This window comes from Pseudomonas sp. GGS8 (assembly GCF_024168645.1).
Lineage (GTDB): Bacteria > Pseudomonadota > Gammaproteobacteria > Pseudomonadales > Pseudomonadaceae > Aquipseudomonas.
Map to the genome: position 1 here is coordinate 519,045 of NZ_JALJWF010000001.1, position 115,343 is coordinate 634,387.

89 protein-coding genes and 2 pseudogenes (2 of these 91 cut by a window edge) are annotated in these 115,343 nt (G+C 58.7%); 52 read left to right on the top strand and 39 right to left on the bottom strand.

The features are described from left to right. The 3 genes from J3D54_RS02340 to J3D54_RS02350 all read left to right on the top strand — a co-directional run. Window positions 1-996: the 3' portion of a DUF1513 domain-containing protein gene (locus J3D54_RS02340; protein ID WP_253416538.1), read on the top strand. The gene continues 102 nt to the left of window position 1, outside the view; 996 of the gene's 1,098 nt are visible here — the last part of the coding sequence; the start codon falls outside the window, past its left edge; the stop codon is at window positions 994-996. 206 nt (window positions 997-1,202) lie between these two features. Then, complete coding sequence (locus tag J3D54_RS02345) at window positions 1,203-2,351, top strand: efflux RND transporter periplasmic adaptor subunit (protein WP_253416539.1); 1,149 nt, start codon at window positions 1,203-1,205, stop codon at window positions 2,349-2,351. A 13-nt stretch (window positions 2,352-2,364) separates the two neighbouring features. Next, the gene (locus tag J3D54_RS02350; protein WP_253416540.1) at window positions 2,365-5,391 is read left to right on the top strand and encodes a multidrug efflux RND transporter permease subunit; all 3,027 of its coding nucleotides are present in this window, start codon (window positions 2,365-2,367) and stop codon (window positions 5,389-5,391) included. A gap of 57 nt (window positions 5,392-5,448) precedes the next feature. Here the strand turns inward: J3D54_RS02350 and J3D54_RS02355 are convergent, their stop codons facing one another. From J3D54_RS02355 to colR, 4 genes are all read right to left on the bottom strand, one after another. After that, entirely contained in the window at window positions 5,449-5,676 is a 228-nt protein-coding gene (locus tag J3D54_RS02355; protein ID WP_253416541.1) for a hypothetical protein, read from the bottom strand. Between the two features lie 141 nt (window positions 5,677-5,817). Beyond that, window positions 5,818-6,486: a class I SAM-dependent methyltransferase gene (locus J3D54_RS02360; protein WP_253416542.1), complete on the bottom strand. Its 669-nt coding sequence runs from the start codon at window positions 6,484-6,486 to the stop codon at window positions 5,818-5,820. A 147-nt stretch (window positions 6,487-6,633) separates the two neighbouring features. Beyond that, complete coding sequence (locus J3D54_RS02365; RefSeq protein WP_253416543.1) at window positions 6,634-7,908, bottom strand: HAMP domain-containing sensor histidine kinase; 1,275 nt, start codon at window positions 7,906-7,908, stop codon at window positions 6,634-6,636. Continuing rightward, window positions 7,898-8,581 carry a two-component system response regulator ColR gene (gene colR / locus J3D54_RS02370; RefSeq protein WP_007938890.1) on the bottom strand — a complete coding sequence of 228 codons (684 nt, stop codon included), beginning with the start codon at window positions 8,579-8,581 and terminating at the stop codon, window positions 7,898-7,900. Before colR ends, J3D54_RS02365 begins: the two co-directional genes overlap by 11 nt. A gap of 199 nt (window positions 8,582-8,780) precedes the next feature. On the opposite strand from colR, the gene J3D54_RS02375 reads away from it, so the two are divergent. Together J3D54_RS02375 and J3D54_RS02380 are read left to right on the top strand one after the other, a co-directional pair. Then, window positions 8,781-10,730, top strand: a complete 1,950-nt coding sequence (locus J3D54_RS02375; RefSeq protein ID WP_253416544.1) for an LTA synthase family protein — start codon at window positions 8,781-8,783, stop codon at window positions 10,728-10,730. A 53-nt stretch (window positions 10,731-10,783) separates the two neighbouring features. Beyond that, on the top strand, window positions 10,784-11,527 hold the full coding sequence (locus J3D54_RS02380) for a phosphatase PAP2 family protein (protein ID WP_253416545.1): 744 nt from the start codon (window positions 10,784-10,786) through the stop codon (window positions 11,525-11,527). A 185-nt stretch (window positions 11,528-11,712) separates the two neighbouring features. Here the strand turns inward: J3D54_RS02380 and groL are convergent, their stop codons facing one another. The 4 genes from groL to J3D54_RS02400 form a co-directional block, all read right to left on the bottom strand. Next, window positions 11,713-13,359, bottom strand: a complete 1,647-nt coding sequence (groL, locus tag J3D54_RS02385) for a chaperonin GroEL (protein ID WP_018926587.1) — start codon at window positions 13,357-13,359, stop codon at window positions 11,713-11,715. Window positions 13,360-13,408: 49 nt separating this feature from the next. Continuing rightward, window positions 13,409-13,702, bottom strand: a complete 294-nt coding sequence (locus J3D54_RS02390; RefSeq protein WP_018926588.1) for a co-chaperone GroES — start codon at window positions 13,700-13,702, stop codon at window positions 13,409-13,411. A gap of 245 nt (window positions 13,703-13,947) precedes the next feature. After that, on the bottom strand, window positions 13,948-14,424 hold the full coding sequence (locus J3D54_RS02395) for an FxsA family protein (RefSeq protein ID WP_253416546.1): 477 nt from the start codon (window positions 14,422-14,424) through the stop codon (window positions 13,948-13,950). A 66-nt stretch (window positions 14,425-14,490) separates the two neighbouring features. Then, the gene (locus J3D54_RS02400) at window positions 14,491-15,222 is read right to left on the bottom strand and encodes a HugZ family protein (protein ID WP_253416547.1); all 732 of its coding nucleotides are present in this window, start codon (window positions 15,220-15,222) and stop codon (window positions 14,491-14,493) included. Window positions 15,223-15,388: 166 nt separating this feature from the next. Here J3D54_RS02400 and J3D54_RS02405 point away from each other — a divergent pair, with 166 nt between their 5' ends. After that, a complete protein-coding gene (locus J3D54_RS02405; RefSeq protein ID WP_253416548.1) occupies window positions 15,389-16,147 on the top strand; it encodes an SDR family oxidoreductase in 759 nt (252 codons plus the stop codon). A 52-nt stretch (window positions 16,148-16,199) separates the two neighbouring features. Here the strand turns inward: J3D54_RS02405 and apbC are convergent, their stop codons facing one another. Then, window positions 16,200-17,294 (bottom strand): iron-sulfur cluster carrier protein ApbC, encoded by a 1,095-nt coding sequence (gene apbC / locus J3D54_RS02410; protein ID WP_019581546.1) that lies wholly within the window; start codon window positions 17,292-17,294, stop codon window positions 16,200-16,202. A gap of 310 nt (window positions 17,295-17,604) precedes the next feature. On the opposite strand from apbC, the gene metG reads away from it, so the two are divergent. The 8 genes from metG (at window position 17,605) to J3D54_RS02450 (ending at window position 24,507) form a co-directional block, all read left to right on the top strand. Beyond that, a complete protein-coding gene (metG, locus tag J3D54_RS02415; protein WP_253416549.1) occupies window positions 17,605-19,659 on the top strand; it encodes a methionine--tRNA ligase in 2,055 nt (684 codons plus the stop codon). 158 nt (window positions 19,660-19,817) lie between these two features. Further along, the gene (locus tag J3D54_RS02420; protein ID WP_253416550.1) at window positions 19,818-20,387 is read left to right on the top strand and encodes an Rnf-Nqr domain containing protein; all 570 of its coding nucleotides are present in this window, start codon (window positions 19,818-19,820) and stop codon (window positions 20,385-20,387) included. After that, window positions 20,384-21,391, top strand: a complete 1,008-nt coding sequence (gene rsxB, locus J3D54_RS02425) for an electron transport complex subunit RsxB (RefSeq protein ID WP_253416551.1) — start codon at window positions 20,384-20,386, stop codon at window positions 21,389-21,391. Before J3D54_RS02420 ends, rsxB begins: the two co-directional genes overlap by 4 nt. Then, entirely contained in the window at window positions 21,378-22,370 is a 993-nt protein-coding gene (locus tag J3D54_RS02430; protein WP_253416552.1) for an RnfABCDGE type electron transport complex subunit D, read from the top strand. Before rsxB ends, J3D54_RS02430 begins: the two co-directional genes overlap by 14 nt. Next, window positions 22,367-22,978: an RnfABCDGE type electron transport complex subunit G gene (locus J3D54_RS02435; protein ID WP_253416553.1), complete on the top strand. Its 612-nt coding sequence runs from the start codon at window positions 22,367-22,369 to the stop codon at window positions 22,976-22,978. The genes J3D54_RS02430 and J3D54_RS02435 overlap by 4 nt, the downstream gene beginning before the upstream one ends. Next, window positions 22,971-23,585 carry an Rnf-Nqr domain containing protein gene (locus tag J3D54_RS02440; RefSeq protein ID WP_253416554.1) on the top strand — a complete coding sequence of 205 codons (615 nt, stop codon included), beginning with the start codon at window positions 22,971-22,973 and terminating at the stop codon, window positions 23,583-23,585. Before J3D54_RS02435 ends, J3D54_RS02440 begins: the two co-directional genes overlap by 8 nt. Continuing rightward, entirely contained in the window at window positions 23,582-24,220 is a 639-nt protein-coding gene (nth, locus tag J3D54_RS02445) for an endonuclease III (protein WP_018926600.1), read from the top strand. Before J3D54_RS02440 ends, nth begins: the two co-directional genes overlap by 4 nt. A gap of 107 nt (window positions 24,221-24,327) precedes the next feature. Then, window positions 24,328-24,507 (top strand): PA3496 family putative envelope integrity protein, encoded by a 180-nt coding sequence (locus J3D54_RS02450; RefSeq protein WP_018926601.1) that lies wholly within the window; start codon window positions 24,328-24,330, stop codon window positions 24,505-24,507. A gap of 91 nt (window positions 24,508-24,598) precedes the next feature. Here the strand turns inward: J3D54_RS02450 and J3D54_RS02455 are convergent, their stop codons facing one another. Next, complete coding sequence (locus J3D54_RS02455; protein WP_007938913.1) at window positions 24,599-25,225, bottom strand: response regulator transcription factor; 627 nt, start codon at window positions 25,223-25,225, stop codon at window positions 24,599-24,601. Window positions 25,226-25,781: 556 nt separating this feature from the next. On the opposite strand from J3D54_RS02455, the gene J3D54_RS02460 reads away from it, so the two are divergent. Continuing rightward, window positions 25,782-26,363 carry a hypothetical protein gene (locus tag J3D54_RS02460; RefSeq protein ID WP_253416555.1) on the top strand — a complete coding sequence of 194 codons (582 nt, stop codon included), beginning with the start codon at window positions 25,782-25,784 and terminating at the stop codon, window positions 26,361-26,363. A gap of 173 nt (window positions 26,364-26,536) precedes the next feature. Here J3D54_RS02460 and J3D54_RS02465 read toward each other — a convergent pair whose 3' ends face one another. Together J3D54_RS02465 and J3D54_RS02470 are read right to left on the bottom strand one after the other, a co-directional pair. Further along, on the bottom strand, window positions 26,537-27,754 hold the full coding sequence (locus J3D54_RS02465) for an argininosuccinate synthase (RefSeq protein ID WP_020799894.1): 1,218 nt from the start codon (window positions 27,752-27,754) through the stop codon (window positions 26,537-26,539). Between the two features lie 129 nt (window positions 27,755-27,883). Next, on the bottom strand, window positions 27,884-28,792 hold the full coding sequence (locus J3D54_RS02470; RefSeq protein WP_253416556.1) for an OmpA family protein: 909 nt from the start codon (window positions 28,790-28,792) through the stop codon (window positions 27,884-27,886). Between the two features lie 157 nt (window positions 28,793-28,949). On the opposite strand from J3D54_RS02470, the gene pyrC reads away from it, so the two are divergent. After that, window positions 28,950-29,996 carry a dihydroorotase gene (gene pyrC, locus J3D54_RS02475; protein ID WP_205887390.1) on the top strand — a complete coding sequence of 349 codons (1,047 nt, stop codon included), beginning with the start codon at window positions 28,950-28,952 and terminating at the stop codon, window positions 29,994-29,996. After that, window positions 29,993-30,670 (top strand): ribonuclease T, encoded by a 678-nt coding sequence (gene rnt / locus J3D54_RS02480; RefSeq protein ID WP_007938919.1) that lies wholly within the window; start codon window positions 29,993-29,995, stop codon window positions 30,668-30,670. The genes pyrC and rnt overlap by 4 nt, the downstream gene beginning before the upstream one ends. 72 nt (window positions 30,671-30,742) lie before the next feature. On the opposite strand, the gene J3D54_RS02485 is transcribed toward rnt, so the two are convergent. Continuing rightward, on the bottom strand, window positions 30,743-31,345 hold the full coding sequence (locus tag J3D54_RS02485) for a peroxiredoxin (protein WP_253416557.1): 603 nt from the start codon (window positions 31,343-31,345) through the stop codon (window positions 30,743-30,745). 314 nt (window positions 31,346-31,659) lie between these two features. On the opposite strand from J3D54_RS02485, the gene J3D54_RS02490 reads away from it, so the two are divergent. Together J3D54_RS02490 and bfr are read left to right on the top strand one after the other, a co-directional pair. Further along, window positions 31,660-31,878, top strand: coding sequence for a bacterioferritin-associated ferredoxin (locus J3D54_RS02490; RefSeq protein WP_007938921.1), 219 nt, complete (start codon window positions 31,660-31,662; stop codon window positions 31,876-31,878). Between the two features lie 201 nt (window positions 31,879-32,079). Then, window positions 32,080-32,553, top strand: coding sequence for a bacterioferritin (bfr, locus tag J3D54_RS02495; protein ID WP_007898512.1), 474 nt, complete (start codon window positions 32,080-32,082; stop codon window positions 32,551-32,553). A 127-nt stretch (window positions 32,554-32,680) separates the two neighbouring features. On the opposite strand, the gene grxD is transcribed toward bfr, so the two are convergent. From grxD to J3D54_RS02510, 3 genes are all read right to left on the bottom strand, one after another. Beyond that, a complete protein-coding gene (gene grxD, locus J3D54_RS02500) occupies window positions 32,681-33,019 on the bottom strand; it encodes a Grx4 family monothiol glutaredoxin (RefSeq protein WP_253416558.1) in 339 nt (112 codons plus the stop codon). 97 nt (window positions 33,020-33,116) lie between these two features. Continuing rightward, a complete protein-coding gene (locus J3D54_RS02505; protein WP_253416559.1) occupies window positions 33,117-35,225 on the bottom strand; it encodes a molybdopterin oxidoreductase family protein in 2,109 nt (702 codons plus the stop codon). 135 nt (window positions 35,226-35,360) lie between these two features. Beyond that, window positions 35,361-35,651: a hypothetical protein gene (locus J3D54_RS02510; protein ID WP_253416560.1), complete on the bottom strand. Its 291-nt coding sequence runs from the start codon at window positions 35,649-35,651 to the stop codon at window positions 35,361-35,363. Between the two features lie 456 nt (window positions 35,652-36,107). Here J3D54_RS02510 and argF point away from each other — a divergent pair, with 456 nt between their 5' ends. Both argF and J3D54_RS02520 read left to right on the top strand, forming a co-directional pair. Beyond that, on the top strand, window positions 36,108-37,028 hold the full coding sequence (argF, locus tag J3D54_RS02515) for an ornithine carbamoyltransferase (protein ID WP_253416561.1): 921 nt from the start codon (window positions 36,108-36,110) through the stop codon (window positions 37,026-37,028). Next, window positions 37,025-38,134, top strand: a complete 1,110-nt coding sequence (locus J3D54_RS02520) for an ABC transporter ATP-binding protein (RefSeq protein WP_253416562.1) — start codon at window positions 37,025-37,027, stop codon at window positions 38,132-38,134. The genes argF and J3D54_RS02520 overlap by 4 nt, the downstream gene beginning before the upstream one ends. Before the next feature lie 132 nt (window positions 38,135-38,266). Here J3D54_RS02520 and ybaK read toward each other — a convergent pair whose 3' ends face one another. Then, window positions 38,267-38,737, bottom strand: coding sequence for a Cys-tRNA(Pro) deacylase (gene ybaK / locus J3D54_RS02525; protein WP_007938929.1), 471 nt, complete (start codon window positions 38,735-38,737; stop codon window positions 38,267-38,269). 369 nt (window positions 38,738-39,106) lie between these two features. Between ybaK and J3D54_RS02530 the strand changes: the two genes are divergently transcribed. From J3D54_RS02530 to J3D54_RS02580, 11 genes are all read left to right on the top strand, one after another. Continuing rightward, window positions 39,107-39,958 carry an MIP/aquaporin family protein gene (locus tag J3D54_RS02530; protein WP_253416563.1) on the top strand — a complete coding sequence of 284 codons (852 nt, stop codon included), beginning with the start codon at window positions 39,107-39,109 and terminating at the stop codon, window positions 39,956-39,958. A gap of 76 nt (window positions 39,959-40,034) precedes the next feature. After that, entirely contained in the window at window positions 40,035-41,540 is a 1,506-nt protein-coding gene (gene glpK / locus J3D54_RS02535; RefSeq protein ID WP_253416564.1) for a glycerol kinase GlpK, read from the top strand. A gap of 95 nt (window positions 41,541-41,635) precedes the next feature. Beyond that, a complete protein-coding gene (locus tag J3D54_RS02540; protein WP_007938932.1) occupies window positions 41,636-42,391 on the top strand; it encodes a DeoR/GlpR family transcriptional regulator in 756 nt (251 codons plus the stop codon). A gap of 325 nt (window positions 42,392-42,716) precedes the next feature. Further along, a complete protein-coding gene (gene glpD, locus J3D54_RS02545; RefSeq protein ID WP_253416565.1) occupies window positions 42,717-44,255 on the top strand; it encodes a glycerol-3-phosphate dehydrogenase in 1,539 nt (512 codons plus the stop codon). A gap of 384 nt (window positions 44,256-44,639) precedes the next feature. Next, on the top strand, window positions 44,640-45,554 hold the full coding sequence (locus tag J3D54_RS02550; protein WP_253416566.1) for a glutamate/aspartate ABC transporter substrate-binding protein: 915 nt from the start codon (window positions 44,640-44,642) through the stop codon (window positions 45,552-45,554). Window positions 45,555-45,719: 165 nt separating this feature from the next. Further along, window positions 45,720-46,466 (top strand): amino acid ABC transporter permease, encoded by a 747-nt coding sequence (locus J3D54_RS02555; protein ID WP_253416567.1) that lies wholly within the window; start codon window positions 45,720-45,722, stop codon window positions 46,464-46,466. Beyond that, the gene (locus J3D54_RS02560) at window positions 46,466-47,137 is read left to right on the top strand and encodes an amino acid ABC transporter permease (RefSeq protein ID WP_253416568.1); all 672 of its coding nucleotides are present in this window, start codon (window positions 46,466-46,468) and stop codon (window positions 47,135-47,137) included. Before J3D54_RS02555 ends, J3D54_RS02560 begins: the two co-directional genes overlap by 1 nt. Continuing rightward, window positions 47,134-47,868 (top strand): amino acid ABC transporter ATP-binding protein, encoded by a 735-nt coding sequence (locus J3D54_RS02565; RefSeq protein WP_007938941.1) that lies wholly within the window; start codon window positions 47,134-47,136, stop codon window positions 47,866-47,868. Before J3D54_RS02560 ends, J3D54_RS02565 begins: the two co-directional genes overlap by 4 nt. Window positions 47,869-48,136: 268 nt before the next feature. After that, entirely contained in the window at window positions 48,137-50,038 is a 1,902-nt protein-coding gene (locus J3D54_RS02570) for a sensor histidine kinase (RefSeq protein ID WP_253416569.1), read from the top strand. Next, on the top strand, window positions 50,035-51,363 hold the full coding sequence (locus J3D54_RS02575) for a sigma-54 dependent transcriptional regulator (RefSeq protein WP_301293303.1): 1,329 nt from the start codon (window positions 50,035-50,037) through the stop codon (window positions 51,361-51,363). Before J3D54_RS02570 ends, J3D54_RS02575 begins: the two co-directional genes overlap by 4 nt. 8 nt (window positions 51,364-51,371) lie before the next feature. Then, complete coding sequence (locus J3D54_RS02580) at window positions 51,372-51,701, top strand: GlpM family protein (protein ID WP_253426467.1); 330 nt, start codon at window positions 51,372-51,374, stop codon at window positions 51,699-51,701. A gap of 179 nt (window positions 51,702-51,880) precedes the next feature. Here the strand turns inward: J3D54_RS02580 and J3D54_RS02585 are convergent, their stop codons facing one another. Beyond that, window positions 51,881-52,546, bottom strand: coding sequence for a DsbA family oxidoreductase (locus J3D54_RS02585; RefSeq protein ID WP_253416570.1), 666 nt, complete (start codon window positions 52,544-52,546; stop codon window positions 51,881-51,883). 93 nt (window positions 52,547-52,639) lie between these two features. Continuing rightward, entirely contained in the window at window positions 52,640-53,674 is a 1,035-nt protein-coding gene (locus J3D54_RS02590; protein WP_253416571.1) for an alpha/beta fold hydrolase, read from the bottom strand. A 262-nt stretch (window positions 53,675-53,936) separates the two neighbouring features. Between J3D54_RS02590 and J3D54_RS02595 the strand changes: the two genes are divergently transcribed. Further along, entirely contained in the window at window positions 53,937-57,233 is a 3,297-nt protein-coding gene (locus tag J3D54_RS02595; RefSeq protein WP_253416572.1) for a hypothetical protein, read from the top strand. Window positions 57,234-57,414: 181 nt separating this feature from the next. Here J3D54_RS02595 and metE read toward each other — a convergent pair whose 3' ends face one another. Continuing rightward, window positions 57,415-59,727, bottom strand: a complete 2,313-nt coding sequence (gene metE, locus J3D54_RS02600; protein ID WP_253416573.1) for a 5-methyltetrahydropteroyltriglutamate--homocysteine S-methyltransferase — start codon at window positions 59,725-59,727, stop codon at window positions 57,415-57,417. A 119-nt stretch (window positions 59,728-59,846) separates the two neighbouring features. On the opposite strand from metE, the gene metR reads away from it, so the two are divergent. Further along, entirely contained in the window at window positions 59,847-60,764 is a 918-nt protein-coding gene (metR, locus tag J3D54_RS02605) for a transcriptional regulator MetR (protein ID WP_018926627.1), read from the top strand. A gap of 220 nt (window positions 60,765-60,984) precedes the next feature. Here metR and J3D54_RS02610 read toward each other — a convergent pair whose 3' ends face one another. The 4 genes from J3D54_RS02610 to J3D54_RS02625 all read right to left on the bottom strand — a co-directional run bounded on the left by J3D54_RS02610 (window position 60,985) and on the right by J3D54_RS02625 (window position 64,195). Beyond that, window positions 60,985-61,482, bottom strand: a complete 498-nt coding sequence (locus J3D54_RS02610) for a GNAT family N-acetyltransferase (RefSeq protein ID WP_253416574.1) — start codon at window positions 61,480-61,482, stop codon at window positions 60,985-60,987. 2 nt (window positions 61,483-61,484) lie between these two features. Beyond that, complete coding sequence (locus J3D54_RS02615) at window positions 61,485-62,123, bottom strand: LysE family translocator (RefSeq protein ID WP_253416575.1); 639 nt, start codon at window positions 62,121-62,123, stop codon at window positions 61,485-61,487. Window positions 62,124-62,158: 35 nt separating this feature from the next. Then, complete coding sequence (locus J3D54_RS02620) at window positions 62,159-62,593, bottom strand: NUDIX domain-containing protein (RefSeq protein WP_253416576.1); 435 nt, start codon at window positions 62,591-62,593, stop codon at window positions 62,159-62,161. 243 nt (window positions 62,594-62,836) lie between these two features. Continuing rightward, window positions 62,837-64,195, bottom strand: a complete 1,359-nt coding sequence (locus J3D54_RS02625; RefSeq protein WP_253416577.1) for an HD domain-containing phosphohydrolase — start codon at window positions 64,193-64,195, stop codon at window positions 62,837-62,839. A 259-nt stretch (window positions 64,196-64,454) separates the two neighbouring features. Here J3D54_RS02625 and J3D54_RS02630 point away from each other — a divergent pair, with 259 nt between their 5' ends. The 7 genes and pseudogenes from J3D54_RS02630 to J3D54_RS02660 all read left to right on the top strand — a co-directional run bounded on the left by J3D54_RS02630 (window position 64,455) and on the right by J3D54_RS02660 (window position 74,916). Continuing rightward, window positions 64,455-66,761 (top strand): EAL domain-containing protein, encoded by a 2,307-nt coding sequence (locus tag J3D54_RS02630; RefSeq protein ID WP_253416578.1) that lies wholly within the window; start codon window positions 64,455-64,457, stop codon window positions 66,759-66,761. Continuing rightward, window positions 66,758-68,632: a bifunctional diguanylate cyclase/phosphodiesterase gene (locus J3D54_RS02635; protein WP_253416579.1), complete on the top strand. Its 1,875-nt coding sequence runs from the start codon at window positions 66,758-66,760 to the stop codon at window positions 68,630-68,632. Before J3D54_RS02630 ends, J3D54_RS02635 begins: the two co-directional genes overlap by 4 nt. Window positions 68,633-68,675: 43 nt before the next feature. After that, window positions 68,676-69,635, top strand: coding sequence for a cytochrome-c peroxidase (locus tag J3D54_RS02640; protein WP_253416580.1), 960 nt, complete (start codon window positions 68,676-68,678; stop codon window positions 69,633-69,635). After that, complete coding sequence (locus tag J3D54_RS02645; RefSeq protein WP_253416581.1) at window positions 69,632-71,443, top strand: DAHL domain-containing protein; 1,812 nt, start codon at window positions 69,632-69,634, stop codon at window positions 71,441-71,443. Before J3D54_RS02640 ends, J3D54_RS02645 begins: the two co-directional genes overlap by 4 nt. Beyond that, the gene (locus tag J3D54_RS02650) at window positions 71,440-72,846 is read left to right on the top strand and encodes an ATP-binding protein (RefSeq protein WP_253416582.1); all 1,407 of its coding nucleotides are present in this window, start codon (window positions 71,440-71,442) and stop codon (window positions 72,844-72,846) included. Before J3D54_RS02645 ends, J3D54_RS02650 begins: the two co-directional genes overlap by 4 nt. Window positions 72,847-72,915: 69 nt before the next feature. After that, a pseudogene (locus tag J3D54_RS02655) lies at window positions 72,916-73,080 on the top strand (helix-turn-helix transcriptional regulator); the annotation flags it as partial. 216 nt (window positions 73,081-73,296) lie between these two features. Further along, window positions 73,297-74,916 (top strand): FMN-binding glutamate synthase family protein, encoded by a 1,620-nt coding sequence (locus J3D54_RS02660; protein ID WP_253416583.1) that lies wholly within the window; start codon window positions 73,297-73,299, stop codon window positions 74,914-74,916. On the opposite strand, the gene J3D54_RS02665 is transcribed toward J3D54_RS02660, so the two are convergent. The 3 genes from J3D54_RS02665 to J3D54_RS02675 are packed head-to-tail and all read right to left on the bottom strand — an operon-like array spanning window position 74,894 to window position 78,916. Continuing rightward, complete coding sequence (locus tag J3D54_RS02665) at window positions 74,894-76,468, bottom strand: glycosyltransferase family 39 protein (RefSeq protein WP_253416584.1); 1,575 nt, start codon at window positions 76,466-76,468, stop codon at window positions 74,894-74,896. The two genes, J3D54_RS02660 and J3D54_RS02665, sit on opposite strands and share 23 nt — an antisense overlap. Continuing rightward, on the bottom strand, window positions 76,465-77,973 hold the full coding sequence (locus J3D54_RS02670) for a glucosyltransferase domain-containing protein (protein WP_253416585.1): 1,509 nt from the start codon (window positions 77,971-77,973) through the stop codon (window positions 76,465-76,467). The genes J3D54_RS02665 and J3D54_RS02670 overlap by 4 nt, the downstream gene beginning before the upstream one ends. Window position 77,974: 1 nt before the next feature. Then, window positions 77,975-78,916, bottom strand: a complete 942-nt coding sequence (locus J3D54_RS02675; RefSeq protein ID WP_253416586.1) for a glycosyltransferase family 2 protein — start codon at window positions 78,914-78,916, stop codon at window positions 77,975-77,977. A 242-nt stretch (window positions 78,917-79,158) separates the two neighbouring features. Here J3D54_RS02675 and J3D54_RS02680 point away from each other — a divergent pair. Continuing rightward, a pseudogene (locus J3D54_RS02680) lies at window positions 79,159-80,283 on the top strand (OpgC family protein). Between the two features lie 245 nt (window positions 80,284-80,528). On the opposite strand, the gene J3D54_RS02685 reads toward J3D54_RS02680, so the two are convergent. Beyond that, entirely contained in the window at window positions 80,529-81,950 is a 1,422-nt protein-coding gene (locus J3D54_RS02685) for an amino acid permease (RefSeq protein WP_253416587.1), read from the bottom strand. Window positions 81,951-82,582: 632 nt separating this feature from the next. Here J3D54_RS02685 and J3D54_RS02690 point away from each other — a divergent pair. The 3 genes from J3D54_RS02690 (at window position 82,583) to J3D54_RS02700 (ending at window position 91,674) form a co-directional block, all read left to right on the top strand. Beyond that, on the top strand, window positions 82,583-83,041 hold the full coding sequence (locus J3D54_RS02690; protein ID WP_253416588.1) for a transposase: 459 nt from the start codon (window positions 82,583-82,585) through the stop codon (window positions 83,039-83,041). A 311-nt stretch (window positions 83,042-83,352) separates the two neighbouring features. Continuing rightward, a complete protein-coding gene (locus J3D54_RS02695; protein ID WP_253416589.1) occupies window positions 83,353-86,463 on the top strand; it encodes a transglycosylase domain-containing protein in 3,111 nt (1,036 codons plus the stop codon). A gap of 150 nt (window positions 86,464-86,613) precedes the next feature. Further along, window positions 86,614-91,674 (top strand): NEL-type E3 ubiquitin ligase domain-containing protein, encoded by a 5,061-nt coding sequence (locus tag J3D54_RS02700; protein WP_253416590.1) that lies wholly within the window; start codon window positions 86,614-86,616, stop codon window positions 91,672-91,674. A gap of 44 nt (window positions 91,675-91,718) precedes the next feature. On the opposite strand, the gene J3D54_RS02705 is transcribed toward J3D54_RS02700, so the two are convergent. The 6 genes from J3D54_RS02705 to J3D54_RS02730 form a co-directional block, all read right to left on the bottom strand. Further along, window positions 91,719-92,975 carry a hypothetical protein gene (locus J3D54_RS02705; RefSeq protein ID WP_367399600.1) on the bottom strand — a complete coding sequence of 419 codons (1,257 nt, stop codon included), beginning with the start codon at window positions 92,973-92,975 and terminating at the stop codon, window positions 91,719-91,721. A gap of 8 nt (window positions 92,976-92,983) precedes the next feature. After that, on the bottom strand, window positions 92,984-93,484 hold the full coding sequence (locus tag J3D54_RS02710) for a CS1 type fimbrial major subunit (RefSeq protein ID WP_253416591.1): 501 nt from the start codon (window positions 93,482-93,484) through the stop codon (window positions 92,984-92,986). Between the two features lie 15 nt (window positions 93,485-93,499). After that, window positions 93,500-94,240 (bottom strand): molecular chaperone, encoded by a 741-nt coding sequence (locus J3D54_RS02715; protein WP_253416592.1) that lies wholly within the window; start codon window positions 94,238-94,240, stop codon window positions 93,500-93,502. A gap of 43 nt (window positions 94,241-94,283) precedes the next feature. After that, complete coding sequence (locus J3D54_RS02720) at window positions 94,284-95,549, bottom strand: hypothetical protein (protein WP_253416593.1); 1,266 nt, start codon at window positions 95,547-95,549, stop codon at window positions 94,284-94,286. A gap of 31 nt (window positions 95,550-95,580) precedes the next feature. Next, window positions 95,581-98,103 carry a CS1-pili formation C-terminal domain-containing protein gene (locus J3D54_RS02725; RefSeq protein WP_253416594.1) on the bottom strand — a complete coding sequence of 841 codons (2,523 nt, stop codon included), beginning with the start codon at window positions 98,101-98,103 and terminating at the stop codon, window positions 95,581-95,583. Between the two features lie 109 nt (window positions 98,104-98,212). Then, window positions 98,213-98,698, bottom strand: a complete 486-nt coding sequence (locus J3D54_RS02730; RefSeq protein WP_253416595.1) for an adhesin — start codon at window positions 98,696-98,698, stop codon at window positions 98,213-98,215. A 510-nt stretch (window positions 98,699-99,208) separates the two neighbouring features. On the opposite strand from J3D54_RS02730, the gene J3D54_RS02735 reads away from it, so the two are divergent. Further along, on the top strand, window positions 99,209-99,787 hold the full coding sequence (locus J3D54_RS02735; RefSeq protein WP_253416596.1) for a PadR family transcriptional regulator: 579 nt from the start codon (window positions 99,209-99,211) through the stop codon (window positions 99,785-99,787). Further along, window positions 99,784-100,569: a siderophore-interacting protein gene (locus tag J3D54_RS02740; protein WP_253416597.1), complete on the top strand. Its 786-nt coding sequence runs from the start codon at window positions 99,784-99,786 to the stop codon at window positions 100,567-100,569. The genes J3D54_RS02735 and J3D54_RS02740 overlap by 4 nt, the downstream gene beginning before the upstream one ends. 175 nt (window positions 100,570-100,744) lie before the next feature. Here the strand turns inward: J3D54_RS02740 and J3D54_RS02745 are convergent, their stop codons facing one another. From J3D54_RS02745 to J3D54_RS02755, 3 genes are all read right to left on the bottom strand, one after another. Beyond that, the gene (locus tag J3D54_RS02745; protein WP_253416598.1) at window positions 100,745-101,389 is read right to left on the bottom strand and encodes a Pr6Pr family membrane protein; all 645 of its coding nucleotides are present in this window, start codon (window positions 101,387-101,389) and stop codon (window positions 100,745-100,747) included. A 2-nt stretch (window positions 101,390-101,391) separates the two neighbouring features. Then, on the bottom strand, window positions 101,392-101,622 hold the full coding sequence (locus tag J3D54_RS02750; protein ID WP_007941719.1) for a VF530 family DNA-binding protein: 231 nt from the start codon (window positions 101,620-101,622) through the stop codon (window positions 101,392-101,394). 160 nt (window positions 101,623-101,782) lie between these two features. Beyond that, window positions 101,783-103,171, bottom strand: a complete 1,389-nt coding sequence (locus J3D54_RS02755; RefSeq protein WP_253416599.1) for a PLP-dependent aminotransferase family protein — start codon at window positions 103,169-103,171, stop codon at window positions 101,783-101,785. A 347-nt stretch (window positions 103,172-103,518) separates the two neighbouring features. On the opposite strand from J3D54_RS02755, the gene J3D54_RS02760 reads away from it, so the two are divergent. The 5 genes from J3D54_RS02760 (at window position 103,519) to lon (ending at window position 112,892) form a co-directional block, all read left to right on the top strand. Continuing rightward, window positions 103,519-104,724: a benzoate/H(+) symporter BenE family transporter gene (locus tag J3D54_RS02760; protein WP_253416600.1), complete on the top strand. Its 1,206-nt coding sequence runs from the start codon at window positions 103,519-103,521 to the stop codon at window positions 104,722-104,724. Between the two features lie 139 nt (window positions 104,725-104,863). Further along, window positions 104,864-106,102: a serine hydroxymethyltransferase gene (gene glyA, locus J3D54_RS02765; protein ID WP_253416601.1), complete on the top strand. Its 1,239-nt coding sequence runs from the start codon at window positions 104,864-104,866 to the stop codon at window positions 106,100-106,102. A gap of 244 nt (window positions 106,103-106,346) precedes the next feature. Beyond that, a complete protein-coding gene (locus J3D54_RS02770; RefSeq protein WP_253416602.1) occupies window positions 106,347-107,729 on the top strand; it encodes a carbohydrate porin in 1,383 nt (460 codons plus the stop codon). A gap of 126 nt (window positions 107,730-107,855) precedes the next feature. Then, complete coding sequence (locus J3D54_RS02775) at window positions 107,856-110,264, top strand: glucose/quinate/shikimate family membrane-bound PQQ-dependent dehydrogenase (RefSeq protein ID WP_253416603.1); 2,409 nt, start codon at window positions 107,856-107,858, stop codon at window positions 110,262-110,264. A 210-nt stretch (window positions 110,265-110,474) separates the two neighbouring features. Next, entirely contained in the window at window positions 110,475-112,892 is a 2,418-nt protein-coding gene (gene lon / locus J3D54_RS02780) for an endopeptidase La (RefSeq protein ID WP_253416604.1), read from the top strand. Between the two features lie 124 nt (window positions 112,893-113,016). On the opposite strand, the gene J3D54_RS02785 is transcribed toward lon, so the two are convergent. Together J3D54_RS02785 and J3D54_RS02790 are read right to left on the bottom strand one after the other, a co-directional pair. Further along, the gene (locus J3D54_RS02785; RefSeq protein WP_253416605.1) at window positions 113,017-114,357 is read right to left on the bottom strand and encodes a Fic family protein; all 1,341 of its coding nucleotides are present in this window, start codon (window positions 114,355-114,357) and stop codon (window positions 113,017-113,019) included. 156 nt (window positions 114,358-114,513) lie between these two features. Next, a protein-coding gene (locus J3D54_RS02790) for an efflux RND transporter permease subunit (protein WP_253416606.1) crosses the window boundary here: on the bottom strand, window positions 114,514-115,343 show its final stretch. It continues 2,242 nt past the right edge of the window; 830 of the gene's 3,072 nt are visible here — the last part of the coding sequence; the start codon falls outside the window, past its right edge — the gene reads right to left on this strand; the stop codon is at window positions 114,514-114,516.

Here is a 115,343-nt window from a genome sequence, read left to right on the forward strand (position 1 = left end):
CTCTCGGCACGGGACGACGGTGACGGCAAGCACTACGCCGTCGGTTATCGGCTGGACGGCACCCGGGTGTTTGCCACCCAAGTCGGTCAGCGCTGCCATGACATCATCAACCACCCGACATTGCCGATTGCGCTATTCGTCGCTCGGCGTCCGGGCACCGAGAGCTACCTGATCGACCTGCGCGACGGCACGCTATTGCAAACCGTGGTGTCGCAGCCGAACCGGCACTTCTATGGTCACGCGGTGATTCACCAGAGCGGCGACTGGCTGTACGCCACCGAAAACGACACCTCCGATCCGGGCCGTGGCCTGCTCGGTGTGTATAAGTTTGAAGGTGAGCGACTGGTGCACAGCGGCGAAATGTCCACCCACGGCGTCGGCCCGCATCAGGTGTCGTGGATGCCCGATGGCGAGACGCTGGTGGTGGCCAATGGCGGCATTCGCACCGAGGCCGAAAGCCGGGTCGAGATGAATCTCAATGCCATGGAACCGAGCCTGGTGCTGATGAAGCGCGACGGCACGCTGCTAAGCAAGGAAACACTGGCCCAGCAGATGAACAGCGTGCGACACCTGGGTATCGCCAGTGACGGCACCATTGTCGCCGGTCAGCAGTTCATGGGCGATGCTCACGAATCTTCGGAACTGCTGGCAATCAAACGTCCCGGCAAACCGTTCGTGGCGTTCCCGGTGCCCGAGCATCAGTTGCAGGCCATGGGGCATTACACCGCCAGCGTGGCCGTGCACAGCGAACTGCGCCTGGTCGCCCTGACCGCGCCGCGGGGCAACCGCTTTTTTATCTGGGACCTGGACAGCGGTGAAGTACGCCTGGATGCACCGCTTCCCGATTGCGCCGGTGTCGGGGCCGTGGCCGATGGATTTGTTGTGACCTCGGGTCAAGGCCGTTGCCGGTTCTACGATTGCCGCCAGACAAACCTTGTTGCAAAACCTCTGGAATTGCCTGCGGGGCTCTGGGACAACCACCTTCATCTGATCTGACTCCATCCTCCCTTGCAGGAGCGAAGCTTGCTCGCGAAAGCGGTGTATCCGTCAGTAGATTAGTTGCCTGACACACCGCTTTCGCGAGCAAGCTTCGCTCCTACAGGGTTTGCGTCATTCTGTAATAACTGCCAGTTGGAATCCCCCTCATACTCAGAGTAATGTTCCCGCCTGTCTCACCTGATTTTCTCCAAGGAAATGGAAATATGCTGCGTCGCCGCATGCTGATCATGTTGGGTGTTGTTCTGCTGATCGTGCTGGTCCTGGCCGGTTACAAAGCCTTCTCCATCTACACGATGATGAAGGGATTCTCCGTGCCGAAACCGCCGATTAGCGTCGCCGTGGCCACCGCCACCGAACGACCGTGGCAAAGCCGTTTGCCCACGGTCGGCACCCTCAAGGCGCTGCAAGGGGTCGACCTGAGCCTTGAGACCGCCGGCACCGTCAAGGAAGTGCAGTTCGAGTCGGGGCAGAAGGTCAAGGCTGGTCAACCGATCGTGCAACTCGACAGCGCCGTTGAAACCGCCCTGCTGGAAACCGCTCAGGCCGACCTGGGCCTGTCGCAACTGGATTACGGTCGAGGCAGCCAACTGGTGGGCAGCCAGGCCATCTCCAAAGGCGAATTCGACCGACTCTCGGCGGTGCTGCAAAAGAACCGGGCCACGGTCAATCAGCTCAAGGCGTCTCTGGCGAAAAAACGCATCATCGCCCCGTTCAGCGGGACCATCGGCATCCGTCAGGTGGACGTTGGCGACTACGTGGCCAGCGGCACGATGATCGCCACCCTGCAAGATCTCAGCAGCCTCTACGTCGACTTCTTCGTACCCGAGCAGGCCGTGCCGAAGATCGCCCTTGGCCAACCGGTACAAGTCACTGTCTCGGCCTACCCGACAGAGCACTTCCCGGGCACCATCAGTGCAATTAACCCGAAGGTCGAGAACACCACGCGCAACGTCTTGGTGCGCGCGACCCTGGCCAACCCCGATGGCAAACTCATGCCGGGGATGTTCGCCAGCCTGCAAGTGATGTTGCCCGACCCGCAGCCGCACATCGTCGTGCCTGAGAACGCGATCACCTACACCCTTTATGGCAACTCGCTGTACGTCGTCGCGCAGAAAAAGGCCGAAGACGGCAGCCTCGAAAAAGACGACAAGGGCGAACCGGTTCTGATCGCCGAACGACGCTTCGTCGAAACCGGCGAGCGCCGCGACGGAATGGTCATGATCATCAAAGGCGTGCAGAACGGCGAAAAAGTGGTCACCGGCGGCCAGCTCAAACTGGACCATGGCGCGCACATCGCCATCAGCGACGACAAGACCCTAGCCGAGAAGAACAGTCAGCCGCGCGCTGATTGATCAAGGAATCCCCATGGCTTTTACCGACCCGTTCATCCGCCGCCCGGTGCTCGCCACCGTGGTCAGCCTGTTGATAGTGCTGCTGGGCTTCCAGGCCTGGAGCAAGCTGCCCCTGCGCCAATACCCGCAAATGGAAAACGCCCTGATCACGGTGACCACCGCTTATCCCGGAGCCAACGCCGAGACCATCCAGGGTTACATTACCCAACCGATGCAGCAGAGCCTGGCCAGCGCCGAGGGCATCGACTACATGACGTCGGTCAGTCGCCAGAACTTCTCGGTGATCTCGATCTACGCACGCATCGGCTCCAACAGCGACCGCCTGTTCACCGAACTGCTGGCCAAGGCCAACGAGGTCAAGAACAAGCTGCCCCAGGACGCCGAAGACCCGGTGCTGAGCAAGGAAGCCGCCGGCGCCTCGGCGCTGATGTACATCAGCTTCTTCAGCAACGAGCTGAGTAACCCGCAGATCACCGATTACCTGTCCCGGGTCATCCAGCCGAAGCTGGCGACACTGCCGGGCATGGCCGAGGCCGAGATTCTCGGCAATCAGGTGTTCGCCATGCGCCTGTGGCTAGACCCGGTGAAGCTCGCCGGTTTCGGCCTGAGCTCCAGCGATGTGACCAACGCCGTGCGCCAGTACAACTTCCTCTCCGCCGCCGGCGAGGTGAAAGGCGAGTACGTGGTCACCAGCATCAACGCCAACACCGAACTCAAATCCGCCGAAGCCTTTGGCGCGATCCCGCTCAAGGTCAACGGCGACAGCCGTGTGCTCCTGCGGGATGTGGCACGGGTGGAGATGGGCGCGGAGAACTACAACACCATCAGTTCCTTCGGCGGCACGCCCTCGGTGTACATCGGTATCAAGGCCACGCCCGGCGCCAACCCGCTGGACGTGATCAGGGAAGTGCGCAAGATCATGCCGGACCTGGAAGCCCAGCTGCCGCCAAACCTCAAAGGCGAAATTGCCTACGACGCCACGCTGTTCATCCAGGCCTCCATCGACGAAGTGCTGAAAACCCTGTTCGAAGCGGTAATGATCGTCATCGTGGTGGTGTTCCTGTTCCTCGGCGCCCTACGCTCGGTGGTGATCCCGGTGGTCACCATTCCGCTGTCGATGATCGGCGTGATGTTCTTCATGCAGATGATGGGCTACTCGATCAACCTGCTGACCTTGCTGGCGATGGTATTGGCCATCGGGCTGGTGGTGGACGACGCCATTGTGGTGGTGGAAAACATTCACCGGCACATCGAAGAAGGCAAGACACCACTGGATGCAGCCATCGAGGGCGCCCGGGAAATCGCCATGCCGGTGGTGTCGATGACCATCACCCTGGCGGCGGTGTATGCGCCGATCGGCTTCCTGACCGGGCTGACGGGGGCGTTGTTCAAGGAGTTCGCCCTGACTTTGGCCGGCGCGGTGGTGATCTCCGGTGTCGTCGCCCTGACGCTGTCGCCGATGATGTGCGCCCTGCTGCTGCGCCACGATGAAAACCCCACGGGCCTGGCCCATCGCCTGGACAGGATTTTCGAAGGCCTCAAGCGCCGCTACCAGAGTGTGCTTCACGGCACTCTCAACACTCGGCCGGTAGTGCTGGTATTCGCGGTGATCGTGCTGTGCCTGATTCCGGTGCTGCTCAAGTTCACCAAGTCGGAACTGGCGCCGGACGAGGACCAGGGCGTGATCTTCATGATGGCCAATGCCCCGCAACCAGCCAACCTCGACTACATGAACGCCTACACCGACGAGTTCGTCGCCATTTTCAAGGAGTTTCCCGAGTACTACTCCTCGTTCCAGATCAACGGCTTCAACGGCGTGCAAACGGGGATCGGCGGTTTCCTGCTCAAACCCTGGAATGAACGCCACCGGACCCAGATGCAGATCCTGCCACTGGTCCAGAGCAAGCTGGAAAGCATTCCCGGGCTGCAAATATTCGGCTTCAACCTGCCGTCCCTGCCAGGCACCGGCGAAGGCTTGCCGTTTCAATTCGTGATCAACTCGGCCAACAGCTACGAGGCGCTGTTACAGGTGATGGACCGGGTGAAAAAAAGAGCGATGGAGTCCGGCAAGTTTGCTTTTGTCGACGTCGACCTGGCCTTCGACAAGCCCGAAGTGGTGGTGGATATCGACCGCGCCAAGGCTGCGCAGATGGGCGTGTCCATGCAGGACCTGGGCGGAACTCTTGCGACGATGCTGGGTGAGGCCGAAATTAACCGTTTCACCATCGAAGGTCGCAGCTACAAAGTCATCGCCCAAGTGGAACGCCCCTACCGCGATAACCCTGACTGGCTGAACCATTATTACGTCAAGAACAGCAAGGGTGAATTGCTGCCTCTGTCGACCTTGATCACCGTGACCGACCGGGCACGACCGCGTCAGTTGAACCAGTTCCAGCAACTCAACTCAGCGATTCTTTCCGGGGTTCCGCTGGTCAGCATGGGGGAAGCCATCGACACCGTGCGCCAGATCGCCCGGGAAGAAGCCCCGGCGGGTTATGCCGTCGACTATGCCGGTGCCTCACGGCAATACGTTCAGGAAGGCAGCGCGCTATGGGTCACCTTCGCCCTGGCGCTGGCGATCATTTTCCTGGTGCTGGCGGCCCAGTTCGAAAGCTTCCGTGATCCGCTGGTGATTCTGGTGACCGTGCCACTGTCGATCTGTGGCGCGCTGATCCCGCTATTCCTCGGCTGGTCGAGCATGAACATCTATACCCAGGTGGGGCTGGTGACGTTGATCGGGCTGATCAGCAAGCACGGGATCCTGATCGTCGAGTTCGCCAACCAGTTACGCAAGGAGAAAGGCCTGACACCTCGCGAAGCGGTGGAGGAAGCGGCGGCCATTCGCCTGCGTCCGGTATTGATGACCACGGCGGCGATGGTGTTCGGCATGGTGCCGTTGATCATCGCCACGGGCGCGGGGGCCGTCAGCCGGTTCGACATCGGCACAGTGATCGCAACGGGGATGTCGATCGGGACGCTGTTCACCTTGTTCGTGCTGCCGTGCATTTACACGTTGCTGGCCAAACCCGATAAACCTTAACGTCAAAAACCAAAAGGCCTCGCATTCGCGAGGCCTTTTATGTGGGCTTCAATCTGTTCAACTCTGTGGCCTCAGTCCCTGAGAAAGTCCGAACATGAACAGTAACAAGTCATGATCAGGTTGAGTGGCCATGGGTGCTTTGGCCACCCGGGGCAATGGACAATGCGCGTCACCGTGCACTGAACTGAGGACTTGCATGCGGGGCTGCTCCCAGGCAGCCACCGCCAAAGAAGCAACTGCCAAGGCTCCGGCTAAAAACAAACCTCGCGCAATTTCGAGTTTCATCACGATAAGCCTTTGATAGCGCTGCCAAACGCCTTGTTATAAAAATAGACGAGTTTTTCCCAGTCTGTATCGCTGAACGACGAGTGGCGACGCCCTTGCTTCAGGTCATGGGGCGCAGCTGCATAGTGCACTGTCATTCTGTTACCTCTTGCGTAATACATAGACCCGCCACATGGCATAGAGCGGTAAAAAATCCATTTGCCCCTGAATACGGAAACCCGCCTGCTCGAACTCCTTTTCAATCGTAGCCGCCGGTAACACAAATCGAGTTTGGTAACCTTCTTGCCCACGCCGTCTCTCGGCGCGCTTGCGTTTCCAGGCCCTGAAATTGCCGTCGACCCATAGCGAAACAATCACGCTGTCGCGGGTGACACGCTCGAATTCGCGCAGGATGGTCAGTCGTTGCTCGGCTTCACCGATGTGATGGAGCAGACGCATGCAGAAAATGCTGTCGACGGCATTATCGGGCAAGGCAATGTCGAATGCAGATGTGTGCAAGGGTTGTACCCTTTTGACCACATCGGCGGGTTGCGTGCGCATGGCAGTCTTGAGCATGGACACCGAGTTGTCGGCCCCGATGATGACACGGTTGTGTTTTTCCGCGAGCAACGGCCAGAAGCGCCCGGCACCGCAGGGCAAATCGAGGACCAGGCCAGGTTCACCGGCCAACGCCAGGGCCTTTCGCGCCAGGTGTTCGTCACGCCATTGGGACAGTCGGCGACCGAGCCCCACCGGGTGCTTGCGCAAGTTTTTCCGTGCGGGTTGATCGTCGTATTTTTCGGAGAAGCCGAGCTTTATCGGGCCAGCCATGACTGCAGTCTCCTGAGCTTCTGATGACAACCACCTTAAGTTGCGAGGTGTCAGCGTCAGGTCATGCCTTGGTGAAAATTTCGTCAGGTAAACCCGGAATCATTTCAGGGTTTTGCGGAGCCGATTTAATGTTCACCCCGTTCACCGCTATTTCTGACTCAACTCCACCTGAAAGCGACAACCGTTAGGTTCCATGTTCGTCAGGCTGACACTCCAGCCCTGGTTCTCGCAGATTCGCTGCACCAGCGACAGTCCCAGCCCCAAGCCCTCGCCACGCTTCTCGCTGCCGCGTACGAAAGGCTCGAACATCGCCTCACGTTTTTCCTCGGGAATGCCTACACCACTGTCCTCGACCACGAACCCCGTATCCGTCAGGGCCAGGCGGATAAACCCATGCTCGGTGTAATGCAGCGCATTACGCAACAGGTTGCCCATCACCGCGTGCAGAAGCGTCGCGTTATAGCGAGTGTCCGGCGGGTTGCCCAACTCGACGTTCAACGTCAGGCCCTTGGCTTCGATCGGTTCACGCCATTGGCAAAGCAACCCGTCAGCCACCTGACTGAGGCTCTGCTGGGGTGCCATGCTGGCGTCTTCATGCTGAGCACGGGCCAGCATGAGGAAGGTTTGCACCAGCTCACGCATTTCTGTGCAAGCCCGGGCGATCCGCTCGACCTGGGCACGCCCGCGCTGATCGATGCCGGGGTTTTCCAGCAACAATTCACAGGAACTGGCCAACACCATCAATGGCGTGCGCAGTTCGTGGCTGACGTCACTGGTGAACAATCGCTCACGGGTCAACGCCTGACGCAAGCGCCCGAGCGTGGCGTCGAAGGCCACGGCCAGTTCGCCCACTTCATCGGCGGCATAATCCGGAGCCAGTGGTGGTGCCAGGCCCAGCAGCTGATCGCGATGGCGCACCTGACGGGCCAGTCGCACCACCGGCGCCATCACCTTGCGCGCCAGCACCCAGCCCAGAAATACCGCCAGCGCCAGGCTCAGCACGAAACCCACCAGCACGACGGCAAACAGCACCCGTTCACGCTCTTCGAAATCGCTCTGGTCCTGCAACAGCACGTAACGCCGTCCGTCGACGATTTCGACCATTGCGTGATACGACAGATGGTCGCGAAAGACTTCATGAAAACCCGAGTCCAGATGCCGCAAATCCTTGGGCAACTCAAAATCGCCCGGCCCACCGCTGAAATAGAATAGCTGGTCCGGCTCGGGGCGGTGGCTCCAGTCCGTCACGCTGTCCATCAGCAACAGGCGTTGCAAATCGCCGCCCAGACCTGCCGAAATCAGTTTCTCTTCCACCAGGTGCACGGTCGCTATGATGCCTATCGCGAAGGCTCCCGCGACCAACGCGCTCATCAACGCAAAGGCGATGATGATCCGTTGCGAAAGGCTCTGCTTAAACTCCATCACGGCCCTCGGCCAAGCGATAACCGACGCCGTGCACCGTGTGTAGCAAAGGTTTGGCGAACGGCTTGTCGATCACCTGGCGCAATTGATGGACGTGACTGCGCAGGCTGTCGCTGTCCGGGCAGTCGTCGCCCCACAGGGCCTCTTCGAGAATTTCCCGGCGCAGCACGTGCGGGCTTTTCTGCATCAACACGGCCAACAACTTCAGGCCCACCGGGTTGAGTTTCAGCAGACGGCCTTCGCGCGTGACCTCCAGGGTATCGAGGTCGTAGCTCAGATCGCCGACCTGCAAGGCACGGCGACCGCCACCCTGGGCACGGCGCATGACCGCCTCGATGCGCGCCGCCAGTTCGGACAGGGCAAAGGGTTTGATCAGGTAATCGTCGGCGCCGGACTTGAAGCCTTGCAGACGGTCGTCCAGTTGATCGCGCGCGGTGAGCATGATCACCGGCGTATCACGGCGAGCGTCTTCGCGCAGGCGTTTGCACAGGGTGTAGCCATCGATACCGGGCAGCATGATATCGAGTACGATCAAGTCGTAATGCTCGGTGGCCGCCAGGTGCAAGCCAGATAAACCGTCCTGCGCGCAATCCACGGTGTAACCTTTGAGCCCTAGATAATCGGCCAGGTTGGCCAGGATATCGCGGTTGTCTTCAACCAATAGAATTCGCATCGGCACCTCCTCCGTATACAGTAACGGCCGTCTTGGCGCGCAGCTTAAGGCCAAGTGTGACTCAGGGCTAGGGCGGCGGGTCGTAGAATCGATGCGCTCAACCAAATAATGGTACTAACAAGTTTTTCACTGTCGGTTCACAACCTGACTACAGCGTTCAAGAGAAACTTTCGCGCGATTGATATAGGGAATGTTGATAATGGATTGTTTGAAGATGGCGCCAATGCGCTTTCTGCTGCTGGTAACCAGTTCCTGGCTGGTCATTTTTCTCCTGACCCGAAGCATTCTACTCCTCACTCACCTGGATGAGGCCGGCAGCGGACTCCTGTCAGTGTTTGGCATCGGTCTGCTTTATGACCTGGGTTTCATTGCCTACGCGGCGCTGCCCATGGGCCTCTATCTGCTGCTATGCCCGCCAGCCTTGTGGCGCCGCCGTGGCCATCGCTGGTTCCTTCAGGGACTGCTGACCGTCAGCCTGTTTGCCATGCTGTTCACATCGGTGGCCGAATGGCTGTTCTGGGATGAGTTCGGTGTGCGTTTCAACTTCATCGCCGTCGATTACCTGGTGTACTCCGACGAAGTGCTGAATAACCTGCTGGAGTCGTACCCGATCGGCAAGCTGCTGAGCATGCTCGCAGTGCTGGCCGTGGTCCTGAGCTTTGCCCTGCGCAAATCCTTCAACACTGCACTGGACGCACCATTGCCTGCCATGCGCGGGCGTCTGCTGAATGCGCTCGGCCTGCTGATCGTCGCGGGCCTGAGCGCGCAACTGCTCAGCCAGGATGCGCCGCGCGCTCAAGGCGGCAATGCCTATCAGAACGAACTGGCGAGCAATGGCCCGTACCAGTTCTTCGCCGCCTTCCGCAATAATGAACTGGATTACCCGCAGTTCTACAGCAGCCTGCCGAATGCCGTCGTCGCACAACAGATTCGCGCTGAACTGACCGAGCCCAACGCTCGCTTCATCGGCGAGGATCCGCAGGACATCCGCCGGATGATCGATAATCCCGGCATCGAACGAACACCCAACATCGTGCTGGTCACCATCGAAAGCTTCAGTGCCAAGTACATGGGCAGCAATGGCAACGATCGCAACCTGACACCAAACCTCGATGCCTTGCGCAAACAAAGCCTGTACTTCAATAATTTCTACGCCACCGGCACCCGCACCGATCGCGGCCTGGAGGCCATCACCCTGGCCATTCCACCGACGCCGGGGCGCTCGATCGTCAAGCGCGTGGGTCGTGAAAGCGGTTTCGCCAGCCTCGGCCAGCAACTCAGCGCCGTGGGTTACGACAGCGTATTCGTGTATGGCGGGCGCGGTTACTTCGACAACATGAACGCGTTCTTCAGCGGCAACGGCTATCGCATCGTCGACCAGAGCAGCGTCGATGAATCAGAGATTCACTTCAAGAACGCCTGGGGAATGGCTGACGAAGACCTCTATAACCAGACCCTGAAACTGGCCGATGCCGACTACGCCAGGCAACAGCCGTTTCTGCTGCAACTGATGACCACCTCCAACCATCGCCCCTACACCTACCCGGATAACCGGATCGATATCAAATCCGGTAGCGGACGCGACGGTGCGGTGAAGTACACCGACTTCGCCATTGGTCAGTTCCTCGATCAGGCGCGCAAAAAACCCTGGTTCGATAATACAATCTTCGTCTTCGTTGCCGACCACACGGCTGGCAGCGCCGGCAAAGAAGACTTGCCGATCAGCAACTATCAGATTCCGCTGTTCATCTATGCACCGAAGCTGATCGACGCTCGGGAAACCGCACAGCTGGCCAGTCAGATCGACCTTGCGCCAACGTTGCTCGGGCTGCTGAACCTGGATTACCAGTCGACGTTCTTCGGTCGCAACCTGTTGCAGGACAATCCACTGCCGCCGCGAGTGGTGGTGGGCAACTATCAACATCTGGGCTTGTTCGATGGTAAGGATTTAGCGATCCTGAGCCCGCGTGAGGGGCTGCGTCGCCACGACGATGCACTGACCGACAGTCGCGAATCACAGGCAACCACAGGTGATCCGTTGATCACCCGCGCAATCACTTATTACCAAACTGCCAGTCATGGCTTCAAGCAACAGCTGCTCGGCTGGAAAGCGCCCACGGAGGGCACCCGCCAAGTCAGCGAACGTTAATCGAATGGCCCCGGGCTGATGCCCCGGGGTTTTTCCATTCATCAGGATCCACCATGTCATCAACCGCTGTCCGTCCCGTCTCCCGCCCGCTCAACTTCTGGCTGTGCCTGGGAGTACCCGCCATTGCGGCGATCACCCTGATGCTGCTCGAGTTGACGTCCCTGGACATGGACCTTGCCAAGCTGTTCTATGATCCGGTCGCCGGTGCATTCATCGGGCGCCACAGTTATTTCCTGGAAAACATCCTGCACGACCGGGCCAAGCAAGTGGTCATTGCCTTTTCGGTGTTGTCCATCCTGGGCTTTATCGGCTCCTTTTTCATTGAAAGGCTCAAACCGCTCAAACGTGAAATGGGTTGCCTGGTGTTGTCTCTGGCGCTGGCAACCTCCTTTGTCACCCCGCTAAAAGCGGCGACGGCGGTGCAATGCCCATGGAGCCTGGAACAATTCGGCGGGCACGAAACCTACAGCGAACTGCTGAGCCCTCGCCCGCACACCGACAAGCCAGGCCGCTGCTGGCCCGGTGGTCATGCGGCGACCGGTTTCAGCCTGTTTGCGTTGTTCTTTGTGTTGCGTGACCGACGTCCGCGGCTGGCACGCAGTGCGTTTGTCTTCGCTTTCACATTGGGCTCAGTGTTTTCCGTCGGCCGGATGATGCAGGGCGCGCACTTCTTCTCGCACAACGTGTGGACAGCGATTTTCTGCTGGCTGTTTTGCCTGGGGGCGTACTACTACACCCTGTACCGGCCAGCGGCCAAGACTGAGCAGGCGAACGAGGCAGAACCGGTCAGCGCCTGAACCGACGCCATCGCGGGCAAGCCCGCTCCCACAGGTTTACGCAATCCTCTGTGGGAGCGTGGCTTGCCCGCGATGGCCACGACTCGGTCTCCAGGCCTACCAAACTGAAGGCCATAAAAAACCCCGCCTGCTCAATGCAGGCGGGGTTTTTTTATGGGGGTAAGCTCGTACGGGGTAAGGCTGGCTTACATCATGCCGCCCATGCCGCCCATACCGCCCATGTCTGGCATGCCGCCGCCAGCTGCACCGTCTTTCTTCGGTGCTTCGGCAACAGCGGCCTCGGTGGTCAGGATCAGACCGCCAATCGAGGATGCAGCTTGCAGAGCCGAACGGGTCACCTTGGTTGGGTCCAGGATGCCCATTTCGATCATGTCGCCGTATTCGCTGGTGGCAGCGTTGTAACCGAAGTTACCCGCGCCTTGCTTGACCTTGTCGACAACCACGCTTGGCTCGTCGCCGGAGTTGGCAACGATCTGACGCAGTGGCGCTTCGACCGCACGACGCAGAACAGCGATACCGACGTCCTGATCGGCGTTGTCGCCTTTCAGTTCGCTGATGGCTTGCAGGGCACGGATCAGTGCCACGCCGCCGCCAGGTACCACGCCTTCTTCAACGGCTGCACGGGTAGCGTGCAGGGCGTCTTCAACGCGGGCTTTCTTCTCTTTCATTTCAACTTCGGAACCAGCGCCGACCTTGATCACTGCAACGCCGCCGGACAGTTTGGCCAGGCGCTCTTGCAGTTTTTCACGGTCGTAGTCGGACGAAGTGTCGGCCACTTGTTGACGGATCTGGGTCACGCGAGCCTGGATATCAGCCTCAACGCCAGCGCCGTCGATCACGGTGGTGTTTTCTTTGGACAGGATCACGCGCTTGGCATTACCCAGGTGTTCCAGGGTAGTGCTTTCCAGGCTCAGACCGATCTCTTCGGAGATCACGGTACCGCCGGTCAGAACAGCGATGTCCTGCAGCATGGCTTTACGACGGTCGCCGAAGCCTGGAGCCTTGACGGCTGCGACTTTAACGATGCCACGCATGTTGTTCACAACCAGAGTCGCCAGGGCTTCGCCTTCAACGTCTTCGGCCACGATCAGCAGTGGGCGGCCGGCTTTGGCAACGGCTTCCAGTACTGGCAACATTTCGCGGATGTTCGAGATCTTTTTGTCGACCAGCAGGATCAGCGGACCGTCCAGCTCGGCAGTCATGGTCTCTGGCTTGTTGACGAAGTACGGGGACAGGTAGCCACGGTCGAACTGCATGCCTTCAACAACCGACAGTTCGTTTTCCAGGCCCGAGCCTTCTTCAACGGTGATCACGCCTTCTTTACCGACTTTTTCCATGGCTTCGGCAATGATGTCGCCGATGGAGTTGTCGGAGTTAGCGGAGATGGTACCCACCTGAGCGATTGCCTTGGTGTCAGCGCAAGGCTTGGACAGGGCTTTCAGTTCTTTGACGATCGCGATGGTCGCTTTGTCGATACCGCGCTTCAGGTCCATCGGGTTCATGCCGGCAGCGACGGCTTTCAGGCCTTCGTTGACGATCGACTGAGCCAGAACGGTCGCGGTGGTGGTGCCGTCGCCTGCGTCATCGTTGGCACGGGAGGCAACGTCTTTGACCAGCTGCGCGCCCATGTTTTCGAAGCGATCTTCGAGTTCGATTTCTTTGGCTACGGAAACGCCGTCCTTAGTGATGGTCGGAGCGCCGAAGCTCTTCTCGATGATCACGTTACGGCCTTTCGGGCCCAGGGTCGCTTTTACTGCGTCAGCCAGGACGTTGACGCCAGTGAGCATCTTCTTGCGGGCGGAGTCGCCGAATTTAACTTCTTTAGCAGCCATGATCGATATTCCTTAAATACTTTGTAGTAGCGGGAAAATGAGCGGGGAATCAGCCTTCGACAACAGCGAGAATCTCGTTCTCAGCCATGATCACCAGGTCTTCGCCATCGACTTTCACAGTGTTGCTGCCGGAGTACGGGCCGAACACCACCTTGTCACCCACTTTCACGGACAGTGCACGCACTTCGCCGTTGTCCAGCACTTTGCCTGGGCCTACAGCTAGGACTTCACCCTGGTTTGGCTTTTCAGCAGCCGAACCTGGCAGGACGATACCGCCAGCGGTTTTCTTTTCTTCTTCGCTGCGACGGATAACGACGCGGTCATGCAGAGGACGAAGCTTCATTGTCGATCTCTCCTAATTGTGGTTTTCATCGGCCGGTGTAGTCCCGGCGGGTTTAACAAATCCGGCGGCGCCGGGTGCGGTTCGTCGAGCGAACCGCGGAAGTCTGTCTGGCGCAATTGCCAGAAACCTTGCGGTGACCGTTACATAAGGGCGCGCGAGCCTATTTCAAGGGCCGTGAGCGAAATTTTTACGTCGATGCCCTGAAAACGAACACGGCACCCGAAGGTGCCGTGTCGATGGACGTGTTACTTGGAGTCGCGGTGTTCGAACTCGCCTTCGATCACGTTGGGCTCACGGCCCAACGGCTGACGTGGAGCAGGACCGCCCCGCGGCTGAAGGTCATCGGCAAACGCACGCTGACGCATCGCTTGTTCCTCGGCGCGCTGGCGCATTTTATTGGCCAGCAGTCGACGCGAGATCGGCAGCAGCATAATCAGACCCAGCACGTCGGTGACGAAGCCCGGCAGAATCAACAGACCACCCGCCAGGGCCAGCATCAGGCCCTCGAGCATGGTCTGGGCCGGCAACTCGCCGCGGTTCAGGCTTTCACGAGCGCGCAGCGCGGTAGCCAGACCGGCGATACGCAGCACGAACACGCCGAGCATCGAGCCGAGAATAATCAGCAGCAAGGCCGGGAAAAACCCGATCGCCCCGCTGACCTTGACGAATACGAACAGCTCCAACACCGGAAACAGTACAAAGAGCAACAAAAAAGGGCGCATCAAATGGTTCCTCAACGCAAGACAGCCTTGCCAGTGTTCCTTAGATGACGTCGCCGTTTCGTGAATTCAAGCATCGGCCACTTCATTTTTCGGCCAATGCTCGGCATGAGCCAGGAAAACCAAGGCTTCCCGGACTTGTGTCGGCGTATTACAGGGCGTTTGAAATGGCAGCCAGTAGAGCCCCTGGCCGATGCGCAAGTGCATGCCTTCGCTGTCGATGCCGACCAATTGCGCTGGCGCGGTTTTCGGCAGGCCCGCCAGGTCGACGTAATGGGCGATGGCCTTGGCGTGATCGGCATTCATGTGCTCGACCATGCTCACTTCGGCCTTGCCGGCGAATGGGTTGGCGAGGGTCAGTTGATCAACCCAGTGAATCGCGCCGAAGCCGCCGATGTAACGGTGGCGTACCGGTTTGAGCACCCAGAAATCGAAATCGTGGGCCTTGTGATAGTTCTGCGAATCCGGGAAATAGCGATAGTAACGCTCGGCTGCCGCTTCGATGGCGGCGGCGTCCTCGAGCTTTTCCCCTTCGGCCAGGTAGGTCAGCCGACCAACGGCTTGTACGTCTTCGGCCTCGCGCTCGCCCACCAGCAGCGAGCATTTCGGATCTTTCTGCAGGTTGTGAGTGTGCTGAGCGATGCGGCTGATAAGGATCAGCGGTCGGCCCTGTTCATCCAGACAGTACGGAACCACGGAGCCAAACGGAAAACCGGGCATCGCTTTGGAATGCGTCGAGAGCACTCCACGGTATTCCTTGAGAAGCAATTCTCGGGCATGCTTAGCCACTACAACGCTCAATTTATGACTCCTTATATAAAATCCGTCAAAAAAACGGACAGGCGCCTGGGTAATAGTCCCAACACGCCATAGGGGCAGTTCTCATGTGCAGCCAGGCCACACCAGGCTCAGATCGAGAGGCCCTCTAGAAGGAGAAACCACTCCGATCTGCTATGGGACTATGCGAATGCAACTCACTGACAAAGTAATCATTATCACCGGCGGTTGCCAGGGTTTAGGCCGCTCCATGGCCGAGTATTTAGCCGGCAAAGGCGCAAAGCTGGCGCTGGTGGACCTGAATCAGGAAAAACTCGACGCCGCCGTCACGGTTTGCAAGGCCAAGGGGGTCGAAGCCCGCGCCTACCTGTGCAACGTCGCCGATGAAGAGCAAGTGACCCACATGGTCAGCCAGGTGGCCGACGATTTCGGCGCGATCCATGGGCTGATCAACAATGCCGGCATTCTGCGTGACGGCCTGTTGCTGAAGGTCAAGGACGGCGAAATGACCAAGATGAGCCTGGCCCAATGGCAAGCGGTGATCGACGTCAATCTGACCGGCGTGTTCCTGTGCACCCGTGAAGTCGCGGCAAAAATGGTCGAGCTGAACAACAGCGGCGCGATCATCAATATCTCGTCGATCTCGCGCGCCGGCAACGTCGGCCAGACCAACTACTCCGCCGCCAAGGCCGGTGTCGCCGCGGCGACCGTGACCTGGGCCAAGGAACTGGCGCGCTATGGGATTCGCGTGGCGGGCATTGCACCCGGCTTCATCGAAACTGAAATGACCCTGAGCATGAAACCTGAAGCGCTGGAGAAAATGACCTCCGGGATCCCGCTCAAGCGCATGGGCAAACCCGAAGAGATAGCCCAGTCGGCGGCCTACATTTTCGAGAATGACTACTACACCGGTCGGATTCTGGAGTTGGATGGCGGGTTGCGCATCTAAAGCAAGATGACAGTCCTGTAGGAGCCAGCGGTGCGGCTCCTACAGGAACGATTTAATCGTCGCTGACGGTGATGTTCGGCATCGCCGGCGTCGCGGCTTCCTGCAACACAATCCGCGCACCGACATGGCGGGCCAGTTCCTGGTAAACCATCGCAATCTGGCTGTCAGGTTCGGCGATCACTGTTGGCTTGCCGCCATCGGCCTGTTCGCGAATCAGCATCGATAGCGGCAACGAAGCCAACAGTTCGACGCCATACTGGTTGGCCAACTTCACACCGCCGCCCTCACCGAACAAATGCTCGGCATGCCCGCAGTTGGAGCAGATGTGCACGGCCATGTTTTCGACCACGCCCAGCACCGGGATGTTGACCTTACGGAACATTTCCACGCCCTTGCGCGCATCCAGCAATGCCAGATCCTGCGGGGTGGTCACGATCACCGCACCGGCCACCGGGACTTTTTGCGCCAGGGTCAACTGGATATCGCCGGTGCCTGGCGGCATGTCGATGACCAGGTAATCCAGGTCGCCCCAGGCCGTTTGCGTGACCAGTTGCAACAAGGCGCCGGACACCATCGGCCCACGCCAGACCATCGGCGTGTTGTCGTCGGTCAGGAAGGCCATGGACATCACTTCGACGCCGTGGGACTCGATCGGAATGAACCATTTCTGATCCTTGACCTGAGGACGGGTGCCTTCAGGGATGCCGAACATGATGCCCTGGCTCGGACCGTAGATGTCCGCGTCGAGAATCCCCACTTTGGCACCTTCACGAGCCAACGCCAGCGCCAGGTTGGCGGCCGTGGTGGATTTGCCCACGCCCCCCTTGCCAGACGCCACGGCCACCACGTTTTTGACGTTGGCCAACCCCGGAATCTGTGCCTGGGCCTTGTGCGCGGCAATCACGCTGGTGATCTCGACGCGGGCAGTGACCACGCCGTCCAGGCCTTCGATGGCCAGCTGCAGCAACTGCGCCCAGCCGCTTTTGAACAGACCGGCGGCGTAACCCAGCTCCAGCTGGACGCTGACGCGATCGCCCTGAATATCGATGCTGCGCACGCACCCGGCGCTGACCGGGTCCTGGTTCAGATAAGGGTCGGTGTATTGGCGAAGGACGGCTTCCACCGCTGCGCGATTGACGGCGCTCATGGGCAACTCCGATAGCAAGACTGGAAAATCAGGCGGGTATCCTACGCCGGACACACATTTGTGGCGACAGAATACCGTGGCGAGGGGGCTTGCCCCCGTTGGGGCGCGAAGCGGCCCTAAAATCCAGCATACACAGTCCGTCAACCTCACCACATTAATCCATTTTGCGACTGCTACGCAGCCGAACGGGGGCAAGCCCCCTCGCCACAACAGCTCTTTTGCAACAATAAGCCTAGAGGTCACAGGGGTGAAAAATATGCGCCGGCGCTTTATAGTGGCCGACCTCCGTTTCATCAAGTAGCCGAGCCCCATGTCCGAGCCACGCAAGATCCTCGTCACCAGCGCCCTGCCCTATGCCAATGGTTCGATCCACCTCGGCCATATGCTGGAATACATCCAGACCGATATGTGGGTGCGCTTCCAGAAGCATCGCGGTAACCAATGCATTTATGTCTGCGCCGACGACGCCCACGGTTCGGCCATCATGCTGCGCGCGGAAAAGGAAGGCATTACCCCGGAACAACTGATCGCCAACGTCCAGGCTGAACACAGCGCCGACTTTGCCGAGTTCCTGGTGGACTTCGACAACTTCCACTCCACTCACGCCGAAGAAAACCGTGAGCTGTCGAGCCAGATCTACCTGAAGCTGCGCGACGCCGGGCACATCGCCACGCGCTCGATCACGCAGTACTTCGACCCGGAAAAGAAAATGTTCCTGGCCGACCGCTTCATCAAGGGCACCTGCCCGAAATGCGGCACCGAAGACCAGTACGGCGACAACTGCGAAAAATGCGGTGCGACCTACGCGCCGACCGACCTCAAAGATCCGAAGTCGGCGATTTCCGGCGCCACGCCGGTGCTCAAGGATTCCCAGCACTTCTTCTTCAAGCTGCCGGACTTCCAGGAAATGCTGCAAGCCTGGACCCGCAGCGGCACGTTGCAAGAGGCCGTGGCCAACAAGATCGCTGAATGGCTGGATGCCGGCCTGCAACAGTGGGACATCTCCCGCGATGCGCCGTACTTCGGCTTCGAGATTCCCGACGAGCCGGGCAAGTACTTCTACGTGTGGCTGGACGCGCCGATCGGCTACATGGCCAGCTTCAAGAACCTGTGCAACCGCACGCCGGAGCTGGACTTCGACGCGTTCTGGGGCAAGGACTCCACCGCCGAGCTGTACCACTTCATCGGCAAGGACATCGTCAATTTCCACGCCCTGTTCTGGCCAGCGATGCTCGAAGGCGCCGGTTTCCGTAAACCGACCGGCATCAACGTGCACGGCTACCTGACCGTCAACGGTCAGAAGATGTCCAAGTCCCGCGGCACCTTCATCAAGGCCCGGACCTACCTGGATCACCTGTCGCCGGAATACCTGCGCTACTACTACGCGGCCAAGCTGAGCCGTGGCGTCGATGACCTGGACCTGAACCTCGAAGACTTCGTGCAGAAGGTCAACTCGGACCTGGTCGGCAAAGTCGTCAACATCGCCAGCCGTTGCGCCGGTTTCATCCACAAAGGCAACGCTGGCGTGCTGGTGGCCGGCAACGCCGCGCCGGAGCTGACCGAAGCGTTCCTGGCCGCAGCACCGAGCATCGCCGAAGCCTACGAGGCTCGTGACTTCGCCCGGGCCATGCGCGAAATCATGGGTCTGGCCGACCGTGCCAACGCCTGGATCGCCGACAAGGCGCCATGGTCGCTGAACAAACAGGAAGGCAAGCAGGATGAAGTCCAGGCCATTTGCGCCCTGGGCATCAATCTGTTCCGCCAACTGGTGATTTTCCTCAAGCCGGTGCTGCCGTTGCTGGCCGCTGATGCCGAGGCGTTCCTGAACGTCGCACCGCTGACCTGGAACGACCACGCCACCTTGCTCAGCAACCATCAGCTGAATGAGTTCAAACCGTTGATGACCCGCATCGACCCGGTAAAAGTGCAAGCCATGACCGACGCCTCGAAAGAAGACCTGACCGCCAGCCAGACCGACACCGGCGAAGCTGCCGCGCCGCAAGGCAACGGCGAATTGGCCAAGGATCCGCTGTCGCCGGAGATCGAGTTCGATACCTTCGCCGCGGTCGACCTGCGCGTAGCCCTGATCCTCAAGGCCGAAGCCGTCGAAGGTGCCGACAAACTGCTGCGCCTGACCCTGGACATCGGTGACGAGCAACGCAACGTGCTCTCCGGCATCAAGAGCGCCTACCCGGATCCGGCCAAGCTCGAAGGTCGCCTGACCATGATGATTGCCAACCTCAAGCCCCGCAAAATGAAATTCGGGATCTCCGAAGGCATGGTGATGGCGGCCGGCCCTGGTGGCGAAGAAATCTACCTGCTGAGCCCCGACAGTGGCGCCAAGCCAGGTCAGCGCATCAAGTAAGGTTCTGCGCTAAACCGATCCCACAGTCGTGCCCGGCGCGACTGTGGGATTTTCATATCTGGCCCACCCTCCTTCCTTGCCGGATAATGCCTAATCTCTTTTTAGAGAGCTCTTTTTAGAGAGCCCCTTAAGAAAGCCCTGTTCTTACCGGCACGATCATGACCGAACTGCTTCTTACGCTTATCAGCGCTGCCCTGATCAACAACCTCGTGTTGCACTGGCCGCTGGGCGTCGATCCGGTGCTGGGCAGCGAACGGCGACAGGTGCATGCATTGGGCATCGCAACGACGTGCCTGATGCTGATCGTCGGCACGTTCGGCCATGCGTTCTACCACTGGCTGTTGGTGCCGTTAGGGCTGACGTCGCTGCGTCTGTTCGTATTCCTGCCGCTGAGCGTTCTGTTGATCGGCCCGCTGCTGAAGCTCCTTGCACGGTTATTTGCCAAGCTTTCATTCGAGGGGCTCTGGCCCCTGCTGCTGGGCAATGCCGGCGTGCTTGGGCTGACGTTGCTCAACGCTCAGGACGACAAGGGACTTTTCCACGCCATAGCCCTGAGCCTCGGTGCCGGGCTGGGTTTCTGGCTGGTGCTGAGCCTGTTCAGCGACTTGCGCCAGCGCACACTCAGTAACGATGTCCCCCTGCCCTTCCGCGGCCTGCCGATCGAATTGATCGGCGCCGGATTGATCGCGGTGGTTTTTCTCGGATTCAGCGGGCTGATCAAAACATGAGTCTGATTCAACGCATCGACGCCCTCTTGCCGCAGACTCAATGCGGCAAGTGTGGCCACCCTGGATGCAAACCCTACGCCGAAGGCATCGCCAACGGCGAGCCGATCAACAAGTGCCCTCCCGGTGGCAGCGAAACCATCGCCGCCCTCGCCGACCTGCTGAAAGTGCCGGTGCTGGAACTGGACGTCAGTCGCGGCTCGGCACCGGCACAGATCGCTTACATCCGCGAAGCCGAATGCATCGGCTGCACTAAATGCATTCAAGCCTGCCCGGTCGACGCGATTGTCGGCGCGGCGAAATTCATGCACACGGTCATCGTCGACGAATGTACCGGTTGCGACCTCTGCGTGGCGCCCTGCCCGGTGGACTGCATCGAGATGCATCCATTGCCGCTGGCCACGGTGCTGCCGATTGTCGGTGGGCTGGCGTTCAGCCTGGAAGAACAACAGGCCCGAGCCGCCAAGCGCAATCGTGCGCGACGTCGTTTCGAACAGCGCAATGCCCGTTTACACCGCGAAGAGGAACAGAAACTCGCCGAGCGTCAGGCCCGCGCCCAACGCGCCGTGCAGCACAGCGAAGTGACACTCGACCCGGTTCAGGCCGCGCTCGAGCGCGTGCGCGCGCAGAAGGCCGCCAATGCCGATGCGGCACTGAAGAAGGCCAAGGTTGATCTGGCGATGAGTCGGGCGCAGCTGAACAAATCGCTCAAGGCCTTCGGGCATCCACCGACCTTCGAACAGCAATCGCAACTGATCGTGCTGCAACAGCAGTTCGAAGCCGCTGAACAGGCGCTGGCACAGCTGGAAAGCAGTCCATCGCAAGTCACTGCGCCACCGGCTTCGACGAACGATGCCGAGCTGAAACGGGCGAAGATCCAGTTGGCCATGCGCCGCGCCGAACTCAAGAAGGCTCAAACAAACGAAGCGTCGGCCGAACAGATCGCAGCCTTGCAACATGCGCTCAGCGAAGCCGAGCGCCAGGTGGATGCCTATGCCGCCCCTTGAATCGGTGGATGAACGCCTTCAGCAGGCCATGAAGCTGGTATGGCTGGCCACCCTGCCGGGAATGTTGATGTTGTTCTGGTTGTACGGTTGGGGCGTGTTGATCAACCTGATTCTGACGGCGGCTACCGCACTGGCCGTTGAAGCGGCGGTGTTGCAGCTGCGCAAGCAACCTGTAAAACCGACGCTGAACGATGGCAGTGCGCTGGTCAGCGCGACCCTGTTGGCCCTGGCCTTGCCGCCTTATTGCCCATGGTGGCTGGCGGTCAGTGCTGCGGCATGCGGACTTTTTTTCGGCAAGCACCTGTATGGCGGCGTCGGCAGGAATCCGTTCAACCCGGCAATGCTCGGTTTCGCTGTGGTTTTAGTGACATTTCCCCAGCAAATGACCCATTGGCCGTCGTCCCATGGCATGGACTTGCTCGGGGGCCTGCAACAGGTGTTCGGCTTCAGCCTCGGCCAGATACCGGATGCCTGGGCCCAAGCCACGGCACTGGACAGCCTGCGAATCAACAAAAGCCTGACCATGGACGAACTGTTTGCCGGTAACCCGGCATTCGGCCATTACGGCGGACGCGGCGTGGAATGGGTCAACCTGGCCTTCCTGGCCGGCGGCGCGTTTCTGCTGCAACGGCGGGTGTTCAGCTGGCATGCGCCAGTCGGCATGCTCGCCAGCCTGTTCGTCATCAGCCTGTTGTGCTGGAACGGTTCGGGCTCTGACTCCCATGGCTCACCCCTGTTTCATCTGCTCACCGGCGCGAGCATGCTGGGTGCCTTCTTCATCGTGACGGAACCGGTGTCCGGCGCGAAAAGCCCCACGGCCCGATTGCTGTTCGGCGCCGGCGTGGGGTTGCTGACTTACCTGATTCGCACCTGGGGCGGCTATCCCGACGGGGTGGCCTTTGCCGTCCTGCTGATGAACCTCTGTGTGCCGGCGCTGGAGCGGTTCGCCGCCGCCAGACAAGCGCAGGCCAGCCCATGAGCCGAGCGACAAGCGTCGTGGTCCTGGCATTACTGGCAGGCCTGGGGACAGGCATAACTTACCTCGCGCAGCACACCAGTGCCGCACGCATTGCCGCCGAACAACGCCTGATCGACAACCGCAATTTGCTGGATCTGCTAGCGCCCGACAGCTATGACAATCAGCCACTGGAACACCCCCTCAGCGTCGAAAACACTCGCCTGCCCAACAGCACGCTGCTGAATGGCTACCTGGCATCCAAGGCCGGCCAACCGAGCGCCGTGTTGCTGCGCAGCCAGACACTGGGCTATGCCGGCGCCATCGATTTGCTGATCGCCATCGACCCCCACGGCAAGTTGCTGGGGGTCAAAACCCTCAAGCAATCGGAAACCCCGGGGCTGGGCGGCAAACTCGCCGACTGGCCCAATGCCTGGCTTCAAGTGTTTACCGGCAAGTCTCTAGGCGAACCAGGCGATACTGGTTGGGCCTTGAAAAAGGACCAAGGGCAATTCGATCAGATCGCGGGCGCGACCATCACCTCAAGAGCGGTGATCAACGCCACCCACGATGCATTGCGCTACTTCGACGAACACCGGCAACCGCTGATCGGGAGCAGTGCCCATGAATAAGTCATCGACCTTGCAGAACTCGCTGATGCTTACGCCTTTGATCGGCGTCACTGATTCGTTGGTAACGGCCCTGGGCCTGTGGCTGATGTCCGCTCTGGTGCTCGGTGTTTATGGCGTGAGCATGGGCGTCTTGCGCTCGCGACTGATTCCGGTAACACATTTGCTGGCCTGCCTCCTTCTGGCTGCCACACTGACCAGTTGCGCGGAACTCGCCACGCAAGCCTGGTCGCTTCAATGGCACCAGCATCTGGGGTTCTACGCCGGATTGATCGCCTTGCAATGCGTCGTGCTGGAACACAACGGTTTTTTCCAGAGCACAAGGCGTGATCGCCTGCGCCTGTATGGCCTGTTCGGCGCCTTGATGATTGGACTTGGCCTGCTGCGCGAGCTCATCGGTAACGGGACACTGGGTAGCCATCTGTCCTGGCTGACCGGTGCTACGCAACCGGACTGGCAAGGTTGGGGGCTCACCGCTGACGGTGGCCTGCGCTTGGCCACGCTGGCCCCCGGCGGGTTTATTCTGCTGGGACTGCTGATCGCCGCACATCAGGCCTGGACCCGCCCGACACCCTCATTGACCTCCTTCGAGGAAACGCATCGCTCATGAATGCCGCAAAACGTCTGGAAATTTTCCGCAGGTTTCACGAAGACAATCCTGAACCGAAGACCGAGCTGGCCTATTCCTCGCCGTTCGAACTGCTGATAGCCGTGATTCTCTCGGCGCAATCGACCGACGTTGGCGTCAACAAGGCCACCGCCAAACTGTTTCCGGTGGCCAATACGCCGGCGGCGATTTATGCCTTGGGCGTCGAAGGATTATCGGAATACATCAAGACCATCGGTCTGTATAACAGCAAAGCAAAAAACGTGATCGAAACCTGTCGCTTGCTGGTAGAACGCCATGGCGGTGAAGTACCGCAGACCCGCGAAGCGCTGGAAGCGTTGCCCGGCGTCGGTCGCAAGACCGCCAATGTGGTGCTCAATACCGCCTTTCGTCAGTTGACCATGGCCGTGGACACCCATATTTTCCGGGTCAGCAACCGTACCGGCATCGCTCCGGGCAAGAATGTGGTCGAGGTGGAGCAGAAACTGATGAAATTCGTGCCAAAGGAGTATCTGCTCGACGCCCATCACTGGCTGATCCTCCACGGACGCTACGTTTGCCTGGCCCGCAAGCCGCGTTGTGGCAGCTGCCGGATCGAGGACTTATGCGAATACAAGCAAAAGACCTCGGACGATTGAGGCTCTATTAGTTTTTTTGATTAACCGATTGAAAAAATCTTTTTTACCCGCCGGGAAATTGTCGATATAAGGAGCGCCAAAGGCAGTCTTAGCCTGGAGTTGACCTTATGAGCACTGGCAAAGAGCAATTGGACGTAGAAGACGACTTCACCGCCGTTGAGGCCGATGACGCAGAACCGGTGGTGGAAGTAGCGAAGACCAACCTGAGTAAACGCCGCACCATCGACAATCTGCTGGAGGAGCGCCGACTGCAAAAGCAATTGGCCGATTACGATTTTGACCTATGACACCTAAAAGCCTCCCGAAACGGAGGCTTTTTACTAAGCGCCCATCCCCGACAAACGCCCGCTCATCGCCCCTCGTCAAACACTGGCGTACTCATACCAGGCCATTACGTTGAGCCAATTCAATAAGATCGACCAGTGAGCGAGCATTGAGCTTCAGCAACAGGCGAGTCTTGTAAGTACTGACGGTTTTATTGCTGAGGAACATTCCATCGGCGATTTCCTTGTTTGTCTTTCCTCGGGCCAACTGCTGCAGGACCATCATTTCCCGCCCGGACAATCGATCCACCATATCGGCTTCACTGGCGTTCCCAAGACTGGAGCGCACAGTATGCAGCGCCTGATTGGGAAAGTAGCTATAACCTGACAGTACGGCCTTTATTGCACTGAGCAACTCAGTAAGATCCTGTTGTTTACAGACATATCCGGCGGCACCCGATTGCATACAACGCATGGAAAAATGCCCTGGAGCCTGAGACGTCAATATCAGCACTTTAAGAGGCATCGCCGCTGATGTCAGGCGCGCAATAACTTCCAGCCCATCCAACTTTGGTATCCCAATATCCAGAATAACAATATCTGGCATAAGTTCACGGGCAATTTGTAATGCATCCACGCCATTATCTGTTTCTGCAATGACTTCGTAGCCATGACGCTCCATTAGCATACGTACCGCAAGACGAATGACGGGGTGATCATCCACGATCAGCACTTTATTCATGGGCAAGTCCAATTTTCGCTGTTCGAATTTTTAGAGCCCGCACCATAGCCTAGTCGTTTCACCCATGGCATGCCGTCCCCCTCGACCACTCGCACCGAGAGACATTACCTACAAACAACACGGATTATTCCTACAAGAAATCATTGCACACGATGAGCCAGAGATTCATTGGCAGAATACTGCTAAACGCTTCGACAATTTCTTTGTAACAATTCACAGCCCAAAAAACAGGGTTCAACGTCCTTGGTCCGACAGACCTTGACTATTAAGCTACCCTTAAAGGTAACGGGTATTTTCCAGAACCTTACATAACCCGGCCCGAACGGCTAAAAAAAACTGACACAGCAACACTTCACCAACAAAATAAACCCACACAACTTTAAAACAAATAAACAGCCATACCCAGACCCGGAACAATGCAGTTACTATATCAACCTCACACAGTAAAAAAGGAACTTAAAACAGCAAAAACAAAAAACCCAAACAGGCATCATCACCCTCAAGACACACCCTATAAATCCACAGAGAAAAAGATAATATCTCATGAGCAAAAAATATGATAAAACTCAAAAAAAGAATCACCAACCCCATGACAATCATTGCAATATTTGCAGCACTGTCCGAAACATCAGCTGCTGTATCGCTGCCCTTTCTTGACAACAAGGAGAGAGAGCTCTACGTCTGGTTTCTGATCAGCTTTCCCTTTTATTTGCTTTTTCTTTTCTTCGCCACACTCAACTTCAATTATCGATCGCTTTACGCGCCCTCCGATTTCGAAAAGGGAAAGCATTTTATAAAAGTCATGGACAACGCCGATCACTCAGGAAACAGCACTTCCAGAGTGCCGCCTGAACGCTCAGCCCAACACCATGTGCAGCTGCCCGCACCGCTAAAGGACCTGCACATCATTGATGCACGCTGGATAACAAAAAAAATGGCGCTCAGTGCCCTGATGGAGAATATCCAGCACCCTCCGGATAATCCTGCACAAGTGATCGTATTTCTCACGTGCGCCAATTCGGAGACAGTGCTGAAGGAAAGCGCGCTCAAACACTGGAAACAACTAAAGAAACGCAAGAACGCAACGTTCTGTGTTTCTTACAATTTGAGCTCACATGGCGTGACGATCATGGGCTAGGTTTTGACCCGTCGCACAGAGCAAGGCAGCCCTTGAAGGAGATCAAAGGCAGGCAGCAGAAGGAACGGTTAGAAGAAACCAGCAGAAAGCGAAACGTAATATGCAGCAGCCCTTTTTCAGAACTGTGGCCTTGTCATCGACAAGGCCACAGTTCCATTACCGCCTCAAAGGTCTCAGAACAGCTTGCGGCCTTTGTTCGCCGCGATACGCATGCGCAAGGCGTTGAGCTTGATGAAGCCCGCCGCATCGGCCTGGTTGTAGGCGCCGCCATCTTCCTCGAAGGTCGCGATGTTGGCGTCGAACAACGACTCATCGGACTTGCGGCCGGTGACGATCACGTTGCCCTTGTACAGTTTCAGGCGCACTACGCCGTTCACATGGGCCTGGGAAGCATCGATCATCTGTTGCAGCATCAGACGCTCTGGACTCCACCAGTAACCGGTGTAGATCAGGCTGGCGTATTTAGGCATCAGCTCGTCTTTGAGGTGAGCCACTTCGCGGTCCAGGGTGATCGATTCGATCGCACGGTGAGCGCGCAGCATGATGGTGCCGCCAGGCGTCTCGTAGCAACCACGGGACTTCATGCCCACATAGCGGTTTTCGACGATGTCCAGACGGCCGATACCGTGTTCGCCGCCGATACGGTTCAAGGTCGCCAGCACGGTGGCCGGGGTCATTTCGACGCCGTCCAGTGCAACGATGTCGCCGTTGCGGTAGGTCAGTTCCAGGTACTGCGGTTTGTCAGGAGCCTTCTCCGGGGAGACGGTCCAGCGCCACATGTCTTCTTCGTGCTCGGTCCAGGTGTCTTCCAGCACGCCGCCTTCATAGGAGATGTGCAGCAGGTTGGCATCCATCGAGTACGGGGATTTTTTCTTGCCATGACGCTCGATCGGGATCGCGTGCTTCTCGGCGTAATCCATCAGCTTCTCACGGGACAGCAGGTCCCATTCGCGCCACGGAGCGATCACTTTTACGCCTGGTTTCAAGGCGTAGGCACCGAGTTCGAAACGAACCTGGTCGTTGCCCTTGCCGGTCGCGCCATGGGAAATGGCATCAGCACCGGTTTCATTGGCGATTTCGATCAGGCGTTTGGCGATCAACGGACGAGCGATGGAAGTACCCAGCAGGTACTCGCCTTCGTAAACGGTGTTGGCGCGGAACATCGGGAACACGAAATCACGCACGAATTCTTCGCGCAGATCGTCGATATAGATTTCTTTTACGCCCATGGCCTGTGCCTTGGCGCGGGCCGGTTCGACCTCTTCGCCCTGACCCAAGTCAGCGGTGAAGGTCACTACTTCACAGTTATAAGTATCCTGCAGCCACTTGAGGATCACCGAAGTGTCCAGGCCGCCGGAATACGCCAGAACGACCTTGTTTACGTCCGCCATGCCATCACTCCACGGGGTTCTACGGAAAGCTGTCAAGTCTACCGCTCATGCAGGATAATTTACAGAGGCGCGACAGCTTATGACGACGAAGCGACAGATTATGTCGAGCGGGCGACGAATACAGCAGGCTCAGGAGGTCGTCGCGCTGCTCGCGGCGGCGGTGGCTTGAGGCGCCGGTTTCTCGGTCGGCGCGACCCGTTCGAGGCGTACGGCAACCCGGCGGTTCTTCGCCCGGTTGGCGGCATTGTTGTTGGGCGCCAGCGGATAGCGCTCACCGTGAAATCGCAAGGTGATCTGCGACTCCTGAATACCATTGGCCTTGAAGAAATCCATCACCGCCAGCGCCCGGCGTCGTGACAGTTCACGGTTGGTCAGGCGGTTGCCACTGTTGTCGGAATGGCCGTCGAGTTCAATGTGGTTGACCGTCGGATCGGCCTTCATGAACTCCAGCATGACCTGCAACTGGGCCTTGGCCCTGGCATCGAGATCGATACCCTCCCCCGGAAAGCCGACCTCGGATTGTTTCACTTGCTCGAAATTCTGCGGCAACAACTTGGCCACGCACCCCTGATAGTCACCGTAGGCCTTACTGAACTTGACCGGCAGCAGACGGACCTCAGACACTCGACCGTCGCCCGATGAGTGTCGAACGACCGGGCTGCGGCCCTCCATCAACCCGCTGATCAGGCGCCCGGCCTGCACTTGCGAGCTGTTGAACAGCACGTTGCCACTACCGATTCTCACCGCCCCCAGATTTATGTCGCCACGCCCCGGCTGCCATGGCGCAGCTGCCGCCAGCAAGGTCGCGGAACCCCCACCAATCATTGAGTTGTAGGCCTTCAGACGAAATGTCGCCTGCTCGCCGGCGCGACGCACAAACTCACCCGAACCGAAATCGGTGATCGGTTGAGTCAGGCGGCATTCGAATTTGTCACCTTCGACCGTCCACTCGATGCTCTCCAGACGAGTCTGGAAAGTGAGCGCCATCGCGGGAAGGCTGGCAAACACACTGAGCAAGGCTAAATAACGCTGGCGCACGGGAGGCTCCACTGGCTTCTACGACAAAAAGACCGACACACATATCCACGGCCTGCCTGTTGGGTATCGGAAGCTTGTCGTAAAACTTGATAGCGAGTGCCTGGAAGAGTCTTTTCCGGTAGCATTCCCCTGAGTTTGACCCGCCTGGAATCCCCTCATGTCCGACCGCCTGACCCTGCTGCGTCCCGACGACTGGCACATTCATCTTCGCGATGGTGCCGTGTTGACCAATACCGTCGCGGATGTCGCGCGCACCTTTGGTCGCGCCATCATCATGCCCAACCTGGTACCTCCGGTGCGCAACGCTGCTGAAGCCGATGGCTATCGCCAGCGGATTCTCGCCGCACGTCCGGCCGGCAGCCGTTTCGAACCGCTGATGGTTCTGTACCTGACCGATCGCACCCAGCCCGAAGAAATTCGTGAGGCCAAGGCCAGCGGCTTCATTCACGCCGCCAAGCTGTACCCGGCCGGCGCGACCACCAATTCGGATTCTGGTGTCACCAGCATCGACAAGATTTTCCCCGCACTCGAGGCCATGGCCGAAGTCGGGATGCCCCTGTTGGTTCACGGCGAAGTCACCCGCGGCGATGTCGACGTTTTCGATCGCGAAAAAATCTTCATCGATGAGCACATGCGTCGCGTGGTCGAGCGCTTCCCGACGCTCAAAGTGGTGTTCGAACACATCACCACCGCCGACGCAGTGCAGTTCGTCAACGCGGCTTCGGCCAACGTTGGAGCGACCATCACCGCGCATCACCTGCTGTACAACCGCAACCACATGCTGGTGGGCGGGATTCGGCCGCACTTCTATTGCCTGCCGATCCTCAAGCGCAATACCCACCAGGAAGCCCTGCTCGACGCCGCCACCAGCGGTAGCGACAAGTTCTTCCTCGGCACCGACTCGGCCCCCCATGCCCAGCACGCCAAAGAAGCGGCTTGCGGCTGTGCCGGTTGCTACACCGCTTATGCCGCAATCGAGATGTATGCCGAAGCCTTCGAACAGCGTAATGCGCTGGACAAGCTCGAAGCCTTCGCCAGCCTGAATGGCCCGCGTTTCTACGGTCTGCCGGCGAACACCGATCGCATCACCCTGGTCCGCGACGAGTGGACCGCCCCAACCAGCCTGCCGTTTGGCGAGCTGACCGTTATCCCGCTGCGCGCCGGTGAAAAACTGCGCTGGCGCCTGCTGGAGGAACACGCGTGAGTGAAGACCATTTCGACGACGAACAGGACGGTCAAGGCGGTGGAGGTGGTCCTCGTCACCCAATGGCTGCCAGATTCCGTGGTTACCTGCCGGTTGTCGTCGACGTAGAAACCGGTGGCTTCAACTCGGCCACTGACGCCCTGCTGGAAATTGCTGCAACCACCATCGCCATGGATGAAAAAGGATTCGTGTACCCCGATCACACCTACTTCTTCCGGGTCGAGCCTTTCGAAGGCGCCAACATCGAAGCAGCAGCCCTGGAGTTCACCGGGATCAAGCTCGATCACCCGTTACGCATGGCAGTGAGTGAAGAAGCGGCGCTGACCGATATCTTCCGTGGCATTCGCAAGGCCTTGAAAGCCAACGGTTGCAAACGGGCGATTCTGGTCGGTCACAACAGCAGCTTCGACCTGGGTTTCCTCAACGCGGCAGTCGCGCGCCTGGACATGAAACGCAACCCGTTTCACCCGTTCTCCAGCTTCGACACCGCGACCCTCGCCGGCCTGGCCTACGGTCAAACCGTACTGGCCAAGGCCTGTCAGGCAGCGGACATCGACTTCGACGGTCGCGAGGCTCATTCGGCTCGCTATGACACCGAGAAGACAGCTGAGCTGTTCTGCGGCATCGTCAATCGCTGGAAACAAATGGGCGGCTGGGAAGACTACAACGACTGATACTGTCGCCGGCTTATCCCGCCCATAAAAAAACCGGCCTCCGAGAGGCCGGTTTTTTATTGCCCAACGCCCTTACAGTGCAGCAGCGTTCTCGGTCAGGTAAGCCGCAACGCCTTCTGGCGAAGCGTTCATGCCTTTGTCGCCTTTTTTCCAGTTGGCAGGGCAAACTTCGCCGTGCTCTTCGTGGAATTGCAGAGCGTCGACCAGACGGATCAGCTCTTCCATGTTACGGCCCAGCGGCAGGTCGTTGATGATCTGCGAACGGACAACACCTTTGTCGTCGATCAGGAACGCGCCACGGAAAGCCACGCCGCCTTCGGACTCAACGTCGTAGGCCTTGGCGATTTCGTGCTTCATGTCGGCAGCCATGGTGTAGCGAACCTGGCCGATACCGCCATTGTTTACCGGGGTGTTGCGCCATGCGTTGTGAGTGAAGTGCGAGTCGATCGAAACAGCGACCACTTCAACATTGCGTGCCTTGAAGTCAGCCATGCGGTTGTCCAGAGCGATCAGCTCGGACGGGCAAACGAAGGTGAAGTCCAGTGGGTAGAAGAACACCAGGCCGTATTTGCCTTTGATGGCCGAGGACAGGGTGTAGCTGTCTACGATTTCGCCATTGCCGAGTACGGCCGGTACGGTGAAGTCAGGGGCTTGTTTGCCTACGAGTACGCTCATTGGATATCTCCTGGTGTAATAAACGTTGAAGAACAGAGTTCATACCAGCCTGCCACCCTCGGGCGACAGCCCTGTGACACGAACCCCCTTCGCAAAGGCCGACCATCATACACCGCGTTTTTCGCCTGTCCTTAACGGTTTTTTCTGGAAGGTAAAAAGGCCGCTGCTCTATTTTCCACATGGAAGGCGAGAGGAAACCGTTCGTCAGTCACAGGCCCTTATGACGAAAAGCCTTCAGAAACCACTTTGACAATCATTCTCGTTAACATTAAGATCCATCGCAATTGAGTCACAACCAGCGACGGTTCTCACTTATGTATGTCTGCCTCTGCACTGGCGTCACCGACGGTCAAATCCGCGATGCAATCTATGAAGGTTGCTGCAGCTACAAGGAAGTCCGTCAGGCTACCGGCGTAGCCAGCCAATGCGGTAAATGCGCTTGCCTGGCCAAGGAAGTAGTGCGTGAAACACTGGGCAAACTGCAAACGGCCCAGGCGGCGATCCCCTACCCCGTAGAATTTACAGCCGCATAACTACCCGTATTTCGAAGAACCGGACTTGATGTCCGGTTTTTTTATGTCCTGAAATCAATCGCTTAGGGCCTGGACGCGGAACACAAACATTCTTATTCCGATTAATTTTCATTTAAGTTTCAATAACTTAGGTTTGACACTGTTAATTACGCGGCTCAAACTCCGCCCTATATACAGCTAATACAGGGCAGGACTCCCACTATGAAAGGCGACGTTACAGTCATCCAGCATCTCAACAAAATCCTTGCCAATGAACTGGTCGCGATCAATCAGTACTTCCTGCATGCGCGCATGTATGAAGATTGGGGCCTGAACAAGCTCGGCAAGCACGAGTACCACGAATCCATCGATGAGATGAAGCATGCTGACAAGCTGATCAAGCGCATCCTGTTCCTTGAAGGCCTGCCGAATGTCCAGGACTTGGGCAAGCTGCACATCGGCGAACACACCAAGGAAATGCTTGAGTGTGACTTGAAGATCGAACGCGACGGCCATGCCGACCTGAAAGTCGCTATCGCTCATTGCGAAACCGTCGGCGACTTCGGTAGCCGTGAACTGCTCGAAGACATTCTTGAATCCGAAGAAGAACATATCGACTGGCTGGAAACCCAGCTGGGTCTGATCGATAAAGTGGGTCTTGAGAACTATCTGCAATCGCAGATGGGCGAAGAGTAAGTTCTACGCCGCTAACCCCGACGCAATAAAAAGCCCCGCTCTCTTTTAAAGAGGCGGGGCTTTTTTATGACCGTTGTCTCGTCGCCCTTGTAGGAGCGAGGCAAGCCTCGCTCCTACAGGTACCCCATCAGGCTTCGGTCTTGGCAGCGGCGGCTTTGGCGGCGTCTTTGATCAATGCCTGCAACGAACCGTCGGCAGACATTTCAGTCATGATGTCGCTACCACCAACCAGCTCACCGGCGACCCACAGTTGTGGGAAAGTTGGCCAGTTGGCGTACTTTGGCAGGTTGGCGCGGATTTCCGGGTTCTGCAGGATATCCACATAGGCAAACTTTTCACCGCAGGCCATTACAGCCTGGGCGGCTTTCGCGGAGAACCCACACTGCGGGGCATTCGGCGAGCCTTTCATGTAAAGCAGAATGGTGTTGTTGGCAATCTGCTCTTTAATCGTTTCGATGATATCCATGGAGCACCTCGGCTGAACTTTCCGACTCAGTGGTCGGCACGGTGGCGCATTGTAACGGAAACCCGAGCGCCATGCTCGGCCTCCCCGACAGACATGTTCACGCCGCCGCCACGGTCACCGGAACGCCGTTCAATGCCGCATTGCCCGACAACTCATCGAGCTGACATTCGTCAGTCAGGTCATTGGCGCTGGAACCTGGCTGGCCACTGGCAATCGTCATCTGCACGCCCGGTCGCGCATGACCCCAACCATGGGGCAGGCTGACCACTCCTTTCATCATATCGAGGCTGGCGACCACTTCAACCTCAATTACGCCGACCCGTGAACTGACGCGCACCCGCTGCCCATCACTGAGCCCGCGGCTGGCCAGGTCGTCCGGATGCATCAGCAGTTGATGGCGCGGCTTGCCCTTCACCAAGCGGTGATAGTTGTGCATCCATGAGTTGTTGCTGCGCACATGGCGGCGGCCGATCATCAGTAACTCATCGGCCGCCGGTGCTTGCAGCGCCGCAAAGCGTGCCAGATCGGCAAGGATCTCCACAGGCGCTGCCTGGACGCGCTGATTGGCCGTCTTCAGACGCGGCGCCAGGTTGGGCTTGAGTGCGCCAAGATCGACACCGTGAGGGTGATCGAACAAGGTCGCCAGCGACAGTTTGCACGCTGAAGCATCGCCATACAGGCCCATCCGCAGCCCCCGGTCGATCATCTGCGCCGGTGCGACGGTCGGTTTCAGTTCCTTGCCGGTCTTCACCGCAAAGGCTTTGGCCAACCCCACGAAAATCTCCCAGTCATGCAGTGCGCCTTGCGGCTTGGTGAGAATCGCCCGATTGAAGCGGGTGACGTTGCGCACTGCGAACATGTTGAAGGTGGTGTCGTAATGATCGTTTTCCAGCGCTGAAGTCGACGGCAGGATCAAGTCGGCATAACGCGTGGTTTCATTGATGTACAGGTCGACGCTGACCATGAACTCAAGTCCGTCCAGCGCCTGTTCCAGCTGTCGACCATTGGGTGTGGACAACACCGGATTACCCGCCACGGTAATCAGCGCACGGACCTGCCCTTGCCCTTCGGTGAGCATCTCTTCGGCCAGCGCCGACACCGGCAACTCGCCGCCGTATTCAGGACGCCCGGACACGCGGCTTTGCCACAGATTGAAATGGCCGCCCGAAGTAGACGCCACCAGGTCCACCGCCGGTTCGGTACACAACGCACCGCCGACACGATCAAGGTTGCCGGTCACCAGATTGATCAGCTGCACCAGCCAATGGCACAGAGTGCCGAAGGCTTGGGTCGAGACGCCCATGCGGCCATAGCAGACCGCAGTCGGGGCTGCCGCGAAGTCCCTTGCCAGTTGACGGATCTGTTCGGCGGGCACTGCACACAGTGGACTCATGGCCTCGGCAGTGAAACCTGCGATCGCCTTACGCACTTCATCCACACCATCGACCGGCAAATGACTGTCGCGGGTCAGGCCTTCAGCGAATAATGTATTGAGCAGCCCGAACAACAGCGCCGCATCGCCACCGGGGCGCACGAACAGATGCTGATCGGCAATCGCCGCCGTTTCGCTGCGGCGCGGATCGACCACCACCACTTTGCCGCCCCGGGCCTGAATCGCCTTGAGACGCTTCTCCACATCCGGCACGGTCATGATGCTGCCGTTAGAGGCCAGTGGGTTGCCGCCCAGAATCAGCATGAAATCGGTGTGATCGATGTCCGGGATCGGCAACAGCAAGCCGTGGCCGTACATCAAATAACTGGTCAGGTGATGAGGCAACTGATCGACCGACGTCGCGGAAAACCGGTTACGGGTTTTCAACAGGCCGAGGAAGTAATTACTGTGGGTCATCAACCCGTAGTTATGCACGCTGGGGTTGCCCTGATAAACCGCCACCGCGTTCTGCCCGTGACGCTGCTGAATCCCTGCCAGGCGTTCGGCTACAAGGCTGAACGCATCTTCCCACTCGATAGGCTGCCATTCACCGCCCACTCGCCGCATCGGCTGACGCAGGCGATCCGGGTCGTTCTGAATATCTTGCAGGGCAACCGCTTTGGGGCAGATATGCCCACGGCTGAAACTGTCCTGAGGGTCACCTTTGATCGAGGTGATCTGCACGCCACTGCCTTCAACCTCAGTGGTTTCAATGGTCAGGCCGCAGATGGCTTCACACAGGTGGCACGCACGGTGATGGAGAGTCTTGGTCATGGCCAGTCTCTGTCTTGTTCTGGGCGGGCAATGTCGGCCGCGGGAACAAAACTATGGCGTGTGACTCGCCACCGCGCCAGCGACGTTCGTCTTGTGAATCGACAACCATCAGGCCAGCCGATGACAGCAAGGGGATCAGCTCGGCGGCAGGCTCGGCGGTGCCTGCAGCTGGATCTCCTGGATGGTTTCGATCTGCTCTTGGGCGACATGCACGCCGGTGAGCTCGCCGATCAGCCGCCAATGATCGTCGAGCCCGGCACTGATAGTGGCCATGCGGTCGATCATGCGCCGGCCAGCCGCCTTGGTGACTTCGTCTTCACTGCGTAACAACTCGAAAGACATCGAGGTCATGGAAGCAGTGAGGTGGGTCAGAGAGCGAGCCATAAGCCCGAGTAATTCCATTAACAGCTGTTCTTTCGATTCCATTCCAAGGGCGTCCTGCGTCAGCATGAGGGCCTGTCATCCAGTATCTCCCGAGACTGTGTCGAGTCTGAATGGCAAGTTCTAGTTATAACCCAGCACTTTGCATTAGCAAATGTTTCAGACCGGACATGTTGCCCATCAAAGGCTCGAATGACAGGCCGAAAACCGACCGCCAATAGGTCGCCCGCGCCCCGTCTGATTGCCAAGCCTGGCGGGCCCAGTGTACAAATGGTCAGCTGCTGTCAGGACACAGGCTTCAAAATCGCTACCACGATCACCCCGTAGCCTCTCTGAAATCCTCTAAACACCGTAGCCTATTGGAAAAACGCGACATTTAATGTCAATATCGCGCCTTCCCCTATTTCGTCGCCCCGTGCGGCTTACGCCGCAGGTCTCGCCCGTTTTTCAGTTAAACAAGGCTTTGAGTATCTGCGGTCTGTTGCAAAAAGGTAGTCAATGATGAGCGCAAGGCACTTTCTCTCCCTGATGGATTGCACGCCCGAAGAGCTGGTCAGCGTGATCCGTCGAGGCGTTGAGCTCAAGGACCTGCGTAACCGCGGCGTACTGTTCGAGCCTTTGAAGAATCGCGTCCTGGGGATGATTTTCGAGAAGTCCTCGACTCGTACCCGTATTTCGTTCGAAGCCGGCATGATCCAGCTCGGGGGACAGGCGATCTTCCTGTCGCCACGCGACACTCAGCTGGGCCGTGGCGAACCGATCGGCGACGCCGCCATTGTCATGTCGAGCATGCTCGATGCAGTGATGATCCGTACGTTTTCGCACAGCACCCTGACCGAATTCGCCGCCAATTCGCGAGTCCCGCTGATCAACGGCCTGTCCGATGATCTGCACCCGTGTCAGTTGCTGGCCGACATGCAAACCTTCCTCGAGCACCGCGGTTCGATTCAAGGCAAGACCGTGGCCTGGATCGGCGACGGTAACAACATGTGCAACAGCTATATAGAAGCGGCGATCCAGTTCGACTTCCAGTTGCGCATTGCCTGCCCAGAAGGTTACGAACCCAATCCTGAGTTCGTGGCCAAAGCCGGCGATCGGGTGAGCATCGTCCGCGATCCGCAGGACGCCGTGCGCGGCGCGCATCTGGTGAGCACCGACGTCTGGACCTCCATGGGCCAGGAAGAGGAAACCGCCAAGCGCCTGAAGCTGTTCGCACCGTTCCAGGTCAACCGGGCGCTGCTCGACCTGGCCGCACCGGACGTGCTGTTCATGCATTGCCTGCCGGCCCACCGTGGTGAGGAAATCAGCCTCGACCTGCTCGACGACCCGCGCTCGGTGGCCTGGGATCAAGCAGAAAACCGTCTGCATGCACAAAAGGCCCTGCTCGAATTTCTCGTCCCACCTTCGTACCACCACGCATGAGCCAGCCATTACTGCTGAACCTGCGCGATCTCGCCTGTGGATATCAAAACCAGCGGGTTGTGCAGAACCTCAACCTGCATTTGAATGCCGGCGATATCGGTTGCCTGCTGGGCTCTTCGGGCTGCGGCAAAACCACCACCCTGCGGGCCATTGCCGGTTTCGAACCGGTGCACGCAGGTGAAATCCAGTTGGCGGGCGAGACCATCTCCAGCGCCGGTTTCACCCTCGCCCCGGAGAAACGCCGGATCGGCATGGTGTTCCAGGATTACGCGCTGTTTCCGCATTTGAGCGTGGCCGAGAACATCGCCTTCGGGATCCGCAAGCATCCGCAAAAGGATCGTGTCACCGAAGAATTGCTCGAACTGGTCAACCTGAAAAACCTCGGCAAGCGCTTTCCCCATGAGCTGTCCGGCGGCCAGCAGCAGCGGGTTGCACTGGCCCGTGCCCTGGCGCCGGAGCCGCAACTGTTGCTGCTCGACGAACCGTTCTCCAACCTCGACGGAGAACTGCGACGCAAGCTCAGCCATGAAGTACGCGACATTCTCAAGGCTCGCGGCACCAGTGCGATTCTGGTGACCCACGATCAGGAAGAAGCTTTCGCAGTCAGCGACCATGTCGGTGTTTTCAAGGAAGGTCGCCTGGAGCAGTGGGACACGCCCTACAACCTCTATCACGAACCACTGACGCCCTATGTGGCCAGTTTCATTGGTCAGGGTTACTTCATTCGCGGTCAGTTGAGCAGCCCGGAGTCGGTGCAGACCGAGCTGGGTGAACTGCGCGGCAATCGTGCCTACACTTGGCCTACGGGAGGCGCCGTGGACGTATTGCTGCGTCCGGACGATATCGTCTACGCGCCAAACAGCCCATTGAAGGCGCGGATTGTCGGCAAGAGTTTCCAGGGCGCTTCAACCTTGTACCGCCTGCAGTTGCCTACGGGAGCACAGCTGGAGTCGATCTTTCCGAGCCATGCCGATCATCTGGTCGGTACTGAAGTAGGCATTCGGGTCGCCGCGGAACACCTGGTGCTGTTCCAGGCTCCCGGCAGTACGGCAGCGCAGATTTCCACAGTCGAATCCGGCGTTCGCCGCTACAGCCCCGCTAGCTGAACCCTGAATCCTTAGGAGCGAGGCTTGCCCGCGAAGGTATCCTCGCAGTCGACTCATGATTGACTGGCATGACACCTTCGCGAGCAAGTCTCGCCCCTACAAGAAATTACCCCGGCACTTACATCCCCCCCCTCAGGCACGACCGATATCGGCGAACTTCGCCTGGGTGTGCTCGGCCAATACCGCGGGCGCCAGTTCGACCTCCAGGCCACGTCGCCCCGCACTGACGAAGATGCTGGAAAAAGGCTGAGCCGAATGGTCGATAAAAGTGCGCAGGCGCTTCTTCTGCCCGAGCGGGCTGATGCCGCCCAACAGATACCCCGTCGAACGCTGTGCGGCGGCAGGATCGGCCATTTCGACTTTTTTCACGCCAGCGGCCTGTGCCAGCGCCTTCAAATCCAGACTTCCGACGACCGGCACCACTGCCACCAATAATTCCCCCTTCTCGCTCGCCGCCAGCAACGTCTTGAACACCTGCGCAGGGTCCAGGCCCAGTTTTTCCGCGGCCTCCAGGCCGTAGGACGCTGCCTTCGGATCATGTTCGTAACTGTGCACTCGATGTTCGGCACGAACTTTTTTCAACAAATCCAATGCGGGGGTCATGACAGCTCCAAGCTTGGCGGCAGAAGAAAAATACTGCGCAGGATTCTAGGTCATTGATCGATAAAAGGCTCTATTGCGGCGCTATTTCCAAGACTTGGCAGGGCTTTCGGTCGGCCGTCCACGCACTTTCCGCCAGATGAACGATGCGATCATTCACAGGACTAATAGTTTAAATATGACTGATAGTTCACTTTCGACCTTTGACAGCAGTGTTTCTTGTCTATATTTTTTCGAATGTGAATACTGTACGAATGTCTCACCACAGCACCTGGCAGTAAGCCGAGCACAGGATGGGGATCCTGCCTCGGTGAAAATCGCGCCTTGACCTTGATGGAAAAGCGCCAGACAACAACAAAAACGAGGTTTTCAATGACAACTGCTTTACAACAACCGTCGATCTCGAGCCAATGCATGGCTGAGTTTCTGGGTACTGCACTGCTTATTTTTTTCGGTACGGGTTGCGTTGCCGCGCTCAAGGTGGCGGGTGCCAGCTTCGGACTGTGGGAAATCAGCATCATCTGGGGGGTTGGCGTCAGCATGGCGATCTACCTCACCGCCGGCGTTTCCGGCGCTCACCTCAACCCTGCCGTGAGCATCGCGCTGAGCATTTTCGCTGACTTCGAAAAGCGCAAACTGCCTTTCTATATCTTCTCCCAAGTGGCCGGCGCCTTCTGCGGAGCCTTGTTGGTTTACACGCTGTACAGCAACCTGTTCTTCGATTTCGAACAAACTCACCACATGGTTCGTGGCACACAGGCCAGCCTTGAATTGGCCTCGGTGTTCTCCACTTTCCCGAACCCTGCCCTGTCCACGGGCCAGGCCTTTCTGGTTGAAGTGATCATCACCGCCATTCTGATGGGCGTGATCATGTCGCTGACCGACGACAACAATGGCCTGCCCAAAGGACCGCTGGCGCCGTTGCTGATCGGCCTGCTGATTGCCGTGATCGGCAGTTCGATGGGTCCGCTGACCGGTTTCGCGATGAACCCGGCCCGCGACTTCGGTCCTAAACTGATGACTTTCTTCGCAGGCTGGGGTGAGATTTCCTTCACTGGCGGACGCAATATCCCGTACTTCCTGATTCCGGTTTTTGCACCGATTGTCGGTGCCTGTCTCGGTGCTGCAGCTTATCGCGGGCTGATTGCCCGTCATCTGCCCAGCGCCATACCTGCTACAAAGGACGCAGCACTGGCCATTGACGGCAAACCAAGAACGTCTTGAAACCGTTGGCGCGTGATCCTGCCCATTTTGGTCCCGCGCCTGACTTCACTTCCTTATTTCGTCCAAGGCAATCGACATGACCGACATTCAGAATAAGAACTACATCATTGCCCTCGATCAGGGTACGACCAGCTCCCGCGCGATCATTTTCGACCGTGACGCGAACGTGGTTTGCACCGCCCAGCGTGAATTCGCACAGCATTACCCACAACCCGGCTGGGTCGAACATGACCCGATGGAAATCTTCGCCACCCAAAGTGCCGTGATGGTCGAAGCCCTGGCGCAAGCCGGCCTGCATCACGATCAGGTCGCGGCCATCGGCATCACCAACCAGCGCGAAACCACCGTGGTCTGGGACAAGACCACCGGCCGCCCGATCTACAACGCGATCGTCTGGCAGTGCCGCCGCAGCACCGAAATCTGCCAGCAGCTCAAGCGTGATGGCCACGAGCAATACATCAGTGACACCACAGGCCTGGTCACCGACCCGTACTTCTCCGGCACCAAGCTCAAGTGGATCCTCGACAATGTCGAAGGCAGCCGTGAGCGGGCACGCAAGGGTGAGCTGCTGTTCGGCACCGTCGACAGCTGGCTGATCTGGAAATTTACCGGCGGCAAGGTGCATGTCACCGACTACACCAACGCCTCGCGCACCATGCTCTTCAACATCCACACGCTGGAGTGGGACGCGAAGATGCTGGAAGTTCTCGACATCCCGCGCGAGATGCTGCCAGAAGTTAAGTCCTCATCCGAAATCTACGGCCACACCAAAAGCGGCATCGCCATTGGCGGTATCGCCGGCGACCAGCAGGCCGCCCTGTTCGGCCAAATGTGCGTCGAGCCAGGCCAGGCGAAAAACACCTACGGCACCGGTTGCTTCCTGCTGATGAACACCGGCGACAAAGCCGTGAAGTCCAAGCACGGCATGCTGACCACCATCGCTTGCGGCCCGCGTGGCGAAGTGGCTTATGCGCTGGAAGGCGCGGTGTTCAACGGTGGTTCCACCGTGCAGTGGCTGCGTGACGAACTGAAGATCATCAACGACGCCCACGACACCGAATACTTCGCCAACAAGGTCAAGGACAGCAACGGCGTGTACCTGGTGCCGGCCTTCACCGGCCTGGGCGCTCCATACTGGGACCCCTATGCCCGTGGCGCGCTGTTCGGCCTGACCCGCGGCGTACGCGTGGATCACATCATTCGTGCCGCGCTTGAGTCGATTGCCTACCAGACCCGTGACGTTCTGGACGCCATGCAGCAGGATTCCGGCGAACGCCTGAAAGCCCTGCGCGTGGACGGCGGCGCGGTGGCGAACAACTTCCTGATGCAATTCCAGGCCGACATCCTCGGCACTCAGGTCGAGCGTCCGAAAATGCGCGAAACCACCGCGTTGGGCGCCGCTTACCTGGCGGGTCTGGCCTGCGGCTTCTGGGGCAGCCTGGACGAGTTGCGCGGCAAGGCAGTGATCGAGCGCGAGTTCGAACCGACGCTGGACGAAGTGTCGAAGGAAAAACTCTACGCCGGCTGGAAAAAAGCCGTCAGTCGCACTCGCGATTGGGAACCACACGAAGGCGCTGAATAAGCCACGGGCCGGACTCGTATCCGGTTGTAACTGGTCGGGAGCGGATTCCTGCGGCATCATGGGCAAATTTTGCACGGCAGCCCAAAGGAAGCCCCATGAATCTGCCTCCCCGTCAGCAGCAAATCCTCGAACTGGTCCGCGAACGCGGCTATGTCAGCATCGAGGAAATGGCCCAGCTGTTCGTCGTTACACCGCAAACCATCCGCCGCGATATCAATCAACTGGCGGAAGTGAATCTGCTGCGTCGCTATCACGGCGGCGCCGCCTACGACTCCAGCGTCGAAAACACCGCCTACGCCATGCGCGCCGATCAGATGCGCGATGAAAAGCAGCGTATCGGCGAAGCCATTGCGGCGCAGATTCCCGATCATGCCTCGCTGTTCATCAATATCGGCACCACCACCGAATCCATTGCTCGGGCGCTGCTCAACCACAGCCACCTGAAAATCATCACCAATAACCTGCATGTGGCCTCAATGCTCAGCGCCAAGGACGACTTCGACGTGCTGCTGACCGGTGGCAACGTACGGCGTGACGGTGGTGTGGTCGGTCAGGCCAGCGTCGACTTCATTAACCAGTTCAAGGTTGACTTCGCCCTGGTCGGCATCAGCGGCATTGATGAAGACGGCAGCCTGCTGGACTTCGATTACCAGGAAGTGCGGGTGTCGCAGGCAATCATCGCCAATGCCCGGCAGGTGATTCTCGCGGCAGACTCCAGCAAATTCGGGCGCAACGCCATGATTCGCCTGGGGCCGATCAGCCTGATCGATTGCCTGGTCACCGACCAACCACCTTCGCCGGCCTTGGCGCAGTTGTTGAGCCAGCACAAGATTCGGCTGGAAGTCGTGTAAGCACATTGGCCCCCTGTGGCGAGGGGGCTTGCCCCCGTTGGGCCGCGAAGCGGCCCCAAAACCATTCACCGCCAATCCCTCAGTTAAACATCGCAACCCGCTCTGCGACTGCTGCGCAGTCGAACGGGGCGATGCGGCGTTCCGACAAGCCCCCTCGCCACAAAACCGCATCGAAATGTTCGGAAATTTTCCTTTAACGCCCCTTCGATCAGTATTTTCAATCGAAGTTGACTGGTCGCGAGCGTCTTTATGGGCTAGTATTTTCGTAAATGAACATTAATGTTCGAATTCAAATATAGAAATCCAAAAAGCCCGAGGCCAGCCGATGCCCACTTCTACCTTGCCTACGCCCCCTCTCGCTGAGGTCTACGATATCGCCGTCATCGGTGGTGGGATCAATGGCGTGGGGATCGCAGCGGATGCTGCCGGTCGCGGCCTTTCGGTGTTCCTTTGCGAAAAGGATGATCTGGCCAGTCACACCTCGTCGGCCAGCAGCAAGCTGATCCACGGTGGCCTGCGCTACCTGGAGCATTATGAATTCCGCCTGGTGCGCGAAGCCCTTGCCGAGCGCGAAGTGCTACTGGCCAAGGCGCCGCACATTGTCAAACAGATGCGCTTCGTGCTGCCGCACCGCCCGCACCTGCGTCCGGCCTGGATGATCCGCGCCGGCCTGTTCCTTTATGATCACCTCGGCAAACGGGAAAAACTCGAAGGTTCGAAAAGCCTGAAGTTCGGCCCGGACAGCCCGCTGAAAAGCGAAATCACCAAAGGCTTCGAATACTCCGATTGCTGGGTCGATGACGCACGCCTCGTCGTGCTGAACGCCATGGCTGCCCGCGAGAAAGGTGCCCATGTTCATACGCAAACCCGCTGCGTCAGTGCCCGTCGCACCAAGGGCCTGTGGCACATGAACCTGGAACGCGCCGATGGCAGCCTGTTTTCGATCCGCGCCAAGGCACTGGTGAACGCAGCAGGCCCATGGGTCGCCCAGTTCATTCGTGACGACCTGAAGATGGAATCGCCGTACGGCATCCGTCTGATCCAGGGCAGCCACCTGATCGTGCCAAAACTGTACGAAGGCGAACACGCGCACATTCTGCAAAACGAAGATCAGCGCATCGTCTTCACCATTCCGTATCTGAACCACTTCACTCTGATCGGCACCACCGACCGCGAGTACACCGGCGACCCGGCAAAAGTGGCGATCACTGAAGGCGAAACCGATTACCTGCTGAAAGTGGTCAACGCCCACTTCAAGAAGCAACTCAGCCGTGAAGACATTCAGCACAGCTACTCCGGCGTTCGTCCGCTGTGCAACGACGAATCCGACAACCCGTCAGCCGTCACCCGCGACTACACCCTGGCGTTGTCGGGCACTGGCGAAGAAGCGCCGTTGCTGTCGGTGTTCGGTGGCAAACTGACGACCTACCGCAAACTGGCCGAGTCGGCGCTGGCGCAACTGGCTCCGTACTTCACGCACATCAAGCCAAGCTGGACCGCCAACGCTCCCCTGCCCGGCGGCGAAGACATGACCACCCCGCAGGCGTTGAGCTCGCGAATCCGCGACACGTTCGATTGGGTGCCTACCGAGATCGCCCGTCGCTGGTCCACCACGTATGGCAACCGCACCTGGCGCATGCTCGAAGGCGTGGAAAGCCTCGCTGACCTGGGCGAGCACATCGGCGGCGGCCTCTACACCCGCGAAGTCGATTACCTGTGCAGCGAAGAATGGGCAACCAGCGCCAACGACATCCTGTGGCGCCGCAGCAAACTTGGGCTGTTCACCACTGCGGCGGAACAGCAAAAGCTCAAGGATTACCTGAACAAGGTCGAGCAGAACCGCAGCAAGATCGAAGCCGCCTGATCGGATATCCGGTTAAACCAAAGCCCCTGAATCGCAAGATTCAGGGGCTTTTTTGCATTCCGAACACACCTCGAACCTTGTGGGAGCCGGGCTTGCCCGGCTCCCACAAGGTTCTGCACAAGCCCGTACATTCGGTTTTCCGAACGCGACTTGTCGGTCGATTCGGTAAACCGGATCATTCAGCAGAAAATTCAACGCCACAAATACTTAATATCCTTATAAATCAATTGCTTGACTCATATCCCCCGGCCTGGCACGAGTCATGCTCTACACTCTTGGACGAATGTTTGTTGCGCTCCCCCTTCAAGAGCCGTCAGGTATTCGAAGCACCAAAAAAGGCCGATGAACTGGCTCCATAAAAAAAACAATGTCGAGGAAAGTTTGATGCGCATCGTTCCCCATCTCCTGGGCGCAGCCATTGCTGCCGCTCTGATTAGCACTCCAGTTTTCGCCGCCGAGCTCACCGGCACACTGAAGAAGATCAAAGAGTCCGGCACCATCACCCTCGGGCATCGTGACGCTTCCATTCCGTTTTCCTACATCGCGGACGCTTCCGGCAAACCGGTTGGCTACGCCCACGATATCCAGCTGAAAATCGTCGAAGCCATCAAGAAAGACCTGGACATGCCCAACCTCCAGGTCAAATACAACCTGGTGACCTCGCAAACCCGTATCCCGCTGGTGCAGAACGGCACCGTTGACGTCGAGTGCGGCTCCACCACCAACAACGTCGAGCGTCAGCAACAAGTTGACTTCTCCGTCGGCATCTTCGAAATCGGCACCAAGCTGCTGACCAAGAAAGACTCGCCGTACAAAGACTTCCCGGACCTCAAAGGCAAGAACGTCGTGACCACCGCCGGCACCACGTCCGAGCGTATTCTCAAGTCGATGAACGCCGACAAGCAGATGGGCATGAACGTAATCTCCGCCAAAGACCATGGTGAATCCTTCCAGATGCTGGAAACCGGCCGTGCCGTGGCATTCATGATGGACGACGCCTTGCTGGCCGGTGAAATGGCCAAGGCCAAGAAGCCGGATGACTGGGCCGTGACCGGCACACCACAATCGTTCGAAATCTACGGCTGCATGGTCCGCAAGGGCGACGCACCGTTCAAGAAAGCCGTCGACGACGCAATCATCGCGACCTACAAGTCGGGCGAGATCAACAAGATCTACGAAAAATGGTTCATGCAGCCAATCCCGCCAAAAGGCCTCAACCTGAACTTCCCGATGAGCGACGAGCTCAAGACCCTGATCGTCAATCCGACCGACAAAGCGGCTGACGAAAAGAAGTCCTGATTTCTGACTAGCGTTACCCCCCTGAGAAGGCCTCTGCCCTTTCAGGGGTTGTCACTCCCTGCTGGCATTTTTGGAAACACTCGAACCGGTGGTTGTCGAGCCGTTCGCGTGTGCCTGACCGTCATCGGGCACTTGTACATCGATCGAATCCGAGGGGAGACCCTAATGAATTACAACTGGGACTGGGGCGTGTTCTTCAAGTCCACCGGCGTGGGCAGCGAAATTTATTTCGACTGGTACCTCTCCGGTTTGGGCTGGACCATCGCCATCGCCGTCGCCGCCTGGATCATCGCGCTGCTGCTGGGCTCGATCCTGGGCGTCATGCGCACGGTGCCGAATCGCATCGTATCGGGCATCGCGACCTGCTACGTCGAACTCTTCCGTAACGTGCCTTTGCTGGTTCAGCTGTTCATCTGGTACTTCCTGGTACCCGACCTGCTGCCGCAAAACCTGCAGGACTGGTACAAGCAGGACCTGAACCCGACCACCTCGGCCTTCCTCAGCGTTGTCGTGTGCCTGGGCCTGTTCACCACGGCTCGCGTTTGTGAACAAGTGCGCACCGGTATCCAGGCACTGCCCCGCGGCCAGGAATCGGCTGCCCGCGCCATGGGTTTCAAGCTGCCACAGATCTACTGGAACGTGCTGCTGCCCCAGGCTTACCGCATCATCATTCCGCCGCTTACCTCGGAATTCCTGAACGTGTTCAAGAACTCCTCCGTCGCGTCGCTGATCGGCCTGATGGAGCTACTCGCGCAGACCAAACAGACCGCCGAGTTCTCCGCCAACCTGTTCGAAGCCTTCACCCTGGCAACGCTGATCTACTTCACCCTGAACATGAGCCTGATGCTGCTGATGCGCTTGGTCGAGAAGAAAGTCGCCGTACCGGGCCTGATTTCCGTAGGGGGTAAATGATGGAATTCGACTTCTCGGGCATCATTCCGTCTCTGCCGGGTATGTGGAACGGCATGGTCATGACCCTTGAGCTGATGGCCCTGGGCGTGAGCGGCGGGATCATCCTCGGCACGGTCCTGGCGTTGATGCGCCTGTCCCACAGCAAAGTGCTGTCGAACATTGCCGGCGCCTACGTTAACTACTTCCGCTCCATCCCGCTGCTGCTGGTCATCACCTGGTTCTACCTGGCGGTGCCATTCGTATTGCGCTGGATCACCGGCGAAGACACGCCGATCGGCGCGTTCGCCTCGTGCATCGTGGCGTTCATGATGTTCGAAGCAGCGTACTTCTGCGAAATCGTCCGGGCCGGCGTACAGTCGATCCCCAAGGGCCAGATGGGTGCTGCCCAGGCGCTGGGCATGACCTATGGCCAGATGATGCGATTGATCATCCTGCCGCAAGCGTTCCGCAAGATGACCCCACTGCTGCTGCAACAGAGCATCATCCTGTTCCAGGACACTTCGCTGGTCTATGCGGTCGGCCTGGTGGACTTCCTCAATGCTTCGCGTGCCAGTGGCGACATCATCGGCCGCTCCAATGAGTTCCTGATCTTCGCCGGTTTCACATACTTCATCATCAGCTTTGCCGCCTCGCAGCTGGTCAAGCGTCTGCAAAAAAGGTTCGCCGTATGATCTCTATCAAGAACGTCAACAAGTGGTATGGGGACTTCCAGGTACTGACTGATTGCAGCACCGAGGTCAAAAAAGGCGAAGTGATTGTGGTGTGCGGGCCGTCCGGCTCCGGCAAGTCCACCCTGATCAAGTGCGTCAACGCCCTGGAACCGTTCCAGAAAGGTGACATCGTGGTCGACGGCACCTCCATCGCCGACCCGAAGACCAACCTGCCGAAACTGCGCTCGCGCGTGGGCATGGTGTTCCAGCATTTCGAACTGTTCCCGCACCTGACCATCACCGAAAACCTGACCATCGCGCAGATCAAGGTGTTGGGCCGCAGCAAGGAAGAAGCCACCAAGAAAGGCCTGCAACTGCTCGAGCGCGTCGGGCTGTCTGCCCATGCGCATAAGCATCCTGGCCAGCTTTCCGGTGGTCAGCAACAGCGTGTAGCGATTGCCCGTGCGCTGGCGATGGATCCGATCGTCATGTTGTTCGACGAACCGACCTCGGCGCTGGACCCGGAAATGGTCAACGAAGTACTCGACGTGATGGTGCAACTGGCCCACGAAGGCATGACCATGATGTGCGTGACCCACGAAATGGGCTTCGCCCGCAAGGTCGCGGACCGCGTGATCTTCATGGACGCCGGCAAGATTATCGAAGACTGCAAGAAAGAAGAGTTCTTCGGCGACATCAACGCCCGCTCCGAGCGTGCGCAGCATTTCCTCGAGAAGATTCTGCAGCACTAAGCAGGAAGGTACCGCTCCCCTGTGGGAGCGGGCTTTTGTGGCGAGGGGGCCGCTGTGGCGAGGGGGCTTGCCCCCGTTGGACTGCGTAGCAGTCCCACTACCTGAATACTCGGATTGTCAGATACAACCCGAATCCAGATATTGGGGCCGCTTCGCGACCCAACGGGGGCAAGCCCCCTCGCCACAAAAGCCCCCTCGCCACACAGCAGCTCCCACAGGGCCTGTGGGGATATGGATATTGTGTTGTGGTTGACCCAAGGCATCTGTGATGAAATGCGACTCCACTCTCTATCGCGCCGCGCCGCCATCACTCGCCGTGAAACCCCGTTTGATTCGCCATCTGTTCCTGCCGCCGCTGATCATCGCCCTGATGATCGGATTGGGTTACATCGGCTTCTGGGTCAGTGAACACTACGGCATTCGCAGCCTCAGCGAGAACGGCCAGCGTCAGCTGGAACTGCACGCCCGTGCCGTCGAGAGCGAGATCAGCAAATACACTTACCTGCCCAGCCTTCTGGAACTCGAATCGAGTGTTTCCAAGCTGTTGGCCGACCCGTCGCCGGAACACCGGCAGACGGTCAACGAATACCTCGAAGGCCTGAATCGGCGCAGCCGCAGTCGGGCCATTTATGTGATGGACACCACCGGTCGCGTACTGGCCACCAGCAACTGGCGCGATGTCGACAGTTACCTGGGCGAAGACCTGTCCTTCCGCGCCTATTTCCAGAACGCCGTGCGCGGTCAGCCGGGACGGTTCTACGGCATCGGCAGCACCAGTGGCGAACCCGGCTATTACCTGGCTCATGGCCTGGAGGAACACGGCAAGATCACCGGCGTCGCGGTGGTCAAGGTGCGCCTCGAAGCCATGGAAGAACGCTGGCAACGCGCACGTCTGGAGGCCTTCGTCAGCGACGAGAACGGCATCATCATTCTCTCCAGCGATCCGGCGCGGCGGCTCAAGTCGGTGCTGCCGTTGAGCGACGACACCAAGGAACGCTTGGCCCGCAGCCTCCAGTACTACTGGTATCCGCTGAATGAACTGCAGCCGCTGGCCCGAGAGAAACTGGCTGAAGGCGAGGAAAAACTGACCTTTCCCGCCAACAGCGAACTGGTGTCCGATGAAGAGAACATCAGCTACTTGTCGCAAACCCGGCCGCTGAGCGACACCCCGTGGAATTTCACCCTGCTCACGCCCCTGCAAGACCTGCGGCGTGAAGCGATCAATCAGGGGATTCTGGTGGCGGTGGCGTTTGCCCTGGTGGCATTCCTGCTGATCGCCTGGAACGAGCGGCGCAAGGTGATCGCCACCCGCCTCGCAGCGCGGGAAGCCTTGCAGGAAGCCAACAATCAGCTGGAGCGTCGGATTACCGAACGCACCACCGACCTGCGCGCCAGCAACGAACGGCTCAAGGGTCAGATTCGTGAACGCCGACAGGCGGAAGAAACCTTGCGCCGCGCCCAGGATGAGCTGGTCCAGGCCGGCAAACTGGCGGCCATCGGCCAGATGTCCACCAGCATCGCCCACGAATTGAACCAGCCACTGGCGGCATTACGGACCTTGTCTGGCAATACCGTACGCTTTCTGGAGCGCGGTCAACTGGATGTGGCCAGCACCAATCTCAAAACGATTAATGAACTGATCGACCGCATGGGCCGGATTACCGCCAGCCTGCGTTCCTTTGCCCGACGCGGCGATGACCAGGGCCAGGCCAGCCTCGGCAAAGGCGTGGACGCCGCCCTGCAACTGCTGGGCAGTCGGATGGAAAGCGTGCCGCTGCAATTGCATCGCGATTTTGCCGACGTGCAGGTGCAGATCGACCAGACCCGTCTGGAGCAGATTCTGGTCAACCTGATCGGCAATGCGCTCGATGCCATGCAGTCGCAGCCCCAACCGACGTTGTGGCTCGAAGGCGAGGAATTCGACGGCAAGTATCGCCTGCGGGTGCGCGACAATGGCCACGGCATCGATGCCGAAGCACGCAAGCATCTGTTCGAACCCTTCTTCACCACCAAACCCGGCGAACAGGGCCTGGGCCTCGGCCTGACCCTGTCGGCGAGCCTGGCCGCCGCCACGGGCGGACATCTGGGTGTCGAACACCCGGCCAGCGGTGGCACCACCTTCGTCCTCAGTTTACCGTTGGTAAGCCCCACTCCCGCCGAGCCAATATGAACAACGACCTTAGTGTGCTGATCGTCGAAGACGACCCCCATGTGCTGCTCGGTTGCCAACAGGCGCTGACGCTTGAAGACATTCCCTGCATCGGCGTCGGCAGCGCCGAAGAAGCGCTGGAGCGGGTCGGCGATAATTTCGCCGGCATCGTCATCAGCGACATCCGCCTGCCGGGCATCGATGGCCTGGAACTGCTGACCCGGCTCAAGGCCCGTGATCGCAGCCTGCCGGTGGTGCTGATTACCGGCCACGGCGACATCTCGATGGCCGTCGGCGCGATGCAGAAAGGCGCCTACGACTTCATGGAGAAACCCTTCTCCCCCGAACGCCTGGTGGACGTCGCCCGCCGCGCGCTGGAGCAACGCAGCCTGGCACGGGAAGTCTCTTCGTTGCGCCGACAATTGGCGGAACGCGATTCCCTCGAAGGCCGGATCATCGGTCGCTCGCCGGCCATGCAGAACCTGCGGGAACTGATTGCCAACGTCGCCGATACATCGGCCAACGTGCTGATCGAAGGCGAGACCGGCACCGGCAAGGAACTGGTTGCACGCTGCCTGCACGACTTCAGCCGCCGGCACACCAAACAGTTCGTCGCGCTGAACTGCGGTGGCCTGCCGGAGAACCTGTTCGAAAGCGAAATCTTCGGCCACGAAGCCAACGCCTTCACCGGTGCCGGCAAACGACGGATCGGCAAGATCGAACACGCCGATGGCGGCACGCTGTTCCTCGACGAAGTGGAAAGCATGCCGCTGCCGTTGCAGATCAAACTGCTGCGGGTGTTGCAGGAACGCACCCTCGAACGCCTGGGTTCGAACCAGAGCGTGGCGGTGGATTGCCGGGTGATCGCCGCGACCAAATCCGATCTGGATGAGTCGAGCAAGGCCGGTGAGTTTCGCAGCGACCTGTATTACCGCCTGAACGTGGTCACCCTGGAACTGCCACCGCTACGCGAACGCCGCGAAGACATCCTGCAGCTGTTCGAGCATTTTTTGCAGCAGTCATCCCTGCGCTTCGACCGCACTGCACCGGAACTGGACAACCAGACCCTGTCGACCCTGATGAGCCACGACTGGCCGGGCAATGTGCGCGAACTGCGCAACGTCGCCGAACGCTTCGCCCTCGGTCTGCCGGCCTTCAAAAAAACCGGCGCCAGTGGCGGCAACCAGAGCATGGCCTTCGCCGAAGCGGTGGAAGCCTTCGAACGCAACCTGCTCAGCGATGCCTTGCAGCGCAGCGGCGGCAACCTGACTCAGGCCAGCCAGGAGTTGGGCATGGCCAAGACCACCCTGTTCGACAAAGTGAAGAAATACGGGCTGAGCCACTGATGGACCTGATTTTCAAGGCAACCCTGGGCGCGGCGGTGGTGGTGATCCTCGCCATGCTGGCCAAGACCAAAAACTATTACATCGCAGGTCTGGTGCCACTGTTTCCGACCTTTGCGCTGATCGCTCATTACATTGTCGGCAAGGGGCGTTCGCTGGATGACCTGAAGACCACCATCGTGTTTGGCATGTGGTCGATCATTCCCTACTTCGTCTACCTGGCGACCTTGTATGTGATGGTCGACCGGATGCGCCTGGAGGCTTCGCTGGCGGTGGCGGCGGTGGCGTGGTTGATGGCGGCGACGGTGCTGGTCAGCGTGTGGGTGCGCATTCACAGTTAACGACGGTTTCCTGTGGCGAGGGGGCTTGCCCCCGTTGGGCTGCAACGCAGCCCCAAAACCTGCGACCGGATGATTCCCGGCACATCGCAACCAACCGAACTACGACTGCTTCGCAGCCGAACGGGGGCGAGCCCCCTCGCCACACAAGCCCGCTCCTCACAAGAAATCGGCTGTGGGAATCAGCTCACCGTGCCGCCCCTGGCTTCACTCATGATCTGGCGGATCGCACCAACAAACGCCTCCACCGGCTGCCCGCCAGTGACGGCGTACTGCCCGTTGAACACCACCGTCGGCACCGAACTCACGCCGCGCGATAACCACAACTGTTCTTCCTCGCGAACCTCTTTGGCAAACTCATCGGACGCCAGAATCGCCTCGGCCCGTTGCCGGTCCAGCCCCACGCTTTCGGCGATCTGTGCCAACTGCACGTGATCGGACGGATTGCCGCCCTCAGTGAAATACGCCTTGAACAGCGCTTCTTTGAGGTTGAACTGCAACCCTTGCAACCCTGCCCAGTGCAGCAAACGATGGGCATCAAAGGTGTTGTAGATACGGCTGTTGCCGTCCGTGCGAAAGGCAAACCCGACCTCGGCGCCGCGCGCGCGGATCATTTCGCGGTTTTTCTGCGACTGCTCAGGCGTCGAGCCGTACTTTTCGCTGATGTGTTCGGTGATGTTCTGCCCTTCCGGGCCCATCTTCGGGTTCAGTTCGAACGGCTGGAAACGGATTTCGGCCTGGACTTCGTCACCCAGCAAATCCAGGGCTCGGGTCAGGCCGTACAGGCCGACGACGCACCAGGGGCAAGACACGTCGCTGACAAAATCGATTTTCAGGGGGGTACTCATCGCTCACCTCGAAGGCTTGAATCGCGCCGGAAAGTTCGAACGATACACCCGAAAGGCTTGGACAGGCAGCAGATCCCACATTGGATTCAGGTGTTACAAAAGGTTGTGCTCAGCCACCGGATCGATCTGCGCCCAATGCGAGGTGTCTTCACGATGGGCCTGCAAATACGGTAACACCGCCGCCAGTAACGGTGCCTTGAACGCCTCTTGAAAACGATGGGCCAGCCCGGGAATCAGCTTCAATTGGCTGCCACGAATATGCGCCGCCAGGTGCACGCCATGCATCACCGGCAACAACGGATCGGCGGTGCCGTGAACCACCAGCGTCGGCACCCGCAGTTGGTTGAGCAGCGCCACACGGCTTGGTTCGGCGAGGATTGCCATGATCTGGCGCTTCACGCCCTCGGGGTTGAACGCCCGGTCATAGGACAGCGCCGCCTGATGCAGCAGTGCTTGTCGGTCATCGCTCACCGCCGGGCTGCCCAGTGCCGCCAGCAAATCAGCCTGTTGTTCCAGCGCCACTTCACGATTCGGCGCACCACGTCGTGAAAGTAACTGCACCAGCGCCGCACTTGGCGCCGGCAAGCCTTCGGCCCCCGAACTGGTCATCAACAGCGTCAGGCTCTCGACACGCTGCGGCGCCATGGCCGCCAGATGCTGGGCGATCATGCCGCCCATGCTGGCACCCAGCACGTGAAACTGCTCGACGTGCAAGGCGTCCATCAGCCCCAGTGCATCGTCGGCCATGTCCGTCAGCGTATAAGGCGCGGCCACCGGCAAACCGAGCTTGTAGCGCAGCACTTCAAACGTCAGGTTGGCCTCGACCGGCGCCTGGCGCCAAGTGGACAGGCCAACATCACGATTGTCATAACGAATCACCCGAAAACCCTGCTGACAAAGTGCAACCACCACTTCGTCCGGCCAGTGAATCAACTGCCCGCCCAGCCCCATCACCAGCAACAACGCAGGGTCGGACGCACGGCCGATGCTCTGGTAAGCCAGACTCACCTGATCCAGATCGACCCGTTCGGTCGGAACATTGACATCGCAACGAGACGCCGCCAAAGACGGGAAATTAAACAACACAGCGATCAGAAAGACCGCTGTGGATAAAAATCGTGCACGCATGAAAAACACCGAAACGCAGAACTCCAGTAGAGCGCGAGTCTGATGAAGTTTGTACAAGCGCGCTGCCACAGTTGCGTGACAGTTTGATGAAAATTGCCGAGTGGTCGCCCCAGCGCCTTTACCGTTCCTGTCGGGAGAAACACAAACCACTCATCGGAAGTCTCCCTTTACCTGTTAGTTCTGACAGTTGGCAGTCACCGGTGCTGAGTATTCAATCAACCAGGAACAAACAAGCCAGTATCGCCATCCACCGGAGACTTCCATGAGCATTGACAATCGGTCCGAAACTCCTCAAGCCCCGGCGGTCGGAGGCCTTACTCGCTCAGCACTTGAAATTCCCGGCGCGATTTCGCCGGTCGAAGATGCGGATGTTGGTGTCAATCGAGCCTTGATCGCAGCGCAGGGTCTAAAGATTGTCATCCCGTCCTACGCCATCAACCCCGGCGATAACGTGTTGGTGTACATCGATAACCAACTGGTTCTGGTGTGGCCGGTCGAGAACGATTACAGCGGCCAGCCCATCAGCAAATACATCCCGGCAAAGTTAATACCGGAAGGATTTATCACCCTGACTTACAGGGTAAACGTTGAAATGTCAGGCCCCTTGAAAGCACTGGTCAAAACCCTATTGCCCGGTGGCATCGATCCGCAACCGGACGCTGCGGGACACTACCTGTTGACCCCACCGCAGCTCACCTCGACCATCCTGAACGGCCAACAGGATGAAACGGTTTATGTCGCGCCCTATGACGGCATGCGCCAAAACGATGTAGTCACGCTGATCGTCGGCAACTGGGCCTTGCCCCACACCGTAACAGCCACCGAGGTCGGGCAGTCCCTGACGTTTACCCTGTCGACGGAGCTGGTGGCCAACAATGGCGATGGCGGGGTCGTTCTGTACTACACGCTCTGCGATGAAGTCGGCAATCACGCCACCGATCATTCACTGGGTGTTTCGGTGATGATCCAGACCGGCACCGCTGCGCCGATACCGCCGACGGTGACAGGCATCGATGAACAGAACACCCTCTACTTGAGTCAGTTGGGGAGCCAACCGGTCAACGTCAGCCTCGACACCCGGGCCTTTAGCCCCGGCGATGTGCTGACATTGTCCTTGAAGGGTCTGGACCGCACGGGTATGCCCAAGTCGCTCACCCAGGTGCAAACCCTGAAATCCCAAACGACGCTGAAATTCACCCTTGCCAACGCCGTGATCCAGGAACTCGCCGGGGGCAGCGCCCGACTGTTTTTCACCCGCACCGACGCCCAGGGCGGCAAGCAGCAATTACCGTCCAGGGAAATTCTCATTGTCGGCAACACGCGCAGGATCAGCGCCTCGAACGAGGTGCAGAATCAGGAAGCGGTTGGCGGTATCCTTGCGGCCCCTGAAAACAGTGTCCTGCAGATTTTCCCGCCCCTCATCCCCGGCTGGACCCCTGCGGTGGTGGGAGGCGATTTCGGGGTACCACTACGGATTTACGACGACAACGCCCCCAACGGGGCCAATGTCGTTATCGATCCCATCATTGGCGCGGAAGAGTTCGATGTCATCGACCTGCTGCTCAACGGAAACATCGTCGACACGGAGTTTGTTGAACCCGGGACAGAGAATGACCGGCACTTGATGACAATCCCCAATGGGCTACTCAACCCGAACGCTGTGAACACACTGGAGACCACGGTCACCCGGGTCGGTGGCAATACCCAAAGGTCCACCCCGTTGCTGGCAATTCTGTACAACGCCATCCGCCCCGGGAGCAGGGACATCAATTCCATCCCGGGGCACTCGGAGCTGCAACTGAAGTTGCCGCAGGACGTCATCGATAATGGCTTGGACGCCGCTCGCGCAGCACTGGGTGTCGAGGTGAGTTTCTGCTACCCCTATTGCCGCGCGTACGACGTCATCGAGTTGCGCATGGGCACCCTGACCTCTCATTTCACGGTGCTATCGACCGAGGCACCGCTGTTCGGAGGTATTGCGCCAATCTGCATCGTGCGCACGTTGACAGCGCAGCAGTTTCAACAAGCTGGCGACAATCCACAGTTCACTTTGACCTACACCGTTCATGACCAGATCACCAACGGTGCAGACCCGTCCGACCCGTTTTCGGTGCCCGTGGTGATTGATGTCGATCTCGCCGGGGTGCGTCGTCCCGCTCCGATCTTCCTGGATAGCCCGACTGATGATGACCCGACCATCATTGATCTGGCGCGGTTGGGCAGTAACAACCTGATCATGCTAGTCAGAACCTTTACCCCGCAATTTGCCATCGACGACACCATCAGGGCCGAGTACAACAGCCCACCCAGTCCTACTTTCTCTGTCGAAGGGACGATTACCGGACAGTTCGGGCAACCCAGCCCGCTTGCGCTGGAGGTACCCAACAACCTGGTGATCTCCGGGCGCGTGGTGACCGGCAGTTATGTGCAATCCAGAAACGGGATAGTGATTGCCAATTCGAGAATTGCCACGGCCCGCGTCATCGGCCAAGACATGCCAGATTTGCCCCCCCCTCGTGTGCTGATTGCACCCAACGGCGAACTGGATCCGAGGGACAACACAGAAGGGGCCACGGGTCGGGTGATCGTGCCAGGGTTTACTCCGGGCGATCGCGTGCGATTGCTGGTGCACGGTAGCGCCGGTGACGGCTCTCCCACCTTTAGTCCCCTGCCCTTGAACGCTGCCGGTCAAGCGGATTTCCCGCTGAGCCTGGCCTTTATCAATGCCAATCTGGGGCTCATCGTCAACATCACTTACCTGTTGATCCGCGGCGACGCCCAAGCAACATCGCGCCCTCTTGATCTCCGTGTGCTGCGGCGGGCCCAGGCGCCGATCATCACCTCCATCGAGGCGGGCGGAGTCTTTCTCGAGCCCGGTGACGGCACCTATTACCGCACCGGGTTTGTCATCAGCGGGAGCGCCGAACCCGATCAGTCGGTGGAAGTCATGGACGGCGTCAGTCCTTTGGGGCGTGCCCTCAGCGATGAGGACGGACTATGGACGATGCCCGCTGGCAGGTTTACCCCCACCGGTCATTCCATCACTGCCAGGACTGTCGATGGCAGCGATTTGACCTCTCGGGCTTTCAGCTTTTTGGTGCTGGAGGGTCTCCAGTACCACATCGCGTCTTTCCACTATCAGGACGCCGGGGGTTGGGTATGGGGAGGCGCCGGGCGGGTAACCGATCTGGCGTGGGTCATCCACCCGGTCAAAAATTACTGGGCCCTACATAATCAGACGGATACCAACCAATCCAACGGCAATGTGCTGGTAAGGACTTTCACCGATCTGACACCTGGGGCGATCTACATGCTGACATCCAACATGTTCCGTTCAAATACACCGCACGCTCACCCGCGACTTCAGCTGGGGACCAGCAGTGGCGTATTTTCCGGTATTTACACGCTTTCGAACGTTCATCAAATAGTGCCCCTGCGACTCCAGTTTGTGGCAACGACGCCCACCATGCAGTTGAGGCTAATCAACCACGAGGCCTCAGCCAATGGTAATGATTGGCACATGGAATACTTCGATCTTACTAGACAGGCATTGCCATAGACCGTGATGGGCTAGGTGACATTGACTCCCGGGACTGCGCGTAATCGTCATTCGCGAGCAAGCTCGCTCCCACATTGGATTGATGTTGAACACAGCATTTGTGATCGACAAAAACCCTGAGGGAGCGAGCTTGCTCCGGGCGGCGTTCCGACGATGGCGCCAGTGCAAGCGCCGCAGAACGTCAGGCCAACTGACTCCGCAACTGCCGCGCCGCCGCCACCATGTTCACCAACGCGGCTTCTGTCTCCGGCCACTCCCGGGTCTTGAGCCCGCAATCCGGGTTCACCCACAACCGCTCGGCCGGAATCCGCTTCACCGCTTTGCTCATCAACTTGACCATCTCGGCCGTGTCCGGCACCCGGGGCGAGTGGATGTCGTAGACGCCCGGGCCGATGTCGTTCGGGTAGTCGAAGGCTTCAAAGGCCTCCAGCAATTCCATGTCCGAGCGCGAGGTTTCGATGGTGATTACGTCGGCGTCCATGGCGGCGATGGACTGGATCACGTCATTGAATTCGCTGTAGCACATGTGGGTGTGGATCTGGGTTTCGTCGCCTACACCGGACGCTGTGAGGCGGAACGCTTCCACTGCCCAATCGAGGTATTCCTGCCATTGCGCCCGGCGCAGCGGCAGGCCTTCGCGGAACGCGGCTTCGTCAATCTGCACGATCTTGATGCCAGCGCTTTCCAGATCCACCACTTCATCCCGCAGGGCCAACGCCAACTGCTGCGCCTGGATTTTGCGCGAGACGTCTTCGCGCGGAAACGACCACATCAGCATGGTCACGGGACCGGTGAGCATGCCCTTCATGACCTTGTCGGTCAGGCTTTGCGCGTAGGTGATCCAGTCGACGGTCATGGCGTTCGGGCGGCTCAGGTCGCCGTAGATGATCGCCGGTTTCACACAGCGCGAACCATAGCTCTGGACCCAGCCGAAACGGGTGAACAGGTAGCCGTCCAGTTGCTCGGCGAAGTACTCGACCATGTCGTTGCGCTCGGCTTCACCGTGCACCAGCACGTCCAGGCCCAGGCGTTCCTGAATTTTCACGGCGTGGCGGATTTCGCTGTGCATGGCATCGGTGTAATCGTTGGCCGAGAGTTTGCCTTGCTTGAAGGCCTGGCGAGCCAGACGGATTGCAGCGGTCTGCGGGAATGAGCCAATGGTGGTGGTCGGGAACGCCGGCAGTTGCAGACGCGCCTGTTGTTGCTCGATGCGTTTGGCAAACGGCGAACGACGTTGGCTGTCTGCCGCGCCGATGGCGTTGATTCGGGCCTGAACATCCGCCTTGTGGATACGCGGCGATTGGGCGCGGCTAGCCTGGATCGTACGGCTTTCGGCCAGGGCAGCTTGCACCTTAGGTGCTTGCGGATCGTTCAGGGCATCGCGCAGCACAGCAATTTCGCCGCACTTCTGCACGGCAAACGCCAGCCAGCTTTTCAATTCAGGATCGAGCTTGTCTTCACGCGCAAGGTCCACCGGGCTATGCAGCAGCGAGCAGGAGCTGCTGACCCACAAGTTATCGCCGAAGCGCTCCTGGGCAAATTGCAGTTGTGACAGCGCTTGCTCCAATTCGCAGCGCCAGACGTTACGGCCGTTGACCAGCCCCACCGAGAGAATTTTGTAGGTCGGCAGACGATCCAAAACCTGGCCGAGCTGATCCGGCGAACGCACCGCGTCGATGTGCAAACCTTGTACAGGCAGGCCGACCGCCAGTCCGAGGTTGTCTTCCAGACCACTGAAGTAGGTGGCCACGAGTTTTTTCAGCGGCGAGTATTGGAGGATGTGGTAAGCGCGTTCGAAAGCGTTTTTCCAGGCTTGCGGCAGGTCGAGGGTCAGGATCGGCTCATCAATCTGCACCCACTCCACGCCTTGGGCGGCGAGGCGGCCGAGGATTTCGCCGTAGACCGGCAGCAGGCGTTCCAGCAGGTCGAGCTTGTCGAAGTCGTTGCCTTTGGCTTTGCCCAGCCACAGGTAGGTCAATGGACCGATGATGACGGGTTTGACGTTGTGGCCGAGGGCTTTCGCCTCGTCGACTTCGTCGAACAACTGTTCCCAGCTCAGTTTGAACGATTGGTCAGCGGTGAACTCCGGGACCAGGTAGTGGTAATTGGTGTCAAACCACTTGGTCAGTTCCAGGGCGTATTGCGCCTTGGCATGTTCGCCGCCGCAGCAGGTCGCGGTGGCACCACGAGCCATGGCGAACAAGGTGTCGAGGGTCGGCAGGCCGCGTTCATCCCTGGCGCTGTCGAAACGCTCGGGGATCACACCGAAGGTCAGCGAGTGAGTCAGCACCTGGTCGTACCAGGCGAAGTCGCCCACGGGCAGCAGATCGATGCCGGCGTCTTTTTGCAATTGCCAGTGGGTGGCGCGCAGTTGGCGACCGACGCTGTTCAGCGCGTCCTGATCGAGGTCGCCCTTCCAGTAGGCTTCGAGGGCTTTTTTCAGTTCGCGGTCAGCGCCGATGCGTGGAAAACCAAGTGTGTGGGCCAGAGCCATGGTGAATTTCTCTCCATAAAGAATGCTGTAAAACATGGCGCTATTGTCGACAGCCAACCCAACATGAGACAAACTCAACCTTTTCGTGTTGATCACAAGTTTTCCTCATGGAGCCCCCGGTGCTTGAAATCCGTCACCTGAAAACCCTGCACGCCCTGCGCGAAGCCGACAGTCTGGTGGATGCGGCCGACCGCCTGCACCTGACCCAGTCGGCGCTGTCCCACCAGTTCAAGGAGCTGGAAGAACGCATGGGCATGCCGCTGTTCGTGCGCAAGACCAAACCGGTGCGTTTCACCAGTGCCGGTTTGCGCCTGCTGCAACTGGCCGACGCCACCCTGCCGTTGCTGCGCAGTGCCGAGCGTGACATTGCACGGCTGGCCGGTGGCACGGCGGGGCGTTTGCACATGGCGATCGAGTGCCACAGTTGCTTCCAGTGGCTGATGCCGACCATCGACCAGTTCCGCGATGCCTGGCCGGAAGTCGAACTGGACCTGGCCTCGGGGTTCTCCTTCGCACCGCTGCCGGCGCTGGCCCGAGGCGATCTGGACCTGGTGGTGACTTCCGATCCGCTGGAACTGGTCGGGATCACTTACGTCCCGTTGTTCACCTACGAAGCCATGCTCGCAGTGGCGAACCAGCACCGCTTGGCGAGCAAGCCGTACATCGTGCCCGAAGACCTGCTCACGGAAACCCTGATCACCTACCCGGTGGAACGCGATCGGCTGGACATCTTTACCCGCTTCCTGGAACCGGCCGACATCGAACCGGCGCAGGTGCGCACCTCGGAACTGACGGTGATGATGATGCAACTGGTGGCCAGCGGTCGCGGCGTATGCGGCATGCCCCATTGGGCGCTGCATGAGTACAGTTCACGGGGTTATGTGAAGGCCAAGCGACTGGGCGAGAAAGGCTTGTTTGCGACGTTGTATGCCGGGATTCGCGCCGACATGCTCGATGCGCCGTACATGCGCGACTTTTTGCTGACGGCCAAGGACACGTCGTTTTCGACGCTGGATGGGGTTAGTGCAGTTCGCTGAAACCCTGTCGATGCCGATCAAAGTTGAAAGGTGATTGCTCAGGCCTCATCGCGGGCAAGCCCGCTCCCACAAATATCTACTTTGACCAGAAAATTTGTGAACGACATCGATTACTGTGGGAGCGGGCTTGCCCGCGAAAGCGGTGTGTCAGCCAACATCAATGCTGGATTTGAAACCGTCTTCGCGGGCAAGCCTCGCCCCCACAATGATCGGGGTGATTTCAGATTTCGCGCCACATATGGATCTTGTCGAAGTAGTCTTCGCCCACCCGCACCGCAAACGGCTCCAACCCGAACTGCACGAAGCCGCAGCGCTGATACAGCCTGAAGGCGGCTTCGTTGCCGGCGGTGACGGTCAGCTGAATCAGCCTCAGGCCCTCATGGGCCTGCGCTTCAGCCAATGCGGCCTGTACCAGTTGATAACCGAGCCCACGCTGTCGCATCCTGCCGGTCACGTACATGCCAAACAGCGTCGCCTTGTGCCGGGCCTTTTCCCGAAACTCGAAGGCCAGGCCAACGATGCCCGTCAATCTCCCTTCCTCGAACGCACCAAATACCCGGTCCAGCTTGCTGGTCAGGCGCGATTCCCACCACCCCAGCGGCATCGCGGCGCGCTCGCGCACGCTGGAGGTGAACGCCTGCGGATGCGAGTCGTAGGCTTCGAGCATCAGCGCCCGATAATCCAGGGCATGACTGGCATCAAGCCGCTGAATCCACATTTTCAGGCCGCTCGCCGCTGCTCAAGCATCAACCGTACCGCCAGCCCGGACAGGACGAAGCCCATGAAATAACGCTGCATCGCCAGCCAGCTCGGGTTGTTGACGAACCAGGAGGCGATGCCTGAGGCGAACAGCGCGATCAGCAGGTTGACGCTGAAGCTCACGCTGATCTGGGTCAGGCCGAGGATGATGCTCTGGTTGAACACCGAACCGTGCTCAGGGGAAATGAACTGCGGAAACACCGACAGGTAAAACACCGCAATTTTCGGGTTCAATGCACTGGTCAGAAAGCCCATCGTGATCAATTTGCGTGACGAGTCCGCCGGCAACTGCTGCGCCTCGAACGGCGAACGCGCACCAGGCTTGACCGCCTGCCAGGCCAGCCACAGCAGGTACAACGCACCGGCCCACTTCAGCACTTCGTAAGCCACCGGCACGGCCATAAACACCGCGGTCAAACCCGCCGCGGCCGCGAACAGGTGCACTAGAAATCCCGCGACCACGCCCAGCAACGACGTCACCCCGGCCTTGCGCCCCTGGCAGATGGAACGGGAGATCAGGTAGATCATGTTCGGCCCGGGCGTGAGTACCATCAATAACGCAGCCGCGGCAAAAATCAGCAAGTCTTGAAGAGGGATCATGGCATCCTTTCCTTGAATTCATTAGGCCTGGGTCATCAGGCGGTTTCGATCAGTGAAGCTCGATAAAACGGCAAGATCAGGTCCCGTGTCAATGGCGCCAGCGTGAGATTGCCGTCGGTGGCCGGGTCGATCCAGCGCACCTCTTCGATTTCCGCCGCAGGGGAAACGTCAGAATCGATAGTCAGCTGAAAAAGTTCGGCCTGTACGACAAAACCCGGCTCGTTGGCTGCCGGTGCCGAGAATGGCCCCAGGTAGATGGCATACGCCGGATCGATGACCAGTCCCAGTTCCTCTTCCAACTCACGGGCAAGGGCGTGGACCGGTTGCTCATGGGCCTCGATCTTGCCTCCCGGCTGCATGAACGCCTGGGTGCCGCGCTTGCGCACCAGCAAGGTGCGACCGTCGGGGCCGATCAGCAGGGCAGCGGCAATGCGGATGATACGGGGCGAAGCAGCGGATGAAAGCGTCATGGATCAGGATCGGCCTTGGGTAAAGGCCACAAGGATCACATGAGCGCCGGTTCTTCGTCACGTCGAAAAAAGCATTCACCGAGAACCTGTGGGAGCGGGCTTGCCCGCGAAGAATGCGCCGCGGTTTTTCAGGTATTACGCGTCATCGTTATTCGCGGGCAAGCCACGCTCCCACAGGTTCTGCGTTTTGATTTACCGGCATCACACAGCCTCCTGCCGTTGATCGGTGCTGAGTCTGAAGACTCAACTCGTCTCCAGAATCGCGGCCTCCACTTCCTCCGGCACCTTCACAAAAATGCTGTATTTGGCCCCTTCCATCGCCTCGAAGGCGATCAGCTTTTCCACCAGAGGCCCGTTCAACACCTTGCCGGCATTGAGCAGCAGCATGCCGTTGTCGGCATTCAGGTTGCGCGCCAGGATCATCCCCGCCACCAGGTCCCGGGTGGTCAGCACCTTGACCGTCGGGTCAGCCAGCGTCACATCGCTCAGGTAAGCTGCGCAGACCTGAATGAAATCTTCCACCAGTTCCGGGTCATAGAGCCGACCGGCGTACTGGCGGATATACACCAGGGCTTCATCGCTGTTCATCTGCCGCTCAAGGATCAGCCCGCGCTGCAACTCGATGAAATCCACCGCCAGTTTCAGCAACCGCGAACCGAGCGGAATGGCCTCCCCCTTGAGCCGATCGGGAAAACCGCTGCCGTCCCAGCGCTCCTGGTGGTGCAGGATCAGCCGCGCGGCATCCTTCATCGGGTCGAGCGTCATCAGCAGCGACTCACTCTGCTTCGGATAACCCCGGTAGCGCTCGCGGTCATTGTGATGCAGCAGGTCCGAAGGCGTACTCATCATGCTGTCGGTCCAGCTCAACTTACCGATGTTGTAGAGCGCCGCCGCCATGGTCAGGTCACGACTGGTGCCTTCGTCCAGGCTATGGAGTTTGCAGTACACCCGCACCAGTTCGATGATCTGCCGGTTGGTTTGCTTGGCGGGCGGCAGGCGCAGATTGGCCAGCAACGAAAACACTTCCGTGCCGGTGACATAGCTGCGTTTGAGCTCTTCGTAGGCCAGGTCCAGCATGTCAGCGGTTTGCTGAAGCTCAGAGGTGCGGGCCGCGACGTGTTTTTCCAGAGTGGCGTTGAGCAGTTTCAATTTCTCGTTCTGATCCCACGTCTCCTGCACCAGACGCAACCGCTCACGCTCGGAATACTGATAGGCGAGAGATTGCCGCAACGTCAGCAGCATTTCCTCATCGTGCCAGGGCTTGCTGATGTAACGATGGATCTGCCCTTCATTGATGGCTTTGATAATGGCCGAGGGGTCGGCATAACCGGTCAACATGATCCGGGTGGTGTTTGGGTAGTGCTGATGGATGTAGGCCAGCAGCGTGGCGCCGTCCATATTGGGCATGCGCGCGTCACTCATCACCAGATCGACCGGCCGCTGCGCCATGATTTCCAGGGCCTGGGCACCGCTGGTGGCCAGCAGCACCTCGTAGGGCTGGCTGCGCAGCAGGCGGCGCAGGCTGTTGAGAATCGACTCCTCATCGTCGACCAGCAATAACGTGGGTTTATCGGTCACAGTCGTGGGGAGTTGCTCTTCCATGGCGATACCTCAAGTGAAACCAGCCTCTTTATGTCAGGCACGGAAGAACTTCCTCTGACTTTCCCGAGCCTGAGCTACAGGCTAGATGATTTTCAGGCCGACCCGGGAAATGATTCGTTTCAGTCAAACGAGCGAATATCTGGCCGGACGACTATGCTCAGATCACTCGGATCCAAGAACGATACCCACTCCGTCCAGCGATCAGGGAAGGGATACCCTCTATGAGCTCATCGCACCAAACTGCTGTCGGTACAGGCGCATGTCAGTGAATACGCTGCTTGCGCGGACTAATCGTCGTATTCTCATCGTCGACGACACTGCATCGATCCATGAGGATTTCGCCAAGATTCTCAGTCCGTCATCAATCGAAGACGACAGTCTGGCCAGCGCTGAAAACGCCCTGTTCGGGACCTCGGTGACGGTATCGTCGCAAGGTTTTGTCATCGAATCCGCGTTTCAGGGCCGCGAAGCGCTGGACAAGGTCGAGACCGCACTGGCGAATGACTCACCCTACGCGATGGCCTTCATCGACATGCGCATGCCGCCGGGCTGGGACGGCCTGGAAACCATCGAACGCCTGTGGCAGGTCGATCCCAAGCTGCAAGTGGCGCTCTGCACCGCGTATTCCGACTATTCCTGGGAAGACATCGACGAGCGCCTGGAACTGGGCGATCGCCTGCTGATCCTGAAAAAACCCTTCGATGCCATCGAAATCCGCCAGATGGCCAGTGCATTGACCGCCAAATGGCAAATGACCGAAGACGCGGCGCTGAAGATGTCCCTGCTGGAGCAAGCGGTCGAGGAGCGCACCCGGGAGCTTTCCGACGCCAACATCATCGTGCAGAACAGCCCGACCATTTTGTATCGGCTGCGGGGCGAACCGTCGTTTCCGTTGATGTATATCTCCCACAACATCACCAAATACGGCCACATCGCGGCGGCCCTGGTGGCTTCGTCCAACTGGGCTCAAGAGCTGATTCATCCCGACGATCAAGAAAAAGTCGACACGGCCATGGCGCGAGTGCTGGACCGCCATGCAGCCGGTGCTTCCATCGAGTTCCGAATGCGCACCGGCGACGGTGACTGGCGCTGGGTCGAGAACCGCTACATCCCGGTGCGCGACGATGAAGGCCGCTTGCTGGAAGTCGAAGGCATCATCATCGACATCACCGAACGCAAACTGGCCGAGGAAAAGATCGCCCTGCTGGCCCGCACCGACGGGCTGACCGGGCTGGCCAACCGCGCGACGCTGATCGAGCGCCTGCATCAGGCGTTCGCCGCCGCCCGGCGAGGGGCCACCCCGTTCGCCATGTTTTACCTGGACCTGGATCACTTCAAACGTATCAACGACACCCTGGGCCACCCGGTGGGTGACCTGTTGTTGCAGGAGGTCGCTCGACGGATCAAAACCTGCGTGCGGGAAAACGACGTGGTCGCCCGCCTGGGGGGCGACGAGTTCGCGATACTGCAACTGGACGTCGGCGACCCGACCCAATCAGCAGCCCTGGCCGCCAAGGTCCGCGATGCGCTGGTGCTGCCCTACTCCCTGGCCGGCAATGATGTGCGGGTCTCGGTCAGCATCGGCATCAGCAGCTACGCCCAGGTCAGCCTCAGCGCCGACAGTCTGTTGACCCAGGCGGACATGGCACTGTATCGCTCCAAGGAAAAGGGCCGCAACCAGTACCACTTCCACTCCGAGGAAATCAATCAGGAAGTGGTCGAGCGCATGACCATCGCCAACGACTTGAGAACGGCCATCGAACGCGACGAACTCGAATTGCGTTACTGGCCGGAAGTAGACCTGAGCAGTGGCAGGATCCTCGGCATGGAAGCGCAGGTCAGTTGGAACCACCCCATACGCGGTTTACTGGAAGCCCCCGCATTTCTGCCCGCGGCGGAAAAGACCGGCATCATCATCTCCCTCGGTCACTGGGTGCTGGAGCGCGCCTGTCGGCAAATGCGCCAGTGGCGCGACGAAGGCATGGCGCCACCGGTGGTGGCGATAAAACTGTCGCTGGCCCAGCTCAAGAGTGGTCCCGAGTTGATCTATGACGTGTTACGCACCACCGCCCGCTGGGAACTGTGCCCGTGGGACCTGCGTTTCGACGTCACCGAAGCGACCCTGGCCCAGACCAAGTGGACGCACAACGATATCCTGCCACGCCTACGTGAGCTGGGGGTGAAGATCGCCATCGATGACTTCGGCACCGAATACTCTTCGTTCGACTACCTCAAGACTTACCAGGTCAATCATCTGAAACTCGCTCAGGCGTTCATCGACACCGCCGCCCACGACGCGGCCAGTGCCACCACCTTGCGGGCCATTATCAATTTCGCCCGCGAGGTCGGGATCGGCATCATCGCCGAAGGTGTCGAAACCCAGGAGCAACGCACTTCGCTGATGGCCACCGGCTCTCCGATGAATGCCCAGGGCTACTACTTCAGCCAAGCGGTCAGCAGCCAGCAGGCCGCCGAACTGTTGAAGGCCGGGAGCATCGTGCACGCGAACCACAATCCCGGAGCACTACCGGACGATTCGCGGCGCACCACGGAGGACAAGAAATGAAAACTCCGTTCATCCAGGCCAACCGACGCATTCTGATCATCGACGACACGCCCTCCATCCATGAGGACTTTCGCAAGATCCTGGGCGCCGATAGCGACGATGAACTAACCCTCGCCGGCACTGAGGCCGTGCTGTTCGACACCCCGCAGCCAACCCGGCTGGTCTTCCAGCTCGACTCCGCCTATCAAGGCCAGGAAGCGCTCAAACTGGTCAAGCGTGCCCAGGCAGAAGGTCGCCCTTACGCCATGGCGTTCACCGACATGCGCATGCCCCCGGGCTGGGACGGGCTGGAAACCATCGAACGGCTCTGGAAAGTCGACCCTAACCTGCAAATCGCGCTGTGCACGGCTTTCTCGGATTACACCTGGGAAGCCATGGCCGAACGGCTGGAATTCGGCGATCAGTTGCTGGTATTGAAAAAACCCTTCGACAGTCTGGAAATCCGCCAGATGGCCAGCGCCCTGACCTGGAAGTGGCAGATGGCGCAGGACGCGGCGATGAAAGTGCTGAGTCTGGAGCAAACCATCGAAGCCCGGGTCCACGAACTGCTCAAGGTGTCTCATCTGTTGCAGTACGACGTGTTGACCGAGTTGCCCAACAGCACCTTGCTGGGTGACCGGCTGAACCAGTCCCTGGCCTTGTCCAGACGCCATGACAAACAACTGGCGGTGATGTTTCTGGGGCTCGATCGCTTCAAGCGCATCAACAATGCGTTGGGTCACCCGACCGGTGACGAGATGCTCAAACGTGTCGGACGAAGCCTGGTGGCCTGCGTACGCGCCTCCGATTCGGTGTTTCGCTACGGCTCCGACGAGTTTGTAGTGATTCTGGCCGACATCCACCACCCCCAACAGACCAAGGGCATCGCCGAAAAACTCTTGAACGCCATACGTGCGCCCCAGCACGTCGCCGGACACGACCTGAGCGTGACGGCCAGCTTGGGCATCAGCATCTATCCCGATGACGGTTTCGATGCCATCGCACTGATCAAGAAAGCCGAAACCGCGATGCGCAACGTCAAGGAAAGCGGCCCCAACGATTTCAGCTTTTTCATCGATGAGATGAACCAACGCGCACGGGAACAGCAGACCATCGAGTCGGGGATTCGCCAGGCACTGGAGCGGAACGAGTTTGTCCTGCACTACCAACCGAAACTCGACCTGGGCACCGGCAAGGTGGTTGGCGCCGAGGCGTTGATCCGCTGGCAAAAACCGGGGCAAGGCTGGATCTACCCGACAGACTTCATCGGTGTGGCCGAAGACAGCGGCTTGATCGTGCCGTTGAGCAAATGGGTACTGGCCCAGGCCTGTCGACAAGCCCGTACCTGGCAGGCGAATGGCCTGCCGAATCTGTGCATGTCGGTGAACGTGTCGGCCATCGATTTCCGTCAGCGGGATTTTGTCGATGTCATTGAACAGATACTCCAGCAAACCGGCATGGACCCCGCCTTGCTGGAGCTGGAAATCACCGAAGGCGTATTGATGCAGAACGTCGATAGCACGATGGTCGCGCTGAGTCGGCTCAAGGCTTTGGGAGTACGGCTGGCCATCGACGACTTCGGCACCGGCTATTCCAGCCTGAGTTACTTGCAACGGTTTCCCATCGATGTACTGAAAATCGACCAGTCGTTCATTCGTGGCCTGGGTCGTGACAGCAATGACGCGGCCCTGGTCAGCGCCATCATCAGCCTGGGTAAAAGCCTCAATCTGACGGTCATTGCAGAAGGGGTGGAAACCCTCGAACAACTGGATTTTCTCAAGGCCCTCCATTGCGAGGAAGGCCAGGGTTACTACTTCAGCAAAGCCGTGGAGCCGGACGCCTTCGTGCAATACCTGACATCCGTAAAGCCCACCTCCCCCACAGCCAAATGAACGATGTGCAACGACACAGGGCCCTGTGCCAAGGAATCATAAGATGTCGCGCTCCTTCTGCTACTTGCTCCTTGCTCCTCTGTTCAGCTGTTGTCTGATAGCCAGCGGCGCACCGCTGGACGAACCGCTCAAACCCTTGCCCGCGGTGCCCGAGCAGAATCCCTTGCAAGTCGAACTCGGTCGCCGGTTGTTCAACGAACCACGGCTGTCGGTCAACAACAGCCTGTCCTGCGCCAGTTGCCACCGTCTGGAAATCGGCGGCGCCGACGACAAGGCGTTGTCCATCGGCTTCAAAGGCGAACCCTTGACGATCAATACCCCCAGCGTGTTCAACGCGAGCCTGAACTTCCGGCAATTCTGGAACGGCCGCGCCGACACTCTGGAAACACAAGCCCACGAAGTGGTGCAGAGCCCCAGTGAAATGGGCAGTCATTGGGAACATGTAGTCCAGATGCTGTCTGCCGACCCGGATTACAAAAGCGCTTTCACCAAGGCCTACCCGGACGGCGTCACCATGAACAATGTGCAAAGTGCCCTGGCCACCTACGAGCGCACGCTGATCAGCGCCAACTCGCGTTTCGACCAATACCTGTCGGGCAATACCGAGATACTCACGATTGACGAGAAGTACGGTTACCAACGCTTCAAGGACTACGGCTGCATCGCCTGCCATCAGGGGGTGAACATCGGCGGCAACATGTTCCAGAAATTCGGGGTCATGGGTGATTACTTTCAAGCTCGTGGCAACCCCACCGAAGCCGATCTGGGCCGCTATCTGGTCACCAAGGCCGAAGAGGACCGCAACGTGTTCAAGGTGCCGAGCCTGCGCAATGTCGCCGTGACCGCGCCGTACTTTCACGACGGCTCGGCTAAAACCCTCGAAGATGCGGTAGACGTGATGTTCAAGTTCCAGCTTGGTCGTGTGCCCTCCGACAAGGACAAGGACCTGATCATCAAATTCCTCAAGACCCTGACCGGTGAGTGGGGAGGAAAACCGTTATGAAAACGTACCGCCGTCGCGACCTGACGCTGCTCGGTGCCGTGGCCGTGCTGCTGGCCTCGACGCTGTTGTTCCTGTACCTCAAATCCAACTCGCAGGAGACGTCGGCCTACGCCGAGTCCCGGGATTTGATCGGCCGGATCAAACAGTTGAACGCGCAATGGGAAACCGAGATTCTCAAGTCCAGGATCGCTATCAGTCACAACTACGATCCAGTGGTGGCACCGCTGAGCGAGATGACGCGCCTGTGGCAACGGTTCGAGAGCATAGAGTCCAAGCACGGTCGCAACGACTCGCCGACCTGGCGTGCCAGTCATGACGCATACCTTTCCGCCATCCAGGAGAAAACCCGGTTGGTGGAGCAGTTCAAATCCCACAACGCGGTGCTGCGCAACTCACTGGCGTTCCTGCCCACTGCCGAAGACGACATCCAGCAACCGCTTACCCAACTGCCCGATCAAGACAAACTGCAACTGCAGAACATTGCCACCGACACCTACGACTTACTGCTCAGCAGCCTGGAGTTCGCCCAGATCACTTCCGACGATAAAGCGGCGGATATTCTGCTGGGGCTGAACAAACTGGGGGTGAACAAGCAGCGATTGCCGGAGCAGTTTCACAGCCCGATCGATATTTTGAGCAACCACATCGCACTGATCCTGCGTGAACAACCGGTGGTCAATCGGTTGTTGGAAAACATCGAAGCCATTCCGGTGGCCGAACGGCTGGACGACATTACCGACCTGCTGAACAAGGACCAGCAACAAACCGATGCCATCGACCAGCGCTACCACTTCTACATGCTGGTGTTTTCGACGCTGTTGGTACTGGTGCTGGTGTACCTGGCGATTCGCCTGATGCGCAGCTTCGGGGAGATCAATCGGGTCAACAAGGAACTGCAAACCGCCAACGAAGTTCTCGAACAACGGGTCGAAGAGCGCACCCGCGAACTCAAGGATACCCAGAGCGAATTGCTCGACACCGCGCGCCAGGCCGGCATGGCCGAAATCGCCACCAACGTGCTGCACAACGTCGGCAACGTGCTCAACAGCGTGAACATCTCGGCCGACCTGGTCACTCGCCGGCTGCGTAGCAGCAAGGCCCAGGGGCTGGGCAAGGCGATGCAACTGATCAATGAACATCAAAGCGACCTGGGCACCTTTCTGACCCAGAACGAGAAAGGAAAACTGCTGCCCGGCTACTTGAATCAACTGGTGGAAGCCATTGCCCTCGAACAGCAAGGCATGACCGAGGAACTCGCACAACTGAGCAAAAGCGTCGATCACATCAAAGACATCGTCGCCACCCAGCAGTCCTACGCGGGGGCCAACAACCTGGTGGAACCGCTGTACATCAGCGAATTGCTCGAGGACGCCCTGCGCATGAACGCCGGCGCCTTGACCCGGCATCACGTCACGGTGGTCAAGGAATACGGCGACGTACCGCAAGTGATGGGCGACAAGCACCGCTTGTTGCTGATCCTGATCAACCTGATCAGCAACGCCAAATACGCCATGTCCGACCTCAGCAACCGAGCGCGACACATCACCCTCGGGGTAAAAGTCGTCGAGGACACGATCCTGCAAATCAGCGTCAAGGATGACGGCGAAGGCATTGCCCCGGAGAACATGACGCGGATCTTTGCCCACGGTTTCACCACCCGCAAGGAAGGCCACGGCTTCGGCCTGCACAGCTGTGCGCTGGCTGCGATCGAAATGAACGGCCATCTCACCGCCCACAGCGACGGGCCGGGCAAGGGCGCCCTCTTCACCTTGCAGATCCCGTTGAACCCCGTCATGGAGGAAGCATGAGCGACCTATCGAACCGCCGCATTCTGCTGATCGACGACACACCGTCCATCCATGATGACTTTCGCAAGATACTCACCCCGACCTCGGCCAAACATGTAGAACTGGACGAAATGGAGGCCGCGCTGTTCGGCAGCGAAGTGAAAACCACCCAGCTTCTGTTCGAGCTGGATTCGGCCTATGGCGGTCAGGAGGGCCTGGGCAAACTCGTCCAGGCCTTACAGGAGAACCGCCCCTACGCCCTGGCCTTCGTCGACATGCGCATGCCCGAGGGCTGGGACGGTGCACAAACTATCGAACACCTGTGGCAAGAAGACCCGAACCTGCAAGTGGTGGTGTGTACCGCCTACTCCGACTATTCGTGGGATGAACTGCTGGAACGCCTGCACGCCCATGACCGCCTGCTGATTCTGAAAAAGCCGTTCGACAACATTGAAGTCCAGCAGATGGCCAACACCCTGCTCACCAAATGGGACATGACCGAACGGGCGTCTATCCAGATGAGCCATCTGGAGCATCTGGTGGACCAGCGCACGACTCAGTTCAAGCAGGCCAGCGAAGCATTGCAGCGGGAAATCGACGAGCGCAAACAACTGGAAAGCCAACTGGTGCAATCGGAAAAACTCGCCTCGCTGGGGCAACTGGCCGCGGGCGTCGCCCATGAAATCAATAACCCCATCGGCTTCATTTCCTCCAATCTCGGCGCCCTCGATGGCTACTTCAAACAACTGCAGGCCATGCTCGATGCCTATCGGGAAGCGGAGGCGGCCATTACCTCAAGCGACGTCCTCGAACGACTCGGCCAGCTACGTGAGAAGGTCGAGCTGGAGTTTTTGCGCGAAGACATTCCGCTGCTGATCAAGGAGTCCAAGGACGGCATCAACCGGGTCGGGCAGATCGTCAAAGACCTGAAGGACTTCTCCCGCGTCGACTCCAATCAGGAATGGCAGTGGGCCAACCTGCAACAAGGCATCGAATCGACGCTGAACATCGTCGCCAATGAACTCAAGTACAAGGCCGACGTGGTGAAGGAGTATCAAACACTGCCTGAAATCGAATGCCTGCCGTCGCAGATCAATCAAGTGATCATGAACCTGATCGTCAACGCGTCTCAGGCCATGGGGCCGGAACGGGGCACCATCACCCTGCGTACCGGGCTTGAAGGTGAAACGGTGTCGATCGAAGTCGCGGACACCGGATCAGGCATCGAACCGGAATGCCTGCAGAAAATATTCGACCCGTTCTACACCACCAAACCGGTGGGCCAGGGGACAGGGCTCGGGTTGTCCCTGTCCTATGGCATCGTGAAAAAACACCGGGGCGATATTTCAGTGCGCAGCGAAGTCGGGGTGGGTAGCACCTTTCGGGTCGAGTTGCCGGTGCGCCAGACAAAAACAGCGGCCTGAACACCTATCAAAATGTCCCACACGTTATCCACCAGATATTGAACTGGCCCAATGATTTTGGACGCCTCGATCGGGCGTATTATGCTCAGCGATTGCTCCAGTAAAGAAATCGCCCGTAAGCTGGAAATCTCTGTCGAAACCGTGAAAGTCCATAAAAAACACCTGTACAGCAAGCTGGGGAGCAAGTCCCAGTCCGAGCTGTTTTCGATTTTTCTCCAAGCGCAAAATGCCTGAATTGATTAGCCTTCATAGCAAGTAAAACCATTGTGGCGAGGGGGCTTGCCCCCGTCCGGCTGCGAAGCAGTCGTAAATCTGCAATTGCGTTCTGTCGGGAAGAATACGGTGAATGATTTGGGACTGCTGCGCAGTCCAACGGGGGCAAGCCCCCTCGCCACAAAAGCCTGTATGCCAATGTCCCACAACAACCAAGTCCGAACCCAAGGAAACCGTATGAGCCTGTCACTCCTGAGCCGCTACGCCTTCTTTGCCGTCTGTGTGATATTCACCCTCGCCAGCCTGCCCTTTCTGGAATACGACTGGCTCTGGCCGATCACCGCCGTCACCGGCGTCCTCAGCCTGGTGGGCCTGTTCGACCTGTTGCAAAGCCCTCATGCGGTGCGCCGCAACTACCCGATCCTGGGCAACATTCGTTATCTGGTGGAGGGCATTCGCCCGGAAATCCGCCAGTACCTGCTCGAATCCGACAGCGATGCCCTGCCCTTTTCCCGGGCCCAACGTTCGCTGGTGTATTCGCGGGCCAAGAATGAAAGTGCCGACAAACCCTTCGGCACGCTGATCGATGTGTATCAGTCGGGTTTCGAATTCATCGGCCACTCCATGCGCCCGGCGCCGTTGAGCGACCCGAGCAGTTTCCGGGTAATGGTCGGCGGCCCGCAGTGCACCCAGCCGTACTCGGCGTCGGTGTTCAACATCTCGGCCATGAGCTTCGGCTCCCTCAGCGCCAACGCCATTCGCGCGTTGAACCAGGGCGCCAGACTCGGCAACTTTGCCCATGACACCGGCGAAGGCAGCATCAGCCCCTATCACCGGGAAAACGGCGGCGACCTGACCTGGGAGCTGGGCAGCGGCTACTTCGGCTGCCGCACCGCCGATGGCCGTTTCGACCCGGAACGCTTCGCCGCCCAGGCACAGAATCCGCAAGTGCGGATGATCGAAATCAAAATGAGCCAAGGCGCCAAACCCGGCCACGGCGGGATTCTGCCCAAGCACAAAGTCACCCAGGAAATCGCCGAAACCCGTGGCATCCCGATGGGCGAAGACTGCATTTCGCCGTCGCGCCACAGCGCGTTTTCCACGCCGATCGAAATGATGCACTTCATCGCGCAACTGCGTGAACTGTCCGGCGGCAAACCGGTGGGCTTCAAGTTCTGCCTGGGCCACCCGTGGGAATTCATGGGCATCGCCAAGGCCATGCTGGAAACCGGTATCCTCCCGGACTTCATCGTGGTCGACGGCAAGGAAGGTGGCACCGGCGCCGCGCCCGTGGAGTTCACCGACCATATTGGTGTGCCGATGCGCGAAGGCCTGCTGTTCGTGCACAACACCCTGGTGGGCCTGAATCTGCGGGACAAGATCAAACTCGGCGCCAGCGGCAAAATCGTCAGCGCCTTCGACATCGCCAGCGTCCTGGCCATCGGCGCCGACTGGGCCAACTCGGCGCGCGGCTTCATGTTCGCCATCGGCTGCATCCAGTCGCAAAGCTGCCACACCAACAAATGCCCGACCGGCGTCGCCACCCAGGACACCCTGCGCCAGCGCGCGCTGGTGGTTCCGGACAAGGCTCAGCGCGTGTACAACTTCCATCGCAATACGCTGAAGGCCCTGGCCGAAATGCTCGCCGCCGCGGGCCTGGAACATCCTTCGCAACTGTCGGCCAAACATCTGGTGCGACGCATGTCGGCGACCGAGATCAAACTGTTTTCGCAGTTGCATGTGTTTTTGAAGCCGGGGGAATTGCTCACTGGCGAAGTGAACGGCGAGTTTTACTCGCGGATGTGGCAGATGGCGCGGGCGGACAGTTTTGAGCCTAATGAAACGGCTGCCGCATAGGGTGTTTTTGCGCGCCGACCTCAGCGGTTGGCGCTCCGTCCAGAATGAACAAACGGGCCTCACTGGCTCCTTCCTTCAGCGTCAGCACCTGTTTCCAGTATTTGGGAAACAAGGCGTCATGTTCTGGACGCGCATAACCCGTGACCCACCAGACTCGTTTGGCATTCAGTTTCAGGGTCGAGAAGTCGTTGAAGAGAATCGAGAGCTGGTGACGGGGGATAAGTGCCCAACCACCGTATTCGGCAGTTCCCCACAGGGTGCCTGTCGGGGACTTGACGACGTATAGCCTTGGTTGAATGCCTGTGGCGTTGTAGTACGTGAACGGCAAGTACCAATACAGGTTATCCACAATGATCTCGTCACCCGGACGCACTTCGCGACCAAGACCTGCGACCACGGCGTCCAGCTTCGCGTCTCTACGGATGCTTGTGCCGTTCATCTCATCCGTTTGTGCATAAACCGCCGCCAGCCCATGCACTTCTGCCCACACAATAAAAGCCATGGCGATAGCCGCAAGGACGACATGGCGTCGGCTCAATGCGTCCAGCGCGAGCGCAACGATAAGGGGCATTGCCACGGCAGCGAACACCAGGTACCTTGCATTGAAAACCGGAACGATCAACGACACCAGAAATACGGTCAGCACCGGGACAAAGAAATAACTCACCAGCAAGACGCTGAAAGGGCGTGCCTTGAATAGCACCGCGGCAGCGCAAACAACGATCAACACCGAGGGCAACGCGCGCCATAAGAATGAATAACTGGCCGTATCCCCCATCACCACCAGTTGCCAAACGAAGGTCAGCACCGTCTGCCAGGTCAGTGGCGGAATCCACTCGAGCCCATCCATTCGCAACAATTGGCGGATGAGGGGCGGTATCCACGGCAGATACAACGCAACGATAGCGCTATTGGCCACTATCCATGCACGCCCCTGGATCTTGCGCACCCGCCACCAAAAAAGCCAATGCACCAACACACCCAGCGCGGCGAAGTAATGCGTGTAGAAAGCCGCCGTCATCAACAGCACGTAAAACACCGGATAACGCTTTTGCTCCGGTGCCCTGACCCAGCACACCAGCGCCACGGTCGCGCCCATCAACCAGAAACCCAGCAAGGTGTACATTCGCACTTCCTGGCTGTAGCGCACCGATATCGGCAGCAATGCCAACAGCAATGCTGCTGTCCAGGTCGCCCTTCGCGTCGTCACCAGGCTCATCAATTTAATGCACAGCCCCAGCGTGCCGACATCGGCCAGTGCACTCAGGGATCGCGCAGACAACACGCCGTTACCGCACAACAACATCCAGAAATGCAGCAAGACATAGTAAAGCGGTGGATGAACATCCCGCGCCGTCGTGGACCAGATGTACGCAGGCGAGCCTTCGGCCAGCAGTATGCTGTAAGCCTCGTCGTACCAGATGACCGGCACGGTGATGGCGTGAAACCTTACGAATAATGCGATCGCCAGCACCACCAGCAGACCCGCACCGTCGGCGCCCCCGGATGGCAAGCGTTTGAGATAGATCGCAGGAACACTCACCGTTTTCACCACTCAAGCGTGGCAATCGGAGTCGGCTCTTTCACCACGATAAAACCGTAATCACCCAACAGATAGAGGCTGTAGAACTGGTTCTCCACCAGCGGTGGATAACCCTGATAACCCACCATCGTCGCGTTGCGTCGCTCCCTCTCCACGACCACGTTGGTGATGCCCACCTTCGGCAGGTTTTCCGCCAGCATGTAGAAGTTGATGTTCAGCAGATAATGCAAAACCGGCATCTGCTTGAACGAGCCCGCGGCCCCCACCAGCCAGTGATCGGAATAACTCACCGACATGTAAATGCGCTTGGCCTCGCGCAGTTGCCGATGGGCTGCAATGTCATGCCCCAGGGAAAACAACGCGCTGGACGCAAAGGTGTTCTGCACCGTCAGCACGCGCCCATAGGCGTAGGACAGCGAAAGCATCGCCAACAGAGGCACCGCCAATAACAAAGCCAGCCGTTCATGGATCGGTGCCAGAGCCAGATGGCTCAAATAGAACAGCAGCACCAACAGCACGGCAAACCCCATCAAGGTTCTGGCGCCTTCATTGAAGTCGCGGAAAAACAACACAGCCCCCGACACCAGCAAGATCACGACCGGCACGGCCAGCACGCACACCAGGCCCATCACGACTTTTCTCAGCCCTGTGTCCTGGCGTTCCATCACGTTGCGGGCCAGCTGTACGCAACCGGCGATGGCACACAACAGCAGCACGGCGAACACCCAAGTGAATCCACCGTGAAACAGCAGCACGACTTTTTCCAGCACACGGCTGATGTTGACTTCAAGTTGCAGCCAGGGTGCTGCTGCCCAGTTCAAGAACAAAACGCGGTTCTGATCCATGTACGGATAAGCGGTGACGCTGTAGATCAACCCGCCGAGCACCACCTGGGCGATTTTCCAACCGATCGACTCGCACCACTGCCGCCAGGCCCGTTTGTCGTTCGCGGCCCTGAGCAGTTCCAGGCAACACAGGCCCAGAAACACATTCAGGCTTACCTGATAAAGCCCCAGCCCCAGGGCAATCAGGAAGGCCGGCACCAGCCATTGCAGGATGCGCGAAGGATGACGAAACGTGATCGCGTAGATCACAGCCACCAGGCTCAAGGCATTGGCAGGCCCGTCGTATTGATACGACAGGTTCTGCAGAAAGAACGGGTTGTACCAGAGCGGCAACACCACCAGGCAGCAGGATAGCGTCGGCTGCGGGTAGTAATGAAACGTCAGGCTGGTCAATGCAAAGGCCATGGCCAGCGTGGCGATCAACAGCGGTAACGGAAAGATGTTCGGCGCGGCATCACTGAAGGTCAGAACGTTGTAGAACAGCTCGGTGAACAACCGCCCCTGGCTCGCCCAGGCAGTACCGGCGGACAGCGAACGCCAGTTGTCATCGATGTAGGGATAGTCTGCAAGAATCAGCGGAATGACATAAATCAGGGCTGCGATCAGGAAAAACAGCCAGACCCGACGACGCCCGATTTCGCCGCTGAAAAAATCGCTCAATCTGCCCATGCTAAAGCCCGATCCGGTCTTTGCCGCCGATGACGTCTTTGATCACATACCGGGGCCGATGCTTGGCTTCGATGTAAATGCGACCGATATACTCACCGAGGATGCCGATGCCGATCAGTTGCACACCGCCCAGAAACAATATGGCCGTCATCAACGAAGGGTAGCCGGGGACGCTGTTGCCGAAGACAATCTTGTCCAGCACCATGTACACCGCGTACAGCACCGCGAAGATCGAAATACCGCCACCGACGTAAGTCCACAACCGCAATGGCACGGTGCTGAACGAAGTAATGCCTTCCAGCGCCAGGTTCCACAGTTTCCAGCCATTGAACTTGCTGCGTCCCGCCACTCGCCGGGCTCGCTCGTACTCCACCACCACGGTGGTGAAACCGGCCCACGACAGAACGCCTTTCATGAACAACTGATGCTCGGGGAGTGCGCGAATCACATTGACCACCTTGCGGTCCATGAGCCGGAAGTCCCCGACATTTTCTTCAATGCGGGTGTAGGAAATTCTGTTCAGCAGGTGGTAGAACAGCGACGCGCTGTGGCGTTTCAGGTAACTGTCGCTGGCACGGTCCCGGCGTTTGGCGAGTACCACATCGGCGCCCTTCTGCCACTCGGCAATCAACCGTGGAATGACGCTGATCGGATCTTGCAGGTCCACGTCCATGGGGATCACCGCATCGCCGGTGGCGTATTCCAGCCCGGCAAACAACGCCGGTTCCTTGCCGAAGTTGCGCGAGAAATTGATCAGCAACACCTGGTCATCGACCTGGGCCAGCGCCTTGGCCTGCTCAGCCGTCTGGTCGGTACTGCCGTCGTTGATGAACACGATCTCGACTTCATAAGGGTCAAGTTTCAACTCACGGCGCACCGCTTGGTGGAACAGACTGATCGCCTGCTCTTCGTTGAATACCGGGACAATCAGCGAAACCTTCACGTTGCACACTCCTGAGAACCGAAGTGTAGATGCTCGCCAGATGCCATCATGGGGAGTTCTGGCGCGCGAACAGTCCGGCAGACCGACGGCCACGCCGTTCAATCCGTTCGCGATATGCAGCTGAGACATTCGGTAATATCCAGCCTTTTGCAATTGCCTGTGAATCACGGCACCCTGCGCGCCGCTGTAGAAGCGAGGCTTGCCCGCGCCTACCCAACAACTCCGTTCAAGAGCCCGCCTTCATGACGTCTGGACGCGATCACCGTATCGATTTTTTCCGCGGCCTGGCCCTGATCTTTATCTTCTGGGACCACGTGCCACAGAACCCGCTCGCGCAGTTCACGGTGCGTAACTTCGGCTTCAGCGATGCAGCGGAGATTTTCGTGTTCCTGGCCGGTTATGCGGCCGTGCTGGCCTACGGCAAGATCGCCCGGCGCGACGGGGTCATGGTCGCCACGGTGAAAATCCTGCGACGCGCCTGGGTGCTCTATGTGGTGCACATCTTTTTGCTGGCGCTGTTGATGGGCATCGTGTTTTTCGCCAACAGCCATGTGGAAACCCGCGATCTGGTGCAGGAAATGGGCTTGCAGTATTTCCTGAGCAATCCGCAGCAGGCGTTGATGGACGAGTTGCTGCTGCGCTTCAAGCCAAACCTGATGGACCCGTTGCCGCTGTACATTCTGTTGCTGCTCGGCCTGCCGCTGGTACTGCCGATGCTGCTGCGCAAGGCTGAATACGTGGTGGGGCTGTAGGTGGTGTTGTACCTGCTGGCGCCATGGTTGCAGTGGAACCTGGCGGGCACCGACGGGGGCGTGTGGTTTTTCAATCCAATGGCCTGGCAGCTGCTGTTTATTCTCGGGGGCGCGGCGGCGATTCACCGGCAAAGGCCTCGGGCGCCGCAACCCCGACCGCTGACTCGGCAGCCGGTTTTCATCGCGGCTCTGACCTATCTGGTGATGACCGGGATGATCGCGCTGTCGTGGAGATGGCCGACTGTGCACGACGCGTTCATGCCCCAATGGCTCGGCGAATGGCTCTATCCAATCAGCAAGACCAACCTCTCGCCAGCGCGCCTGCTGCACTTCCTCGCCCTCGCCTACGTCACCGCCAGGTTGTTGCCGGACACCGGCTGGACGCAACACTGGCTGGCGCGACAAAGCTGTCGCATGGGCCGATATTCTCTGGAAGTGTTCTGCTTTAGCGTGCTGCTGGCGCCGTTGGCGGACATGCTCAACGCCTTGGGCGGGAATGTAATGGCGATGCAACTATTCAGCGCGATGCTGGGGGTCGGGTTGATGGCGTTGCTGGGGGCCTGGCTGGATTTCAATAAGCGGTTGAACACGCCGGTTCAAGTCGCCGTCGTCTGACATTGAGGCACGCCGATTCTTGTGGCGAGGGGGCTTGCTCCCGTTCGGCTGCGAAGCAGTCGTAAATCCGTTGCACGCGATATGCCTGATAAAAAATAGTGCTGCTGGTTTTTTGGGACTGCTGCGCAGTCCAACGGGGGCAAGCCCCCTCGCCACAAAAGCCCCCTCGCCACAGGAGATCGCGCCAATCTATAAAAAGCCCCGATCATTCAGACCGGGGTTGTTGTATGGCTGGCGTTACAGATTCAAGACGCCGAACGCACCGCGCCTTGCGGCACATTTGTCGGTTGCAGCTTGAACACATAGAACAACACCGTCAGCAGCACCAGGAACGCGGGGCCCACATACAGCGCCACGCGGGTGTCCGGAAAGTACGCCATCAGGCCGACCACCAGCACCAGGAAGGCCAGCGCCAGATACGAACTGACCGGGTACAGCCACATGCGATATTTCAGGCCGGCACGTTCGCTGGCACTCAGACCTTTGCGGAACTTGAGCTGGGCCAGCAGGATCATCACCCAGGTCCAGATCGCGCCGAAGGTGGCAATCGCGGTGACCCAGACGAAGACCTTCTCCGGCACCAGATAATTAAGCAGCACGCCCAGCAACAACGCGCCGATCGACAGCAGCAACGCGCGACGGGGCACGCCGCTGTTCGACGTCTTGGCGAAACCGGCCGGGGCCTGGCCGTTCTGCGCCAGGCTGTAGAGCATGCGCCCGGTGCTGAAGATACCGCCGTTGCAGGACGACAGCGCCGCGGTGATCACCACGAAGTTGATGATGCCGGCGGCAGTCTTGATGCCCAGACGCTCGAAGGTCATCACGAACGGGCTGCCCTGGGTGCCGATGGCGTTCCACGGGTAGATCGACAGAATCACGAACAGGGCGCCGACATAGAACAGCAGAATCCGCCAGAACACCGAGCCGATTGCGTTGGGGATGGTTTTCTGCGGGTTCTTCGCTTCACCGGCGGTCAGGCCGATCATCTCGACGCCGAGGTAGGCGAACATCACCATTTGCAGGGACATCAACACGCCTTGCACGCCATTGGGCATGAAGCCGCCGTGCGCCCAGAGATTGGAAATCCCCAGGGCGACGCCGTCGTTGCCGAAGCCGAACGCAATCACGCCGATACCGCCGACCACCATCGCAATGATGGTGACGATTTTGATCAAGGCGAACCAGAATTCGAACTCACCGAAGGCCTTGACCGCGATCAGGTTGATGGTGCCCATGCTGATGAGCGCCGACAGCGCCCAGATCCAGCGCGGCACATCGGGGAACCAGACGCCCATGTACACCGCCACCGCGGTGATTTCCGCGACGCAGGTCACCAGCCACAGAAACCAGTAGTTCCAACCGGTCAGAAAGCCCGCCAGAGGGCCGAGGTAATCCTGGGCATAACGACTGAACGAACCGGCGACCGGGTTGTGCACGGCCATCTCGCCGAGGGCGCGCATGATCACCAGGATCGCCAGACCGCCGATGATGTAGGAGAGCATGATGGCCGGGCCGGCCATTTCGATGGCCTTGGCCGAACCCAGGAACAGGCCGACGCCGATGCAGGCACCGAGCGCCATCAAGCGAATATGCCGTTCGCCCAGTTCGCGTTTAAGCGGGCCGCCCTGAGCGGTCTCGCCGTGAGGCAGGTGATTGCCGACTGGCATAGGGGTGCAACCTCGTCTTGTTATTGGATGTGACCACCGAGTGTCGAAGCGCCGGCCGATAAGCCAGTGCCTGGTGAAACCGAGCCTGTTTTGTGGACAGACACGTCTTGTAGGACAAAACCTGCAAGATCAGCGGGGCGTGCAGTATAAAAAGCTAACAGCAGGTATTTTCACTATATAAAACACAATATTCAGCGATAAATAACGGGTAATTCGCGCTATACGGAGGGGCATTACCTGGCTTACGCAGGAACATTCGCCACCGAAACGGCGCCGAGTATTGCACAGCAATGGTGCATCGTCATGCCCCTACCTAGGCAGCATTTACCTCTTCGATGCGTCTGGCTCAACCCTTTCAGACGATACCCCCTGTGGCGAGGGGGCTTGCCCCCGTTGGACTGCGCAGCGGTCCCAAAAACCAGTAACACTGGATTTTTTCAGACACACCGCATGTACAGGATTCACGACTGCTGCGCAGCCGAACGGGGGCAAGCCCCCTCGCCACAACAGCCCTCTCCCCGCAGTTAATCCTTCGCAAGAATCAGAATATTCACTCAATTATTACAGCCCCGATCCAGGAAGTCGGGTACTAGCCTGAGAAGCGTCGTCTACTTACGCAAGGAAGCAATGGATTGCCTACTCAACCAAATTCTCATTGTCTGCGCTTTGGCAGAGCCTCCGAAAACGGCCGCGCTTACCTCATCACCGCTGTTATTCACGAACGCCAACCCATATTTTCTGACTGGCAATTAGGACGTCTGGTGGTCGCAGAACTGCGCCGAATTCACGACGCTGGTTTAGCGGATTCAATCGCCTGGGTTGTGATGCCTGATCATTTCCATTGGCTAATGCAGCTGCGGGACAGCAATCTGGGCAGTGTTGTCAGCTCTACCAAGTCACGCTGCACCCTGGCAGTGAACAAAATGACCGGTCGGTGTGGTCCGCTATGGCAAAGCGGCTACCACGACCGGGCAATCCGCGATGGCGAAGAGCTTCTGCCGTTTGCTCGTTACATTGTTGCCAATCCCTTGCGCGCAGGGTTGGTCAATAAAATTGGCGATTACCCACTATGGGATGCCTGCTGGCTATAACGCGGGACTCCGTGGCGAGGGAGCTTACTGTGGTGGGGGGGGGGGTTACTGTGGCGAGGGGGCTTGCCCCCGTTCGGCTGCGCAGCAGTCGTGAGCCCTTTAAATGTGGCGTGTCTGAAAAATCCAGTGTTGCTGTTTTTTGGGGACTGCTGCGCAGTCCAACGGGGGCAAGCCCCCTCGCCACAACAGCCCTTTTCCATAGGTAATCGTGCGTATCTGATATTTGGTTGTTCACAATTTTTTCACCAACGCCAACCACCGTCTAAGCTTCAAACAAGTCCGATCAATCTGCGTGAATGGATCAGTCGACTATGGGCGCTTTGTGGCAATCCGATTCGAGTGACACTGTGGTTCCGACTGAACGTGTGGATGAAGCGCCATTACCTGAAAAACCCCGTCGCTCACGGCACGGCTGGGGGGCGTTCTGGTTGCTGCTGCTGATTATCCTGATTGTCCTGGGCCTGGCCGCAGCCAAGGAAATGCGCACCTCCAAGTTTCAAGCCCGGGAAATCAGCAAATATGCCGACTCGCTGAAATATGAACTGCAACCCGGCCCCAGCGATGCGATTCGCTACCCTGGCGAAGGCCCGTTCGATCAGCGTCTGGGTTACAGCGCCCTGAATGAATTTCTTCCGCGGCTGCTCAAACGCGATTACGTGATAGCGGCGCAAACCCGCTTTTCACCTGCCCTGATGAAGTACAGCGACAAGGGCTTTTTCATACCCTATACCGAGAAAATCCAGGCCGGGCTGTCGATCACCGATTGCCGCGTGGCCCCGCTGTACCAGTTCAAGTACCCCCAGCAACTTTATTCAAGCTTTGCCGCGATCCCTCCGGTGGTGGTCAACAGTTTGCTGTTCGTCGAAAACCGCTTCTTGCTCGACCCCCATCAGCCCCTGGCCAACCCCGCCGTGGACTGGCCGCGGTTCGGCATGGCGGCGTGGTCCCAGGTGGCCAAACTATTGCGCCTGCCCGGCCAGTCGGCGGGCGGCAGTACGTTGGCGACACAGCTTGAGAAATATCGACACTCACCCGAGGGCTTGACGGTGTCGGGCGCGGAAAAAATCCGCCAAATGATTTCCGCCAGCGTGCGGGCCTATCAGCCGGGGCCGGATACCCTCCAGGTGCGACAAAATGTAATTCGCGATTACCTCAACAGTGTTCCGCTGTCCGCGGTGCCGGGCCACGGTGAAGTGCACGGCATGGCCGAAGGTTTGCGTGTGTGGTACGGCGCCGACTTCAACAAAGCCAACGAACGGCTGGCCAGCACCGACACCGATCAGAAAAGCCTGGCGGAAAAAGGCCTGGCCCTGCGTGAAGTATTGTCACTGATGATTGCCCAGCGCCGCCCTTCCCATTACCTGACCAAGGGCCGTGATGAATTGGCCAGTCTGACCGACAGCCATATTCGCCTGCTGTCACAAAATGGCGTGATCGATGCGCCGCTCGCGGCAGCGGCACTGGCCAGCAAGGTGACCTATCGCGACTGGCAGATGCAGCCCACCATTCAACCGATCGAAACCAACAAAGGCATCAGTGTCGCGCGCAGTCGTCTGGGCAGTTTGCTCAATCGTCCGCTGTATGACCTCGACCGCCTCGACCTTTCCGCCACCAGCACCCTGCAAGGCGAGCTGCAAACCCAGGCCACCGCCTACCTCAAGCATCTGGCCGACCCGGCTTATGCGGCGGAAATCGGCCTGATCGGCGAACGCCTGCTCACCCCCACCAGCACCGCCCAGGTACGCTACAGCTTCACGCTGTTCGAACTGACCCCCGACGGCTCGCGGGTACGGGTGCAAACCGACAGCACTGACCAGCCGTTCGACATCAATGAAGGCAGCAAGCTGGAACTGGGCTCCACCGCCAAAATGCGCGTGCTCACCACCTACCTGCAGATCATCTCCGAATTGCACGATCGCTACGCAGCCATGAGCGTTGCCGAACTGAAGAAAACCGAAGTCGCCGAACAGGATCGCCTGAGCAGCTGGGCCGTCGATTACATGATTCAGAACACCGACCGCAGCCTGCCAAAAATGCTCGGCGCCGCGCTGGATCGCAAATATTCCGCCAGCCCCGGCGAAGCCTTTTTCACCGGTGGCGGGCTGCACACGTTCGTTAACTTCCGCAAGGAAGACAACGGCCGCATGCCGACCCTGCGCGATGCCATTCGTGAGTCGATCAACCTGCCGTTCATCCGGCTGATGCGCGACTTGGTGCGCTACAGCACCTACGCCGGCCCCAACAGCAGCGCCGAATTGCTCAAGGACGACCGCGACCCGCGGCGTCAGGAATACCTGGCCCAGTTCGCCGACCGCGAAGGCACCGCATTCCTGTTGCGGTTCTGGAAGAAGTACCAGAACAAAGACACCCAGACGCGCCTCGAAACCTTCCTCGACAGCATGCACCCGACACCGATCCGCATGGCGGCCGTGCATCGTTACCTGTTCCCGCAGGCCGACCAGGAGAGCTTCAACACCTTCGTGCGCTCACACCTCAAGGGCGCCAAGCTCACGGAAAAGCTCACCGACGAACGCCTCGAACGCCTGTACCTGAGTTACGGCCCGGGCAGCTACGACCTGCCGGATCAGGGCTTCATCGCCAAGGTCCACCCGCTGGATCTGTGGCTGATGGGCTACTTGCTGAACAACCCCGACGCCAAGTTCAGCCAGATCGTCAAAGCCAGCGAATTCGAACGCCAGGAGGTTTACAGCTGGCTGTTCAAAAGCAAACACAAGGGCGCCCGTGACAGCCGCATCCGCACGATGCTGGAGATCGAGGCGTTCCTCGACATTCATCAACGCTGGCAGAAAGTCGGCTATCCGTTCGACCACCTGGTGCCCTCGCTGGCCACCGCCATTGGCAGCTCCGGTGACCGCCCCGCCGCGCTGGCGGAGCTGATCGGCACCATCCTCAACGACGGCGTACGCCTGCCGACGCTGCGTATCGACAGCCTGCACTTCGCGGCCGGTACGCCCTATGAAACCCAACTGATCAACAATCCGGTCGTCGGCAAACGCGTGATGCCTTCCGAGGTGGCAACCGCCATGCGCGAGGCCTTGTCGCAAGTGGTGGATGCCGGCACGGCCAAACGCGTGGCAGGCAGTTTCAAACTGGCCAACGGCACCCCGTTGGCCATGGGCGGTAAAACCGGGACCGGCGACAACCGCATCGAAGCCATTGGGCCAGGTGGCCGGATTCTGAGCTCGAAATCGATCAACCGCACCGCAACGTTCGTGTTCTACATCGGCGATAACCATTTCGGCACCTTGACCGCCTACGTGCCGGGGCGCACGGCCGAAGCCTTCAAATTTACCTCGGCGTTGCCGGTGCAAGTGCTCAAGGGCATGGCACCGATTCTGATGCCTTACCTGCAACCGGGGAACCATACGGGATGCCTGCCTGTTGAAGTCACCCGACGCTGATCGCGGGTGGTAATTAATTATTTTCGGCATTGATAATTCCAATGTTTCATGAGTGCAAACACTTGGTAAGCAGCAGTAATTCAGACTTTTACTTTGTGCTTTGGGAGTTAGGCTGGTAACTCCAATAAATGCTCAAGGTTTATTAAAAGCATGTCTTATTTACAAGGAAGTATCTCTGTTCCCCATGCACCGCCAGCAGGCGACAATAAAGGTCGCCACTACGATTTCATCAAGAGTCGAATCCCTCCTGTTTTCAAGGGGGCTTCACTGCAAAGGGTTCGGGAGCTGAGCCTTACAAAAACAGCTTCTGCGCAATGGATAAAGACCGCCACAGACTTCGATCACACGCTGTTACAAGAGGCCAACCTTAAACTCTGGTCCACTCAAAACAAGGTTGACCGGCTTATTGATAAGTTACAAAACATTTATGAATTCGCCGCTCCCTTACTCACCAATGCCCTGATAAAGAAATTCGGTGTCGATGTCGATGTAAGAACAACTTACTTACATCTTTATTTACCCAAGGAACGCCCCTGGTATGCCATCGACATTTCCGGCGGCGTTGTCACCCGAACAGTCTCGCTGCTGGACGCCGCCTTACATAACTTCGCACGAAACGAAACCTGCGAATCAGGCTCGGACCTCATCAGTCAGCCCGATGCGCGCGGGCACTACGATATCCAGCCAATCAAACACAAAATGTCCATCGCCCAGTTCCAGACGCTGTGTCGCGAGCTGGACATTGGCGCCCGCTATACGCGATACCTTGAAGAACAGTTACTGCCCAGCGATGCCGTCGCGAAGCGTTTTCTGCAACTCAACATCGCTGAGAGCGAGCGAATCGCCTTCAAAGCGGCCGCTCAACAAGCGGTGATGACCGGCGACATCGACGCCGACGCCCGCGATCTGATCCTGAAGATGCTCGATGGCCAGCGCAGCCTTACCCGTCAGGGCCGAGTGATGGACTTCGCTGAATTGTCCATCATGGACAGCCAGTTGACCGGGATCGTGCTGATTACACCGGACCTGGAGCGAACCCGCGATGTCGTACCGATATTTGCTTACGTCCCGCAAGACCCAGAGCATCCACTGAAAGAGTACCCGTCGACCATCGCGTTCATGAATGAACTGACTCGCCAGCTGCGTGATGACGCTGTCATATCGTCTACTGGAATGACTTATCGCCAGTACTTCAGCCGGTTCGTAAACCACGCCGAGCGCGGGCATTTTTTCGGCGGGTTGGCGCAACGCCTGTTCGAGGTTAAATGGCATCAAAAAGAGCCACTGGACCAACGCCCGAGCTGGCGGGAAGAGCCGGTCAACACCCCCAATCTGCACTTCAGCGCCGCACCTATCCGCGGTGAGTTGTGGGAGCACCTCTATCAGCAGAAGCTGAACAAGATCCTCAATGATGCGCGGCATATCGCGGTGTCCACCGCCGATACCGATCGCAATGCCCGATGGGCCTGGTGGGAGAACTTCAAGAAAATCGTCTCGGACATCTTCAATGTCGCGCTGATGGTCGTCACGCCTTTCGTGCCGGGGTTGGGGGAATTGATGATGGCCTACACCGCCTATCAGATGGTCAGCGATGTCATCGAAGGCATCGTCGACATGACGTTGGGGCTATGGACCGAATTCGCCGAGCATATCGTCGGCGTGGTGACGGATGTCATTCAATTGGCGGCGTTTGCGGCCGGCGTGAAGATTGGCGAGGTCGCACGCCTCAAACTTTCACCGCTGATCGAAGGCATGAAACCGGTGGAACTGCCCAATGGCCAACAACGCCTGTGGCATCCCGACCTCAAGCCCTATGAGCAGCCAAACGTCAAGTTGCCAGCCAACTCCACGCCTGACGCATTGGGTCTGCATACCCACCAAGGTCAAAAGATTCTGCCGCTGGAGAAAAAACATTACGCCGTGCAAAAAGACCCGAAGACGGGCAGCTATCGTGTCAAACACCCCCATCGCGGCGAGGCTTATTTACCCGAGCTGAAACACAACGGCTTCGGCGCCTGGACACATGAAGCGGAAAACCCGCGAGGCTGGGACCACCCGACGCTGATGCGGCGTCTCGGTCACCGCGTCGACGGTTTCAACGATGCGCAACTGGAGCAAATTCGCATTGCCAGTGGCACCGAAGCGGCTGCATTACGCCAAATGTACGTTGAAAACACCGCACCACCCCCGTTGCTCACCGACGGCCTTGATCGCGCAGACATTCAGCAGCAAACCGAGCAGGCTATTCATAATATTCGCTCCGGATTGCCCATCGATACCGCTGCTTACTGGTTCGAGCCGCTGGCGACTTACCTTGAAGGCTGGCCCTCGGACAAGGCCCTGAGCGTTTACGCAAACGCCGACCTGACAGGCCGGTTCCGCACCTACGGTAATACTCTGGCGAGCGACGAACAGACGCTCGCCACCAGTCTGTCCCGTCTCATGCAGGGTGACCTGCCACAGCAACTCATCGAGTTTCTGAGCGAAGAAGAACTTCAAGCGCTGCTCGGCCCGGGTATCGCCAAGGAAGAACAGCTCCAGGCGCTGCGCAATCAACTGGCTGACGAGGCAGACCGCCTCAGACCCGATATCTTCAATCAGCGCTATCAAGCCGCACAAGCGAGCGCCAACCCGCAGGTCCAACAGCTGCGCGACGTGGCACCAGAGCTACCGACCCGAGCGGCAACGGTACTGCTCAACAGTGCCAACGGTGCTGAACTCGAACGCATGACACAGAACAGACGCCTGCCGCTGAACCTGAAAAACCAGGCGCGTGAAACGGCCTTCGAAACCCGGGCCAACCACGCCTATGAAGGTTTCAACGATGAGGCGCGCTGGGTGCCAGAGACCGAGCGACTGGTGCTGAACGCGCTCAGGATTCACACCGACGCCTTCGGCGATTTGCGTATCGATGTTCGTCAGGGCACCGACATCGGGCCGCTGCGATGCAGCGTGGGTGCAGAAGACGCTTCGGTCATCCGGGTATTGATCAAGGATGACGGCGCACGGTACGAAGTGTGGGACGCCGACAACCACAAATTGCATGAAGCCGACGACTTCTACGAATCGGTACTCAATGCCCTGCCTGCCAGTAAACGCACGCAACTGGGTTATCGGCCAGGCCAGGGAACCTCGTTCAGACAATGGGTGCTGGTCAAAACCGAAGCCCCCGCCGAGCGCCGGATCGCACTGGCAGAGCCACCGATTCGCCCGATCGGCGACCCGGACACCCTGCTGCTGTTACGTGGCCCGGGCTTTTCCATACAAAGGGCCACCCTGGCGGAGCGGGTGCAGGATATTTACCCGCACTTGAACGAGCGCGAGGTCAGCACCTTTGTCCGCTCGCTGGGCGAAGAACCTCAGGCGCGCAAGACCCTCGATCGACTTGACCGCGAACTGGCCGATCTGCAAGTCGCACTCAAAAAATGGCGGTATCGCCAACCTGAAGCCTGGGGCCCGGATCGTAACGGGTTCGTGAATGGTGGCGGGTTGCACATTTGCCAGCGGCTCATCGAGTGTTTTCAAAGAAAGTCGAGGGCCTTTGGCGAGCGCAGTGACACGCTGGAAGGCGGGTATGTGCTGGACCTGTCAACGGAGTTCAACACACTCGATCTTGAGCTGTGGTGGCGTGAACTGCCTGATCTCAAGCATTACCTCGACCAGGTCAGTACGCTCAATCTGGACCGCACCTTCTTTTCCGGCAGCAACACGGGGCTGCTGAAGGATTTCCCTAATCTTCGGCAACTGAGTGCCCGTGACTGCGGATTGGAAAAGCTGCCGGTAACGATTGGCAAAATGCATTTCCTTCGCACGTTGCGCTTGATGAACAACCGGCTTCGCTTGACCCGGTCGGCCGTCGAGCAATTGCGGCATTTGACGCACATGGAAACGCTCAGGCTCGACGACAACCCGCAGTTGGGTCTGCTGCCGAACGTCGAACGCATGCCGAAACTGAAGATTCTGAGTTTGAGCAACACCGGCGCAACCGCCTGGCCTGAAGGCCTGTTCGCAAGGCGCCGCCCGCGCGGGTTTTATCTGGACCTGATGCAAAACCCGTTGCGCGACATCCCCTTGGTCGTTCCCGGTTCGGAGGCCGCGCGCCTCGTGGCACGTACGCGACTGTTTCCGACAGACCTTTCGGACACCAATCTGATTGTTTACAAAGACTACCGAAGATCAGTGGGCATCAGCCCTGATCGCCCTTACTCGGCCATTGCCGAGCATGCGATCGATCAGTGGCCCATGTCCGACGACTCCCATTGGTGGAGCGACAAGGCCGCCGGCGTGGGCATCTTCAGGGTAGAAGCCTGGCACGACCTGATGACCGAGCCACACTCCCAAGGGTTCTTTAGCTTGATCCAGAAGCAGACAGCGTCTGCCGACTACCGCGCCGGTGGTGAACGGCGCAAACAACTGAGTGACCGCGTATGGCGAATGATCGAGGCCATCGACCTGGACACGACATTGCGCAAAGAGTTGTTTGAAATGGCGACCGCACCGACCACGTGCGCTGACGCTGGCGCCCAGGTATTCAACAACATGGGCATCAAAGTCCTCGTCAGCGAGGCCTATGCCCAGTCGACATCGGCCGCGATCCTGGAAAGCAAGCTGGTGGCTTTGGCCAAAGGCGCCACGCGTCTCGAACGGGTGGATGACATCGCCCGGGCGGATTTCGCCAGCAGAGAAGGTAATCCCGATGAAGTCGAAGTGTTCCTCGCTTACGAGACCGGCCTTGCCCAGCGTCTCGGTTTACCCTGGCAATCGGAGACCATGCTCTATCGACCCATTGCCGGTGTGAGTGCCAAAACGCTCGATACGGCCTTCGATACCGTGATGTCGATGGAAGGCGGCGACGGTTTGATCAATCACATGATCGAGCAGTCGTTCTGGGAAAAATACCTGCATGACACGTATCCCGCGGAGTTCAGGCGCAATGCCCGGACGTATGAAATCAGAACCGATCAATTGGATGAATTACGCGAGGCCCAGCGTTCCTGGGCGAATTCCAAAGGACGGGTGATTGCGCAAAGACAGGCACTCAAGAAGCGACTGCTGGAGCTTGCCAATCAACTGAACGTCCAGGAAAACCGTGTGCTCACCGATGAAGAAATGACCGACGAGGTCTACGGCGCATTGCTGAACGACATCGGCTACGAGGAAAAACAACTGAGTAGACGGTTGACTCGACAGGCGCTGCTCAACGCCGGGTAACAGCGCTTGCCCTGGAGGCAGCACGCCTCCAGGGCAGGCTTTGATTACCCGACATCGGAGTCCCAGATCACGGTGATATTTCCAGAGTAGCGAGAGGCCTCACCGGGTTTGATCATGTAGTTCACGTAATAAGGTGCAATCTCGAAATGCAGGATGCCCGGCGCACGGTCCACGTAATAACCGGGTTTGAACTCTTGCGCATTCACCTGCCCGACACGCAACGGACGTCGCGTGACCGGTTGCCCACTGATATCCGTCAAGCCGTTGGGCAAGCTGACGCTCAGTTGCACCACGGCAGCGCGCTGCGAAACGGGGTCGCGAATCATGCAATCGAACAACCCGGGAATTTCACACTCCAGCTGCATCTTGAAACGGCTCGACGAAGAAATATTGAACGTCTGATCACGAAACAGTCGCGTCGGTTTACGCCCTTGGGTCAGCCAGGCTTGCCATCCCCCTGGCGGAACGAGTTCCACTTGATTGCCGCCTGGGGGAATATCCACCTTCAAGGTGTGCTCGACATTCAAAGCGAAGTTGAGCGTGATCAGGTTATCGTCCGGCAACATCACATCACCCATGTCGAAGTCGCCACCGGGCCCGACGCGATAACTCATGGTCCCCGTATAAAGCCCGGATGACATTTCCAACGGGTTCGGTGTACGAAGCTCGTAAGCAAAATCTACATAGTTGTAAGTCATTGCCGGTATTGGATATCGGGTCGATTTGACACAAACGCCTTCAACAGGCGTTTTCCAGAAAAAGGTATAGCTCCAGGGGTCGTAGGAGCCGACACCACTGTATTCGCAGGGGGGCGGTGAGTAGACCCAACTTGAGCCCCATAAGGTCTGATGCCCTTCGAGCCAGTTCGAGGCACCTGTCAGGCTGACGGTCGTCTCACTGAGCTTATATTGAGACCCCATACCCGTAATGCGTATCTCAACCTGCTCCAACTCCCCCGTATTTTCATTCTTCACGGGCAGGGACCGCCACTGAGCCGGGACTCTGAACATTGCATTATTACGTGACTCGGCATCAGGCAGCATGGGCCTGACTGACTCGAATTTCAGTGGTAGCCGAATGCTGAACATGTTCAGGTTCTTGCACTCGGAAGGATACGACGCGCAATAACCACTGCTTGGCGTTTGGTTGATGAATTTGTTGTCTGCAGGCTTCGATGGATCAGGCCGAAATACCGCCTTAATGTCCATTGACGTCGACATCGCCGGCTCAACGCTCCATCCGAACGCCACAATGGCCCAAGCCAACCGACTCGGAATTTTTTCAGTGCTCAGGATGTTCATCGTCTCTCTCAAGCCCCCGGAAGAATCGCATTGAAGATCATGTTGACGCTGCCAAAGTAACTGCCAGGTTTGTAAACCCCATCGGCAGGCGGCATCGGGACGATTTCCAGCAACACGCGTTTTCCGGGTGCTGCCTCGGTCAGCGAAACCACTTCGCTGTTTTCGTGCTCGCTCAACAGCTTGCCGTTGAACAGCACCCGCAAGCCGATGTCATGGGCGTCGGTGCCGTTGGACAAATAAGGCCGCCCCTCTAACCTTGCTTCAATCGAGCCTGCCTCGTTTTTCACATCGAAGTACTTGCGCAGACTGCCCAGGGTCGACGCCGTGAGGTTCCACGGCAGGCGCTGCTCGCGATGAATCCAGCCAGGGTCGGCGGGGATCACGTAGAACGCCAGGGTCGGAATCGTCACGAACACGTCGAACGTGTGCACTTCTCTGGCCGCATAGGCCCACGAGCTTGCCAACAGGGCAGCAGCCAACACGGGCATGACAGTCAGTTTTTTGAACATGGTCACCACCCGGGGTCAGCCCTTCACGTCGATGTTTTTGCTGCTTTCACCTTCGACCAAGGTGAAGCGGTACTCGCGACCGGCCTGCTTCTGGAACTGAAACGTGCGGCCGGCCAGAATGTGATGCTTGGTCGTCGGCTGGCAGTCCTGCTCGTTCTTGACCGCGCAATCCTTGAACTCGTCGATCACCACCACGGTGTTGCCGTTGTTGCGGATCCGGTAGTTGCCCGCCTCGTTCTCGATCGCGCTGTCAAAACGTGTTTCTTTAGGCCGCACGAAAAACACTGCGCCGTAACCTGCCAGCACGGTGACCCCGGCGGACAAGGACTTTTTGTAGTCTTCGCGCTCTTCGCTGGAAACGGCGAATTCGTCTTCCTTCTCCGGTACGACCGGCACGAAACGCACCCGGAAGTAGCGCTCCCGGTCGCGTTCACCCATGTACAGCAACCGTGTGCCCTGCATGCCGTTGGCCGGCACAATCAGCCGTGCCGGACTGGCCATCAAGCCATCCCGGGCATTGCCGTCGGCCTGGGTCTTGAGCGGCACTTCGCGCGAGGTGCCGTCGGCCTCATAGAGGATTTCAAGGATGTTGACCTTGACGAAGGCCGTGCTGTCGCCGCCATTGAACACGCGTTTCAAGTAGGTACTTTTGTCGCCGTCCAGATAGTCGTAAACGGTGCCGATATTGATGCTCGGTGCGGCGTGAGCCAGTTGTGCGAAAAGAGAAAAACCAAACAGTGCCAACAGGTGTTTCATCGTACTGAACCTCGTTGAATTGAATGCTGCATAAGGCGGCCCGCTAAACTTCTGAATCCCAGATCACCGTCACATTCCCGGAGTATTGCCGTAGTCGCTCGGGCCTTATCATTTCCGCGACTTCGTCGGGAGGAATCTCGAAGTGCAGCGTTCCCGGTCTTCGCTCCACATAGAAAGCCGGTTGAAATAATCCGGTACCACTGCCGTCACGCAGCAGGGGGCGCCGTTCGACAGCGAGGCCGTTGGCGTCGCTCAAACCGCGAGGCAGACTGACGCTGACGTTCAGGGGCACGACATGGCCGGACACCGGCTCGCGTAACGAACAGGTCTTGCCGTCCTGGGTGTATTCACACTCCAGATTCATCTTGAAGCGCGAACTGGCCGAGATATTGAAGGTCTGGTCGCGGAACAGGCGCGTGGGTCTGCGCCCCTGCTGCAACCAGGCTTGCCAGCCGCCTTGCGGCAACAGCTCGACCCGATTGCCACCGGGGGGAATCTCGACTTTGAGGGTGTGTTCGACGGTCAGGGTGAAGTCGAGCTGGATGATTGCGTCCGAGGGCACGACGACATCGCCCAGATCGAAGTCGCCGCCAGGACCGATCGAATAGACCTGCGTGCCCTGATAGACGCCCGAGGACATCTTCAGTGGGTCCGGCGTGCGCAGTTCGTAGGTAAAGTCCAGAGCGCCGTAACCGAACCCGGGAATGAGGAATTTGGCCTGCTTGCCACACACCGCTTCTGCAGGGGTCAGCCAGAAAAATTGGAAACCGGTATGACCGTAATAGGTTGTGGTGCCAATGGCCACGCATGGCCCCTGCGCTGTTCGCCAGTCGCTTCCCCACAATGCCGTATGCGCCCTCACATACTCCGTTTCCCCTGTCAGCTCCATCACAGAATCGCTGAGCTTGTAAACACCGCCCATCCCGGCAATGCGCACCTCGACCGTGGCGGGTTCACCGGTCTCGCGATTCAACACTGTCAACGCTCGCCAGGCGGCGGGCGTCTTGATCATCGCGCCTTTTCGTACGTCCTCGTGGTTGGGCTGGATCGCGCCTTGGACTCCAACATCCACGTGAGAGCGCAAACTAAATATGCCGTAACTTTTGCAGATCGCGGGGTAAGACCAACAGAACCCAGCATTGGGCGTGGTGTTCTTGAATTCGTTTTTCTGCGGGTTGCTCGGGTCAGGGTTGAAAGTGGCGGTGATCTGCTTGACCACCGCTCCCGCCTGCAACGGCGCGACAACCAGGCAGGCAGCGATGAAAATCGTTCTTGTCGTGCGCCATGGCGCAGTCAATAAACTCTTCATTTTGCAGACTCCAGATATTGAGAGGCCTTCATCAACCGGCGCTCTGCACGGCATCGCCAACGTCCGCCAGCGTGTCTGGGCTGCAACGCAAATCCCCAATCATCAACACATTGTTTTCAGTACGCCCCTGGCTCGGGTCCAGGCGGAACTGGCACAGCAACTGGTTGCCGTGGCGCACTTCCAGGGTCGGTGAGCCGGCGTTCATTTCCATGGAGAAGAACCCGTCCACCTCACTCACCCCGCGACTGGCGTGGTTGATGATGTGGTGACCCTTGAGCGGATTGCCCTGGGGGTCGATCAGGCGACCGAGTACGGTGAGGGTTTGCATCACGCGAATCTGCCGATAACCCACGCCGCCCTTGTTCAGGTGATAGCTGGAACGGGCCGGTTGAATGGTCGCGGCGGGGACGTCGGTGCCCTCGAAATCGAAACTGACCGAGCTGCTTTTGTAAGCCGTGATCGGCACAAAATTGCGCCCGGGTTTGAGCAACGCACTGCCACCGCTCAAATCGTCGGCGCGCAAGGCGATACCGTCGATGTCCGATTCGACATCGATGATCATGCCCGCACCGTTGCGGTGGTATTGGCTGGTCATGACCATTTTTTGCCCGCCGACGGCCACCGTACTGTCCAGGTTCAAACCGCCGGTGAGGTCGTTGTTGAACGACGAGCGCTGGATAAAGCCGTCACCGTTGACCAGGTCCGATTGCATCGACCCCATCGCGTTCAAACCGATGCCGTAGGTGTCGCTGATGACCGTGGCCGAGACGTTTTGCAGCAGATGATCCTGCAAGTCTTTGCGGTAGGTGAGCGAGGCATTGTTATCACGGCCACCTTCACGGGCGGTGCGCGTGCCGATGCTGCCGGAGATCTGCTCACCGGGGCCGCCCAACGCAATGTTCACACTCAAGTCGATGCCTCGATTACGGTCGTCTCCCGAGCTCACGCTGCCCGGACGATCAAACAGCGACAGGCGCCAATTGGCATCACTGCCAAACAGCTGAGAACGTTGGGTCCAGCCCAGATCCACGCCCGTCCCATTGGTGTTGCCTTCACTGTGGGACACCCGGGCATTGACCGAACTTTTGCTGGTAAGCCGATGGTTTACCGATAACGACGAGTTACTGGTTTGCCCGATGAATACGTTGCGCTGCCGCACCCGCGTGCCGTCGGGCAAAGTGTCGTAGAGCCGAGTGGTGTCGAGCCAGCTGCGGTTATGGCTGGCGACGAGGCTGCCGCTGCCATAGGAGTACAGTCCCTGCACATCGAGGCCGGTGCCATAGTCTTCGGTTTTGTAGACGTTGGCGAAGAGGCTGGCATTGTTGACGATCGCCCAGTCAACCGAGGTGCCATATTGCAGGGAATCGCGCACCTGCCGCCCCGACAGGCCGAGGATCACACGCGGGTGCAAAAGAAAGTTGAACGCCGCGCCGGCGGTCATATCGCCGTCAGCCTGCTCTTCCCAGTTGCTGAGCAATTTGGATTCGCGGCCGGCGAACAGGTTGTAGCGCCAGCGCTCGTCATGATTGCGCCAATTGTTCGGTTTGTAGACCAGCTCCAGGGTGCTGGAGGTGATCTGGCCGTCTTCGATCAGGCGCACTTCCACTTCGTAAATACCGCCGGGCAGCGGACGCGTATCGAGGGTCTGCAACCCTGCCGGGACTGCCTGAGTGTTAATCAGCAATCCGTCGCGATATATCTCCACAGAACCCTGTCGATTGGCTGTGACGTAGATCGGATAAACCGCCGGTTTCGGATTGTTGATGGCCAGGCTGTCGGAGCTGCCATACATGACGCCCAGCGCGGTATCAGGGCTGGCGCCAAACGTACGCGGCTGACGGGTCAGGCCTTCAGAGTTGGGCGTGAAATAGCCCAGGCGCACAAAGTTGCCCTGCAATTCACGCTGGGTAAAAAGCTCATGCACGGCGTGATAGGTCTGATTGTCCATACCGCCGAGGCGCGACAGTTGCAAATTGACCGCTTGGGTCCAGTTGCCCAGGCTGCTACTGGCTTCCAGACCGTAACGGCCACCGAGGTCCTGATTCTGGCCACCATTGAGGTTCAACTGGTTGCGCACGATCAAGCCAGTGCTGCCGCCTTCGGGCAGGTTGTAATACTGCTGCACCTGATCGTCCCGCTCGGCGTTCTCCGTGAGAATCGACACCAGCGAGTTTTCGAGGCTGTAGTGCACGGCCAACAGTTGTTCGGGGCAGTTGGCCTGGCAGGCGCCCAGCGCCACGCCTTGTTTCAGATGGTTGGCCCAGATGTCGCGTTCGCTGGGCTTGATGGTGCTGTCGCTGACATCATTGAAGTCAACTAAGGTGATTCGATCGTCGCGGGTCAACACGACCATCGCCTCACCGAGAAACTGTTGATCAAGTTCCACGCGCACCGCCAGCGGCACATCAAAGAAGTGCTCTTCGAACTCGCTCGGTAAACCCTTGGCTTGCGCCAGCAAACTTCGAGGTGTGTGGCCGTTGTCCGCTGGCGCGGCCAGGGCGGTTGCACAAAAACATAGGGCAAGCGCCGTCGCGATGGGAGTCATCGGGAACATGAACGGGATACTCTGAAGATAAGTGCGTTGAAACCCGATCGACAGGCAGTGATTACCCATCGACCGGTAAGTGTTAACGAATAAGGCTAAGCCTTAAGTCATGGCTGACTCAGATGCGCGGAACGGCATCGAAGACCACGACTGGATTGGCCGTGTAAAGACCTCTTTGAGCGACAAGCGGCGCGGAAGGGGTAATCACCAGATCAGCCCGCATGCCCGCGTTGGATTCGGTATCGCCGACCACTTCTTTAGGAAGACCGCCCAAGACTACGCCGTTGAAGGTGTAGGTCATCCGGATGTTGTCGGTGCCGTTGAACAGCGGTTGCGGACCACCTTCCACATAAGCATGGACCGAACCGAGAGTGTGGCGGATATCGTAAGCCGCACGCAGCGGGCTCAAGAGCTCGGTTATCACGTTGTAGGACATTTTTTCATCTTTACCGAAGTCAGGATTCACCGGTTGGGCGTGGAATACTTCGGTAGGAATAAAAGCGCTGATGTTGATGGCCGAACGCGCTTGTTCCGAAGCGAACGCCATCGAAGAGCTGAGGGCCAGAAGGGTCATCGGAACGGTGATTGCAAGCTTCTTGAACATTATTAAGTACCTGTCAATTTCAAAGGATTGGGCCGAGAAAAGTCTTGAAATGCGAATACCACTCAACACGAAGATGGCGATTTCGCTTAACTTTCGACGCCAGAGAATGATCGTCAAATCCCTCGAGAAAGTAAGTACGCAACTTCCTAAGAACATGTAGTAACAACGACTTTCGAGCCGCAGGAAAAAAGTTGAAATATCATTGAAATGACTTCTTTACCCTCAGAGAAATACTACACACAGCTCTAACTAAAAAAGCACACAGACAAGAACTAAGCCAACCTCTGTAAGACCGGTACTACTTAACTACCGGCACTCCGTTAATGATCAGCATCTTAACTTTACAATTAGTTCAATTACTCTAAAAAAGCAATCACCCCCTCATTCATTGCGCGTGGTCTTTAAGCGCAGCCCAAGGCCGACAGGAGGGCACCGTTGGTCCAGAACGCTTGCCTAAGCCGCAAGATATATCTTAAGTTGTATCTAAACACGACGAGAGAAGACGCAAAAATGAGAGACCATCATTCCCATCGAGACCACGGCGACAGCCGTGACGGCTTCGAAAAACGTCCTGGCCCCGGCCGCGAACGCGGCGGTCGTGGCCCGCGCGTATTTGCCCCCGGCGACCTGAAACTGCTGCTACTGGCGCTGATTGCCGAGCAGCCCTGCCACGGCTATGACCTGATCCGCCAGATCGAAAGCATGTTCGACGGCGCCTACAGCCCCAGCCCCGGCGTGATCTACCCGACCCTGACCTTTCTTGAAGAAAGCGAAATGATCCTGGGCGATGCCGAGGGCGGCAAAAAACGCTACAGCGTCACCGACGCCGGACGTCTGTCATTAAGCGAGCAGGCGATTGCCCTGGACGGTGTGCGCATGCGCATCGAAGTCAGCAAACGTTCATTACGCGGCCATGATCGTCCCGCCGAGATCCACGAAGCGGTTCACAACCTGCGTCACGCCTTGCAAATGCACCATGGTCGCTGGAGCCCGGAAGAAATCCTGCGGGTGCGCGACCTGCTCAACAACACCGCCAAAGCCATCGTCGACGGCCCTGCCGTTCAACCCGTTCAGGAGAAAGCCGAATGACTGAAGTGATCGTGCAATCCATTCACCGTGTCATGCATGAAATCAAACGCCGTCGCCTGCAAGTGTTGCGGGTGGTTGACCTGACGCCGCGCATGCGCCGGATTACGCTGGGCGGACCGGAGCTGGCCGGCTTCGTCAGCCTCGGCACGGACGACCACGTCAAACTGCTGTTCCCGCAAAACGCGGCGGAACAAGCGGCGCTGGAAACCCCGGTGCTCGGCGCTGGCAAAGACAACGGCCCCCTGCCGGCGATGCGCGATTACACGCCGCGTCGTTACGATCTGGACACGCAGGAACTGGACATCGACTTTGTGTTGCACGGTGACGGCCCGGCCTCGACCTGGGCCGAGCAGGCCAAACCCGGCCAGTTTCTGCACATCGGCGGGCCACGGGGCTCGATGATCGTGCCGGACATGTTCGACAGCTACTTGTTGATCGGCGATGAAACCGCCCTGCCCGCCATCGCCCGCCGCCTCGAAGGCCTGGCCGCCAATCGACGTGCATTGGTGATCGTGGAAGTGGAAAACGGCGCCGAACAACAACGCCTGGTAAGCGCCGCGCAGGTCGACGTGATCTGGGTGCTGCGGGAAGGTGGCAAAAACAACCTGCTGACCACCGTGCAACAGATCAAAGTGCCTGCTGGCAATCTGTATGCGTGGGTGGCGACCGAGTCCAAAGTATCGCGGCAGATCCGCCGGGTGTTGCTCGATGAGCATGGCCTGAACGAGCAGTTTGTGAAGGCTGTCGGCTACTGGCGGCTGGAGGACAGCGACGAGGAATAACCGCTGTGCATGCTTTCTGTGGCGAGGGGGCTTGCCCCCGTTGCGTCGCGCAGCGGCGCTAAAACCTGCAACGGAGTTTTAACCGGCACAGCGTATTTGCTGATTTTGCGACTGCTTCGCAGCCGAACGGGGGCAAGCCCCCTCGCCACAAAAGCTCCCTCGCCACAGTCAGTGTTCACTTGCGATCCGTGCGCCACCGATCCAACCCGATCACCAGCAATGAGATCAGCACAAACCCCGCCAGCAATCCTGCGGCATTCATAAACACCTGTGGATAACCCAACTTGTCCACATCAATGAATGGATAGGGATAGACCGCCAACTCATGTCCACGCAGCAGCGAATAGGCGAAATACACCAGCGGGTAAATCACCCACCGGCCGATATGCCCAACCCGCAACGTGCCCTTGGGCACACAGCACCACCAATACACCAGGAACAGCAGCGGCATGACGTCATGCATCAGCTCATCGGCCAGCCATTGCCAGCCTTCGGGATGCCATAAATGGCGCAACAACAGGCTGTACGCCAAACCGACGACAGCAATGCTCACCGCAATGGCACTGCTCACCCACGGCTGCAAAAACCAGCGTCGCGCCGCTGACTCGCGGGACGTCAGTTCACAGGTCAGCACCACCGCCACCAGCGTATTGGTCAGCACAGTGAAAAAACTGAAAAAGCTCACCAGCCCGCCCAACAGACTGGCCGCGATACTCCAGCGGGCATAGAGAATCAGGTACAGCTGAATGCTTAAACCCACCCAGCCCAGAATCGCCGCCACGGCAACACAACGACGCCTCGCGGTCGAGGGTATGACCATGCTCAGACCGGGCGCTTGGTGCGCATCAGCTTCACGTACAGGCGTTCGACCTTCTCGCGCGCCCATGGGGTTTTGCGCAGGAATGTCAGGCTCGACTTGATGCTCGGGTCGCTCTTGAAGCAGCGGATATCGATACGCTCGGCCAGCCCTGACCATTCGTAGTGCTCAACCAGGGCGTTGAGGATTTGCTCCAGCGTCACGCCGTGCAGGGGGTTGGTGTTCTGTTCGGTCATGCCGGGCCTTTGAGCGATGAAAGGATGAGAAGCCGCGCACCTTAGCGGAGGCTTTCGTCCGGTGGAAGGGCTCCGTACAGCGGCATTCGTCGGATGCTGAATTAACTGTAGGCGAGTTGGCCATCATCTGAGGGACAAACGTCAGAAGATAGCGCCCGACTCAGTAATAACGACGCGGGTCCGAATCGATCAGACTGGCAAGCTTGGTCAGGGCAAACCTCAACTCGTCCTGGCTGGTAGGCGACATCAACACCAATCGCACACAGCGGGTAATGCCGCTACGTTCGGCCTGGAACTGGGTGCCACTGAGCACCAGCACACCGTTGGCACGGGCCAGCATGGTGAATTCGTCGCAGGTCCAGGGCTCGGGCAACGTCAACCAGATGTGGTAGGAATACGGCTGGGTCTTGAGCTCGAAATTGGCGAAGATTTCCTGAGCGATCGCCTGCCGCCCGGCGGCCTCGTTGCGCTGAATGCGGATCAGCTTTCTATCCAACCCCTCCGTGATCACATTGCTCGCCAACTGAGCGGTCAATGGCGACGGCATCCAGACGCTGCTGCGCACCATGGAGGTCAGGCGCGACAGCAGTTTCGGCGGGCTATAGAGATAGCCAATCCGCAAGGCCGGCATAACCGACTTCGACAGACTGGTCAGGTACACCGAACGATCCGGGGCAAACGCCGACAGCGGTTTGATCGACGGGTCGGTGGCCAGAAAACCGTAGATGTCATCGTCCAGAATGATGAAGTCGAACTCCTCGGCCAACGCCGCGATTTGCGCTCGACGTTTTTGCGACATGATCGCGGCCGTCGGGTTCTGACAGGTCGCCACGCAGACCAGCATCGCCGGTTTCTCACGCTGACACAGTTCACGCAGCGCTTCGGGAATGATCCCTTCATCGTCCATGGGTACGCCACGCAGACGTCGTTCCAGTCCATGGGCAAGGGAAATGATGCCGGGGTAGCAAAGCGCCTCGCAGAGCACCAGATCACCGGCGTTGGTCAGCGCACTCATCGCGACCATCAAACCATGCTGGGCGCCGGCGGTGATCACCACTTGCTGCCATTGTGCATCGGGCAACGAATGGCGCAGCCATTGCGCGCCCGCCTCGCGATGAGCCGGATGACCGCCATCGGGTGCGTAATCGAGGGCATCGGCAAAATCCGTACTTTTGGCCATGCCCACCAAGGCTCCGCGCAACCAGTATTCCAGGGTTTCGCTGTAAGGCTTGATGATCGAAAGGTCCAGTAACTCAGACTGCCCAAGATTCAGCGAGGCGGCACTGTTGCTGGCCGGCAATTCCAACTGCTTCTGGTTGAGCACATAAGTACCGCGCCCTACTTCCCCCTGCACCAGACGCCGCCGATGGGCTTCGCTGTAGGCACGGCTGATGGTACCGGGCGTGACATTCAGCGTGGTGGCCAGCTCCCGCAGGGTCGGCAGACGATCACCTTCGTTCAACACGCCGTTGCTGATATCGCGCGCCAACGCGTCGGCAATCGACAAATACATCGGCTGGTTGAATTCGCTTAGCTGAGGGACCCACATGAATGACCGCTACCATCGTAGAAATGATGAATATCCGAGCATATCACAGGGTGGTTAGGCAACTAATAAATGGACTCAATCAATAAATTGAGTCGATTGATTCGGCGAATTAATCGAGAAGCATCTTTCACGAAAAATATTTTCAAACTAATAAAAATATTTATAAATCAATTAGTTATTTAAAAAAACCTGACAAATACACCTTGATAACCAAAAAGCATCTCGTAACAACCCACCCACCTATTGAATCAACTCAATTCATTCAAATACACTCATCTCGAATCGAAGCAATCGACTCAATCTCAATTCTGAATCACCGCGTGCCCGCCACGCCAAGTCGAGACATCATGGACACACTCAGAAAGGATCTATCCCTGTCAGCGGTCATTGCAGGCTTCATCGCCGTGATCATTTCCTATGCCGGCCCGCTGATCATCGTGTTTCAGGCGGCCCGGGAAGCGCACCTGCCCAACGATCAAGTGTCGTCCTGGATCTGGGCCATATCCATCGGCAGCGGCATTACCGGTCTGTTATTGAGCTGGCGCTTGCGGATTCCGGTGATTACGGCATGGTCGACACCCGGTGCGGCGTTGCTGGTGTCGATGCTGCCCACGGTCTCCCTGCCCGAGGCCATCGGCGCCTATGTGGTGGCTTCGGTGATTATCGCGGTGGTCGGCCTGTCCGGTGCGTTCGACAAACTGATGAGTCGCCTGCCAAAAGCCATCGCCGCCGCCATGCTCGCCGGCATCCTGTTTCGTTTCGGCGCCGAACTCTTCACCTCGATCAAGCTGCAGCCGAGCATGGTGCTGTCAATGATCGCGGCGTACCTGATCTTCAAGCGCTTTTCACCGCGCTACGCCATCCTGTCGGTATTGATTGTCGGCTGCGCCGTGGCCGCCTCGTTCGGTGCACTCAACACCGGTTCGATCACCATTGATCTCGCCCACCCGATCTTCATCGCCCCGCAGTGGAGCTGGCACGCGATCATCAATATTGGCCTGCCGCTGGCCCTCGTCACCCTGACCGGGCAGTACGTACCGGGCATGGCAGTGTTGCGCACCTCGGGCTACAACACCCCGGCGCGCTCGATCATTTCGGTCACGGCCATCGGCTCGATTTTGATGGCGCCATTCGGCTCCCACGGCTTAAACCTGGCGGCCATCACCGCCGCTATCTGCACCGGCCGCGAAGCCCATGAAGATCGCGACAAGCGCTACATCGCCGGGATCGCCTGCGGGGTGTTCTACATTCTGATGGGCATCTTCGGCGCGACCCTCGCTTCGGTGTTTTCTGCCTTGCCCAAAGAGCTGATCGCCTCCCTCGCCGGCCTGGCCCTGTTCGGGGCGATCAGCGCCGGGCTGACCGGCGCCATGGCTGACGAGAAACAACGGGAAGCGGCGCTGATCACCTTCCTGGTCACCGCCTCGGGCATGAGCTTCCTGGGGCTGGCCGCTGCATTCTGGGGGCTGATCTTCGGGCTCGTGGCACATTTCGTACTGACCTACACCCGGGAAAGCAAAGCCAGCGCCGTCGTCGAGGGCAGCCGACCATGACCGCTCGTTACGACTTCACGGGCAGCAGCCTTAAAGACACGTCCATTTTTCTTTCCGACACCAGCAAAAGTCAGTCACGGGTGTTGCCGCATCACGCGCCAGCCCCCTTGGCCGAAGCACTTATTTCAAGGAAGACTCCATGAGCCTGCAGAATCTAGACCCCACCCTCGCTCGCCTGATCGGCCGCGAACGCAACCGCCAGGAAACCCACCTGGAGTTGATCGCCTCGGAAAACTACGTCAGCGAAGAAGTGCTGGAAGCCCAAGGTTCGGTGCTGACCAACAAGTACGCCGAAGGCTATCCAGGCAAGCGCTATTACGGTGGCTGTAAAGTGGTCGACGAGATTGAAAACCTCGCCATCGAACGGGCCTGCAAGCTGTTTGGTTGCGAATATGCCAACGTCCAGCCGCACTCCGGCTCCCAGGCCAACCAGGCCGTGTTTCTCGCTGTGCTCAACCCTGGCGACACGATTCTGGGAATGTCCCTGGCCGATGGCGGCCACTTGACCCATGGCGCCTCGGTAAACTTCTCCGGCAAGTTCTACACCGCTTACTCTTACGGTCTGGAAAAACACAGCGAAACCCTCGACTACGCCCAGATGGAAGCCCTGGCCCGGGAACACCGGCCGAAAATGATCATTGCCGGTGCCTCGGCGTATTCCAGGACCATCGACTTCCAGCGCTTTCGCAACATCTGCGATGAAATCGGGGCATACCTGATGGTCGACATGGCGCACTACGCCGGGCTCATCGCAGCCGGCCTGTACCCCTCGCCGGTCGGCATTGCCGACTTCGTCACCTCGACCACGCATAAAACGCTGCGCGGCCCACGGGGCGGTCTGATCCTGGCTAAACGCGAACATGCGGCGTTGCTCGACAAGACGATATTCCCGGTCTATCAAGGTGGACCTCTGATGCACGTCATCGCCGCCAAGGCCGCCGCGTTCAACGAAGCACTCGGTGATGAGTTCAAACACTATCAGCAACGCGTCATCGACAACGCCAGGACCATGGCGAACATCCTTACTCGACGGGGCCTGCGGGTGGTGTCAGGTGGCACCGACTGCCACATGTTCCTGCTCGATCTGCGCGCGAAGAACATCACCGGGAAAGATGCCGAGGCGTTGCTCGAGAGCGCCCACATCACCTTGAACAAGAACGCGATCCCCGACGATCCGCAAAAACCTGCAATCACCAGCGGCATTCGCATTGGCACACCCGCCCTGACCACGCGGGGTTTCGGCGAAGCCGAATGCGCCGAAGTGGCCAACCTGATTGCCGATCTGCTTGAGCAACCGAACAATGCGGCGCTGCTGGACAACGTCCGTCGACGGGTGATGCATTTGTGTGAATGTTTCCCGGTCTATCTGTTGAATTAACGGCCCTGAAACATAGCGAGGCGGACTATCCAGTCCGCCTTTTTTTTTGCGCCAACTGGCACTGCGGCGACCGGTCGCAGCCGACTGTTACCAAATCCGAAATGATCCATGTCAGTAAAAGCCCTTTCTCAATGTGTTACAGGACATTATCCTTACGCCCGTCCAGCTGAAACGCTTCTCCCCTGCTGCATTCCTGCTGCGTTCAACTCATCCCCTTTAGAAAAAGATCAAGAATTCCTTCTCTATGCCTGATTTTCAAACTCCGCGAGACAGCGCTGTCTCTTCCTCTGTGTCCAGCCGAAAAGCCCTGAAGCTGATCAGCGGGTTCACCGCGCTGGGCCTTGCCACTTGCACCCAGGCCGCGCCAGCCTTCGATAGCGACTCGCCGTGGATGCTGGGTGACTGGAACGGCACTCGTACCGAACTTTCGAAAAAAGGCTACGACTTCAAAGTCGATTACACCGGTGAAATGGGCAGCAACCTGCACGGTGGCTACGACCATGACCGTACCGCGCGCTACAGCGACCAGTTTGGTTTTGGTACTCACCTGGACCTGCAGAAGATTCTGGGCTGGGACGACGCTGAGTTTCAGCTGACCATCACCGAACGCAACGGCAACAACATCAGCAACGACCGGATCAACGACCCGCGTGTTGGCGGTTTCACCTCGGCGCAGGAAGTCTGGGGCCGTGGCCAGACCTGGCGCCTGACGCAGATGTGGTATCAGCAGAAATTCTTCGACCAGAAGCTCGACATCAAGGTCGGCCGCTTCGGCGAGGGCGAAGACTTCAACAGCTTCCCCTGCGACTTCCAGAACCTGGCGTTCTGTGGCTCCCAGGTCGGTAACTGGGTCGGTGGCATCTGGTACAACTGGCCGGTCAGCCAGTGGGCCATGCGCGTCAAATATCACCTGACGCCCGAGCTTTACGCGCAAGTCGGGGCTTACGAGCAAAACCCGTCCAATCTGGATCGCGATAACGGTTTCAAGCTCAGCGGCAGCGGCACTCAGGGCGCAATCCTGCCGGTAGAACTGGTCTGGACCCCGAAGCTCAATGACCTGCCGGGTGAATACCGCGCCGGTTACTACTACAGCAGCGCCAAGGCCAGCGACGTCTATAAGGACAGCAATGGCCAGCCGGCCGCCCTGAGCGGCGAGGCTTACCGCAGTGCGTCGAGCAAGCATGGCGTGTGGCTCGGTGTTCAACAGCAACTGACCAGCCGCGCCAGCGATAACGCTCGCGGCCTGAGTGTGTTCGCCAACGCCACGATGCACGACAAGAAGACCAACGCCATCGACAACTATGTCCAGGCCGGCGTCGTCTACAAAGGCCTGTTCGATGCTCGCGCCAAAGACGATATCGGCTTCGCGCTGGCCCGTGTCCACGTCAACCCGGCCTACCGCAAGAACGCCGAGGCGACCAACCAGGCCCGCGCCGTCCAGGACTTCGACGACCCGTCGTTCCTGCCACCGCAAGACACCGAGTACAGCAGCGAGCTCTATTACGGTGTGCACGTCACCAATTGGCTGACCGTGCGCCCGAACCTGCAATACATCCGCCACCCCGGTGGCGTGGACAAGGTTGATGACGCGCTGGTTGGCGGGATCAAGATCCAGTCGTCTTTCTAATTAAAACCACAAGACCTGTGGGATTGAATCAACCGCACACCTTTCTTAACTGAACCATGCCCGCGCCAGATCGTCATCTACAGTGAACTTGCGCGGGACTACTTAAACGTCACGGAGAACCACACTATGAGCACTGATGGTGCTTTGAGTCGAAGCCGTCTGCTACCGAGCCTGCTCGGTATCGTGCTTCTGCTAATGGGCCTGGCCTTGCTGGCCGGGGGAATCAAGCTGAGCATGCTCGGCGGCTCGCTGTATTACCTGCTGGCCGGTATCGGCCTGATGGTGGCCGGTGGGCTGCTGCTGGCCGACCGTTATGCAGCGCTGAGCGTGTACGCGGTGGTGCTGTTCGCCAGTACCGTCTGGGCACTGTGGGAAGTCGGTCTGGACTGGTGGCAACTGGTACCGCGTCTGGCGCTGCTCTTTACCCTCGGCATCGTCATGCTGCTGCCATGGTTTCGTCGCCCGTTGCGTCGCGGCGACTTCAACCCGGTCGGCACTGGTGTGCTGAGTGCAGCCGTGGTCATCGCCGGTATCGCCGCGCTGGCCAGCCTGTTCACCAACCCCGGTGAAATCAAAGGCCAACTGGATCGTGACGCCGTGCCTGGCATGACCAACACCGCCCCGGCCATGCCGGACGGTGACTGGAATTCCTACGGCCGCAGCGCCCACGGTGATCGCTACTCGCCATTGGCGCAGATCACGCCGCAGAACGTCAGTAAACTGGTTCCCGCCTGGACCTACCGCACCGGCGACCTGCCAGGGCCGAACGACCCGGGTGAAACCACCGCCGAAAACACCCCGCTCAAAGCCAACGGCATGCTCTATGTCTGCACGCCGCACAGCCAGGTGATCGCGCTGGACCCGGACACCGGCAAGGAAATCTGGCGTTTCGATCCGAAGCTCTCCACGCAGAAGGCGGCGAACTTCAAGGGTTGGGCGCACATGACCTGCCGTGGCGTGACCTATCACGATGATGCCGCCTACGCGTCCGAGCAGAGCCCGACCGGCACTGCCAACCCGCCAGTGACCAGCGTCTGCCCACGCCGGATCTTCCTGCCGACCGCCGACACCCGCCTGATCGCCCTGGACGCCGACACCGGCAAGATGTGCGAAGACTTCGGTAGCGGTGGCCAGGTCGACCTGACCGCTAACATCGGCGGCTTCACCCCTGGTGGTTACTACTCCACTTCGCCACCGGCGGTCACCAAAGACCTGGTGGTGATTGGCGGCCACGTCACCGACAACGTTTCCACCGACGAGCCAAGCGGCGTCATCCGCGCGTTCGACGTGCACACCGGCAAACTGGTGTGGAACTGGGACAGCGGCAACCCGGACGACACCACGCCGATTGCCGAAGGCAAGATTTACACCCGCAACTCGCCGAACATGTGGTCCATGTTCGCCGTCGACGAAAAACTCGGCATGCTCTACCTGCCGATGGGCAACCAGACCCCGGATCAGTTCGGTGGCGCGCGTACCCCTGAATCGGAACTGCACGCCGCCGGCCTGACCGCGCTGGACATCGCCACCGGCAAGGTGCGCTGGCACTTCCAGTTCACCCACCATGACCTGTGGGACATGGACGTCGGTGGCCAGCCAACCCTGATGGACCTGAAAACCGCTGACGGTGTGAAGCAGGCGGTGCTTGCGTCCACCAAGCAAGGCAGCATTTACGTGCTGGACCGCAGCAACGGCAAGGCCATCGTGCCGATCAACGAAGTGCCGGTGCCACAAGGCGCTGTCGAAGGTGATCACACCTCGCCGACCCAACCGAAATCCGACCTGAACCTGATGCCGCCGCCGCTGAAAGAGCGCGACATGTGGGGCGTCACCCCGTTCGACCAACTGATCTGCCGGATCAACTTCAAATCCCTGCGCTACGACGGCCCGTTCACGCCGCCATCGCTGCAAGGTTCGATCGTTTATCCAGGCAACTTCGGTGTGTTCGACTGGGGTGGTATCTCGGTTGACCCGGTGCGTCAGATTGCTTTCATGAACCCGGACTACATGGCGTTCAAATCGAAACTGATCCTCGCCGCCGAAATCGCAGCCCAAGGCCCGCGTAAAAGCGAAACCGAAGGCGTGCAGCCGAACAAAGGCGCGCCATACGGCGTCATCCTCGAACCCCTGCTCTCGCCAATGGGCCTGCCGTGCCAGGCACCGGCCTGGGGTTACGTGACAGCGGTCGACCTGACCACCAGCAAAATCATCTGGAAACACAAAAACGGCACCGTGCGCGACAGCTCGCCGGTTCCGATCCCTCTGAGCATGGGCGTTCCCAGCCTGGGCGGCACCTTCACCACCGCTGGTGGCGTGGCCTTCCTGAGCGGCACCCTCGACCAGTACCTGCGCGCCTATGACGTGAAAAACGGCAAGCAACTCTGGGAAGGCCGCCTGCCAGCCGGCGCGCAGACCACACCGATGACCTACACCGGTAAGGACGGCAAGCAATACGTGCTCGTCGTTGCGGGTGGTCACGGATCGCTGGGCACCAAGCAAGGTGACTATGTGATTGCGTACAAACTGTCGGAATAAGCGGTAGCGGCAGTTAAAACAAAGGCGACTACTTTGCGGTAGTCGCCTTTTTTGTTGCTGCAATCCCCCCCCAACCCCCTGTAGGAGCGGGCTCGTTGGAGATCCAATATCTGTCAAAACCCTGAACACACACTCTGAAATAGCCAAGGCCATTGAAACCACCCCCCACCTGCCCCATCTAAGATCCATACCCTATTGCGCAGGTGCCCCATGACCGACCAGCAAGAATTCCCCGAAGACCCGAGCGAATACACAGAAACAGACAGAACCGAACACCACGCCCCCGGCAAAGGCCTCACCCTGCCTGGCCAGAACCTGCCGGACAAGGTCTACATCATCCCGATCCACAACCGGCCTTTCTTCCCGGCGCAAGTACTGCCGGTGATCGTCAATGAAGAGCCGTGGGCCGAAACCCTCGAACTGGTGAGCCAGTCCGACCATCATTCCCTGGCCCTGTTCTTCATGGACGCCCCCCAGGAAAACCCGCGCCACTTCGACACCGAAGCCCTGCCGGAATACGGCACGCTGGTGAAAGTCCATCACGCCAGCCGCGAAAACGGCAAACTGCAATTCGTCGCCCAGGGCCTGACCCGGGTGCGCATCAAGACCTGGCTCAAACACCATCGCCCACCGTACCTGGTGGAGGTCGAATACCCGCATCAGCCCACCGAGCCGACCGATGAGGTCAAGGCTTACGGCATGGCGCTGATCAACGCGATCAAGGAACTGCTGCCGCTCAACCCGCTGTACAGCGAAGAGCTGAAGAACTACCTAAACCGCTTCAGCCCCAACGACCCGTCGCCGCTGACCGACTTCGCCGCGGCCCTGACTTCGGCCACCGGCAGCGAGCTGCAAGAAGTGCTCGACTGCGTGCCGATGCTCAAGCGCATGGAAAAAGTCCTGCCGATGCTGCGCAAGGAAGTCGAAGTCGCACGTCTGCAAAAAGAGATTTCTGCTGAAGTTAACCGCAAGATCGGCGAGCATCAGCGTGAGTTCTTCCTCAAGGAACAACTCAAGGTCATTCAGCAAGAGCTGGGCCTGACCAAGGACGACCGCAGTGCCGATATCGAACAGTTCGAGCAACGCCTGACGGGCAAAGTGTTATCGCCCCAGGCGCAGAAACGCATCGCCGAGGAAATGAACAAGCTATCAATCCTCGAAACCGGATCGCCGGAATACGCGGTGACCCGCAATTACCTCGATTGGGCGACTTCGGTGCCGTGGGGCGTGTACGGCGAGGACAAACTCGACCTCAAGCACGCGCGCAAGGTGCTGGATAAACACCACGCTGGCCTCGACGACATCAAGGACCGCATCCTCGAGTTCCTCGCGGTCGGTGCCTATAAAGGCGAGATCAGCGGCTCCATCGTCTTGCTGGTAGGCCCACCGGGTGTGGGCAAAACCAGCGTCGGCAAATCCATCGCCGAATCCCTGGGCCGGCCGTTCTATCGCTTCAGCGTCGGCGGCATGCGCGACGAAGCCGAGATCAAGGGCCATCGCCGCACTTACATCGGCGCGCAACCGGGCAAACTCGTCCAGGCGTTGAAAGACGTCGAAGTGATGAACCCGGTGATCATGCTCGACGAGATCGACAAGATGGGCCAGAGCTACCAGGGCGACCCGGCCTCGGCGCTGCTGGAAACCCTCGACCCGGAACAGAACGTCGAATTCCTCGACCACTACCTGGATTTGCGTCTGGACCTGTCGAAAGTGCTATTCATCTGCACCGCCAACACCCTGGACTCGATCCCCGGCCCGTTGCTGGACCGGATGGAAGTGATTCGCCTGTCGGGTTACATCACCGAAGAAAAAGTCGCCATCGCCAAGCGTCACCTGTGGCCGAAACAGCTGGAAAAGGCCGGCGTGTCCAAAGGCAACTTGAGCATTAGCGACATTGCATTGAGGGCCTTGATCGACGGCTACGCCCGCGAAGCCGGGGTACGGCAACTGGAGAAAAACCTCGGCAAACTGGTGCGCAAAGCGGTAATGAAACTGCTCGACGAACCGAAAGCCGTCATCAAACTCGGCCCGAAAGACCTGGAAGCCTCACTCGGCCGACCGGTGTTCCGCAACGAACAAGTGCTGTCCGGTGTCGGCGTCATCACTGGTCTGGCCTGGACCAGCATGGGCGGCGCGACCCTGCCGATCGAAGCCACGCGCATTCACACCCTCAACCGCGGCTTCAAACTCACCGGGCAACTGGGGGACGTGATGAAAGAGTCGGCAGAAATTGCCTACAGCTACGTCAGCTCCCATCTGAAGCAATTCGGCGGTGACCCGACGTTCTTCGACGAAGCGTTCGTCCATCTCCACGTACCCGAAGGCGCCACGCCGAAAGACGGCCCGAGCGCCGGCGTGACCATGGCCAGCGCCCTGCTCTCCCTCGCCCGCAACCAGCCGCCGAAAAAAGGCGTGGCCATGACCGGTGAACTGACGCTGACCGGGCATGTACTGCCGATTGGCGGCGTGCGTGAAAAAGTCATCGCAGCGCGTCGGCAGAAGATCAATGAACTGATTTTGCCGGAGCCCAATCGCGGTAATTTCGAGGAGCTGCCGGAATACCTGAAGGAAGGCATTACCGTGCACTTTGCCAAGCGCTTTGCGGATGTGGCGAAGATATTGTTCTGACCCGTAGCTTGATCGTTTCCATGTGTTGGGAATAATCAGACTCAACAAAAAGCCCGCTGACCTTTTAAAGGATCGGCGGGCTTTTCATTTATGTCACAGGTCAAGAATGGCAGCTTGCCAGCGCCTACGGCGCTCCGCGCAAGAAGAACACCCACTCCCTGCCCATTTTCCTCTTCTCGAATACGTTCAACTCAACCAACCCATTCAAGGTCGACGACGCAGTGTTGTAAGAACAGTCCAGATTCTCCTTCACATTGACCGCCGTAAATTCCTTGGCCATTCCACTCTTGGCCACTTGGTATACAGCTCGTTGCCTCTCGGTCAATTGATCGAAAAAACCGGATTCCAACAACCATCGATCAAAGTTCTCGGCATAAGCCAGACTTTTCCGATAAGCCTCAGTAAAACCACTGACGGCACGCAGAATCACCGAACACTGGAAATCGATGAAATAAGTCAGGTCCAGTTCATCAGCTTCCGTATTCAGATACGAGCGGCCATATTTCACCGGCGCATTGCGCAGCAAAATGCTGATCGCTATATACCGAAAGGCCGAGAAGTCATTCTTGAACATGAACCAGTAAAACAGCGCTCGGGCAACCCGGCCGTTGCCGTCGCGAAAAGGATGCTCATAACCCAACGCAAAATGCAGGGCGATGCCTTTTATCAACGGATGAAGATAATCCACTTGATAGGGGTCGTTGTGGGACTGATTGATCCAATTCGACAGCACCTGCAGCCGTGACACCAGCCCTGCTGCGGGCGGCGGTGTATGAACGGTATTGCCCTCGCCATCCTGCACCACCACATCATCGTTGGCCCTGAAAGCCCCGGGTGAATATTGAGTGTCGTCGATGCCCTCCACGCCGACACGATGCATCGCCGTAATCAGCTCGACGCTCAAGGGTTCATAACGCTTTTCCCAGGCGAAGTTCATCATTTTGTAGTTGCCGATGACCATCCGCTCATCCGGCGTACGCGGCAGCCGCTTGCGCTTGAGCATATCTTTGGCTACTCGGGTAGTGGTTGCCGCACCTTCGAGTTGGCTGCTGCTGATTGCTTCATCTTCGATCAGATCGTTGAGCAGGTAGCTGAAATGCGCGTGCTCGCCGATCTGGCTGGTCATGTGTTCCAGCGCTGCCGTTGTTGCTTGCCGATCGACGGCAGAAATCGCTTTCTGCGCCAGCGGCGTGAGCACGAAGCGGCCCCATTGGACAGGTTCGCCCAATGGCAGAAGGGTTGAGTACTGGGCGGTCCGGGCTTTTTTGACCAAGGCCCAGCACAGATTCGAGTCCAGCCCCGGCGCCCAGCGGTAGCGCAAGTCATCGAATGGAAGGTAACGCCCCTGATCGTCCAGAGGCTTGAGCAGTGCGAGGTAGTCCGAGAGGCGTTCCTTATTGGGCGATTGCCCCAACCGATCGAACACCGGGTCGGATCTGCCCTTCAGCATGGGCGGCTTTTTCATCATTGTCTCAAAAACTCACGAAACTGAGCCTTGAGTACAGCACCGCCCTTGCTCTGACTCAATATCAGACGGATCTGAAATACATGTAGGAGCCGCCGCAGGCCGCTCCTACAAGGGAATGCGGTGAGCCAAACCACGAGGTCGAGGCCGCCAAGATCAAACGGGCTCTTTCTTGACCCTGAACCAAGCCGCATACAACGCCGGCAAGAACAGCAACGTCAACGCCGTCGCCACAATCAGCCCGCCCATGATCGCCACCGCCATCGGCCCGAAAAACACACTGCGCGACAATGGAATCATCGCCAGTACCGCCGCCAACGCCGTCAACACAATCGGCCGGAAACGTCGCACCGTCGCCTCGATAATCGCCTGCCAAGGCTTGAGCCCGGCAGCGATGTCCTGCTCGATCTGGTCCACCAGAATCACCGAGTTGCGCATGATCATCCCGGACAAGGCGATGGTCCCGAGCATGGCGACGAAGCCGAACGGCTGACGGAACACCATCAGAAACAACGTCACCCCGATCAACCCCAGCGGCGCCGTCAGAAACACCATGGCAGTGCGTGAGAAACTGCGCAGTTGCAGCATCAGCAACGTCAGCACCACCACAATGAACAACGGCACCCCGGCCTTCACCGAGTTCTGCCCACGGGCCGAGTCTTCCACCGTACCGCCGACTTCCAGCAGATAGCCGTCCGGCAGTTCGGCGCGGATCGGATCGAGGGTCGGCATGATTTGCTGTACCAGTGTCGCCGGTTGTTCCTTGCCGTAGATGTCGGCGCGAACCGTCACGTTGGGCAGGCGGTTACGGTGCCAGATGATGCCTTCTTCGAAGCCGTATTCCAGCGTGGCAATCTGCGACAGCGCCACGCTGCGACCGTTGTCGGTCGGCACGGCCAGGCTCGGCAGCAACGCCAGTTCGGTACGCTCATGCACCGTGCCGCGCAGCAGGATCTCGATCAACTCGTTGTCTTCGCGGTACTGGC

What these genes read in the sequence shown, in the direction of transcription:
- rsxB (WP_253416551.1), top strand. Translation starts at nt 20,384, where the DNA reads ATGAGTCTGATTCAACGCATCGACGCCCTCTTGCCGCAGACTCAATGC.
- J3D54_RS02630 (WP_253416578.1), top strand. Translation starts at nt 64,455, where the DNA reads ATGTCAGTGAATACGCTGCTTGCGCGGACTAATCGTCGTATTCTCATC.
- bfr (WP_007898512.1), top strand. Translation starts at nt 32,080, where the DNA reads ATGAAAGGCGACGTTACAGTCATCCAGCATCTCAACAAAATCCTTGCC.
- J3D54_RS02390 (WP_018926588.1), bottom strand. Translation starts at nt 13,702, where the DNA reads ATGAAGCTTCGTCCTCTGCATGACCGCGTCGTTATCCGTCGCAGCGAA.
- J3D54_RS02345 (WP_253416539.1), top strand. Translation starts at nt 1,203, where the DNA reads ATGCTGCGTCGCCGCATGCTGATCATGTTGGGTGTTGTTCTGCTGATC.
- J3D54_RS02660 (WP_253416583.1), top strand. Translation starts at nt 73,297, where the DNA reads ATGAGCCTGTCACTCCTGAGCCGCTACGCCTTCTTTGCCGTCTGTGTG.
- J3D54_RS02705 (WP_367399600.1), bottom strand. Translation starts at nt 92,975, where the DNA reads ATGAACATCCTGAGCACTGAAAAAATTCCGAGTCGGTTGGCTTGGGCC.
- glpK (WP_253416564.1), top strand. Translation starts at nt 40,035, where the DNA reads ATGACCGACATTCAGAATAAGAACTACATCATTGCCCTCGATCAGGGT.
- J3D54_RS02560 (WP_253416568.1), top strand. Translation starts at nt 46,466, where the DNA reads ATGGAATTCGACTTCTCGGGCATCATTCCGTCTCTGCCGGGTATGTGG.
- J3D54_RS02575 (WP_301293303.1), top strand. Translation starts at nt 50,035, where the DNA reads ATGAACAACGACCTTAGTGTGCTGATCGTCGAAGACGACCCCCATGTG.
- J3D54_RS02405 (WP_253416548.1), top strand. Translation starts at nt 15,389, where the DNA reads ATGCAACTCACTGACAAAGTAATCATTATCACCGGCGGTTGCCAGGGT.
- J3D54_RS02565 (WP_007938941.1), top strand. Translation starts at nt 47,134, where the DNA reads ATGATCTCTATCAAGAACGTCAACAAGTGGTATGGGGACTTCCAGGTA.
- J3D54_RS02520 (WP_253416562.1), top strand. Translation starts at nt 37,025, where the DNA reads ATGAGCCAGCCATTACTGCTGAACCTGCGCGATCTCGCCTGTGGATAT.
- J3D54_RS02755 (WP_253416599.1), bottom strand. Translation starts at nt 103,171, where the DNA reads ATGTGGGTCCCTCAGCTAAGCGAATTCAACCAGCCGATGTATTTGTCG.
- J3D54_RS02670 (WP_253416585.1), bottom strand. Translation starts at nt 77,973, where the DNA reads ATGGGCAGATTGAGCGATTTTTTCAGCGGCGAAATCGGGCGTCGTCGG.
- J3D54_RS02760 (WP_253416600.1), top strand. Translation starts at nt 103,519, where the DNA reads ATGGACACACTCAGAAAGGATCTATCCCTGTCAGCGGTCATTGCAGGC.
- J3D54_RS02365 (WP_253416543.1), bottom strand. Translation starts at nt 7,908, where the DNA reads ATGGAGTTTAAGCAGAGCCTTTCGCAACGGATCATCATCGCCTTTGCG.
- J3D54_RS02530 (WP_253416563.1), top strand. Translation starts at nt 39,107, where the DNA reads ATGACAACTGCTTTACAACAACCGTCGATCTCGAGCCAATGCATGGCT.
- J3D54_RS02700 (WP_253416590.1), top strand. Translation starts at nt 86,614, where the DNA reads ATGTCTTATTTACAAGGAAGTATCTCTGTTCCCCATGCACCGCCAGCA.
- J3D54_RS02420 (WP_253416550.1), top strand. Translation starts at nt 19,818, where the DNA reads ATGACCGAACTGCTTCTTACGCTTATCAGCGCTGCCCTGATCAACAAC.
- J3D54_RS02555 (WP_253416567.1), top strand. Translation starts at nt 45,720, where the DNA reads ATGAATTACAACTGGGACTGGGGCGTGTTCTTCAAGTCCACCGGCGTG.
- J3D54_RS02615 (WP_253416575.1), bottom strand. Translation starts at nt 62,123, where the DNA reads ATGATCCCTCTTCAAGACTTGCTGATTTTTGCCGCGGCTGCGTTATTG.
- J3D54_RS02695 (WP_253416589.1), top strand. Translation starts at nt 83,353, where the DNA reads ATGGGCGCTTTGTGGCAATCCGATTCGAGTGACACTGTGGTTCCGACT.
- J3D54_RS02505 (WP_253416559.1), bottom strand. Translation starts at nt 35,225, where the DNA reads ATGACCAAGACTCTCCATCACCGTGCGTGCCACCTGTGTGAAGCCATC.
- glpD (WP_253416565.1), top strand. Translation starts at nt 42,717, where the DNA reads ATGCCCACTTCTACCTTGCCTACGCCCCCTCTCGCTGAGGTCTACGAT.
- J3D54_RS02740 (WP_253416597.1), top strand. Translation starts at nt 99,784, where the DNA reads ATGACTGAAGTGATCGTGCAATCCATTCACCGTGTCATGCATGAAATC.
- J3D54_RS02775 (WP_253416603.1), top strand. Translation starts at nt 107,856, where the DNA reads ATGAGCACTGATGGTGCTTTGAGTCGAAGCCGTCTGCTACCGAGCCTG.
- J3D54_RS02720 (WP_253416593.1), bottom strand. Translation starts at nt 95,549, where the DNA reads ATGAAGAGTTTATTGACTGCGCCATGGCGCACGACAAGAACGATTTTC.
- metE (WP_253416573.1), bottom strand. Translation starts at nt 59,727, where the DNA reads ATGGCTCTGGCCCACACACTTGGTTTTCCACGCATCGGCGCTGACCGC.
- groL (WP_018926587.1), bottom strand. Translation starts at nt 13,359, where the DNA reads ATGGCTGCTAAAGAAGTTAAATTCGGCGACTCCGCCCGCAAGAAGATG.
- apbC (WP_019581546.1), bottom strand. Translation starts at nt 17,294, where the DNA reads ATGAGCGCCGTCAATCGCGCAGCGGTGGAAGCCGTCCTTCGCCAATAC.
- J3D54_RS02375 (WP_253416544.1), top strand. Translation starts at nt 8,781, where the DNA reads ATGGATTGTTTGAAGATGGCGCCAATGCGCTTTCTGCTGCTGGTAACC.
- J3D54_RS02745 (WP_253416598.1), bottom strand. Translation starts at nt 101,389, where the DNA reads ATGGTCATACCCTCGACCGCGAGGCGTCGTTGTGTTGCCGTGGCGGCG.
- J3D54_RS02435 (WP_253416553.1), top strand. Translation starts at nt 22,367, where the DNA reads ATGAGCCGAGCGACAAGCGTCGTGGTCCTGGCATTACTGGCAGGCCTG.
- J3D54_RS02460 (WP_253416555.1), top strand. Translation starts at nt 25,782, where the DNA reads ATGATAAAACTCAAAAAAAGAATCACCAACCCCATGACAATCATTGCA.
- argF (WP_253416561.1), top strand. Translation starts at nt 36,108, where the DNA reads ATGAGCGCAAGGCACTTTCTCTCCCTGATGGATTGCACGCCCGAAGAG.
- J3D54_RS02715 (WP_253416592.1), bottom strand. Translation starts at nt 94,240, where the DNA reads ATGAAACACCTGTTGGCACTGTTTGGTTTTTCTCTTTTCGCACAACTG.
- J3D54_RS02450 (WP_018926601.1), top strand. Translation starts at nt 24,328, where the DNA reads ATGAGCACTGGCAAAGAGCAATTGGACGTAGAAGACGACTTCACCGCC.
- J3D54_RS02395 (WP_253416546.1), bottom strand. Translation starts at nt 14,424, where the DNA reads ATGCGCCCTTTTTTGTTGCTCTTTGTACTGTTTCCGGTGTTGGAGCTG.
- glyA (WP_253416601.1), top strand. Translation starts at nt 104,864, where the DNA reads ATGAGCCTGCAGAATCTAGACCCCACCCTCGCTCGCCTGATCGGCCGC.
- J3D54_RS02350 (WP_253416540.1), top strand. Translation starts at nt 2,365, where the DNA reads ATGGCTTTTACCGACCCGTTCATCCGCCGCCCGGTGCTCGCCACCGTG.
- J3D54_RS02510 (WP_253416560.1), bottom strand. Translation starts at nt 35,651, where the DNA reads ATGGAATCGAAAGAACAGCTGTTAATGGAATTACTCGGGCTTATGGCT.
- J3D54_RS02635 (WP_253416579.1), top strand. Translation starts at nt 66,758, where the DNA reads ATGAAAACTCCGTTCATCCAGGCCAACCGACGCATTCTGATCATCGAC.
- J3D54_RS02750 (WP_007941719.1), bottom strand. Translation starts at nt 101,622, where the DNA reads ATGACCGAACAGAACACCAACCCCCTGCACGGCGTGACGCTGGAGCAA.
- J3D54_RS02735 (WP_253416596.1), top strand. Translation starts at nt 99,209, where the DNA reads ATGAGAGACCATCATTCCCATCGAGACCACGGCGACAGCCGTGACGGC.
- ybaK (WP_007938929.1), bottom strand. Translation starts at nt 38,737, where the DNA reads ATGACCCCCGCATTGGATTTGTTGAAAAAAGTTCGTGCCGAACATCGA.
- nth (WP_018926600.1), top strand. Translation starts at nt 23,582, where the DNA reads ATGAATGCCGCAAAACGTCTGGAAATTTTCCGCAGGTTTCACGAAGAC.
- J3D54_RS02610 (WP_253416574.1), bottom strand. Translation starts at nt 61,482, where the DNA reads ATGTGGATTCAGCGGCTTGATGCCAGTCATGCCCTGGATTATCGGGCG.
- J3D54_RS02625 (WP_253416577.1), bottom strand. Translation starts at nt 64,195, where the DNA reads ATGGAAGAGCAACTCCCCACGACTGTGACCGATAAACCCACGTTATTG.
- J3D54_RS02455 (WP_007938913.1), bottom strand. Translation starts at nt 25,225, where the DNA reads ATGAATAAAGTGCTGATCGTGGATGATCACCCCGTCATTCGTCTTGCG.
- J3D54_RS02550 (WP_253416566.1), top strand. Translation starts at nt 44,640, where the DNA reads ATGCGCATCGTTCCCCATCTCCTGGGCGCAGCCATTGCTGCCGCTCTG.
- J3D54_RS02360 (WP_253416542.1), bottom strand. Translation starts at nt 6,486, where the DNA reads ATGGCTGGCCCGATAAAGCTCGGCTTCTCCGAAAAATACGACGATCAA.
- J3D54_RS02595 (WP_253416572.1), top strand. Translation starts at nt 53,937, where the DNA reads ATGAGCATTGACAATCGGTCCGAAACTCCTCAAGCCCCGGCGGTCGGA.
- colR (WP_007938890.1), bottom strand. Translation starts at nt 8,581, where the DNA reads ATGCGAATTCTATTGGTTGAAGACAACCGCGATATCCTGGCCAACCTG.
- J3D54_RS02770 (WP_253416602.1), top strand. Translation starts at nt 106,347, where the DNA reads ATGCCTGATTTTCAAACTCCGCGAGACAGCGCTGTCTCTTCCTCTGTG.
- J3D54_RS02490 (WP_007938921.1), top strand. Translation starts at nt 31,660, where the DNA reads ATGTATGTCTGCCTCTGCACTGGCGTCACCGACGGTCAAATCCGCGAT.
- J3D54_RS02465 (WP_020799894.1), bottom strand. Translation starts at nt 27,754, where the DNA reads ATGGCGGACGTAAACAAGGTCGTTCTGGCGTATTCCGGCGGCCTGGAC.
- J3D54_RS02570 (WP_253416569.1), top strand. Translation starts at nt 48,137, where the DNA reads ATGAAATGCGACTCCACTCTCTATCGCGCCGCGCCGCCATCACTCGCC.
- J3D54_RS02540 (WP_007938932.1), top strand. Translation starts at nt 41,636, where the DNA reads ATGAATCTGCCTCCCCGTCAGCAGCAAATCCTCGAACTGGTCCGCGAA.
- J3D54_RS02440 (WP_253416554.1), top strand. Translation starts at nt 22,971, where the DNA reads ATGAATAAGTCATCGACCTTGCAGAACTCGCTGATGCTTACGCCTTTG.
- J3D54_RS02725 (WP_253416594.1), bottom strand. Translation starts at nt 98,103, where the DNA reads ATGTTCCCGATGACTCCCATCGCGACGGCGCTTGCCCTATGTTTTTGT.
- J3D54_RS02380 (WP_253416545.1), top strand. Translation starts at nt 10,784, where the DNA reads ATGTCATCAACCGCTGTCCGTCCCGTCTCCCGCCCGCTCAACTTCTGG.
- metG (WP_253416549.1), top strand. Translation starts at nt 17,605, where the DNA reads ATGTCCGAGCCACGCAAGATCCTCGTCACCAGCGCCCTGCCCTATGCC.
- lon (WP_253416604.1), top strand. Translation starts at nt 110,475, where the DNA reads ATGACCGACCAGCAAGAATTCCCCGAAGACCCGAGCGAATACACAGAA.
- J3D54_RS02485 (WP_253416557.1), bottom strand. Translation starts at nt 31,345, where the DNA reads ATGAGCGTACTCGTAGGCAAACAAGCCCCTGACTTCACCGTACCGGCC.
- J3D54_RS02585 (WP_253416570.1), bottom strand. Translation starts at nt 52,546, where the DNA reads ATGAGTACCCCCCTGAAAATCGATTTTGTCAGCGACGTGTCTTGCCCC.
- J3D54_RS02730 (WP_253416595.1), bottom strand. Translation starts at nt 98,698, where the DNA reads ATGTTCAAGAAGCTTGCAATCACCGTTCCGATGACCCTTCTGGCCCTC.
- pyrC (WP_205887390.1), top strand. Translation starts at nt 28,950, where the DNA reads ATGTCCGACCGCCTGACCCTGCTGCGTCCCGACGACTGGCACATTCAT.
- J3D54_RS02645 (WP_253416581.1), top strand. Translation starts at nt 69,632, where the DNA reads ATGAAAACGTACCGCCGTCGCGACCTGACGCTGCTCGGTGCCGTGGCC.
- J3D54_RS02590 (WP_253416571.1), bottom strand. Translation starts at nt 53,674, where the DNA reads ATGCGTGCACGATTTTTATCCACAGCGGTCTTTCTGATCGCTGTGTTG.
- J3D54_RS02355 (WP_253416541.1), bottom strand. Translation starts at nt 5,676, where the DNA reads ATGAAACTCGAAATTGCGCGAGGTTTGTTTTTAGCCGGAGCCTTGGCA.
- J3D54_RS02430 (WP_253416552.1), top strand. Translation starts at nt 21,378, where the DNA reads ATGCCGCCCCTTGAATCGGTGGATGAACGCCTTCAGCAGGCCATGAAG.
- grxD (WP_253416558.1), bottom strand. Translation starts at nt 33,019, where the DNA reads ATGGATATCATCGAAACGATTAAAGAGCAGATTGCCAACAACACCATT.
- J3D54_RS02785 (WP_253416605.1), bottom strand. Translation starts at nt 114,357, where the DNA reads ATGAAAAAGCCGCCCATGCTGAAGGGCAGATCCGACCCGGTGTTCGAT.
- J3D54_RS02710 (WP_253416591.1), bottom strand. Translation starts at nt 93,484, where the DNA reads ATGTTCAAAAAACTGACTGTCATGCCCGTGTTGGCTGCTGCCCTGTTG.
- J3D54_RS02620 (WP_253416576.1), bottom strand. Translation starts at nt 62,593, where the DNA reads ATGACGCTTTCATCCGCTGCTTCGCCCCGTATCATCCGCATTGCCGCT.
- J3D54_RS02640 (WP_253416580.1), top strand. Translation starts at nt 68,676, where the DNA reads ATGTCGCGCTCCTTCTGCTACTTGCTCCTTGCTCCTCTGTTCAGCTGT.
- J3D54_RS02650 (WP_253416582.1), top strand. Translation starts at nt 71,440, where the DNA reads ATGAGCGACCTATCGAACCGCCGCATTCTGCTGATCGACGACACACCG.
- J3D54_RS02685 (WP_253416587.1), bottom strand. Translation starts at nt 81,950, where the DNA reads ATGCCAGTCGGCAATCACCTGCCTCACGGCGAGACCGCTCAGGGCGGC.